This is a genomic window from Duganella sp. CF517 (assembly GCF_900110275.1).
GTDB lineage: Bacteria > Pseudomonadota > Gammaproteobacteria > Burkholderiales > Burkholderiaceae_D > Rugamonas.
Genome location: NZ_FODC01000004.1, coordinates 1 through 112965 on the forward strand (window position 1 = coordinate 1; position 112965 = coordinate 112965).

The window sequence follows — 112965 nt, forward strand, 5'->3', positions numbered from 1 at the left end:
CGATTGGCTGGCCCATCACTTGTTCGACACGCTCGATGAGATACAAGATTTTGCAACCCGATGGCTATGTACTTACAATCACGACCGGCCGAACATGGCACTTGGTGGCATCACCCCAAAACAGAAGCTTGCCTTGGCCGCTTAACCTCTACTTTTAGCGCGCTCTAAAAATGGGAGGATTACCCAGGAAGACGGGGCGGTTGGTAACGCTCGGTCCAAGGTCTTTGAACGAGAATACGCTTCGTGCAGTTGTCGGTAGTAAATACTGCCATGACCATTACGCGGAATACGATACTAAGCTTGAGAAAGAGGTCTTTAGCCCTGAAATTCTTGCGGAGATAATTCGTAACGAATGTGATGGGCTGGGCCGTGTGGACCTGTCGAAAATCCGGAGCCCCGGCTTCTATGTTGATGCTGGCAAGCTCCTGGTGCATTTTGGTAACGAGGTGTACCAATCTAATGGCGAACCAGTCGATACAACGCCTGGCGCTGCTATTTACGAATCTGGACCAGGTTTGGGATTTTCGTTCGATACTCCAGCTGCAACGCAGGAAGAAGTTCAGCGGCTGGAGGAAGTAATCAAGGGGTTCAACTTTCAGACAAGTTTCGGCAGTGTGGCAGTGCTGGGATGGTTTGCGACGGCGGTTTTCGGCGCCGTCGTCGACAATCGCCCAATCTTGGCTGTGACCGCCGAGAGTGGGTCTGGCAAAACGACACTGATTAATCTCTTGAATGGAATGCTTGGACCACAAGCATTTCTTCGTGACGGTATTCCCACGACAGCTCAGGTCATTCATGAGTTAGAGAACCGTTCTGCGGCTCTCTTGGTCGATGAGCTCGAAGCTCGTGATACCCCGAAGCAGTCTTTGAAAGAATTTCTTAAGCTATTGAGGACCTCGTTCACGAATTCCAAAGATGCCCGCTTTACGCGCGTCTGCGGAGGCCGAATGAGGTCGTTCAACGCACCGGCGGGAATTTTGGTCGCGGGAATTGCATTGCCGGTATTTGACGGCCCTGCCGAATCGCGCACCGTCAAAATTCAGATGCAGATGCCTTCAGAAGGCGGCCCACGTATGTCCAATCCGCTCCTCGCCTCGTCGAACAGCGACAAAATCATCGAGCTGGGCGCACGAATTCGCCGTTTGCTGATGGGCCGCTGGGATGTTCTTGCCTCCACTCAAAAGGTGGTGCGCGGGATGCTCGTCGGCCTAGGTCACGAAGCTCGTGCAGCGGATTTGTATAGTCCGCTGATTGCAGGATACGTCGCTTTAACTTCAGAAGAGCTGCCCAGCCAGGAATGGTTGACGGCGATTTTGGAGGAGTGTCAGTTGACGACGGTTGAGGTCAAGAATGTTCAACGTGATGGCGATGTTTGCCTTTCACTGCTGCTTAACCGACGTGTCGATTTTTACGAGGAGGTTGGTGGCAAGGCAGTGAAGTCGCAAAGGCGTATTCGCGATGTTATCGGCCGCATCATGTCGTCGGACTTGGATGACGAGATGCGTCGGGCTCTCATTCGGCAGCTCGAGAAATTCGGGCTGCGCCCAATGTGGGCAAAGACTACTAGCAAATGGAAGCTTGTTGTCGCGACTTCTGATACGAATCGAGGCATGGGTCTACTGATGCAGGGGACTTCATGGTCTTCAGGCGGTTTGAAAGATGTTCTCCTGCGTTTGCCTGGGGCCGTTGTGGGCCAGCAGCGTGTGGATGGAATGTCCCAAAAAGTGGTGGAGCTGTGCCTTAGGGAAGACCTCATTTCACCGGATTCTGACGGTGAGTATGAGCTGCCTGAAGCTGCATAGCGGAGGCTGTCGTAGGTTTGACGGCATCTTGAAGAGTTTGGGCACTAAAGGCACTGGGACTTCGGTCTTGGTGCCTTTTTTTTCATATTATTTACTCGGGCTTTAGCTCGGAGAATTGTCGCTTTCCTATCAGGTCTCGCCAATTTTCTGGCAACGTTTTTTCAGCATCAGGGCGCAATATTTTCCTGATTTGCGCTGCGAGCTCTGCGTCGTCGTCCGGTGCGGGAGGCTCTACTGCCGTTAAGTAGACGCTGCACATGTCGGGACTATCGAGCCCTGCGCAATAAGTTTCCGCAGGTGGGAACAGGGGGGCATTAGAGGTGCCATCGTAATAGGCGGAAAGTGCATCGCTGACTGAAAGCTCTACACCGTCGAGGCTCGCGTGAAGGCATTTACATTCCGCGCGGACTACGACTCGGACCGTATCGCAGCCTGCATTTTTTGCTCGGCGCAGCACTTCATAGTGATGGCGCAACTGTGAGCAAGTCTTCAAGACAGATGGATGAATGGCTCCAATTAAGCTATCGCGTGCTTGGGCTATTACGCAACGTTCAACAGGTTCGGCATTGGCTTCATGCTTGGTGCTGGCGTGCCAAAGTAATGTGGTCAGCCCGTCGGACAGTCCTGATGCCTCACCGACACAGGGGAATCGATTCAGCGCCGGAACTAAGACAGTTTTAAAATCCTCGAACGTCATGAAGTATGACGAGCTCATGAGATTACCAATTTTTCGACGCCTGTCATTTTCTAGCTGCCATGTGGTCTTCGTCATCGTCTCTATCTCATTCAATCGTACCTGGGTTACCCGGCGATGCGGTGAGCTAAAATGCGCCTTACGAATTCGCCGCCAGTTTGGTTGTTGGCAATCAGTGCCTTACGTCGGCTTTGACCTTGGCCTCATCCACGCCCGCATTGACCGACGACTCCATCACGGCCGCGTACGCATCCTGCACGTCCATGCCGGTAATGTCATAGCCGTATCCGCGCATGACGCCTTGCAGCGCGGTCATTCCAGCCGCCATGGCGAACTCTGGCCGCTTGACGGCAAAATCCCTCGCTGCGCGAATAAGCGTTTTGGGGTCTGCCGGACTGCGGTTCGCAAATTCGATTGCCAAGTCGAACAGGCCCGCGCCCTTGGCCGCCGCAAACCACTTTCCTTCTTGGCCTGGCTGACGCGCAACCAGGTCGCGCAAAATAGTCTCCTTGGGCTTGTCTGGGTATTTCTTGACGATGGCCTTGAATGTCGCCACATTAGTCGTCGCGTACGTAGCTTCAAGGGCGTAGCGCGCATATGCCTCGTCGGCGAATCCCGATGCCAAGAGAACGCCCTCGCAGAACTGCGCAATCGCCGCCAGGGGAGCGTTCAGCCCCTTGATTCTTCAGCGTACCGAATCGCTTCGGCGCGCTTACCTTGGGCCGCCAGGGCCTTCGCGCCCCACACCCTGTAATGCCAGGACTTGTGTCGATACTCCGACTTCGCTACCAATGAAATCAGCTCGTCGTAACGGCCAGCAGCATATAGCGCGCTAAGGCACGGAATCGTCCCTTTGGAATAGCCGTATTCGCCAGTGCGTGCGCAATGGTCCCACATTGTCGTCAACGTCGGCGACAGATAGTCAGCCCACTTTGCAGCAATCTCCGGTGTCGAACATAGCTCGCCCCAGAAGTCGCCGAGGTATTCCAGGTACGGCATATCGTCTTCCTGGAGTGCCTCAAACAGCCGGTCCAGCCACTTTTCACGAACGGGGCACGCCACGTCTGCCTTGTATATGATGGGCACGAGCGTTTCGATGGCGCGGTTGACGGCGCTGCCGATACCGCCGGAAGAACTGTCGACCTGCTCAATGGATGGCGCCAGCTTTTCCAGGAACAGCACGGCACCCTCGGCGGCCATTACGGGCTCTTTCTTTGCGACCGCCTTAATTTCAGCGAGGGCTTCTTTGATGCGGAGGATGGGCGTGTCCGATTTCCAGCCGAAAGCGTTGCGGCGGAAGCGAGGGGCGAATTGCCATTTGTAGGTGGTCATGGCCAGGATTTTAACCGACCGGGACGTCCCGACGATGTATATGCATGACCTTCCGATACCGGCTTCCGATGTAGTGCCACTGCGTGTAGTCAGGCGGATTGATACATTGGTTCCATCATGAACGGTTAAGGCTTCGATGAATCTCGGACGTTGAAGGTCACAACAGAAGCTAGCTGATTTCGAAACACCTTTCTTCTTTAATGGAAAGCAACTATCATCGGTTACTACTTTTTTAACTTACCTGTATGCTGGAGAACGTGTTGAGTGACCAAATTTCTTTTGTTGACCCTGGCTTTGCAGACAATCCCGAACCGCGTTGTCCGTGCGTGCTGCTACTTGATGTGTCCGGAAGTATGAGCGGTGCTGCAATTTCGGAATTGAACGCAGGACTTGCGACGTTCCGAGACGAGCTTGCGGCTGACTCGCTCGCGATGCAGCGAGTCGAGGTCGCTATTGTTACATTCGGTCCAACGCAAGTTGAACTGCCATTTACGTCGGCAGGGGCCTTTTACCCCCCTGCTCTGAATGCGCGCGGCGATACCCCCATGGGCTCTGCAATCATTCAGGCACTTGACTTGCTTCGCGACAGAAAAGCCGAATACCGCGCAAATGGAATCGCATTCTACCGACCCTGGGTTTTCTTAATTACTGATGGAGCACCCACCGATTCTTGGCAGACCGCCGCAGCGGCAGTTAAGGAAGGGGAGACATCTAAGTCGTTTGCGTTCTTCGCGATTGGAGTGAAAGGAGCGAACATGGAAATTTTGAGCCAGATTAGTGTGCGGTCTCCTTTGTCGCTACAGGAACTCAAATTCCGAGAATTGTTTAGCTGGCTGTCGAACTCACTTCGCTCGGTGTCACGCTCGACGCCAGGTACCGAAGTTCAGTTGACTGCTCCGACCGGATGGGCTTCAGTTTGAGCTGGTTTGCGGTTGGTGCATCAGTCGCCGGTACGTCGCACATATCTACTAATCGCGGATGCGAAGACAGCTGCTGGTTTCAAACTGACTCGCTTGCTGACGGCCCATTTTTAGCAATATTCGTCGCCGACGGGGCAGGGAGTGCCTCACACGGTGGAGTCGGCGCCGAGCTGGCAATGCAAGCGGCTGCCGAGGTATTGGCAGATAAAGTGGCGGCTGGAGAGTTCGGCATCACAGATGAGTTGGCTGTTGAATGTGTATTGGGTATTCGCATGCGCCTGGAAAGCTACGCGGCCCAGCATAGCCTGGTAATGCGAGACTTGGCCTGCACATTCTTGGGCATTGTCGCTCTTCCTCAAGCCTCGCTGGCAATGCAGATTGGAGATGGTGGGATAGTGTTGAATGCTGGCAGGGGATTGGAATTAGCCATAATACCGATGTCCGGTGAATACGCAAATATGACCAGTTTTGTAACTGATGAAAATGCCGTGGAAATATTACAGACGCGTGAGTATCTAGCTCAGCTTACTGAGGTTGCTGTATTCAGTGACGGATTGCAACGGATTGCGCTCCAGTTGCCTACAAACACGCCGCACCCCCCCTTCTTTAGCGCATTTTTCGACGGATTGCGCCGCGCCACGCCTAATGAAGAAGAAAGTTTTCATTTGGCCGTTACCAACTTTTTGAACAGTGAGCGCGTCAACGCTCGCACTGACGACGATAAAACTCTGGTCGTCGCAATTTTTAATGAGTGAAAGACGTGGTAAAACCTTTTCTTACGTCGCGTGGGGAGTCCGTAACCGTAAGTCGAGAACTTGGCCGTGGTGGCGAGGGTAGCGTATTTGAACTTGCGCCGGAGTCGGGCAAAGTCGCAAAAATTTACCACAAGGTCCCTGACAAGAAAAAGCAGGATAAGCTCCGCTACATGGCGGTGCATTCGTCAGAAAAGCTCCTCAAATATGTCGCGTGGCCGCAAGACACTCTTAGTGATTCCAAGACCGGTGCAGTGGTTGGATATCTCATGCCCAAGGTTGCGAACCGTTCTTCGATTCAGATGTTGTACAGCCCAGCTCACCGTAGGCAAAATCACCCTAATGCAGCGTGGGACTTCCTGCTATTCATTGCAAGGAATGTCGCCGCAGCGTTTGAAGTGCTTCATGCGGAAGGGCATATTCTTGGTGATGTAAACCAAGGTAACGTCATGGTTGGCAAGGATACTACGGTAGTGATTATCGACAGTGATTCTTTCCAAGTGGACGCTAACGGTATTATTCACTTTTGCGAGGTGGGCGTGTCTCATTTCACGCCTCCTGAGCTACAAGGTCTCTCATCGTTTGCAGGCTTTCGTCGAACTGTAAATCACGACAATTTTGGACTCGCCCTGCTAATTTTTCACACCTTATTCGGGGGGCGACATCCGTACGCAGGGGTACCGCAAAAAGACGGAGTCGGAGATTCCCTTGAAGGCGATATTAAAGAATTCCGCTATGCCTACGCAAGAGATGGGAAGTACAGAGGCATCGGCCCACCGCCACGGTCTATTCCGACGTCGATGTTGCCGTTTGAGGTGGAGCAGCTATTTCATCTAGCATTCACTGAGCAGGGTGCTCGTACTGCTCGCCCTACAGCAAGGCAGTGGGTTGTTGCGCTGGATGCTGTTCGCGGCGGATTGAAAAAGTGCATTAGTTCGGCGTTGCATGTATATCCGGGCCACCTTGCAGAGTGTACTTGGTGCTCGCTTGAGAAGATTGGTGTTTCCTATTTCACAGATACAGGTGTGGCCTATGTAAGGCCAGTCACGGGGTTCGACATGGGGAAGTTCTGGCCAATCTTAGAGTTGGTGCCCCTTCCATCCGCATTCGTATTCCCTTCCATTCCTGTTTTCGCCCTCATTGCGACGCCACTTTCAGCAGAGGCGATGGCGGAGAGTGGCCAGTTGTGGATTCGAATAATAGCTGTCCTGGGTGGCTTGTTAATGATTGCTCAGTCGATGAAGCTAGTTATTCCAGCCGTGATTGTCGCTGTCTTGGGTTGGCAGTTCGGCAGTCCAAAAGAAAACAAGGCTCGTGCGGACGAACATCGGAAGAGGAAGCAGTCAAGAGACTCTGCAAAAGCAAACTTCGACCGGCTCGTGCAGCAAATAACCTCGTCAGTCGGGCCACAAGGATTTCTCGCGAAGAAAGCCGAGCTGGCGGCCCTGCGTGATGAGTATAGAAAGATTCCAGAAATGGAGCAGCATGAAATTACTCACCTAAAAAATACTGCTCAAGAAAGGCAGAAGAAAAAGTTTCTCGAGAGGTGCTTCATTGATGTAGCTACTATTCCAAACGTGGGGCCTGGGCGGAAGGCCGCGTTGCGTTCTTTCGGCATCGAAACGGCAGCCGATGTATCGAAGCACGCCGTGATGCAGGTCAAGGGATTTGGTGAAAGAAATACGCGTGCGATGATGGACTGGAAAGCAAGTTGTGAGCGTAAGTTTGTTTATAACCCTAGCCTAGCATTCAAGCCAGCAGATACCAATGCAATTCGGAAAAAATTTGGTACTAGAGCTGCTCAGATTGAACGAGCTCTCGAAGCTGGCCTGGGTGAGTTGAAGTCGTTTGCTGCGGTATCGGAGAGCAGAAAAAAGGCTGCGCTGCCTACTTTAGAGGCAGCGGCGAAGCAACTTGCGCAAGCGGAAAAGGACTTGTCAGTTTTCTAGACAAAGCGTGCAAAGGCTAGCACGGCGCGTAAGGTGAGCGTTCATTGTCATCAAAATGGTTTTTATAATGACGCCCTATTTATTTTTTTTTGCAAAAACTTGTCATTGGTTGGATTTAAAATATTTAATATTGGAGTGAATGTGAGAATTTCTGAAATAAATTGGGGCGATGATAGCGCTGAGCGTGACCCTTATCTTCTTGACTACTTTATAGCATCTGACGCTTTTAGTAGGTTAAGTAATAAGTCTAAAAATATTGTAGTAGGAAGAAAAGGTGCAGGTAAGAGCGCTCTTAGAAAGAAATTAGAACAAACGTTTGAGATTCAAGATGAGACGTATGTGGTAAATCTTTCGCCAACATTTAATGCTATTAGGAATGTATTAAATGATGATGATATAACTAACGGTGGATTTGGGCAGGAAATTTTCTTTCAGCACACATGGCTGCGCCAAGTATTTTTGGATTGCCTATGTCAAGTGGGTAATAGTGCTAAGGGAAAATATGTAGAGGAAAACCTAGAGTTCGCCCGTAAAGTCGCACTGGAGATGAATCGTACCTCCAAAGATTTCGTGGAGAATATTTCTGATATTTTATCTAAGCTAAAGGTTAAAGCAGGGTCACTTGGTGATTTCGGAATTACGTTGGAAAGAGAGCTTCGCAACGTTGCGGAGGTCGATTCTCTGCAACATCATGTGAAGGCAATAGCAGACGGAGGAGCTAAGTTTGTGGTTTTGGTAGACGACTTAGATTTAGGATGGGATAACTCCACTGTTGCAAATAATTTGTTGTTAGGACTGTTAAGTGCGACAAATGCGCTTGCCGCGCTCTCAAAGAATATATATGTCTGCGTTTTTCTACGTGAGGACGTTTACTCTATTCTTATTACAAAGACGCAACATTCAGACAAGTATAGATATTGAGCCGTTACGATGGTCGCACGAAAATCTGTTGAGGATATTAAATAAAAGAATAAACTTCAATAGGTCGAATTTTCTTTTGAGCCATTTAACGTCACCTTTTGAAACGGTATTTCCTGTAACTGTGGGTACAAGTAATACGGATAACTGGATGATTGAACGGACGTTAGGGCGCCCACGTGAACTAATACAACTTGCTCGATACTACACTGAGTCGGTGGAGAATGGGGAGCCTAGCGCAGAGAAATTGAAGGATTCAGAGCAGGCCTACTCATCTTGGAAGCTTGATGATTTGTGCACCGAGTATTCAAATCAATATCCAGGGCTAATAACAATTTTTTCTTTTTGGAAGACAAAATTTTTCCGTCAAAAATATCATTTGAAGAAAAGTGAGATTGAAGAAATGCTTCTGAGACTTACTGCTGAGGTCGAACTCAATGCCGACTGGTTTAATAAAATTGTCGATGATATTGACCTAAACAAGTTTTTAAGAGTTTTATATGAAATAGGTTTTATCGGAGATTTCGTGCAGGGAGGCCAGGGGGGGAGCAAAACCTGTTATGCCTACTCTGACCGTCATGAACCATTATTCGAAGAGGTACAGATTCATCCCTGTTTCCGGAAAGCTGTACATACGGTAGAGCGAATTCGAACTGAGCGCGTGAGTGGGGCAACTCCACCTTAAGCGACTGAATCATTACTTTTATTTTTTGTAATATTTTTATATTGTGCTATCAATTCTATGATAAGCTTTCTTTAGCCAGAAGAAGCCGAGTTGGTTTGCAGAATTTTTAGCAGTAGAGTGATGTTGACTATTATGAAAATATTCCACGAGGACTATCTGCCATTAAGAAGTGGCGCTGCCAGTGCAGCATGCCAAGGGAGAGTTAGCTAGGAAGTTGTTCCTTAGATTCGAACTCGTTATCCTAGAGCTGTCACCATTGTTTGCATAATGTTAAAAAAGCTCTGGGCTTAATGTTACACGGTAACGTTACGTTGCTTGTCGCAAATTTCAGCGCTGAAAGTTGAACGGCCTTATGGGGCTGCTTGGGGGGGGGCGAGGGGGGCGGCAGAATAAACGGTCAGAAGCGCTCCTTTTTACGCTGTGGGAGAAGGAGATGATGCGCCGGAATACCTAATGGCAGAGTAGAATGATGCCCAGTAGAATTTATCTTTTTCGCATCATTCGAAAGCTGGTCAACAATGAATCATCAAGCCCTCTCGTCTTTCATTTGGTCGGTCGCCGACCTTCTGCGCGGCGACTACAAGCAATCCGACTATGGCAAGGTCATCTTGCCGTTCACCATATTACGTCGCCTCGACTGCGTGCTGGAAGCCACGAAACCGGCAGTACTAGCGGAGTTTGATGCCAAGACCAAGGCTGGGCTGAACCCAGAGCCGTTCTTGGTACGTAAGGCAGGCCAATCCTTCTACAATACATCATCGCTGGACCTGACAACGCTGCTGGGCGACCAGGACCACATCCGGCAGAACCTCTACGCCTACATACAGGCGTTCTCGCCAGCAGCGCGCGACATCTTCGAACGGTTCGACTTCTATACCCAAATAGAACGTCTCGGCAAAGCAGGCCTCCTGTACCTTGTTGTCGAGAAGTTCGCGAACATCGACCTGCATCCGAATGTCGTGGACAATGCCGACATGGGCTTGGTCTTCGAGGAGCTGATTCGCAAGTTCGCTGAAATCTCTAACGAGACCGCCGGTGAACACTTCACCCCGCGCGAAGTCATCCGGCTGATGGTGAACTTGCTGTTCATCGAGGACGATGATGTGCTCACGCCAGGTAATGCTGTTGTGCGCACTATCTATGACCCTACGGCCGGTACGGGGGGCATGCTGTCCGTCGCGGGTGAGTATCTATCTGAGCACAACCCTGACGCTCGCCTGACCATGTTTGGCCAGGAACTGAATGACGAGTCGTACGCTATCTGCAAAGCAGACATGCTCATCAAGGGCCAGGATGTCGGCAACATCGTAGTCGGCAATACTCTTTCAGAGGATGGCCACGGGGGCAAGAAATTCGACTACATGCTTTCCAATCCTCCGTTTGGCGTCGAGTGGAAGAAGGTCGAGAAGGAAGTGCGCAAGGAGGCTGCGGAGAAGGGCTTCGATGGACGCTTCGGACCAGGGCTGCCACGCGTGTCGGACGGCTCAATGCTGTTCCTGCTGCACCTCATTGCTAAGATGCGCCCGGCCGTCGATGGCGGTAGCCGCATCGGCATCGTGCTGAACGGCTCACCTCTTTTCACCGGTGGTGCAGGCTCTGGTGAGAGTGAAATTCGTCGCTACGTACTCGAGAACGACTTGGTCGAGGCCATCATTGGTCTGCCTACGGACATGTTCTACAACACCGGAATTTCGACTTATATCTGGATTCTGTCGAACAAGAAGCCTGACGACCGCAAAGGATGGGTGCAGCTCATTGACGCCAGCAGCTTCTGGCAGAAGATGCGCAAGAGCTTGGGCAGTAAGCGCAAGGAGATGTCCGATGACCATATTGCTGATATTACGCGACTGTTCGGCGACTTTAGCGAGGGCGACCTGGTCGCGGTGCTTGATGCCAAAGGCAATGAGGTTGAGCGAAAGGTATTGGCACCTGGTGATAAAGCGCCGGATGCGCCGGAAGGCGGAAAGGTCAAGGTCGCACCAATATCCCGCGTGTTTAAGAACCACGAATTTGGGTACACGACCATTACTGTTGAGCGTCCAATGTACGACGAGGCGGGCAAAGTTGTAGTAGGGCTGAAGGGCAAGCAGAAGGGCCTGCCGCAAGCTGACAGCTCATTGCGCGACACAGAAAACGTGTCGCTGGTCGATGAGGTTCAGGCGTATTTTGAGCGCGAGGTATTGCCGCATGCGCCCGATGCATGGATTGACCATGACAAGTCTAAGGTCGGCTATGAAATTCCGTTCAATCGGCACTTCTATGTGTTCGAGCCGCCGCGTGACCTGCATACCATCGACGAGGAACTCAAGGGCGTCACAGCCACAATCATGAAGATGCTCGAGGAGTTGGCGGAATGAGCTTAAGACGATACTTGCAATATAAAGATAGCGGTGTTCAATGGCTAGGGATGGTGCCTGACCATTGGGTAGTGAAGCCATTTAAGTGGGTAATTGAACGTAACGACGGAGGTGTTTGGGGCGATGAGCCAGATGGCATTTCCGACACTCTCGTCCTTCGTTCAACCGAGCAGACTGTTGCTGGGTGCTGGAAACTGGATGACCCAGCCTTGCGTAAATTAACTGAGTCCGAAAAGACATTTGCGCGATTGGAGGCAGGCGATTTGCTGGTGACAAAGTCAAGTGGCAGCTCGTTGCATATTGGTAAAACGACGCTTGTAACGGAGGATATCGCTAAGCTTGAATGTTGCTATTCTAATTTCATGCAGCGTATTAGATTGTCGGATACTTTTCTTCCAAAGCTCGCTTGGTTCGTCATGAATAATGATTTGGCTCGGCTCCAGTTTGACCTGCTATCTAATTCGACAACAGGATTGGCGAACTTAAATGGCACGATGATTGGCAAAATAATATTGCCGGTGGCGCCGCTGCTCGAGCAAGTGGAAATTCTTACTTTCCTCGACTACGAAACCGCCAAAATTGACGAACTGATTTCGGAGCAAAAAAAACTCATCACGCTGCTCGCCGAAAAACGCCAAGCTACCATCTCCCACGCAGTTACCAAGGGATTGAATCCAAATGCGTCGATGAAGGAATCTGGCGTGGAATGGTTGGGGGAGGTACCGGAGCATTGGACTGTTAAAAACCTACGCCACTTTGCAGCGGTACTCAGAGGAAAATTCACACATAGGCCACGAAATGACCCCGCGTTTTATGATGGTGATTACCCGTTCGTCCAGACTGGTGATATCACAGGAACTGACCGTTATATTTCGAGCTATAAGCAGACCTTAAATGAGAAAGGTGCGGCCGTTAGCAAGGAATTTCCGAAAGGTACATTAGTGATGGCTATTGCGGCAAATGTTGGAGATGTGGCTATCTTAGACTTTGCTGCATTTTTTCCAGATAGTGTAGTAGGTCTGGTTCCAAACCACGGAACAGACTTAACGTATTTCTATTATCTTTTGGGCGCAATGAGGAAACCAATGCATCAGATGGCTACCGTGAGCACCCAAATGAATCTGAACGTTGAACAGATTACTGCACTAATCGCTGGATGTCCACCTTTAGCGGAACAAGAGTCAATTGTTCAATTTTTAGATAGTGAAATATGTCGTCTTGATTTGTTGACTGTAGAAGCGACCCGGGGGATAGGTCTGTTAAAGGAACGTCGTAGCGCTCTTATCTCCGCAGCCGTCACCGGAAAAATCGATGTTCGTCGAGAAGTTCAACAAGAGCCAGTCACAATTCAGGACGCCTCCTAATGTCTAGCCTGCACAAGGAACTCCATTTCGAAGCCGCCATTTGTGAACATTTGCTGGCCAAAGGTTGGTTGTACGCGGAAGGCGATGCTGCAAATTATGATAAGCAGAACGCAATTTACATGCCAGACTTATCGGCATGGCTGGAGGTCACGCAGCCAGACAGCTTCCAACGGTTGAACAAAACCCACGGTGCCGCGACCGCCAAGAACCTGGCTGAGCGTGTTCGCAAGAATTTGAACGAACGTGGCACTCTCGATGTGCTGCGTCGTGGCGTCGAAATGCTGGGCTTAGCAAAGCCGCTGTCCTTTGTGCAGTTCAAACCAGCGCTTGCCATCAACCCGGTCATCCAGCAGCACTACGCCGCGAACAGGCTGCGCGTGGTCCGTCAGGTGCATCACTCGCTCAACAAGGGGCATGAGTCCATCGACCTGGTGCTCTTCGTGAACGGTATTGCGGTTGCAACATTGGAGCTGAAATCGGACTTCACGCAGAGCGTGGAGGATGCCGTTGACCAGTACCGCTATGACCGTGACCCTGCACCTAAAGGCGGAATGGTCGAGCCGCTGCTGTCGTTCCCTGGCGGAGCGCTGGTGCACTTCGCCGTTAGCCAGGCAGAGGTGCAGATGACGACTCGTCTCGCAGGCACGGCGACGCGGTTTCTCCCCTTCAATATGGGCAATTGTGGTGCTGCCGGTAATCCCCCCAATCCTGATGGCTATGCGACGTCCTACCTTTGGGAAAATGTCTTTTTTCGAGACAGCTGGCTGGAAATTCTTGGTCGTTACCTAATCGGAAAGCGCAACGACAAAAAGCAGATGACGAGCGTGATTTTCCCACGCTACCATCAGCTCGATGCAACGCGAAAATTGGTGGCTGATGTGCTGGCCAATGGTGCTGGCGAACGTTATCTGATTCAGCATTCTGCCGGGTCGGGAAAGACGAATTCCATTGCTTGGACAGCTCACTTCCTGGCGGATTTGCATGGTCCGGACAACAAGAAATTATTCGATAGCGTGCTGGTGGTTTCGGACCGCACTGTGCTTGACTCCCAACTACAAGAGGCCATCTTCGACTTCGAACGCACTACAGGCGTCGTCGAAAGTATCACCAACGAGAACGGCAGCAAGAGCGCTCAGTTGTCGCAGGCGCTGAAGAACGGCAAGAAGATTATCGTTTGTACCATTCAAACGTTTCCGTTCGCTTTGAAGGCTGTGCAGGAGCTCTCCAGCACAGAAGGCAAGACCTTTGCCGTCATCGCTGACGAGGCCCATAGTTCACAAACAGGCGAGGCAGCATCTAAGCTGAAGCAACTGCTGTCAGCCGAAGAGCTGGCTGAGTTGCAGGACGGCGGCGAAATCGGGACCGAGGACTTACTCGCTGCGCAGATGGCCGCGCGTACCGGCGCCGATGGACTTACCTATGTCGCTTTCACAGCCACGCCGAAATCGAAAACGATGGAACTTTTTGGTCGACCGGGTCCTGATGGATTGCCACAGCCGTTCCACGTCTACTCAATGCGCCAGGCTATCGAAGAGGGCTTCATTCTCGATGTCCTGAAAAACTACACGACCTACAAGCTTGCGTTCAAGCTCGCCAACGACGGCAAGGAATACGACGAAAAGGAAGTCGAGAAGAGCGAGGCAATGAAGGGCATTATGCAGTGGGTTCGGCTGCACCCGTACAACATCGCCCAGAAGGTCAAAGTCGTAGTCGAGCACTTCCGCGAAAACGTGCAGCCGCTTCTGCAAGGGCGAGCCAAGGCCATGATAGTGGTCAGCAGCCGAAAGGAAGCTGTACGCTGGCAGAAAGAGATTGCAGGATATATCCAAAAGCAGAACTATCCTCTGGGCGTTCTAGTGGCGTTTTCCGGCGAGGTTGATGACCCGGCCAGCTTCCCTGAACCGGTGAGTGAAGTCAGCAAGGACCTTAATCCTGGGTTGAAGGGCCGCGATATCCGCGAAGCGTTCAACGAGCAGAATTACCATTTGCTGTTGGTGGCCAACAAGTTCCAGACTGGATTTGACCAGCCACTGTTATGTGGCATGTATGTGGACAAGAAGCTGGGCGGTATCCAGGCAGTACAGACCCTTTCGCGATTGAATCGCGCTGCGCCTGGCAAGGACACTACATATATTCTTGACTTTGTAAACGAGGCGGCAGAAGTGCTAGCTGCGTTCAAGACCTACTATGAAACGGCCGAGCTTGAGGCAACGACTGACCCTCATATGGTGTACGACCTGCGTGCGAAGCTCGATAGCGCTGGTCACTATGACGATTTCGAAGTGGACCGAGTGGCCAAGGTCGCGACGGACCCGAAGGGTACGCAGAGCCAACTGCTCGCTGCGATTTCGCCGGTGGCTGACCGACTGCTGACGCGATTCAAGTCGGCGCAAGCGCAGAAGGTGGCGGCCGAAGCCCAAAACGACGAAAAGAATTCACAGGCGGGTAGGGACGCAATGGCAGCCCTATTGTTGTTCAAGAATGATATGGGTGCGTTCGTCCGCTTGTATTCGTTCTTGTCCCAGATTTTCGATTACGGTAACACTGACATCGAAAAGCGTTTCCTGTTCTACAAGCTGCTGTTGCCACTGCTGGCGTTTGGACGTGAGCGTGATACGGTCGATTTGTCCAATGTGACCTTGACACACCACACCCTGAAGAATATCGGCAAGCAGGCGCTTACTTTGGGCCAAGGTGAGAAACCCAAGCTGCCACCGATGGATGGTGCCGGTAGCGGCTCGGCCCAAGACAAGGAGAAGGGCTACCTTGACGAAATCATCGAAAAGGTGAACGGTCTATTTGAAGGCGAACTGTCCGACAACGACCAGCTCGTCTACGTGAATGGCGTGATTAAGGGGAAGTTGCTTGAGAACGAGACCTTGATTCAGCAGGCTGCCAATAACAGCAAGGAGCAGTTCGCCAACTCGCCAGACCTGTCGAATGCGCTCCTCAATGCCATCATGGATGCACTTGATGCCCATACCAGCATGAGTACGCAGGCCTTGGATTCGCAGCGAGTACGTGACGGCTTGAAGGAAACTTTACTCGGACCTGCTCAGCTGTATGAGGCGTTACGTGCGCGTTCTAATGTTGATGGCATTAGACCTTAATTCTCACTAGCGCATCCGATGGGAAAATATGATTTTGAAATACTGACATTATGTGCTCTCTGTGTGGTAGCTTGCAATACGAAGTGGTCTAAGTCTCGAAGCTCGCCTTGTTGGAATTGATGGAAGATTATTATGGATGAGAAAATTGTGTTGCCGCTAGGGCTAATAGCGCCGAGCGATTTTGTTGAAGTATATAAGTCGTCCGGTAGATATATATTTCAGATTTCCACCGATTACCTCAAAAGTATAGAGTACGATGTTTCTGAAGTATTAATAATACAAAGAGTTATATCGTTGGCACAGAAGAGCAACCAAATCGAGGTTTGGTGGCCACGCTCTATAGCGAATTTTGTATTTAACTCGCCTACTCTGTTTCCACTGCTCGCAGTTCTTCTATGTATTGATTCGGCGGTACATAAAATTGTGGGAGATAGCGGGGAAAAAATTGAAATTGATGTCGAGGAAAGTAGGCAGCGCATCTATAAATTTATTCCAAAAGCAGACTTATTCTCTGACGTGCAGATAATGTTGTGCGCTGATAGTAGAGGCCACGGACGTCCACACTCACTTTATAGCAAGTCAGGAAGTCCATCTATTGCGAAAGATAAATTTGAATCAATAGTGGACCGTTTAATGGCCAGTCTGTCCACCGGCATGCCATCCGCCAAACATGCTATAAAATTCAGTCAGGCAATGGGCACAATAGTGGCTGAGCTCTTTGAAAATACGGATTTGCACGGTCGGCTGGACCTAAATGGAATCCCTGTCAAAAAAAGTGGTTTGCGCGGACTTATATTTAAACGAATCGAAATAGAGAAAAATAGTCCAGTTTCTTCTGGTGAAAATTATGATGAAAATTCTCCAAAAGCATTCCGCAAGTTTACGAAGCAAAAGGTAGGTGCGCTGGAAATATCAATTTTTGACTCCGGCATTGGATTTTATCCATCCTTTACGAAAACATCTTTGCTAGAGACTACTAAGATTGAGGACGAATGGGAAGTCTTACATCGCTGTTTGAAGCGCCATTATGATGATGTTTCTGGAGTAAAGGCAGTTTCGCATCGGGGTATGGGACTTTATGAAGTGCTTCGCGCTCTTAAATTTGTGAATGGAATGATAGAAGTACGCTCTGGGCGTGTATTTGGATTTAGGACATTTCTACCAGGGCAAATGGAATTTCTTATCGAATCTTTTGAGTCTGAATTGAGACCGGGAATGCCAAAACCGTTGCTTCTTGATGGAAATAGAAGGGTTAGCAGGTCGCCGACACCCAACGAGTATTTAAGCGGCTCCTCCGTTCGCGTAGTAATTCCTATTTATTAATTATGCACGCACTTAACCTAAGCACAAGATTTAAAGATAAATCCTATCAAGGCGAAGCCGTACTGTTAGTGTATGACGAGCAGCATCTAAGCAGCAATATAATAAGCGAAGATGTCCGAGACCAATTTGAGTCGAGGCCAGCGACCGCTCGCGTGTATGTATTAGCACCATTCTTGCCTCAGTCAGAAATACGTGAGGCATTTTTAGAGGGAACTCTTTTTAATCGGGTTCAAAGCTATTTTCACGCCCTCGGTGGTCGAATTTACATTTGTGGTTTCGGCGTAGCGAACGGTAGAAGCACATGTGTAGGAATTCCTTTTACTGTGAATTCGGAAAATGAACCCGTTGAAGAGTCTCCTGTTGAAATTGACTCAGAGTTGATTCATGGCTGGCTTTTTGACCTCTTTGATAGATATTCCGGACGTGTTAGCGCACCGCCTGGAGTTCATTTTGGCAAATCCTCAGGTAAACACTCCGATAAATTTTTACGTGTAAGCAATATTACGTTGTCATCGAAGTCATGCGCCTTGATAGGATACTGTACGTTGGGAAGCATAATCTGCGCGCAACCGAAAAGGATATATGTCGACACAGCACCACTAATTTCTGTTGCCTTTGCGATGGAGAAAATTGCATTGGTAAACTCTTTATGGGAACTGCCAGTTCAGATTACTTCGTTTAGCTCCTACGGCGGACTTGCTAAACTTCCTGCTGCTTCCAATCGAGATGTGGTGCTCATCTCTGCTTCCACTTCAGGTGGATTGGTCAATAAAATTCTAGAAAAAGGATTTCAATCCGGGAATATTGCGACTTTATTCTTTCTGGCGTCATCTCATGATGCAGTCTGCGGAGAGGCTAACGTCTGTAATCTTACTTTTTACCCTGGTCGAAATTTCGGTTATCCGTACTTAGAAAACTATTCCGCTGAAGATTGTAAATTTTGCAAGGATAATATTTTTTTGGCCGAATTGGAAGGTGACCAATTTTTATTGGAAAAACGTGCTTTAAAAAAGTTAATGATAAAGAAGGTAACTCAAAAGCCTGAGGCGAGAGAAGCATTCGAGTTTTTTGCGCGACGTGGGTTCTTTGAAGTACAACTTTATGCAGATTCCCATAGGGGAAGTATTTTTTCAATAGATTCTGATTTGATTCTTTCCCATCAGGATGTTAGGTCACCGCTGCTTCGACTGATTAAGCGATTTACGCCATCCCCTTTGAATTATTTGATTGTGGATGGTATTTCCATTACGAATGTGAAAATTTTGTTGGCTGAATCTGGCTATTCTGGTGTCGACGATTTGAATATTGTCGCATCGACTGCACTCTCAACCTTACCTTCTGTTCCGGGCGGAAGTGCATTAGTTATTTTCGGAGTTCTAGACGATTTTTCTAGGGCGAGAGACATAAATGCTCAACTGAGAACTATTGTGTCAAAGGGCATTGTTGCCTATGTTTCCGCACTTACGATAGCGGATTCAGCAGAATATTTAGCAGATTTGAAAATGTTTTTGTGTTACGGAGAGCTTGGTAGGGATACGTTCACGTTTGCCAGTGCCCATCAGTTGATGCTTCCTCGAAGGGGAGGCGAAGTAACTTCATGGGAGCTTGAGCGAGATTTATTATTAAAGCTCAAGGCAGAGTTCCCGAGTATAGCGGAATTTTCTGCTCGATTAGATATTATTGAAAATAGCGGTACGCGTGGGAGTGATTTGTTTTGGAGTGCAAGTGGAGTTGAACTTTCAATAAAACCAGATTTTGCCTACCTCAACTCCAGTAAGAGTCCTGAACTAATATCGCAAGGTGATATTTTTGCGGTTATATCCAATCTGATTGCTACGTCACGGGTCAATGAACGGGGTTTGAACGCCCCAATTGTCGTTGGGAAAGAGCCGATAAAATGGACGCAATCAATTTATGGCCATACCGTACTTGACCCGCGAAATTTTGAAGACTATAACGATGACATTTTACGCGGTGCTTTTTTGCGCGGCGCATTGAGCAGTGAGTTAAACTATTGTCACGACGAGGAAGCTAGCTCAAAGATTTTCTTTGTTATTCAAGCTCAAATTTTGGGATGGGCGAAGGGACGTGGAGACAGCTTGCCTGAATTTTTGGTCGCTCTTAGTACCGGAAGATTAACCTTGTCACCGATATATATTTCCAAAATAAAATTAATTGTTCGTTCGGCAGCACTTCCTGATTATTTGGTTGTACTTGCTGCTAATATATAACGTTTGGACTTGGTGGTGCTCGCTGTTGCTTGAAGTATTATATGCATGCTGGTTAAATAATGACTGCTATCTTACAAAAGAATAGCTGTTCATATTTTCAACCAAATGCGTTATTGTGGAATCGAGGAGCGAAATGTTATTGGTTGGCGGTTATTATCGGAGATAGCATTGGACCGTCACTATAGGAGTACATGGCTTGGACATTTCAACGGATTTTGACGAACTCGATGCCCTCAAAGCAAAGCTCGATGCGTTGCCGCCGTTGCCAACTGCGGCACTGCGCAACCTGCATGATGAGTTGGTGCTGCGATGGACCTACAATTCCAACGCCATCGAGGGTAACACGCTGACGCTGATGGAGACCAAGGTCGTGCTTGAGGGCATTACAGTCGGTGGAAAGCTCCTGCGCGAGCACTTTGAGGCCATCAACCATCGCGATGCCATTTTGTACGTGGAGGATGTGGTCCGTAAGGCCGAGCCTCTGAGTGAGTGGCAGATACGTAATCTTCATCGCCTGGTGCTTAAGCAGATTGATGACGACAATGCCGGTGCCTACCGGAAGCTGAACGTAACCATTGCAGGTGCGCGCCATGTGCCGCCGGACATGCTGCTGGTGCCTGAGCAGATGGCGGCGCTGATGCATTGGTACGATACAGAGGGGGGTGTCCCTATGTCCTTCGTCAAGCATTTGTGAGCGGTGTGGGGCAATAGAGTGTCCCGTCTCGCATCATGGCGTACATGACGTCACAGCGGCGTCTGGCGAGAGCGATCAAGGCTTGGTTGTGGCGCTTGCCTTGGCTAATCTTTCGGGCATAGTAAGCCCGCGATATGGGGTCTCGTAGCGCTGCGAAGGCAGATAGGAACAACGCTCGCTTGAGCACTTTATTTCCTCGTCGCGATGGATGCTCACCGCGAATCGAGGAGCCAGAGCGGCGGGTAACGGGTGCCAGCCCAGCATAGGCCGCAAGGTGAGCAGCTGAGGCAAACGCTTTTGCAGCGACCTCTGTAAGGAGTCGGGCAGCGGTCCTGACGCCGACTCCAGGCATGCTGGTCAGGACTGAGCAAAGAGGGTGCGCTTGCACTAGTCGTTCAACCTCTTGGGCGACTTCGTCGCGCTGAACGCGTAATGCCGCGAGCTGGTGCGCTAGGCGCGGCAACACAATTGTGGCGGCATTCGTTCCTGGCACAACTACCGTTTGCTCAGAAACCGCCTGACAGATCTCATGGGCCAAGCCTTTCCCCATTCGCGGCGCGAGCTTGCTGAGCTTGTTCGCCAGACTCTTCTCGCTAGTGGCGGCCAGGCTGGCCGGCGAAGGGTGCCGTTGCAGCAGATCCAGCACAGCCGGGTGGTCAAGCCGTGGGCCAAGTACACGCTCAAGTGCTGGATGGATTTGTGTCAGTAGCCCACGTATTCGGTTGCTTGTCTGTGTAATTTGGTCGGCCAGATCATCGTCAAAGCCGCACAGCATAGTCAGTTCCGCAAGCTGTTCGTCGTCGAGACGAAGTGAGCGCAACGCATGCGGCATGGAGCGTGCCGCTTCGGCGATGATGGCGGCGTCCCGCGCATCGGTCTTGGCTTCGCCGGCGTGCAGATCGGCGATTCGACGCATGGCAAGGCCGGGGAGATAGGCCACCAGAATACCTTCGGCTCTGGCGACGGTCACTGGCAATGCTCCAATGGTTGTGGGCTGGTCAACGACCAGCAGTAGTTTGCCATGTTCCTTAAGACTGGAAAGCAGTGCTCTCAGCCTCGTTTCGTCATTCGGCAGGGCCTTATCGAACAAGCGTTTGCCAGCTCTGCTAAGTGCAACGGCATGGTGTTCTCCTTTGCCGACGTCAACGCCAACAAAGACATCTATAGCATCGTAATGTTCAATCGCGTCCATGCGACCTCCCGCTACAAGAGGTTCTAATGGCCAATGGCATACGGCAGCAGGTCTCGGCATCCACGTTACGGATGGCCTCAGCATGTTTCCCGGGCCAAGTCCCTATCAGCGATCACCAGCCACCCACCAAGTTCGGTGACAACACCCCCCGGATCATGGGCGACTGGGGGCAACAATCATGCCGAACTTGGCTGGCCAAAACCTTGAGGATCAAGGTCTGTATATAGTAACGGGGGGGCGTGCACCCGGTCGTTCGCGCGGCTAAGTTGCACGTCGACTTTGTGAAAATCCATCCATTCGTCGACGGCAATGGTCGCACAGCTCGGCTGCTGTTGAACCTGGAGTTGTTGAAGGCTGGTTTCCCGGCCATTGTGCTGCCGGTGACACGTCGCTTGGCTTATTACGAGGCGTTGGACACTGCGCACGTGGACGGCGATATGGGGCCGTTTATCGAGTTGGTGGGCGAGTGTGTGCGGGAGGGTTTTGCGCCGTATTGGCATATCCTGGGAATTGCCCCAGTGCTTGACTAGGCATGGGGAAGCGCACTGCCGAGGAGGGCGAGCATCATCTCACGGAAAAATGGCGAGCCCGAGGCCCGCCTGAAAAATCACTACTTGCCAGCGTCGCGTTGGACGTCGGACAGCAGATATGCCCGCATGCCCGCTTCAAAATAGTCCCAGCCCATCGCCATCACGCCGCCAATTGTGCAGAACACCGTTAAATTGCTGTCGCTCGCCTCAAACCTGGCGCCATTTCTCTGGAGCAGGGCCATAGCAGCGACTGCTTGCTCAGCCAGGCTGACAAATCCGATAGCTGGGGGCTCAGGCCCTTCGCTGAAGACCCTGATGCTCCCATCGTCGTGCACGACCACCAGCGGGCCGGTATCTGTGCCGACTGCCCTTGGGTTGACAGCCTTCAGAAACGTCCGCCGCAGTGCGTCGCCGGTCAGTGCCGAAATTCACCTTCATCCAAATTGGCCTCATCTCAAATCGCAGGACGTCCCTGCGATGAGTGTAGGTAACTAGGTATGACACGAGCATTCGGGTCTTCTTCTTAAGGATGTGGGATAAAGGGGCTGCGTGCATAGTTCGAATGAAAGCTGGAGATTCGAACTAGCAGGCTCGCAAGGGCGTAATCGAAGAGTGGAACGTGGCACTTGGTTCGACGATGTGGCAGTTCTAAAGCCCTGTTTATAACAACACGACGGTGCGTTTAGGTGTGCCATAAGGTGTGACAAAATGACTCGGCTGTGCTACTATAAGTCCTTGATAAATAAGGAAACAAGTGCTTGTGAGCGCGAATCTCACCGCTTCCGCCACCTTAAAAATAAGCCCTTGATTGCAAAGGGCTTTTTTTCTTTATAACGCTTCTACACCTAGCACGGTGTCGATGGATCGACACGAATTTGCAGCTGTCTTGCTTCGAACTGGAAGACGACCAAACGCTCGATCACAGACCGCTTGCCACCCACGTTAGACGGAATGCGAAGCTTGACGCCGCTTTGCGGGCCGCCTGTAACTTGGAGATGCCCGAGGCGATTTATTTTTGCACTTCCACCCAGATAGACGGGGAAAACTCCCGATCCTGATCCTCGTCCAACTCCTCCGCTCGCAGGCAATGCGGGCAGCTCCTCTTTTCGCGGTTGGCGTATACCCAGGGATGCCAACCGGCGAAGCACAGGAATTTGCGTAGGAGAAGCGGCGCGTCTGAGGCAGGAATGTTTAGCATGTTATTTTGAAAGGGACGCGTTCGTAAAACGCTTGCCTTCATTATATGGAAATTGATAGGAGGAAATCTATCAATTTCTAACGGCATGACGGGAAGCGCATCGCATTCGTTGCCAGCCGACTTGCGGGAGACTCGATTTGCTGTTTTTTTGTGCAGTTGTTTTGTCTGCCGCACACTAGCCGCCGGCCGCGTGTGAGAAGATAAGGGACGTAACCCTACTCATGTCGCGCAGGTTTGTCGGCGAGGGGTTGAAACCAGCTGTTTTAAATCGAGGTGATATGCGTCGATACTGTTTCGCGATGGCGCTCGGCGCTTTACTCAGTTGTGATGCGTCGGCCGATGCGCCGCGGCCCCTCCCAAAACAAAGGTGGTCTGTTCCGCTTCTGGCAGATTTTGTGCGACTGCCGATCTGGAAGCCCAGACTACTGACTTGCTGTAGCAGCAAATAAAATCGGCCTACCTGTGTTGCCGTTGACAGCAATCAAATAGGCGCTGCGATAGTTCTGGAAACCGCCGCTTTGTCCAAGGTCGCCAAACGGAAAACTGACGCATAGATAGCTCCCGTTTTTGTCGCCGACTTTCGCCCAATCTGCAGAGAATGGATTTAACTCTGTAGGGCGCACGTTAAAGCCGGGAAGCATACGGGCCCGCGCGATGGGGAGCAGGTAGTCACCGTAAATGATCGCGTTCTCTTCCCCACGCTCGGCATAGCCAATCTGCTTTCCATGAGAGATGACGTAGTAGGTTGCGTTGAAGCCGTCCTTATAGTCTTCTTCCGAGTAAATTTTGTCAGTCGCGATCGGCTGCAATTTCACGGAAGGTGACATCGCCTTGGCGGCGAGACAACTCAGGGTTATCATTTTGGAAGGCGTCTTGGCATGCAAATTGGCAGCAAGCAGGCCACTTAGAAGCAGCAAGCATAAGCGTTCCATTTGTACTCCCATCCTTTTGTTACCTTCAAGAATTCCGGATTCAATTTCCAGAAGATGGTGCCCCCATGCGCAGCCGTCGAATCGTATTGGTGATCGTACCGTCCGACTTCTTCGGTCATCTTCGAGATATTCCCAGTCTTGCGGTCTCCGGTCTTGGTGATCTTGTAAGCCTGCGTAATTTGTTTTGATGTCCGCGCCAAGTTGCGGAAACGGTCTTCTCAGGGATCAGACGATCCGCACAGCAGTTGAGCGCCGGTTGATCTCAGGCGCTTACGATTCTTCGTTGAATTTGAGCATGATGAAACGCCCGCTGCATGAATCGCGATCAAGAGGGTTCCTTCAAGCGCGATTCTTGCGGCGCCGTGCGATCGAGCCGGTCATGGCCAGCCCCGCCAGCATGAGGGCGTAGCTGGATGGTTCAGGGACGGCGGAGATGGTGACGGTAATGCTGTCCGGCGTGCCGCCGAACATCGTACTGATGTCCGGACCGGTGATATCGTTTGTGAAGTAGAAAGAGGCGCTTTTGTTGAACTCAGCGCCGCTGACGTCTTGCGAGAAGGCTTGAGACTGGTAAAAACTTCCCGTCGGAACAAACGCTGCGGAATAGCTGCTCGCATAAGTCTGTACTTGCAACACCTGGACACCCCCCGTCACGCCCAACATGGTGCTCGACACTTCAGCGCCATTGATGTTGCTCGAAAGTGCGCTGGAAATGAGCTGGCTCCCATTGACGGTCGCGTTGGCGCTGAAGGTCTTGGTGTGGCCGTTGACGGTGACCGTGACGGTGTATCCCGGACCGTTGCCGTACAGCTCAGTTGCGGAACCTGCGGTGTTGCTGAACTCCCACTGCGCCGGGTCGGTGCTGACGGTAATCGTTTCCGTGTACGCCAGGCCAGTCAAGTCCCGTCCTATCCAGGAACCCGTGTCAGGTATGTCGCCAAAAAGTTGCATATGGTCATATCCATAGTCGATATGGCCGGTCGTGGTGAGGGTCCAGGTTTGTGCTTGTGCCTGGCTGCAGAGGGCGCTCAGCGCCAGAAGCGCGCCGGCCGCGAATAATTTGATCGTCATGTTTGCTTTTCGTAGGAGGTTGAAGGGACCGCGAACCACCACGACATTGGTGGCCCGACGGTTGCACCACTAAGCTTAGCCCGCTTGCTGCGGTGGACCGAAGCGCCCCAGACGGCCAGGCCGGAGAGAGCATCGTAGCCGTCATGCCGCAACAGGCAGCTCGCGTCTATTCGAGCGCGGCATAATGGCTTTCGTTGATATTTATATCACAATGGTATCATCAAGGCATGCTGATGAAAATTTAAATTTTGATAATTTCACTGGGCTTAAAGTGATACCGGTGGGGCTCGCCGCATGGATGTACGCGCTGTTCCAGGACGTTTCCGACAGCGGTGGCGACGCCGAAAGCGTCTTCGAGCTGGACCACTTGATCGATGACATCATGCTGTACTGGTTGCCGAACAGGGCATGCAGTCGATGCAGCGGGGTGGGATGCCGAACGTGCCGATGCAAACGCCGGCCGGGATCAGCATGTTCCCGGGCGAGCAGTTGCGACTGTCGAGGCGCTGGGCCGAACGCCGCTTCGCCGACCTGGTCCATTTCAACGAACTGGCGCAGGGCGGACATTTCGCGGCGATGGAAAAGCCCGCGGAGTTGGTCGCCGATGCGCGCGCGACGTTCAGATCGCTCGCGCCGGCATAGGCCATTCACCCGATACCGCCTTGGCAACATTCTCCTTACACTGGTCTCACTAACCCAACAAACCCAAAGGAGAACGCCATGACCACCATCAAAACCTCGCTGCGCCTGCTCGCCATCGCCACCGCCTTCGCAACTATCACCCCGCAAGTTGGCGCGGCCACCACCGATGCCAACGCCAAACCTTCGGTCGTCATCGTGCACGGCGCCTTCGCCGACGGTTCCGACTGGGCCAAGGTGATCCCGCTGCTGCAGGCCAAAGGCATCAAAGTCACCGCCGTCCAGAATCCGCTGACCTCGCTGGCCGACGACGTCGCGGCGACGCGCCGCGCGATCGCCGCCCAGCCTGGCAAGGTGGTGCTGGTGGGCCATTCGTGGGGCGGCACGGTCATCACCGACGCCGGCCAGCACGACAAGGTGCGCAGCCTGGTGTACGTCGCCGCGTTCGCGCCGGACGCCGGCAAGTCGACCGCCGAAACCGGCGAAGGCTACCCTGCGGCCCCCGGCACCAAGCGCTTCGTGGCCGACGGCGAAGGCTTCCTGAGCCTGCCGGAAGCGGCGATGCGCGAAGACTTCGCCCAGGACGTGACGCCGGCCCAGGCCGCCATCATGACGGCGACGCAAGGCCCGATCCAAGCCAATGCCTTCGCCGACAAGGTGACCGCCGCCGCCTGGACCAGCAAACCGTCGTGGTTCATCGTCAGCGCGCGCGACCGCATGATCGATCCGGGCTTGCAGCACGCGATGGCCAAGAAGATCGGCGCCAAGACCACCGAACTGGCGGCCAGCCACGTGCCACAGCAGTCGCGTCCGGCCGAGGTGGCGAAGGTGATCCTCGACGCCGTCGCCGCAACGAAGTAAGCACACAGCCGGGGACTAGCGGGCGCAGCTGACATCCAGCGCGCCTTCCTCGGCCAGCCGGGACACCTGCTCGATCAGCGCGCGCATCTTCGGCTGGTTCTGGGTGCGCATAGGGAAGTAGAGGAACAAGCCGGACGTCTCGGGCACGCACTCCGTCAGCACCCGCAGCAGGCGTCCGCGCTTGACGTCTTCATCGATCTCAACGTCGGGCAGGTAGGCGATCCCCATGCCCTGGCGCGCCCACTCGGCCAGCATTTGCGTGTCGTTGGCGGTCAGGGCGGCGTCGGTGTCGAGCAGCAGTTCGCCGTCGTCGCCGCTCAAGCGCCACGGCGGCAGGCGGCTGGAGGTGGAGAAGCGATAGCGCAGCGTTTGATGGCCGAGCAGGTCCCTTGGCCGCTGCGGCAGGCCGGCTCGCTCGAAGTAGCCCGGCGCCGACACGAGCGACCACGATAGCGGCCGGCTCAACTTGATGGCCACCATGTCCTGCGCGATCGCCTGGCCCAGCCGGATGCCGGCGTCGTAGCCCGCCGTCACCAGGTCGACCAAGCCGTCGTCGAGCGACAGGTCGAACGTGATGTCGGGGTAGGCGGCGCGCATGCGCGGCACCAGGAAGCGGGCGACGAGAAACCCGAAGGCGCGCGGCGCGGTGACGCGCAGATGGCCGGACGGACGGCTCTGGAAGCGCGACAACTCGTCGAACGCTTCGTCGATCTGGCCGACCGCCGGCTTGAGGGCCGCCAGCAGACCGGCCCCGGCATCCGTCAGCGACACGCTGCGGGTGGTTCTGACGAACAGCGGCACGCCATGCTTTTTCTCGAGCGCGCGCACGCCTTTGCTGACCGCCGTGGGGGCGATGTTCAACCGCCTCGCCGCCTGCGTGAAGCTGCGGTCAGCCGCCACCGCCAGGAAAAGCCGGATCAAATCAAGCGAACTCATAGCAGCCTATTTTGAACCGTTGGTTCATAGATCATGTCCATTCTGGTCCTTTTTCTTCATGATGCCCGAATATACACTGGCTTCACATCTTGAGGAGAATGACATGAACAAACTACCGCAATCCATCATCGACTACGTCGAGGCCTCCAACGCGCAGGCGCCGCAGCGCGCCGCCGCGTGTTTCCACCAGGACGCCGTCGTCCATGACGAAGGCCGCACGCATCATGGGCGCGAGGAGATCACCGCCTGGATCGCCGAAACCGGCGAAAAGTACCGTGCGACGATGGAACCGATCGAACTGCAGGAAGCCGATGGCCGTCACATCCTGCGGGCTGGCGTTAGGGGCAATTTCCCGGGCAGCCCCGTGACGCTGAACTTCAATTTTGAACTGCGCTCCGGCAGCATCCAGTCGCTGGAGGTCAAGCCATGAGCGGCTATCTGTTCGACGGCAAGCATGCGCTCGTGACCGGCGGCACCAAGGGGATGGGCGAGGCCATCGTTCGCAAACTGGTGGAGCAGGGCGCGACAGTGATCGCCCCGGCGCGCCACTTGCCGGCGGAGCCGCTGGCCGGCGTCCGCTATCTCGAAGCGGACGTGTCCGGCGCCGCGGGGGCGGCTTATGTCGTCGACGCGGTCCAGCGCGAATTCGGCCACCTCGACTTCCTTGTCAACAATGTGGGCGGCTCGTCCGCGCCGAGCGGCGGCGCGCTGGCGCTGACCGACGACATGTGGGACGCGGCGCTCCAGGTCAACTTGATGGCGGCCGTACGGCTCGACCGCGGCTTCCTGCCGGCCATGCTTGAGCGTGGCGCGGGCGGCATCGTCCACATCACGTCGATCCAGCGGCGGCTGCCGCTGTACGAATCGACGGTGGCGTACGCGGCCGCCAAGGCCGCGCTGGCCAACTACAGCAAATCGCTGGCCAACGAATTCGGCCCGCGCGGGATTCGCGTCAACAGCGTCTCGCCCGGCTTCATCGAGACCACCGCCGCGCAGGCGTTGATCACCCGCATGGCGACCCACCGGCAAGGCGGCGAGGACGAGGCGCGCGAGGCGCTCATGGCGTCGCTGGGCGGCATCCCGATCGGCCGTCCCGGCAAGCCGAACGAAGTCGCGGAATTGGTGGCGTTCCTGCTGTCGCCGCTGGCGGCGTCGGTCCATGGCGCCGAGTTCGTCATCGATGGCGGCACCACGCCGACCGTTTAGGCGGCAAGATTCATCACGACGAACACGGCGGCGGATTGCCCTGGACAGCGTTTTCAACTAAAGTACGAAAATGCAACTAGAGCACACCGTCACCGTCGAGGAAGCCGTCCAACTGCTGGCCTTGGTCGGCGACTTGAGCATGGGCCAGCCCACCAATCAATCGATACGCTCGGCCCATCTGGCCGAGCGGCTGGCGCTGGCGGACGGCGCCGGGCCGCAGGCGTGCGGTCATGTGCGGCTGGTGACCTTGCTGCGCTGGTCGGGGTGCACGGCCAACGCCAGCGGCTTCTCGGCGCTGCTGGGCGACGATGTCGCCGGGCGCGACGCGATGCTGCTGGATACCCTCCCGCCCGACAACCGGATGACCTTCACCAGCGTGGAGCCGCTCGCTCGCATCCATTGCGAGGTGTCGGGCGCGATCGCACAGGTGATGGGCTTGCCGGAGGAAGTCGAGATCGGGCTGCGCCGCTTTTGGGAGCACTACGACGGCGGCGGCACGCCGGATCGGCTGTGTGCTCCGCAGATTCCACGGCTGGTGTACCACGCCAACCTGGCGGGGGACCTGGAGCTGCTGACGCGCGACCGTGGCCTGGACGAGGCGCTGCGGCTGATCGCCGCGCGCGCCGACAAAAAATATCCGGCGGACCTGGTGCGCCTGCTGGCGGCGCACGCCGAGGCCTGGCTCGCGGCGATCGAGGCGCCGGCCTGTCCGGTGCAGATTCCGGCCCTGGCCGTGCCGATTCCGCTGACGATCGTGGCCGACACGATCGAGCTGAAATTGCCATGGCTGATGGGCTATTCGCGCCGCCTCGCCGATCTTGCCGAACGCGCTGCGGCGCTGGCGGGCCTTGCTCCTGCCCAGCAGCGCTGTCTGGGACGCGCCGCGCTGATCCACGGCATCGGCCGCGCGGCGGTGCCGAACATCGTCTGGGAGCGTGACGGCAAGCTCGGCATGGCCGATTGGGAAAAGGTGCGGTTGGTGCCCTATTGGACGGCGCGCGCCGGCGTGCAGATCCCTTCGCTGCGGGCGGAGGCGGCGCTCGCGTCCCACGTCTACGAAAGGCTCGATGGCAGCGGCTACTACCGCGACCTCGATGGCGAGTCGCTCAACCTGCCGCAACGGATACTGGCGGCCGCCGCGTCGTATGCTGCGTTGTGCATGCCGCGTCCGTGGCGCGCCGCGTGCGCGCCGCAGGAGGCGGCACGCATCCTGGCGGCGGACGCGCTGGCCGGGCGATACGACATGCAGGCGGTGAATTTTGTGATCGCCGCCGCCGATGGCACTTGTGTCGAGCCAGGCGAACCGGCGGGCCAGCGCAAGAAGCTGTTATCGGAGCGGGAGATCGCGGTGCTATGCCGGCTCAGCCTGGGCGAGAGCAATAAGGAGGTCGCGCGCGAATTGCAGATCAGCCCCTCCACCGTGGGCACCCACGTCGAGAACATCTTCCGCAAACTCGAATGTTCAACCCGCACCGCCGCCACGCTGAAAGGGTTGACCCTCGGCCTGATCCACGCCGAGTGATCAACCGGACGGGCCGCTTATCTCGCCTCGGGCGGGATCGCTTTTATGTCGGCGGAGAAGGCGGCGTGCGCGGCCGCATCGACCGGCCTGTGCTTGATCTCGGTCCTGGCCGGATCATTGCCGAGATAATTGTCGTTCTTCCAGTTCTTCGACGGCCGCACCGGCCTTGGCGTGAAGCCGCCGCCGCAGTTGGGACAGACGTTCGACAGCACGCTCTCGACGCAGTCGGCGCAGAAGGTGCACTCGTAGCTGCAGATGCGCGCGTCCAGCGCCGCCGGCGGCAGGGATTTGTCGCAGTGTTCACAGGTCGGTCTGAGTTGGAGCATGGGGCTGTCCTTTGGTTGGCTGTGCTGCTTGCAAGTATAGCAACAACCGCGTTGCAGTCAAAGGATCGCCGGCCCGCGCGGTCAGGAGTCGCCCGATGGGCTTGTTCGGCTGTGCGCATAGCGCGGCAGATCGTCCGGCCAATGCAGCGCGTCGGCGACGAAGACATGGCTTTGCGGTAGCGCCTGTTCCGGCGCGTCCAGGCTGCCCGTGGTGACGTCGATCTCGCCGGGACTGTCATCGTCCGCGAACGTCAGCTGGGTGCCGCAACGCGGGCAAAAGGTGCGCGTGGCGTGCGACGACGAACGGAAGCTGGACGGCTCGCCGGCGGTGAAGTGGAAGTCGTCGGTCGCCACAGTGAACCACGCCACCGCCGGCGCGCCGGTGGTGCGGCGGCAGAGGGTGCAGTGGCACAGCGTTTGGTTGCGGATGCGCTCGGCGGCCTGGTAGCGGACGGCGCCGCAAAAACATTGTCCGGTCAGCATGGGAGCTCCTGATCGCCTGCAATGGGAGCTTTACGATACCCTAAATCCGCAAGGTGCCGCGACACCTTAGCGCGGTCATCGAGCGCTCCGCCTGCTTCGCTTCCATGCGGCAAGTACATGCCGAATCGCTTCGTGCTATGCTTTTCCTCACTTTCGTAAGGAGGACACCATGCCCGCTTCCCACGACACCTACACCCGTCAGCAGGGGTTGAAAAACACCTACGACGTCGAATACACGGCCCTGCGCTACAAGATTTCCCTAGACGGCAGAGTGCTGAAAGACATCCAACTCGATATCCACAACACGCCCGGGCTCGATCCGGACGCCGCATGGTCGCGTGCCGTGTCCGATATCGAATTCCTGCGCGGAATGCCCGAACACTAGCCGCCACAGCGGCGTCTACCGGATCACTGGCCGGCCACCATCGCGCCCGCCTGGGCGGCGAACCAAGGCTGCATGCGGCGGATCGCCTCGGCGATTTCCGGCGTCGACACCGCAAAGCTGAAGCGGATGAAGCGCTTGCCCTCGACCGGATCGAAATCGATGCCCGGCGCCGTCGCCACGCCTGTGTCGTTGAGCAGGCGGGTGCAGAAGTCCAGGCTGTCGTCGGTCAGGTGGGCGATGCTGGCGTAGATGTAGAAGGCGCCGTCCGGCGGGGCGATGGCGTTCAGGCCCAGTCCCGGCAGCGCGTCCAGCAGCAGGCGGCGGTTAGCCGTGTACACCGTCAGGTGGCCTTCGAGCTCGTCGAGCGCGTCGAAGGCGGCCAGCGCCGCGTGCTGGCTGAGCGACGGCGCCGTCAGGAACATGTTGCCGCAATAGGTCCAGGCGCGGTGGATGTGCTCGGACGGCACCAGCAGCCAGCCCAGGCGCCATCCGGCCATGCTGAAGTACTTGGAAAAGCTGCTGACCACCAGCGCGTCGGGCGCATAGGCGAGTATGGTCTGCGCCGGCTCGACGTAGCTCAGGCCGTGATAGATCTCGTCCGAGATGATGCGGATGCCGCGCGCGTGGCAGACCTTGGCGATCGCCGCCAGTTCGTCGGCGGCGATGATGGTGCCGGTCGGATTGGCCGGGCTGGCGATGATCACGCCGGCCGGCGCCGGTTCGATCGCTTCCAGCGCGGCGGCGGTGAGCTGGTAGCGCACCTCGGCGCCGCAGGCGATTTCGACCGGTTCCAGGTGCAGCGCCTTGAGCGTGTTGCGGTAGGCGACGTAGCCCGGGCGCGCCAGCACGATGCGGTCGCCCGGCGAGAACAGCGAGTTCAGCGCCAGCACCAGCGCCGGCGAGGCGCCGCACGTCATCAGGAAGCGGGCGGCGTCGACCTTGATGCCGTAGCGCTCGTCGTAGAAGCGCGCCAGGCGTTCCTTCAGCGGCGTGCTTTCCCAATAGCCCATGTTGTCGGCGTCGAGCATCTGATGGGCCTTGTCGATGGCCGCCATCGGCGCACCGGTCGACGGCTGGCCGAATTCCATGTGGATGATGGAGCGGCCCTGCGCCTTCAGGGCGTGGGCGAGGCGGCTGAGGCCGACGGCGTGGAACGGGTCGAGTTGCGCTTGCATGGAGCTCCGATGGTCGGGAAGGTCCGATAGTGTAAGGCAAAACCGAGCCCTCGGTGCCGCCGCGTTTAGTCGTTGATTTCCACCACGCGGCCATTGGACGCCTGCACCGGACGGGCGTTCATTTTGTAGACGTGGCCGAACTGGGCGATCTGCTGCGACGAGACCGGCACCGGCGTCTTCATCACGAACCACTTCACGCCTTCGCTGCACGGCGGCGTCGTCAGCGAGCCGCTGAACGTGTAGTGGGCATGGTTTTCCGGCAGCAAAGTGGCGATGTTGATGCTCACGCCGGGCACTTCGACTTCTTTCTCCTTCTGCAGCGGCAGGTTGTCGAAGATGGTCTTGATCATCGGGCGCTTGGCGCCCGGCTCCATCAGCACGCCGACCACGGCCAGTTCGCCCTCGGCGTTCTTGTGCACCAGGTGGGCGACCAGCGCGTAGCGCTTGCCGTCGATGCGTTCCTCGCTCGGCTTGTGGAAGTGGAACTGCAACAGCTCATAACGTTTGCCGTCGACCGTCAGGAAACTGCCGGGCGCGTAGTTGACCTGGATCGTATGGCCGTTGTCGATCACCTTGAGCGGGCTGGCCTGGTAGTCGAACTTGAGTTCGGACAGCGCGGCGTGCTTGGCGTCGGCCGTGTGGATGTCGATCGGCGACTGCACCTTGCCTTGCGAGCACGACGTGAATTTGCTGTCGATCTCGCTCCATTTGTTGGGGCCCGTTTGACCGCTGTACGACCAGTGCGGATGCGCCTGCGGTTCCGCGCAGTGGCCGGCGATCGATAGCAGGGCGAGAAGGCCACCGGCGGCGGCGGTGCGCAAGGTGGCGCGGGGTGCGTTGTTCATCAGGTCTCCAGCGGGTTGACAGGGTAGTGGGAAGGTAACAACTTAAATTTCCACGAGACATTTAACTTACATCTAGAAATATTTGTCGGGGTAGCCGCAACATTAGGAAACATGAGGATGTTGTTTTTGAGAACCCCCGACCGCAGTAACGACGCCTTGCACTTGCTATACTGTTACCTGTTGAACACGGATCATGGGAACAGCTTTGCGGGCGATGACGAGACGATGGAAGCGGTGGGGCTTGGGTGTGGCCGGCGCGGTCGGGGTGTATGCGTTGGCGGGCGGCTGGGCGTTGCCGTGGCTGATCAAGCGTCAGGTTCCGCAATTCGTCGAGACCGAACTGGAGCGCAAAGCCAGCATCGGCGACGTCAGTTTCAATCCATTCACCTTGCGGCTGGAGGCGAAGGACGTGCGCGTTACCGAGGCCGACGGCGCGCCGCTGTTCGGCGTCGGCGCGCTGGCGGTGGAGATGCAGTGGCGCTCGCTGGTGCGCCGCGCCTGGAGCCTGGCCGAGATCCGCGTCACCGCGCCGTCGGTGCGGCTGGCCATTTCTGCCGACGGCAAGTTCAACATCGCGCAGCTGATGGAGACCCTGGACAAGCGCAAGAGGGACGACAGCGACAGCGGCATGCCGCGCCTGATCATCGAGCATTTCGCGCTCGAGCAGGGCAGGGTGGAGATGCACGACCGCCATGCCGGTTATAACGATACCTTCGCGCCGATCGCCTTCGAGCTGAACCACCTGAGCACGCTGCCGGACGAGAACGGCAACTACACCTTGAGCGCCGATGCCGGCCTGGGAGGCAAGCTGCGCTGGAAAGGCGCCGCCGCGCTCAATCCGATCGGCGGCAGCGGCGTGCTGTCGCTGGAGAATGTCGCGTTGCCGGGCATGTCGACGTACCTGAAGTCGTTCATGCGGGTGGTCGTCAGCGATGGCCGCTTGTCGGCCAGGTTGCCCTATCGATTCGGCTACAAGGACGGAAAGCTGGACGCGAGTCTGGCCGGCGCCAGTCTGGCGTTGAACGATCTGGCGGTTCAACATGCCGGCGGGGCGGCGCCGTTCGTCAAGCTGAAGGCGCTGGATGTGGGCGGCGTCGGCGTCGATCTGGGCAAGCGCTCGGTCGAGGTCGGCGCGCTGGGTTTGAAGGGCGGCGCGCTGGCATTGCGGCGCGATGCGCAAGGACGGATCGACCTGGCGAATGTGATGGTGCCGCCGTCCGCTTCCGCTAGTGCGCCGGCGCCCGCGGCCAAGCCGGCGCCGAAGGAGGAGGGCGGCTGGAAGGTGCGCTTCAAGCAGATCGGGCTGGATGACATCGCCGTCAACGCGCTCGATGAAACCGCCAGTCCGGCGCTCAAGATCAGCACCGACAAACTGACGTTGAAGCTGCAATTGCGGCTGGAAACGGCTGCGAGCGGACTCAAGCTGAACATCGACGATGCCGCGTTTTCGATGGACAACCTGGCGCTGGTCGGCGGCGCGATGACGCCGTTGAAGCTTGGGCGACTGGGCTTCGACGATGGCGCGCTCGATCTGGCCGCGCGCCATGCCAGCCTGGGCCGTCTGTACGCGGAGGGCGGCTTGCTGGATCTGTCGCGCGACAGCGCCGGCCGGTTCCTGTTCCTGGACCGGCTGCCCGCGTCGGGGGCGGTTACGGCCGCGACGCCGGCCGCCGCGCCTGCGCCGGTCAAGTCAAGTGAGACCGCCTGGACCGCCGCCGTCAAAACCGTCGAGCTGAGCAAATTCGGCGCGCGCTACGACGACGCCAGCACCGGCATCAAGGCCACTCTGCAGGACTTCAACCTGACGCTGGCCGACGTCGGCAGCGACCTGAAAAAACCGCTGGCGTTTCAAGGTGGCGTCGGCCTGCGTGAAGGCGGCCAGCTAACCGCGAAGGGCAAGGTGGTGCCCGCCACCGGCGCCGTCGATACCGAATTGACGTTGAGCAAGCTTGCGCTGGCGCCGGTACAGCCGTTGCTGAGCAAGTATGTCAAGCTCAAGCTGGCCGATGGCAGCCTGTCCGGAGAGGGCCGCCTGCGCACCGGCGCCGGCGGCGGCAAGGCCAATCCGGCCGTGCGCTACGATGGCTCGTTCGAAGTCGCCCAGCTGGCGCTTGACGAAGAAGACAACGACCACTTCGCGCGCTGGAAGTCGGTGCGCGCCGACAAGCTGGCGCTGAGCGTGTCGCCGAACTTGCTGGATGTCGCCGAGCTGCGCGTGGTCGAACCGAACGCGATCCTGATCATCGAAGACGACCGCAGCCTGAATGCGCAGCGGCTGCTGGTGAAAAAGTCCGACCCCGCGCCGCCCGTCGCGGCCACCGCGTCGGCGGCGCCCGCCGCCAGCGAGGCGTTCCCGATGCGCATCCGGCGGATGCGCTTCCAGAACGCCAAGCTGGACTTCACCGACTTGAGTTTGCGTCCGCAGTTCGGCGCGAAGATTTATGAGCTCAGCGGCCTGGTCACGGGGCTGTCGTCGAAGGCGGACGCGCGCAGCCAGATCGAGCTCGACGGCCGCGTCGACGATTTCGGCCTGGCGCGCATACGTGGCCAGTTGAATCCGTTCGTCCCGGCGCACAACACCGATGTCAATGTCGTGTTCAAGAACGTCGACATGGTGTCGGCGTCGCCGTACTCGATGAAGTTCGCCGGTTACAAGATCGCGCAGGGAAAAATTTCGCTCGACCTGCAGTACAAGGTGCGCAACAGCCAGCTCGAAGGCAACAACCAGATCGTGCTCGACAACCTGACCCTGGGCGAGCGCATCGACAGTCCGGACGCGATCAAGCTGCCGCTCGAGCTGGCGCTGGCCATCCTCAAGGACAGCGACGGCCGCATCGACCTCGGCGTGCCTGTTTCCGGCAATATGAACGATCCACAATTCAGCTACGGCTCCGTGGTGTGGAAAGCCATCGGCAACATCCTGAGCAAGGTGGCGCTGTCGCCGTTCCGCGCGCTGGGCAATCTGTTCGGCGTCAGCGGCGACAAGCTGGACGCGGTCGAGTTCGATGCCGGCGGCGACACCGTGCTGCCGCCGGAGCGCGAGAAGCTGCGCCAGGTGGCGAAAATCCTGGCGGGCAAGCCGCAGTTGAAGCTGTCGGTGCCGGGCCAGTACAACGAGGCCGCCGATGGCGCCGCGCTGCGCACGCAGGCGGTGCGCCGGCTGGTGGTGACGCGGGCGGAAATCAAGCTGGCGCCCGACGAACAGCCGGGACCGCTCGATATCGGCCAGCGCAAGGTGCGCGGCGCCTTGCGCGACCTGTATGCCGAGCGCTTCGGCGCGGCCGAGCTGGACAAGCAGAAGAAGGCGGCCGAAGGCGCGGCCGGCGCCACGCCGGCGCTGGCGCGGGCCGACGACGAGGCCCGGTCCGCCGATCCGGTCGCGCAGAAGACGCTGCCGATGCTGCAGCGTTTGGGAAAACTGGTGCAGGGCGAACCGCAGGTGGCCGACGCCAGCGCCTTCTACGGCAAATTGCAGGAACGCCTGGAGCAAAGCCAGCCGTTGCCGGAGGGGGCCTTGCCCGCGCTCGGCGCCAAGCGCGCCGCCGCGATCGTGGCGGCGTTGAAAGAGGCGGGCGTCGACGTTGCCGCGATACACACCACGTCACCGGAGAAAGCCGACGCCGCCATCGGCAAGCCGGTCGCGCTCAAACTGGCACTGGCGGCGAAATAGATGGCCGCCGACAAATCCCACGTCGGCGGCGGCGGCGCGCTGCTGGCCGGATTCGCGCTGCTGTGCAGCCAGCTGTCGCTGAACGTCGGCGCGGCCGTCGCCAAGCATCTGTTTCCGCTGATTGGCGTCGAAGGCGTGACGGCCTACCGGGTCGGCTTCGCCGCGTTGCTGATGATGGCCGTGTTCCGCCCGTGGCGCACGCCGCTGACGTGGCCGCAAGCCTGCAACGTCGCCGTCTACGGCAGCGTGATCGGGTTGATGAACCTGATGATCTACCGCTCGTTCAATCTGATACCGCTGGGGATCGCGGTGGCGATCGAAGTGGCGGGGCCGCTGACGGTGGCGGTGCTGTCGTCGCGCCGGCCGCGCGACGCGGTGGCGATCGCGCTGGCGGTGGCCGGGCTGTATTTCCTGCTGCCGATCCACGGCCATGTCGATCAGCTCGATCCGGTCGGCGTCGCCTACGCGGCCGGGGCGGCGGTGTGCTGGGCCTTGTACATCGTCTTCGGCAAGCGGGTCTCGGTCATGCACGGCGGACAGTCGGTGGCGTGGGGCATGACGGCCGCGTCGCTGTTCATCGTGCCGGTGGGGGCGTGGTATTCGGGTGCCGTGTTGTTGACGCCATCGTATATGGCGATCGGGCTGGCGATCGCGGTGATGTCGAGCGCGTTGCCGTACACCCTGGAGATGCTTTCGATGCGCAACCTGTCGTCGCGCACGTTCAGCATGTTCAGCAGCGCCGCGCCGGCGCTCAGCGCGCTGGCCGGCATGCTGCTGCTGGGCGAGCATCTGACGCCGACGCAGTGGCTGGCGATCGCCGCCATCGTGCTGGCGTCGGCGTTGACGACGTTGAGATAGCTCAAATCGCACCACGCGGTGCCCAAAGTTGCGCCGGTGCCACCAGTCGTGCCAACGCCGAGCGTCATCCAGATGCCGCCTTGTCGCTGGTGTTGCTTTTCATGCTAGATCGTGGCAGCATGGTCGCTTGATCCAGGAGAAGCCATGCAAGTCGCCCGCGCACAACAACCGATCGCCGCCGCCGCCGTCACCTTGGTCATCTGGATCGGCTGCATCGCATCGTTCCTGCCGCCGCTCGTCAAGCACACGACGAACTCGGTCCCGCTGATGATCGTGGCCGGACTCGGTATCGCAGTCAGCGCCATCCTGCATCTGATCTTTGTCGGCGTGGCCGCCAAGCGGCTGGGCCGCTCGCCAACCTTGTGGGTGGTGGTCGCCCTGTGCGGCTTTCCGATCGCGTCGATCATCGGCCTGATCCTGTTCGAATGGTTCAGCGACGAGCAGAACCAGTCGCCGGCGTAAGGACTTGCCAACATCCGAATTGATGGGCTAGTATGGATCCCGATGCAACATTGCATCGACGTCGCTCGGACGGTTCCGGGCGCTTACGTGAGATATCCATGACCGACACCCAAACTCCGCGCAGATTTTCGCGCATCGATCGCCTGCCTCCCTACGTTTTCAATGTCACCGCCGAGCTCAAGCTGGCGGCGCGCCGTCGCGGCGAAGACATCATCGATATGTCGATGGGCAACCCGGACGGCGCCACGCCGTCGCACATCGTCGACAAGCTGGTCGACACCGTGCGCCGTCCCGACACGCACGGCTACTCCGCCTCCAAGGGCATCCCGCGGTTGCGGCGCGCGATCACCAAGTGGTACAAGACCCGCTACGAGGTCGATTTCGATCCGGATTCGGAAGCGATCGTCACGATCGGCTCCAAGGAGGGCCTGGCGCACCTGATGCTGGCCACGCTGGACGCCGGCGACACCGTGCTGGTGCCCAACCCGAGCTATCCGATCCACATCTGGGGCGCGGTCATCGCCGGCGCCAACATCCGTTCGGTGCGCATGACGCCGGGTGTCGACTTCTTCGACGAACTGGAACGCGCGGTGCGCGAAAGCTATCCGAAGCCGAAGATGATGATCCTCGGCTTCCCGTCGAACCCCACCGCGCAATGCGTGGAGCTGGAGTTCTTCGAACGGGTGGTGGCGCTGGCCAGGCAGCACGACATCCTGGTGGTGCACGACCTGGCCTATGCCGACATCACCTTCGACGGCTGGAAGGCGCCGTCGATCATGCAGGTGCCGGGCGCGCGCGATGTGGCGGTGGAATTCTTCACCATGTCCAAGAGCTACAACATGGCCGGTTGGCGCATCGGCTTCATGGTCGGTAACAAGGAACTGGTCGCGGCGCTGGCGCGCATCAAGAGCTACCATGACTATGGCAGCTTCACGCCGGTGCAGGTGGCCGCGATCGCCGCGCTGGAGGGCGACCAAAGCAGCGTCGGCGAGATCTGCGCGATGTATCAGAGCCGCCGCGACGTCCTGCACAAAGGCTTGTGCGAAGCGGGCTGGCCGGTCGAGAAGCCGAAGGCGTCGATGTACATCTGGGCGCGCATCCCGGAGCCGTACCGCCACCTCGGTTCGCTGGAGTTTTCCAAGCTGCTGCTGTCGGAGGCCAAGGTGTGCGTGTCGCCGGGCATCGGCTTTGGCGACTATGGCGACGAGTATGTTCGCTTCGCCTTGATCGAAAACGAGGCGCGCATACGCCAAGGGTTGCGTGGTATCAAAGCCATGTTGCGCAAAGTGATGGAATAAATCTGCGCGCTCTTTAAGCGGCATCAAACGCATGGTCCGATGCGGCAGCTAATGTAGCTCCTGAACCAACCCAGGAGCTCCATTATGCGTCCACTGCCCATCGGCGACAGCACGCGGCGCCTGATCGCCGCCGTCAAGAAACTCGAGAACACCCTGAACACCGTGGGCCTGCCGCGTTTCGTGGCGCGCCTGCCGGTGTGCTGGCTATGCTGGCACTACTGCCGCACGCTCGACCAGAAAATCGTGCGCATCCGCCGCATCGCCGGCAAGTTCGAGCAGTGGCTGCCGACGATACGCGATTTCGGCAAGGAAGGGCCGGCGCAGCTGGAACTGATCGACGTCGACCACAGCATGCGCGACGACATCGAGGTCACCAAGAAAACGATGTGGGAACTGCGCGGCTATTGCATCGACGTCGGCCGCATGTTCGAGCAGCTCGGCTACCAGTCGCTGCGACTGAAACGCCGCCAGGCGACCTTCCTGCAAGTGCTGGAGACGTCTTGCGTATCGGCCAGCACCATGCAGGAAGCGCTGGTGGCGCATGACAGCGCGGTCCTGGCCCTGCTGCGGGCCCAGCAAACGCACGAGCGCGAGCGCGCGGCGGCCGGGTCCACGTCCTAGGCTTTAAAACCCTTCCAGCACGATCTTGCCCTTGGCGCGGTTGCTCGCCAGCAGGACGTGCGCCCGCTTCAGGTTGGCGGCATTGATCTTGCCGAAACGTTCGCCCAAGGTCGTTTTGAGCACGCCGGTGTCGACCAGCATCGCCACATCGTTCAGCAGTTGATGCTGCTTCTGGATGTCGGCGGTGTTGAACATCGAGCGCGCGAACATGAATTCCCAGTGCAGCGAGGCGCTCTTGCGCTTGAGCAGGCGCACGTCGATCGCGGCCGGGTCGTCGATCACCGCGACCTTGCCCTGCGGCGCCAGCACTTCGGCGATCGCGGTCCAATGGTGGTCGGTGTGCGTCAGGCTGGCGACATAGGTCACCGGCGGCAGGCCGAGGCGGGCGATTTCCTCGTTCAGCGGCTTGCCGTGATCGATCACGTGGTGGGCGCCCAGCTCCTTCACCCACTCCGCCGTTTCCGGGCGCGACGCGGTGCCGATGACCGTCAGGCCGGTCAACTGGCGCGCCAGCTGCACCAGGATCGAACCGACGCCGCCGGCCGCGCCGATGACCAGCAGCGACTGTCCCTGCACGCCTTTGTCGCGGCTCACTTCCAGGCGGTCGAACAGCAGTTCCCACGCGGTGATCGCCGTCAGCGGCAGCGCGGCGGCGTGGGCGAAGTCCATATTCTTCGGCTTGTGGCCGACGATGCGCTCGTCCACCAGGTGCAGCTCGCTGTTGGTGCCCGGACGGGTCAGGTCGCCGGCGTACCAGACTTCGTCGCCCGGCTTGAACAAGCTAACGTCGGGACCGACCGCCTTGACCACGCCCGCCGCGTCCCAGCCGATGACCTTGTCTTCGCCTTCGGTCGGCGCCACGTTGGCGCGGATCTTGACGTCGACAGGATTGACGGAAATGGCTTTGACTTCGACCAGCAGATCGCGGCCCTGGGCTTGCGGGGCGGGCAGCTCGATGTCGATCAGCGAATCGGCGTGGTCGATGGGAAGGGCCTTGCGGTAGGCGACGGCTTTCATGAGTTCTCCTAAAAATGGAATGGAATGCGGATGGGAGTATCATCATTTATTTCGTGGCGCGGAAAAAGAGGCGCCTCAGCGAAACACTTTCAAAAAAACGAGGAAAATGCTGCGACTTGATGATTTGACCGTTTTCGTCCGCACCGCCGATCGCGGCAGCCTGTCGGCTGCGGCCAGGGACCTGGAGATTTCCCCGGCGCTGGCCAGCGCCGGCGTCAAGCGGCTGGAGCGGGAGCTGGGCTTGCGGTTGTTCGCCCGCACCACGCGCTCGCTGCGGCTGACGGAGGAGGGCGAACACTATCTGCGGCATGCGCGCGAAGCGCTGCGCCTGCTGAAGGATGGCCACGACGCGCTGATCCAGGGCCAGGAAAGCCTGGGCGGGACCCTGAAGATTTCGATGCCGTCGGATCTGGGGCGCAATATGCTGGTCGGCTGGCTGGACGAATTCCAGTCCCAGTATCCGAAGGTCAGCTTCCAGCTCAGCATCAGCGACCGCGTCTCGGACATGTACCGGCAGCCGGTCGACATCGCCATCCGTTACGGCAGACAGGACGATTCCAGCCTGATCGCGCTGCCGCTGGCGCCGGACAACCGCCGCGTGCTGGTTGCTTCGCCGGATTACATCAAGCAGCACGGCAGGCTGACCGAGCTAAAAGATTTGACGCGGCACAACTGCCTGCGCTTCATGCTGGAAGACGTGATCCATGACCGCTGGAGTTTTTATTCGGACGCGGCCGGCGAACCGGTGGCGATTCACGTCAACGGTAACCGCAGCGCCGACGACGCCGACGTGGTGCGGCGCTGGGCGGTGGCGGGATTGGGCGTAGCCTATAAATCGCGACTGGACTTGCGCGACGATATCCGCAGCGGGCGTCTGCACATCCTGATGCCGGACGTGCTGGGCGAGCCGACGCCGCTGAATATGCTGTGCATGCACCGCTCGCAGATCACGCCGACGGTGCTGCAATTGCGCGACTTTCTACGCGCGCAGTGCGAAAAAGCGTAGCACCGGCATAGTTGCGGCACCGGCTAAAGCTGTCTTCGCTTAAAAAGTCATTAAAGCAATAGCGTGCGCACTTGCAGTGATGGCAAAACCCCTTAACATAGCTTCATGACTATTGTTGCTTGCCGTTGAATTGCGCCTCGCCAGTTGGCTGGCCGCGTTCGACGGCGGGGTTACGGCAGGACGCATCGGTTTGATGACGGCTCGCCAGCTGCCAGATCCAGGTGAGGAGCGCGAGCGAGGTGGCGGCATCGGCCGGCCTGTCTTGCGACTGGATAGGGCAGCTGGCACCGGCAACCATTAGTGCGCCTTCGACAGGATCAACAGCCAGCGGCGGCACAGCAATACTTCCAGGTGACCGGCTTGCACGCCGGTATCGCATTCGATGACGGGGTTGACCGCGTAGTAGCGCTTGCGGAAATCACGGCAGACCAGCAATTCGCGTTTGCCCATGCGCACCAGGAAGGAAGTAGGCATATATTCCATGCCGAAGCGGGAGCTGAAGCTGTTATTAACTGTTGTCATGACATTTTCCTTTTGGGAGAAGCGTTTAACGAGGAGTTCAGAATAGCATAAGTACTGTATGAATACACAGGTACTGTGTAAATAAACAGTAAATTCGCTGTTTCGTAGTTTTTCCGCCAACTTCAACGGCCATCCATCCGGGAGCACCAAATTTTCAGCAAATCCATACGTTTCATCGAGGCAAGACTGTCGCCGGGCGGCGAATTCGGCCTGCACCTGACCCTCGGCGTGCTGATGATGGTGATCACGGTCGCCATCTTCGGCAACCTGGCGTCCGAGGTCATGGAACAAGACGACCTCACCGTGCTCGACCTGCATATCGCCAACTGGTTCAACGCCAACCATTTCGAGCCGATGACCAGCATCATGATGGCGATCACCACGCTCCACACGATGCCCGGCGTGATCGTGCTGGCGTCCGCCTTCGGCTTCTATTTATGGAAGCGCGGGCAGGTCTACTGGATCTGGGCGCTGCTGCTCGGCGTGCCCGTCGGCATGCTGCTCAACGTGCTGCTCAAATACATCTTCCAGCGCAGCCGCCCGGTGTTCGAAGAACCGCTGGTCACGTTGGCGACCTACAGCTTCCCCAGCGGCCACGCGTCGGCGGCGACCTTGTTCTACGGCCTGGTCGCGTGCTACGTGATGATTGCCTGCAAGGGCTGGAGTGTGCGTTTGGGCACAGCGGCGGCCTGTGCGATGATGATACTGTTGGTGGCCTTCAGTCGCGTCTACCTTGGCGCGCACTATTTGAGCGATGTCCTTGCCGGCATGGCGGGCAGCGCGGCGTGGCTGACGATTTGCATCACCGCCATTTCCACGCTGCGCCGCCGGCGCGAGGCGAAAAGCTTATCGAACGATTCCGGGGGAATGCTCTGAACAGTATTGTAGTCATCGTCAACGCCAGCGCCGGACAGGGCTACTGCGGCGGCTGGTCCGCCGCGCTGGCGGAAAAATTCCGCGCGCAAGGCGCCGAAGCGGATATCACCTTGGCCAAGAGCGGCGAGGAAATGATCGCCCGCGCCAAGCGCGCCGTGGCCGATGGCGCCCGGGTCGTGGTGGCCGGTGGCGGCGACGGCACCATCAACGCGGTCGCGTCGGCGCTGGTCGGCAGCCAGACCCGCCTGGGCGTGCTGCCGCTGGGCACCCTGAACCACTTCGCCAAGGATTTGAACATTCCGCTGGAGCTGGACGAGGCCGTCGCCAACGCGGTGCATGGCGCACCGGCGCAGGTTGACGTGGGCGAGGTCAACGGCCGCATCTTCCTCAACAACTCCAGCCTCGGCATCTATCCCGACATCGTGCGCGACCGTGAAAAGCAGCAGAAGCATCTGGGGCGCAGCAAGTGGCACGCGTTCGCGCGCGCCGTGTTCGTCGCGGCGCGGCGTTTCCCGTTCATGAGCGTGCGGCTCAAGATCAACGGCAGCGAGCATTTGCGCCGCACGCCGTTCGTCTTCATCGGCAACAACGAATACATGCAAGGCTTGACCATGGGCGAGCGCGAGCGGCTCGACAGCGGCATGATGTATCTGTACGTGGCGCAAAAGCCCACGCGGCTGGGCCTGCTCCGATACGCCATCCACGCGCTGTTCGGCCGGCTGTCGGAAGCCAAGGATTTCGACGTGCTCTCGTCCACCGACCTGGTGATCGAGACGCGCCACCGCGAGATACGCGTCGCCACGGACGGCGAAGTGACCGTGATGACGCCGCCATTATGCTATCGTTCCAGGGCCAAGGCACTGAACGTGATCGTCCCTGTCGTACCGGCCACGTAGGAGGGGAACATGCGAACCATCGTCCATTTATCGGACCTGCATTTCGGCAGGGTCGACCAAGCCTTGCTGGCGCCGCTGCAGCAACTGACCGCCCGGCTGGCGCCCGATGTGGTGGTCGTCTCCGGCGACCTGACGCAGCGCGCCAAGACCGAGGAATTCAAGGCCGCGCGCGCTTTCCTGGACACCTTGCCGGGGCCGCAGATCGTGGTGCCGGGCAATCACGACATCCCCTTGTACAACGTCGCCACCCGGTTCCTGACGCCGCTGCGCAAATATACGCGCTACGTCACCCTGGATCTGGCGCCTGAATATATCGACGATGAAATCGCCATCCTCGGCATCAACACCGCGCGCTCGTTGACGTTCAAGGACGGGCGCATCAACGACGAGCAGGTGGCGCAGATGCGCCAGCGCATGAGCGCGGTCAATCCGAATCTGACGCGCATCATCGTCACGCACCATCCGTTCGATTTGCCGGAGACGTTCGACAAGGACGACCTGGTCGACCGCGCGCCGATGGCGATGCGGGCGTTCTCCGAGTGCGGCGTGGATTTGCTGCTGGCCGGGCACTTGCACGCCAGCCACGCGGGCAACAGCGAGAAGCGCTACAAGCTCAGCGGCTACGCGGCGCTGGTGGTGCAGGCCGGCACGGCCACGTCCACGCGCGGGCGGGGCGAATCGAATTCGTTCAACGTGATCCGGGTCGACGCCGAGCGGATCGAGGTCGACCGGTATAGCTGGGTCGACGGCACCGGCAGCTTCGAGCGGGTGACGACCGAGTGCTTCCAGCGCATCGGCGAGGCGTGGCACATGGCCGCCAAGGCCTGACGCGTCGGGCTACCACGGAAACAGGCAGGGCGGATTAGCGGGCGAGCCCGCCAGACCGCCCTGCCTGTTTTCGAAACGGTTAGGCTACAGCCAGTAGTTCATGATGCGCGCGGCCCATTCCTTCATGCGGTCGCTGACAGGCCGGTTGCGCCAGTCCGCCAAGGTGATCTGTTTCGAATCCCGCATGTCTTCCTGGAACGCCTTCTCCATCTCGCTGCCGAACGCCGCGCCCAGCACCACCACGTTCAGTTCGCTGTTGTGCAGGAAGCTGCGGGTGTCGATGTTGGTCGAGCCCACCGTCGACCAGGTGCCGTCGATGACGGCGGTCTTGGCGTGCAACACGGCCAGCTTGAGGTGGTAGATCTTGATGCCGTTCGACAGCAGCTCGTCATACAGCGCGTGGCTGGCGTGGAACACCAGTCCGCTATCCGACACCCCCGGCAGCACGATCTTGACATCCACGCCGCGCTTGGCGGCGGCGATCAGCGCGTCGGTGGTCTGGCGGTCCGGCACGAAATAGGCCGACGTCAGGTGGATGCTTTTCTTCGCTTCCTGGATCGCCAGGCTGTAGGCCTTGAAGATTTCAAACTGTCCGCCCGGGTCGCTCGCCAGCACGCGCACCACCTTGTCGCCGGCGATCACCTGTTGCGGGAAATACTCGGCCTCCGGCAGATCGGTGCGGTCCTGCGTGGCCCATTGGCGCACGAACAGCCACTGGAACGCGTGCACCGCCGGCCCTTCGAGCTTGATGTGGGTGTCGCGCCAGCCGACGTCTTCCTTCTGTTTGGTTTGCTTGCCGCTGGAGCGGAACAGCGAGCCCTTGGAGTAGTCGGCGCTGATGTTGATGCCGCCGGTGAAGGCGGTCTTGCCGTCGACGATCAACACCTTGCGGTGGTCGCGGTTGTTCACTTTCCAGTCGTCGCCCTTGACCTTGGCCGGATTGATCGGGTTGTACTCGAGCAGGTTGACGCCGGCCTTGCGCATGCGGTCGAAGAACTCGGCCGGCACGCCGATGGTGCCGACGCTGTCGTACAGGATGTTGACGACCACGCCCGCCTGCCGCTTGGCGATCAGTGCGTCGGCGAACTGTATGCCGAGTTCATCCTGGTCGAAGATGTAGGTTTCCAGGTTGATGTTGTTGCGCGCGCCGTTGATGGCCTTGAGCATTTCGCTCATCGTTTGCGGTCCGTCGAACAACAAGGTTACCTTGTTGCCGTCGATCAGGGGCACGCCGGTGGCCGCTTCCTCCAGCACCGCCTGCTGCTTCAGGTCGAGCGAGCCCTTGGGCCAGCGCTTGGCCAGCAGCGCCTTGGTGCGCGCCGCGCCGAGGTCGCCGTTCTTGCCCTTGACGGTGGGCGTGGCGGCGGCCGCCGGTTCGAGCTTGTCGCCCATGGCGGCCACATCGGGCAGCGAGGCGCATGCGCCCAGCAAGCCCCAGCACATGAGGAACATGGGAAGCCAGATACGCATGCTTGAGGATTTCATCGGGTTGCCTTTTGGGGTGATTTTGATTCATCGGACAGCGCCAGCGGCGCCGCCTCTTCTGCGGAAGAGCCGAAAAAGAACGAGATCGGCCCCTGTATAAACCTGCGGCCCAGCACCTTCATCAACTGCCAGCCGTGCTTGAAACGTACCTGGCGCGAGCGCAGCGCCACCCACAACGCCAGGCCGAAGCTGACCAGCAAATTGACCGTGCCGATCAGCACGAAACCGGCGACCGACGTCGCCACCAGCTGCCAGCTGACGTTGTAGTCGAGGCCGACCATGGCGGTGGCGAAGTTCGCCGACGAGAACGTCACGTGGCGGATGTCGAGCGGCATGCCGAGCAGGAAGCCCAGCAGCGGCATCACGCCCAGCAGGATGCCGAAGAAGAAATTTCCCATCAGGCCGCCGAGGTTGTTTTCCATGTAGACGCCGAAGCGGTCCAGCCGTTCCCGGCCCAGCAGCCAGCGCAGGCCGCGCAGTTGCGCGATGCGTTGCGCCCAGCGCGTGTACAGCGCCTTGTTGTCGTAGTAGCCCGAGATCAGGCCGGCCACGAACAGGCAGACGCCGGCGATGGCCGCGTACACCAGCGCCGGGCCGCCGAACGGATCGATGTCGGCCAGCAGGTGCATGGCCTTGCCCGGCGTGACCAGATGGTGGCCGGTCAGGTAGGGCCAGGCCATGGCGATCAGCCATGCGGTGGGGATCGCCGTGGCCAGGTTGCCCAGCACCGCCATGTTCTGCGTGCGGATCACCTTGTTGCACAGCTCGGCCATGCTTTCGATGTCGATGTTGCGGCCGTCCCGGCTGTGCAGGCCGGCGGCGATGCGCGAGGCCGTCATCGCCGGCTGCTTGGTGGCGACCGTGAAATGCAGCACGTGGATGAACATGAAGCCGAGCGAGTAGTTCATGCTGAACAAGAAGGTCTCGACCAGCGGCGCGGCGCGCAGGTAGGACATCAAGATCTTGAACAGCGCCATGAAGCCGATGATGACGCCGGCGCCGGCCGACGACAGGAACATGCCGCCGAGCTCCTTGCGGTGGTCCGCAACGTAGTGTTCGCCGGTATGGCTGGCGTTCTCGGTGACGTTGCGCGCCAGCAGGTCGATATTGTCGCGCAGCAGATCGCTGACGGCGTACTTGTTGCTGTGCGCGTCGACCAGTTCCAGCGCCAGGCCGACGGCGGCCGCGCGGCGCGGGCTCGGCGGACCCTGCTGGCCGACCGCTTGCGGATGCTGCGCCTGCAGCTCGGCCGGCGCGATCAGCAGCGCGGCCGGCGCGACGGTCTCGGCCTTCAGTTCGCCGCTGACGTCCACCAGGAACAGCAGCTTGCGCAGCCGGGCGATGCTTTGCGTGAGCGCCACCAGCAGGTAGGTCAGCGCGATGCTGGTGCCCTGGTGTAGCGCCTTCTTGCGGATCTTGCCGACCACCACGTCGCACTGGTCCAGCATCACCAGCAGGTGGCGGGCGTCCTCGACCTCGACGTCCTCGCCGGCCAGGTTGCGCTGGTAATTGTCCAGATAGGCGTTGACCTCGAAATTCTGGCCCATGAAAGGCGATTCGTAGGTCTCCATCTCGGTGTGGAAATTGGTCAGCTTCGGTTCCAGGCCGATCGCGCAGATACGGTAGGACAGCGTCCGTATCGCTTCGAGCAGGCCCGGCAGCATGAGGTTGGGGGTGCAGCGGGTGGTGGCGTCGTCGCGGCTGGCTTCGCGGCGATCGGGTGGATTGCAGATCACATCGACCAGCGCCAGCCAGTCGGCGGCGGGCACGGCGCTGATCCACAGGCGGTCGGTGCGCTTGTAGATCACCTGGTCGAGCGCTTCGCTCAGGTAATCGTTGCCGAGCGCCGGCGGCAGGATGCGGAAGGCGATGCGGCGTTTGAGTTCGGTGAAAAAGCCGTCGTTCGACAGCACGCCGATTTCGGTGTACAGGCTGGAGTGGCGACGGCTGGACAGCAGACTGCAGGCATAGCCGCGCAACGCGAGCGCGTGCGCGGGACTGCCCTTCAATAATTGGGCAAGGGTGCGCACGTTGGCGGTGGCGCGCACGCCATCGTTGGGGCGCTGGGGACGCAGTGTATCGAACAGTTCGACCATGAGGCCGATGTCCGTGCTTTCCGCGTCTATACGTTGTAATATTTCGAGCATGCACAGGGCGGAATTACCGCAGTTTTGACTAAAAAACGCAGTATATCCAGTCAGCATGCTCCGGTATGTACGCTGTCGTACATATTTCTATCTGTCAGGAAATTCCCCTGCTCAGCATAACAAGATTCTTTTTGCCGCCTCGCGCAATTCCGCGCGGAAATCCGGATGGGCGATGCCGATCAGCGCCTCGGCCCGCTGGCGCGCCGATTTGCCCCGCAACTGCGCCACGCCGTATTCGGTGACGACGTAGTTGACGTCGTTCTTGCCGGTGGTGACATGGGTGCCCGGCGTCAGCGTGGGCACGATGCGCGAGATCGCCCCCTCCTTGGCCGTCGATGGCAGCACGATGAAGGCCTTGCCGCCGTTCGAGCGGTTGGCGGCGCGCACGAAATCGACCTGGCCGCCGGTGCCGGAGTAGGGCAGGTGGGCCAGGCTTTCAGATCCGCACTGCCCCAGCAGGTCGACCTGCAGGCTGGCGTTGATGGCGACCAGCTTGTCGTTCTGGCCGGCCAGGTAGGGATCGTTGGTGAAGCTGACCGGATGCATCTCCAGCATCGGGTTTTGGTGCATGAAGTCGTACAGCTTGCGCGAGCCCAGCGCGAAGGTGGCCACCATCTTGCCCGGCATGAAGGTCTTGCGGCTGTTGTTGACCGCGCCGGATTCGACCAGCTTGAGGATGCCGTCGCCGATCATCTCGGTGTGCACGCCGAGGTCGCGCTTGGAGGTCAGCTGCTGCACCACCGCGTCGGGGATGCCGCCGTAGCCGATCTGCAAGGTCGAGCCGTCCTCGATCATGGCCGCCACTTGCCTGCCGATGGCCTCCTGCACCGCGCCGATGGCCGGCAGGCCGACCTCGATCACCGGCTCGTCGCTTTCGACGATGGCCGTGACCTGCGACAGGTGGACGATGCAATCGCCGTGGGCGACCGGCACGTTCGGATTGACCTCCAGCACCACCACGCGCGCCTTGCGGATCGCCGCCATCGTGTAGTCGGCCGCCAGGCTAAGCGCGAAATTGCCGTGCTCGTCCATCGGCGAGGCCATCGAGAACACCACGTCGGCGGGGATCAGGTCGCGCAGGATCAGTCCGGGCAGTTCGGAAAAGTAGGCGGGAATGAAATCGGCCCAGCCGGCTTGTCCCGCCGAGCGCGAGGCGCCGCCGAAGAACAGGGCGACGTGGCGCACATGGTTGACGGTGTCGCAGTCGAAATACGCGTATTTGCGCATGGCAAGGATCTGCGCCACCCGGACGTCCTGGTAGCTGGTGCGCCTGGCCGACAGCGCGTGCAGCAGCGATGGCGGCTCGCCGGCGCCGGTCGGCACGATGATGGTGTCGCCGTTCCTCAACAATTCCACAGCCTGATCCGGAGAGCAACGTTTGCTGGCGTATTCAACATGCATGGCGTTTTGCCTTTCACATAATGAAATCCAACTATAAACCAAGTGGCGAAGAATTTGACGTAAACGTGTTAAGCCGCACAGAGCGGTGGCGAAGGGCGAACTATTATGAACCTAACAATTCACTAAAGTTCCTTGCCCATCATGAAACCGAACCTTCTCGTTACCGCGCTGTCCCTGATCGCGCCACTGGCCGCAGGAGCGCAAGAGTCGTCCTCCGCCGAGGTCTACGGGTTGCTGGACGCGGGTGTCGTCGTGGAACAGGGCTGCAAGACCGACTGCGCCCGGACCAGGGTCGACAGCGGCATCGCCTCCGGCTCGCACATCGGCGTGCGTGGCCGCGAGCAACTCGGCGGCGGCACGTCGGCCGTGTACACACTCGAAGCGGGCGTGCTGAACGACACCGGCGCGTCCGAGCAGAGCGGCAAGCTGTTCAACCGCCAGGCGTACGTCGGCATCGACGGGCCGATGGGGCTGGTGACCATGGGCCGCCAATACAACCTGGTCTACGAGACCCTGACCGACGTGGCCGATCCTTTCCATGGCGGCATGGCGGGCGCCGCGTCGAACCTGGTCGGCTACACCACCAAGCGCTATGACAATGCCGTCAAGTACAAGACCAAACGCGCCCGCAGCGGCCTGATCGGCGCGGTCCAGTACAGCTTTGGCGAGTCGCCGTTCAACAGCAAGGTCAACCGCGCATACGGCGGCAGCCTGGGTTACGACAAGGGACCGATCAAGATCGGCATCACGCACCAGCGCAAGGACAACCTGCTCGACGCCACCGGCACCACGCCGGCGGTGGACCAGTCGGCGCGCAACACCTTGGTGGCGGCCAACGTCGACTTCGGCAGATTCATCGGCTACGCCGCGTACGGCCAGAGCCGTGGAGAGGGCAGCTCGCACTGGGACATGTCCAATCCGTATGGCGCGGTGGCGCAGACCTTGCCGACCGATAAGAGCCGCGACGCGCTGTTCGGCGTTGCCGTGCCGATGGGCGCGACCACGCTGCTGGCCTCCTTCATCCGCAAGGACGACCGCACCATGCTCGACCGCGACGCCGACCAGATCGCCATCGGCGCCAGCTACGCGCTGTCCAGGCGCACCGACTTCTACGCCTCGCTGGCGAAGATCAAGAACCGCAACGGCGGCGCCTACACCGTCGGCAACGCCACCAGCCAGGGGCGCGGCGACAAGGCCCTGAACGTCGGCATGCGCCATGCGTTCTGAGCGGCACGTTCCGTACTGCATTTAAGGTTGCCCGCACAAACGTGATAAATTGCTTGTTTCTCTGATTTCGGAACAAGCATGCATCTGACATACTTCAACGGCGAATGGGCCGAGGGCAATACTCCACTGTTTGGCGCGATGGACCACAGCGTATGGCTGGGTTCGTCCGTGTTCGATGGCGCGCGCGCCATCCGCGGCCATCTGCCGGACCTGCGCCTGCACTTGCAGCGCGTCATCGTCTCGGCCGAGCGGGTCGGGCTGGCATGTCCGTTGGGCGTCGATGAAATGGAAGCGCTGGTGCGCGAAGGCGTGGCGAAGTTTCCGGCCGACGCCGAGCTTTACGTCCGTCCGCTGGTGTTCGGCACCGATGGTTTCCTGGTGCCCGTGCCCGAGAAGAGCGCTTTCGCGCTGACGCTGTTCGACGCGCCGATGCCCGCATTCACCGGTTTTTCCGCCTGCCTGTCGGCGCAGCTGCGTCCGGACGCGCTGATGGCGCCCACCGACGCCAAGGCCTCCTCGCTGTACGTCAATACCGCCAAGGCCATCCGCGAAGCGCAAAAGCGTGGCTTCGACAACGCGGTCGTCTGCGACAGCACCGGCAAGGTGGCCGAGTTCGCGTCGGCCAACCTGTTCTTCGTCACGGCGGACGCCAAGGTGGTGACACCTGCCGCCAACGGCACCTTCCTGTCGGGCATCACCCGCGCCCGCGTGATCGCGCTGCTGGCTGAGGAGGGCATCATGGTCGAGCAACGCGCGGTGGCGCCGGAGGAGTTGGAGAGCGCCGTTGAAATCTTCAACACCGGCAACTACGGCAAGGTCATGCCGTGCATCCGCTACGAAACGCGCGATCTGGCGGTCGGCCCGATCGCCACGCTGGCGCGCGAGCGCTACATGGCGTTCTCGGAAAGCCAGTAAAAACCGCGTCCGGTCAGCCCTTCGGCTTGGCCGGGCAACTGGCGCTCAGCCAGCGTCCGGCGGAATTGACCTTGACCTTTTGCGGCGCGCCGGTCGCCTCGGTGTTGACATCCATAATCATCGTGTAGTGGCTGTCGTCGCTGAAGCGGACCTGGCCCTGGCCGCTGGAGTTTGGATTGGTGCAGCTGAACGACACGTCCAGCCCGCCCGCCACCGGCGCCGTCTTCGACGTGCAATTGCCCTTTTGGTTCAACGGCAGCTCCTTCTTGGCGGCCATCTCCGGCGTCACGCACGCGGTCACCGTCATGCTGCCGTCGCCGCCCACCTTGGGCACCGACACGCCGTTCTGCGCCAGCATCGCCTCCATCTGCGCGCGCTGCGCCGGCGGCTTGTTGGCCAGCTGCTGCATCGCCATCTGGATGGCGGCGTCGGTTTGTATGTCGCCGGTCTTGACCGTGTTATTCAGTTCCCACAAGCCGGGCTTGATGGTCTGCGCCTGCGCCGTGGCCATGGACAACAGGGCCAGCGCGATCAAAAAACGTTTCATAGTCACTCCATGGAAAAGCCAGCGCACAGCATAAACGAAAACACGGCGCGAAAAAACGGCGCACCACCGCGAGGGTGGGGCGCCGCTTTGATCAGTTCGCGGTGTAGCGGGGTGCTAGACGCCGCGACCACTAATCAGGCGCAGCAGTACCATGATGATCGCAACGACCAGCAGTACGTGGATGAAGCCGCCAATGGTGTACGAAGTGACCAGGCCCAGCAGCCACAGGATAAGCAGAACTACAGCGATGGTATAGAGCATGATTCTCTCCTCAAGTTGTTATTGCGACGTCCACGGTGGGCATCGAAGGCGATGTCGAACTGTTGTTCGTATCTTGGAATCTATTATCTTTAAAACCAGCTTAAGCTTCTGTACGGTGCCGTACGTAAGACTGATTTCGGCTGAATAATTTCACTAGCGGTATCAATTGGCCGAGCGCAGCTGGCCGTTCACCACGCGCACGGCGTCGCCCGAGCCCCATGCCGGCTGCGCCGACTGGTTGAAGGTCCGGGTGGTGCCGTTGTCCATGCGGACCACGACGCGCCACGTGCGCGTGGTCTTCATATGGGTTTCGACCTGGTTGCCGGCCACCGCGCCGCCGACGGCGCCCGCCACCGTCGCCAGTTGACGGCCATGGCCGCCGCCGACCTGGTTGCCCAGCAGGCCGCCAAGGATGGCGCCGCCGGCCGCGCCGACACCGCTGCCTTGCGGGCGGTGTTCGATCGCACGTACCGACTCGACCACGCCGCAGCTTTTACACACCGCCGCCTGCTTGGCTTCCGGTTCCGGCGCGCGGTCCTGGTTGCGGCCGGTAGCGTTGTTGTCGGCGTTGCGGTCGGCATTGCCGTTGGCGGCGAGGCTGTTGGCGACGTTGTTGGCGCCATTGTTTGCGCCGTTGTTTGCGCCGTTGTTTGTGTTGTTATAGGCCGGGACCGGCTGCTGATCCGCCGGCGGCACCGACGACAGTTGACCGGGCAGCGGCGCCGCGCCGGGCAGGCTGCCATTGGCGTTGGAGGTCGGCAGCCAGCCCATGATGGCGGCGGTGCCGACGCCGCAGAACAGCACCACCGCGACGGCGGCAATGATCATCAGCGGGTGCAAAGCGGGTTTGGTCGGGGTGGTTGGGGTAGTCATGAGGGCGTCCTTTTTTCGTGTTTGTGCGCGTGTTCGCAAGCGGTTATCGTACGCGCGGAATTTTCCTATAGGACATGTTTAGCTTCCGTGCGTCACCGTACATACAGGGTAAATGATTACCCTTACGCTCAATTCATGCATACCCATCTCTCACACCTATCCGAAGAAGACAGGAGCCAGCCACGACCGGCGGTCAACCGCTTACTGTCGAGCTTGCCAGAGGAAGAACAAGGCCAGCTCGCCAGGCTCAGCGAACCCGTCAGAGTCGAAGTCGGCGACGTGTTGTACGAACCCGGCCAGAGCATCCGTTATATCTATTTTCCCATCGACAGTCTGATCTCGCTGCTGGCGGTGGCCGAAGGCCGCATGACGCTGGAAGTGGGCGCCGTCGGCCGCGAAGGCATGATCGGCGCCTCGGTGGTGCTCGGTCACGAAATGGCGCAGGTGCGCGCGGTGGTGCAGCGCGCCGGCCGCGCCACCCGCATCGACGCCACCGAGTTCGCCGCCGAGTTCACGCGCATGGAGGCGTTGCAGCGCCTGCTCTACCGCTATACCGATACCCTGCTGGCGCAGGCGATCCAGATCGCCGTGTGCAGCCGCTTCCATGTGCTGGAGGCGCGCCTGGCGCGCTCGCTGCTGATCACCCGCGACCGCTTGCAATCGGAAAAATTCCATCTCACGCACGAGTTCCTTGCGCATGCGCTGGGCGTGCGCCGCGTCGGCGTGACCAAGGCCGCCAGCGCGCTGCAAAACCAGAAACTGATTTCCTACAGCCGGGGCAACATCGAGATCCTCGATTCGGCCGGACTGGAAGCGGTCTCCTGCCGCTGCTACGAGCTGGTCAAGGACAACGGCGCCATCGGCATGGGCAACGTGTTTTTGTAGAAACCCGCGTTGGCGTTGCGCTAAGCGCACAATCAATCATCCGCTTGATTTTATAGGTATATGTATCTATTTGACAATGTTTTCTGAGCGCATTTACGGCTAGCATCGACTGGCTGTACCCGTTCTTTTGAAAACACTGCGAGGAGATGCATGAACAACTATAACTATTTGGGCGCGATCCTGGTCGTCGGCGCCGGCCTTGCCGGTTGCGGCGGCGGTTCCGCCGACCCGGCGTACGCCAGCACCGGCTCCATCAGCACCGCCGCTGAGGTCAGCGTCAACGCTGCCGCCGCGGATCCGCTACTGAACCAGACCGGCAACCCGGCGTACAAGGAAATCGAACGCTATAAAAGCTGGCTCAGCACTAACAGCGACGCCGCCGCCGCGCTGGCCGCCGACAAAACCAAGGCCACCAACATCGTCTCGTGGCAAATGCCGCACGGCGGCTTCTACAAGCTGCCGGCCTGGTACGGCGCCCCGTGGAACGGCACGGCCAGCCGTTCCGAATGGTTCGGCGCCAATGGCGTCGAGCTCGGCACCATCGACAACGACGGCACGGTCACGGAAATCATGTTCCTGGGCGACGTGTACGCGCGCAGCGGCACCGTCGCCTATCGCGACAGCGCGCGCAGGGCGATGGACTTCATTTTGAACATGCAGTATCCGTCCGGCGGTCTGCCGCAAGTGTATCCGGCGCGCACCGGCACCTCGTATTCAAACCACGTCACCTTCAACGACAACGCGATGGTGCGCGCGCTGGTGTTGCTGGACCACGCGGTGAAACAGAAAGCCCCGTTCACCGGCGACTTCTTCACCCCGGCGCAGCGTGCCCGGATGACGAACGCGCTCAATCTGGCGGTGGGTTACATCCTCAACGCGCAGATCGTGCAGAACGGCGTCAAGACGGTTTGGTGCGCGCAGCACGATCCCGTCAATTTCGCGCCGCGTGGCGCGCGTTCGTACGAGTTGCCGTCGAAGAGCGGCAAGGAATCCGCGCAGATCGTGGCCTTCCTGATGACGCGCCCGCAGTCGGCGGCCGTCGCGGCGTCGGCCAGGGCGGCCATCGCCTGGTACAACAGCAGCCAGGTCAAGCTGGTGAACACGGCGTACGAGAAGACCAATTCCAAAGCGACCAACACCTCGCCGTTCATCGCCAAGGCGGGGTCGACCACGTGGTACCGCTTTTACGACCTGAACGCCGATACCGGCTTCTTCAGTGGCCGCCTGCCGACCGATAACCCTCCCGGCACAGGCAAGCAGTACGACATCATGAATGTCGAGGCCGAGCGCCGTTATGGTTACGAGTGGGGCGGCAGCTACGGCACCAGCCTGTTCGCTTACACCAGCACCGTCGGATATTAATCCGGCAGCCAATGCAAAACCGCCCCGTTCAAGCCGGGGCTTGAACGGGGCGGTTGGCATGTAAAACGTTGTTTGATTAACGCGGTGGCTTGTTGACCTGGTTGCCGATCACGCCGCCGACAGCGGCGCCGCCGACCGTGCCGACCGCGCTACCGCCGGTCAGCACCGAGCCGGCCACCGCGCCGACGCCGGCGCCCACGGCCGTGCTTTTATCTTGCGAAGACATGCCGGCGCAAGCGCTCAGGCCCAGGGTGGCGGCCAGAATGGCCGCGGTCGATGCGATACGTTTGATGTTCATAATCTTCTCCTTACGCTGTTAAGGCGCGGCGTCTGGCCCGCTCCAATGACTACAGAGTACGTCTCCGCTTGCCACATTTCCGTACGACAGCGCACATTGAAACACCTTGTTACCCTTTAGGTTGCGGCTTGATATTCTGCGCGTTCTTGCCCGGCTTTTGCCGCAAGGTCTGGCCGGGCGGCGGCGCCACCGGCTTGCCGCCGCCCTGGGCCAGCAGGGTCTCGCAGCCGGTCGTTTCGCCCGGTCCGGCGTTGACCAGCGGCAGGATCGCCGCGATCGGCGCCACCACCGCCAGCGCCAGCGCGCCGCCGGCGCGCATCGCCAGCACGCCCTTGTCGATGCTGACGTCCGGGTCCTTGAAGGTGCCGCGCACATAAATCGGCGCCCGCAGCGAGATCACGCGCACGCCCTTGGCGTCCGGCCGCAGGGTCAGGTCCAGCTTTTCGTTCTCGAGGTTGACGGTGCCGGCCACGTCGATCTTGGCGTCGGAGGTGTCCACCACGAACAGGCGCGAGCGCATCAAGCCATTGGTGACGCTGAAGTCGGTCACCATGCAGTTCAGCTTGACCTGCTTGTCGCCGATCAGCTTGGTCAGCACGACGTTGCCCAGATTCAGTCCCATCTCTTCCAGCAGCAGCTTGCTGACGCTGCCCTCGTTGATCACGCCTTTGAGCTCGCCGTTCGACGAGCCCAGCAAACCGGCCACCGAGTTGCCCGTGGCCGATAGCGACATGTCCGCGTTGACCTGGCCGACGGTGGCCTGCATGCCGTCGATGGTGGGGAACAATTGCTTGAGCTGCAGCTTGCGCGCGTTCGCCTTGAGCTCGGCGCGGATGGCGTGCGGATTGATCTTGCCGCTGCCGTCGAGCATGATGTTGGACGTGAAGCGGCCGCCGGCGATGTCGAAGTTCATCGGCGTCAGCGACAGCACGCCGTCCTTCATGTGGATCAAGGTGTCGAGGTTGTGGATCGGCAGGCCGCCGTCGCGCGTGATGCGCTGGGCCTTGAAGCTGACGTCGGCGTCGAGCGCGGTCCAGCGTTCGGTCTTGAACGTTTCGACCGGCAGCACGCGGTTGCCCGGCTGGACGGCGTCGACGCCGCGCGCCTGTTTGCTGGCGTTGGAGTCGGCGCCGACCAGCGGCCCGAGGTCGGAGAACTGCAGCAGCTTCGATTCGACGGCGCCCGTCAGCACCGGACGCGGCTGGCCGGAGCGGTAGTCGAGCTTGCCATGGATGTCGCTGCTGCCGACGCGTCCGGTGAACTTGTCGTAGATCCAGTGGCTGGCGTTGGCGCCGATGCTGCCGGTCAGATGTCCCTCGGTGGCGAAGGCGGGCGTCTCCGGCAGCAGCACGCCGGTGATGCCGTACAGGCGCGCCATGCTGGGGCCGGAAATCTTCAGGCGCATGTCGAGCGCGGTCAGCGCGGTCGGCTTGGTCAGGGTGCCCTCGACGGCGATGCGGGTGCCGCCCACGTCCAGGCTGGCGGCGAGCGGGAAGGGCACGGTCTGCTGCCGCAACGACAGCACCGCGCCGGACTTGCCGCTGCCGGTGATGGCTTGGTTGTTCCACTTGCCGCTCAGCTTCCACGACACGCCGTAGGTGCGGTCGGCGTTGATGGTGTCGACGGCGGCGGTGGCGTCCACATGGGTCACGGCGTCGATGTAATGCACCGCGCCCTTGGCGAAGACCACGCGCTGCAGGTCGAGTTGCCACGGCGACGGCTTGTCGGCCTGCTTGAAGGTCCAGTTGTTCTTGCCTTCGGCATCGCGCTGCAGCAGCACGCTGGGATTGTCGAAGCGCAGCACCGGGATCGCGATCCTGTGTCGCAGCAGCGGCAGCAGTTCGACGCCGAAGGCGAACTGGCCGACGCTGGCCATTTCCGCCGGCGCCCGCATGCCGGCCGGATTGCCGACGTGGACGTCCTTTGCCACCAGGTGCGGCAGCGGCAGGTAGTCGCGCCAGGTGCGGTCCGCGCCCGACAGGCCCTGCTGTTGCCACGTCAGCGACAGGTCGCCGCGGATCTCGAACGGACGGTCGATCGCTTCGCTGATCTTGTCGTTGAGCCAGGGCCGCGCCTTGTTCCAGTCGTAGGCCGCCAGCACGACGGCGGCGACGACCGGCACGGCCACCACGATGCCGGCGACGGCGAGGGCGATGCGGGTGCGGCTGGGAAGGCGGCGGGTGTTGGCGGTGGGGTTGCGGTTCGGGTCCTGCGGGGTCATCGGCTGGCCTTTCTTATTGGTAACGGCATTTTACACACCTGCGCGGCGCGGGCGGGCCCGGTTGTGCGCTGGCGCACCCTGTGCGGCGGCAACGGCGGGTCCCCGTGTTCAATGTGCGGCAGCGTACTGAAGCACCGCAGGCAACAGACTATAACGTTACCTGTCCACACAAACTTTCAAGGAGAACAATAATGACGACGACCTTACACCAAAGACTGACACTGATTTGCGGCACTGCGGTGCTGCTGGGCCTGACCGCTTGCGCTAGCAACAAAACCCCGGCCACCGCCGACGTCGCCGTCTCGCGCGCCGCCGTGGCCAACGCCACGTCCGCCGGCGCGGCCGAGCTGGCCCCGGCCGAAATGCAATCGGCCCGCGAAAAGATGGCGCGCGCCAACCAGGCGCTGGCCAACAAGGATTACAAGACCGCCCAGGATCTGGCGGCGCAGGCCCAGGCCGACGCCCAGCTGGCGCAGAGCAAGGCTAATTCGACCAAGGCCACCGCCGCCGCCGACGAGCTGCAACAGAGCATCCGCGTGCTGCGCGAAGAGTTGAACCGCAATAGCACCACCACCCAATAATAGAGACGAAGGAATCATCATGAAACAACTGAACCTGAAAAAATTGAGCGTCATGCCTACCGTGCTGGCGGTGTCGATCATGCTGGCCGCGTGCAGCTCCGCGCCGACCACCACCAGCCTGCTGGACCAGACCCGTGGCGACTTCTCGGCCGCGCAAAGCAACCCATCGGTCGCCGCCAACGCGCCGGTCGAATTCAAGGCCGCCGCCGAAGCGCTGGACCGCGCCAACGCCGCCGCCGACAAGAAGGAAAGCGTGGACGCGATCGACAAGCTGGCGTATCTGGCCAAGCAAAAGATCGCCGTCGCCCAGGAAGTGGCGAAGAGCAAGCAAGCTGAATCGGACGTAGCCAATGCCGGCCGCCAGCGCGACGAGATCCGCCTGCAGCAGCGCACCCAGGAAGCCGACAAGGCCAAGATGAGCGCCGAGCAAGCCAAGGCCGACGCCGACGCGGCCCGCCGCCAGGCCGAGGCGGCCACCGCCAGCGCCCGCGAAGAGCAATCGAAGAGCGCCGCGCTGCAACAGCAGCTGGCCGACCTGCAAGCCAAGCAAACCGACCGCGGCCTGGTGATCACGCTGAACGACGTGCTGTTCAACACCGACAAGGCCGAGCTCAGCGCCGAAGGCATGCGCACCGCGCAAAAGATGGCCGACGTGCTGTTGCAGGAACCACAGAGCGCCGTTTTGATCGAAGGGTTTACCGACTCCACCGGTACGTCGGCGCACAACCTGCAGCTGTCGCAGCGCCGCGCCGAATCGGTGCGTAACGCGCTGATCGGCCTGGGCGTGAAAGCCGACAAGGTTTCCACCCGTGGCTATGGCGAAGCGTTCCCGGTCGCCAGCAACACCGACGCCGGCAGCCGCCAGCTGAACCGCCGCGTTGAAATCGTGCTGTCGCAAAACGGCGCGCCGATCGCTAACCGCCGCTAATGGCGGCAGCGGGGCCCCGGCCGCCGCCGGACATTTCCGGCGCGGCCCCTGAAGGGCTCCGTTGGCAAGACTTTCTGTACTTTTTTTAAGGAAAATATCATGGCTGAATCAAACCCCACCCAACCGGCAGGCATCGATAAAGAAGCCATCCGCGCCGCCGCCCGCAATCTGGAGGACGGTCCGGTCACCGCCGGCTACAAGGGTGACCGCACCGCCGTCATCAAGATGCTCAACGAGGCGCTGGCTACCGAACTGGTCTGCGTGCTGCGCTACAAGCGTCACTACTACACGGTCAGCGGTTTGCAGAACGGTCCGATCAAGGCCGAGTTCCTCGAGCACGCCCAGCAAGAGCAGGAGCATGCCGACGCCTTGGCCGAACGCATCGTTCAACTGAACGGCCAACCTGATTTCAATCCGGCAACGTTGCTCGATCGCAGCCATGCCGAGTATGATGCTTCGGAGGACGTCCAGGCGATGATCCGCTCGAATCTGATCGCCGAGCGCGTGGCGATCGAATCGTACCGCCAGATGATCGAACAGATCGGCGATACCGATCCGACGACGCGTCATCTTTTGATCGGCATCATGGCCGTGGAAGAAGAACACGCCGATGATATGCGCGATTTGCTTGAATAACGACTAACATTTCGATTTTGCTGTAAAGTTTTCACACCTCACAACCATAATAGGAGCTCCATCATGCTGGAACAAAATATCTCTACCGTGAATAACGACGTGAAAACTCTGGTCAAAGATGCGCAAGCATTGTTTACCGCCGCCACCGCCCTGACCGGTGAGAAGGCTGAAGAACTGCGCGGCCGTGGCATGCGCGCGCTGGACACCGCCCTGGCAAAGGCCCACGACGCGCAAATCAGCGCCCTGGCCGCCAGCAAGGAAGCCGCCAAGCAGGCCGACGTTTACGTCAAAGAAAACCCATGGCGTTCGATCGCCGGCGCGGCAGCCGTGGGCCTGCTGATCGGTGTCATCATCGGCCGCAAGTAATCCATGGCGCAAGCTGATGAGTTGACTCGTCCGCCAGGCCTGATCGCGTCGCTGGGCAATATCGCCCGCAACAGCATCGGCCTGCTGCTGACGCGGCTGGAACTGGCCGCGCTGGAATTGTCTCAGGTGCGCAATCACTTGATGCATCTGGTGCTGGCTTTCGCGCTGGCGGTGGTGGCAGGGTGCTTCGCGCTCGCCTATGCCACCGTCACGATTGCTTATCTGGCGTGGGACGCGCTGGGCTGGACGATCCTGCCCATTATGACCGGCGTCTTCCTGCTGCTGGCTATCGGGCTGATGGTGTACGCGCGCGGTTTGATCCGCGGCGGCAAGCTGGGCATGCCCGCCACCATGGCGGAACTGAAATCCGACCGCGACATGCTGTTGTAACAGGAGCGCATATGACGAAAGACGCGGAAAGCACGGCGTTCGCCGCTGACAAACAGCGGCTGATCCGTGAAGGCGAGTTGTATCGCATCAAGGTTGTGCACTCGAAGGCGCTGGTCGCCAACGCGATGCATCCCGATGCGCTGTTTCATGGCGCGGTGGACCACGCCGTCGGACTGGCGCAAGCCCGTCTGGGCGGCCTGCTGCAGCCGGGCGGCATGAGCGGCTTTAACTACAAGGCGCTGATGCCGTACGCGCTGACGGTGGGGTCCTTCATCGCCCGCAAGAAGCTGATCAAACCGGCGCTGGGCGTGGCTGCGGTGCTGGGGCTGGGCGCCGCCTGGCTGATGCGCCGCAAGCGCGTCACGGGCTAGTGTCTTGAATTCGTCGTCCAACAAACTGAACCCCGCGGGCATGCGCATCGTGCTGGTGCTGCAAGGGGGCGGGGCGTTGGGCGCGTATCAGGCCGGCGTGTTCCAGGCCCTGCACGAGCATGGCCTGGCGCCCGACTGGATCGTGGGCACGTCGATCGGCGCCATCAACGCCGCCATTTTGGCCGGCAATCCCCACGCAACCCGGCTGGCGCGCCTGCGCCAGTTCTGGGAAGGCATTTCCCACCGCGACCCCTACGACATGCGCCGCGTGCCCGATGCGCAGCGCCGCTCGAATATCTTCGCGCAGACCTGGGATACCTTGCTGCGCGGGGTGCCGGGCTTTTTCAAGCCGCGCCTGTTCAGCCCTTTCGCCGCCGGCATGGCGGTCGATCCCGAGCAGGCCAGCTTCTACGATACCGCCGAACTGGGCGAGACGCTCAATTCCCTGATCGATTTCGATTACCTCAATGGTCCCGAAGGCATGCGCCTGACCGTCAACGCGCTCAAGGTGACGTGCGGCACGCTGCGCAGCTTCGATAACCGTGACCTCGACATCAACGTCGACCATATCCGCGCCAGCGGTGCCTTGCCGCCCGGTTTTCCGGCGGTGCGCATCGATGGCGAGCTGTACTGGGATGGCGGCCTGTATTCCAACACGCCGCTCGAGACCGTGCTGGACGACGCCAAACCGGTCGATACGCTGTGCTTCATGGTCGATTTGTGGAGCGCCGACGGCGAGGAACCCACGACGCTGGACCAGGTGCAGACGCGGCAGAAGGATGTCACCTTCGCCTCGCGCTCCAAGCGCCACCTGGACGATTACGTGGCCCGCCACAAGCTGCAGCAAAAGCTGCGCGGCCTGTACGCCGCGTTGCCGGAGCATGCGCAGACGGAGCAGGGCGAGCAGGATCTGGCCGAGCTCGGTTGCGGCACGACGCTGCACGTGGTGCGCCTGGAATACGCGGGACGCGACTGGAACATGGCGGCCAAGGACATCAATTTTTCCAAGGGCTCGACCGAGTGGCGCTGGGACCAGGGCTACCAGGATGGGCTGCGCGCCGTCGAGGCCGCAGGCTGGCTGGCCTTTGTGTCGGAAGATACGCCGCTGGTGGTGCACGAGTTGCCGCCGCTGCCCGCCGCCCAACCGGCGCGCGCCCGTGAAAAAGCCGCCTGATCTCTCGGGCGGCTTTCCGTATCCACTACATGCAGATCAGGGCCGTTTATTCTCGGCCAAAACTTGCGGCACCTTCTCCATGTCACGCTTGTAGGTCGCGCGCGCTTCGCGCAGGCAGGCATCGCGTTCGCCGGCCGGGCCCTTCTTGCAGGCGTTGGTCGATTCGGCCAGCGCCGCGCCGATTTCCTTGCGCAAGGTGCGCGACTGCTCGGCGCTGGTGGCATCTTCCTTATACCATCGCGCCGGATCGCCCTTGGCGATCTCCTGCTGTTGCAGCTGGATGTTCTGCGGCGGCGTGTTGTCCTGCGCCTGCGCCGACAGCGCCGCGCAGGCCATCGCCAGGCCGCAGGCAATGTGATGGAAACGCGTCATGATGGCCCCCTGCGTTTACAGCCGGCCCGTCAGCAGCATGACCAGCAGGATCAGCACGATCAGGCCGGTGATACCGCTCGGCGCGTAGCCCCAGTTGCGGCTGTGCGGCCAGGTCGGCAGCGCGCCGATCAGTGCCAGTACCAGAATAATCAGAATGATGGTGCCCATGGTGTTCCCCTTAATTTAGTCGTTGTTTTTGATGGTGTGTTAACTGCGTTTGCTGCGTTTGCTGCGTTTTGGTGTAACTGGATTAGTAGCGGTACAGGCGGCCGTCGACCAGGCGCACGCGGTTGCCGACGCGCAGGTCATATACGCTGTCCTGGTTGACCAGGCGGTAGTCGCCGTTGTCCATGCGCACGCTGATCTGGTATTCCTCTTTGGCTTCGTTGCGGTTGCCTTCGACGGTGTTGCCGACGACCGCGCCGCCGACGGCGCCGGCCACGGTGGCTGCCGCGCGGCCGCTGCCGGAACCGACCTGGTTACCCAGCAGGGCGCCCACCAGACCGCCGGCGACCGCGCCGGCGCCGCTGGTGCCGGCCTTGGCTTGCTTGATCTGGATCGATTCGATCGTGCCGTAGCTGGCCGATTCGTTCTGATTTTGGTACGAAACTTGTTGCGGCGCGTTGTTGGTGCTGGCGCAGCCGCTTAACACGGCGGTGCCGGCGATCATCAGTGCAGCCAGGGTTTTTGTGAGGTTCATGTTGTTCTCCTGAAAATGTGATTCCAGAATAGTCACACGGCAAAAGTGGGTCTGTGCGGTTTCGCACGAAGTTTGCCAAGTGGAGGGGAGGGTGCAAACGCCTGTCCCGGGTCAAAATTTTATCTGTGTACGGTACCGTACAGATGTCCATTTGGAAACCACGTAAAACGTCTACATCGGTAGCAGAGATGTCCAAAACGTCCCGCTCGCTGACAAACTTATTAGTTAATAACTCCAAGGAGAACCGCCATGAAAATCGCACATAAAATCGCCACCGCCCTGTTCACCGTCTCGCTGCTGGCCACCGCTGGTTGCGCTTCGACGTCCACCAAAGAAGGCACCGGCGAGTTTGTTGACGATTCGGTCATCACCACCAAAGTGAAAGCCAGCATCTTTAACGAGCCGACCCTGAAGTCGACCGAAATCAATGTTGAAACCTTCAAAGGCACCGTGCAGCTGAGCGGCTTCGTTGCCCAGCCGGCTGACATCGCCAAAGCAGGCGAAGTCGCCCGCGGCGTCAAAGGCGTGACCTCGGTCAAGAACGACATCCGCGTCAAGTAAGCTTCATCTGCCGGCGCGCCGTGCTCCCCCGGAGCATGCCGCGCCGGGATTTTTTTGTGAGTCATCATGAGCCAGCCGCCTGTAGAGATTTCGATTCCTCCTATTCCGGCCAGCGTTGTGGCCACGGCTCCCACGGCCGATCCCGATACAAGTCATCTCCCCCGCATTCCCCTACACGTCAACGCCCGCGGCCTCGCGCTCGGCGTCATCGCCACGGTCGCCTTTGTCTACGCGTTGCAATGGTCGCGCGGCTTCCTGGTTCCGCTCCTGCTCGGCATTCTGATCAGTTACACGCTCAGCCCATTGATGGGCTGGCTTGAGCGCCGCCACATCCCGCGCATCGTCGGCGCCACGTTGATCACCATCGCCATGGTCGGCGGCTCGGCGCTGGTGGTCGACAAGCTGCACGGGCAGTTCGAATCGATCGTCGAAGAGCTGCCCAGCGCCGGCCACAAATTGTCGCGCCTGGTCTCCGAGCGCCTGCATGGCGGCTCCAGCACCTTGCAGCGCATCCAGGCGGTCGCCACCGAGTTACAGCAGGCCACCGCGGGCGCCCAGGAACGGCGCGCCTCGCGCCGGGCCGCGCCGGCGCCAACCACCTCCGACTTCCCGCTGATGGACTGGGTGTGGGCCGGATCGATGGGGCTGATGGGTTTCCTGAGCCAGGCCACGATGGTGATCTTCCTGGTGTTCTTCCTGCTGCTGTCCGGCGATACGTTCAAGCGCAAGCTGGTCAAGCTGACCGGGCCGTCGCTGTCGAAGAAAAAGATCACCGTGCATATTCTCGAGGACATCAACACCTCGATTCAAAAGTACATGCTGATGCTACTGGTAACCAACGGCATGCTGGCGCTGCTGATGTGGGTGGCGTTGCGCTGGATCGGCCTGGAGAACGCCGGCGCCTGGGCCATCGTCGCCGGCTTGCTGCACCTGATGCCGTATTTCGGTCCGCTGCTGATCATGCTCGCCACCGGCATCGTCGCCTTCCTGCAATTCGAGTCGCTGCAGATGAGTTTATTGGTGATGGGCAGTTCGCTGGCCATCGCCACCTTGGTCGGAACGGTGATCACCACCTGGATGACCGGCCGTTTCGCGCGCATGAACGCGGCGGCGGTGTTCGTCAGCCTGTTGTTCTGGGGCTGGTTGTGGGGCGTCTGGGGTTTGCTGCTGGGCGTGCCCGTGATCGTGATCGTCAAGGTGGTCGCCGAGCGGGTCGAGGGCATGGAAGTGGTGGCGGAGTTGCTGGGCGAGTAGCCGGGCGATCCGGCATGGCAAAAGGCCGGCGATGCGCCGGCCTTTTTTTTTTCGTCACGGGAACCACGACCCGTGGCGCGGTTTACATCGGCTGATTGCTTGGCGTGCTTTCGCTGCCAGGCTTGGTGACCGTGGTGGTTTGCGGCGGCGGCCGGTGCCGCAAGCTGCCCAGCTGCAGCGCGTACTGCCGCGCGAACTCGGCGCCGACGAAGAAGATCTGCGCCGAGTAATACACCCACAGCAGCAGCGCGATCACCGAGCCGGCGGCGCCATAGCTGCTGGCCACGCCGCTGTTGCCGATGTAGGCGCCGATCGCATACTTACCCAGCGAGAACAGCGCCGCCGTGCCCAGCGCGCCGATGGTGACGTCGTGCCACGACAGCTTGACCCGCGGCAGCATCTTGAAGATCACGCCGAACAGCGCGGCGATCACGACGAAGCTGATCGCGTAGTTGAGGCCCGTCAGCAGATCGCCGGCGTTGACCCAGACGCTGTGCACGTATTTCTCCAGCACCGTCAACACCGCGCTGACCACCAGCGACACCATCAACAGGAACGCCAGCACCAGCACCATGCCGAACGACAGCAGCCGGGTGCGGATGACGTCCCACACGGTGCCGGTCTTGAGCGGCGGCACCTGCCAGATCGCGTCCAGGCTCGCCTTGAGCTCGGCGAACACGGTGGTGGCGCCGAACAGCAGCAGGGCGCCGGCGATCAAGGTGGCCAGCCGGCCTTCCTCCTTGCTGCGGGCGCCGGCCAGCACCAGCTGGATCGCTTCGGCGCCCTGGTTGCCGACCAGGCCGCGCAGCTGCGCGAACAGCTCGCCCTGGGCCGCCTGCGGCCCGTAGAACCAGCCGGCGATGGCCAGCACCAGCACCAGGATCGGCGCCAGCGAAAACAGTGTGTAAAAAGCCAACGCCGCGCCCATGCTGCCGCCGCGGTGGTCGAGCCATTCGTAGACGGTGCATTTCAGCACCGAGACTATATTTTTGTTCATATAAAAAAAAAGCCCCGCAACTTTCGTCGCGGGGCTCCTCAATTAATTAATTAATTGACGCGGCGTTCGATCGTGATCTGTTCGACCTCGACGCGACGGTTCGGTTCCAGGCACTTGATCAGGTCGGCGCGTTTCTTGTTGTCGCAGGTGACAACAGGATTGGCTTCGCCCTTGCCTTCGGCGACCAGGCGGTTGGCGGCGACGCCCTTACCGACCAGGTAGTCCTTGACCGAGTTGGCACGCTTCTCGGACAGCTTCTGGTTGTACTTGTCGCTGCCCAGACGGTCGGCGTAGCCGGTGATGACGACGTTGTCGACGGTCGGGTTGGCGTTCAGCACGGTGGCGATCTCGTCCAGCTTAGGCTGGTTCGAGTTCAGCTTGGCGCTGTCGAAGGTGAACAGCTCGGTCGACGACATCGTCACTTTTTCGAAGCGCGCCGGCGCTGGTGGCGGCGGAGCGACCGGTGCCGGTGGTGGCGGCGGCTGCACGGCTTCCGGCGCAGGCGGCGGTGCCGGTGGGGCAGGGCGCGGTGGCGCGGCGAACGCGAAGTTCAGGCCGACGGTCACGTAGACGTTGTCCGCTTTGCTAGGCGGGAAGGCATCGCCGCGCAGGAAGCCGTGCTGGTTGCGGATGTCCGCCTGGAAGCTGGTGCGCTCGTTCAGGTCGGCCTGGAAACCCAGACCGGCGCTGACGTACGGCGAGTTCTTGGCGATTTCGCCGAAGGTGTTCAGGTTCGCCTTGTCGCGTTCGACGCCGGCGCCGACCAGGATGAATGGACGGAACGATTTACGGGAGAACATGTACAGCGCGTCGGCGCCCAGGCTCTGCTGCTGATAGCGCTCGCCGTTTTCCTTCGAGCGGGCGTAGGTGCCGCCCAGCTGCACGTCCCAGTTCTGGTTCAGTGCTTTACCGAACTTCAGGCCGCCGCCGTAGCCTTTTTTGTCCACGCCGAATGCGTCGTTGTCAGGCTTCATGCCGTTGACGCTAGGCTGGACGTACCACGATGGATTGATGACCGCGTCTTGAGCGACAGCGGAGAACGACGCGCAGAGTGCTGCGACGGCGAGGACGATTTTCTTAGTTTTATTCAAAGTATGCTCCCGATTGATAAATATGGCGATTTGTTGCTTCTTCAGCAGCAGTGCAGTGCTTACCGCTGTTGGACCGAAGATTAGGTAACTTTCATGATGTGGTCGGTTCGCTACCGCACAAAAGCTTGTGCTGTATCAAATCGTACACAAAAGTTGAAACTTTTGCTTGCATTGGCCGGTCCGAAGACTATATGGCCGGAATCGAGGGCGGGGGCCGGAAATTAAGGGCGACAGCTCGCCGTTCGGCCTGCGCGATGGGTTTCGGATCAATAAGTCCGCGGTTCGGTCACTAATGTTCGTTGCCGCACAGACTGGTGCGCCACGACAAGGCATTCTTGAGTCAGATGCAGAGACTGTGGCGTTTCAAACCGTAGGCCACCCCTCTCGCTGCCACTAATCTCGGCAAATTGTTATAAGGAGTGTTCAAATGCATGCAGTTAGACAACCTCAACATCTGGTTCAGAATGAGATGAAAGCCTCGCCGGAAATGCAGGCTACCACCAAGCTGATGCTGGTGGAACGTCCGGCCCCGGCCCCTCTGGACCGCAAACCGGCGCTGTCGATGGCGTCGATCGAGCGTGTGCGTTCGACCTCTGCGACCCTGCGTCGCATAGAAAATATGCAAAAACTGATCGGCGAATTGTCGATGCACGAGATGCTGGCCGACGAAATCGCCTGGTTCCTCAAGTTCTCGCCGTCCGGCGCCCGCAAATACATCCGCGACCTGCGCGAAGCCGGCGTGATCGAACTGGCCCGCTATGTCGAAGGTACCGCCACCTATCTGGGCAAGGCCGTGTACCAGCTGACCCCCGACCCGGAACGCGTCGCCGCCTTCCTGGCCGCGATCGTGCAGCCGAAGCGCGAAGGCGCGCCTCCGCGCAAGGAACGTCCAGGCATCCGCGAGCAGGCCATGGCCGGCAGCGGCCGCCACTTCCACATCCTGGCCGACGACACCCACTACGCGATCCGCGTCAACCGTGGTCCGGTGATGCGCGATCCACTGGTCGCCGCGCTGTTCGGCTCGGCTCCTTCGGAGCAGAAAGCGGCCGAATAAGCCGCCTGAAGCGCCGAATCAGCGCGCACAAGCCGCCGGCCGCCGAGGCCGGCGAACAGGTGTAAGATCGACAGCCGGGCATGCCCGGCTGTTTGCATATTGAAAAGCAGACAAGCCGCCCCACTTAGCCAGCAATGGATATCACACGGACGCGCGGCACATGGAAGCTTTGATCTGGATCGGCCTGACGGCGCTGGCGATAGCGCTGCCTTTTTATGTGCCCCGCTGGCGCCTGCAACGGGTGCTGGCCAAGCCGTTGCCGGCCGAGGCGCAAGCCGTTTTACAGCGCAACATCCCCGTCTACCGCCGCATGACACCCGAGTTGCAGCAGCAACTGCAGCGGCTGGTCGTGCAATTTCTACATCAAAAGAAATTCGTCGGCTGCGAAGGCGTCGAGTTGACCGACGAGATGGCCGTCATCATCGCCGGCCAGGCCTGCCTGTTGCTGCTCAACCGCCCCACCAAAGTCTATCCGGCGCTGCACACCATCCTGGTCTATCCGAGTGAATTCGTGGCGCGCCGCGCAGAGGTCGGCCCGGGCGGCGTCGTCACGCCGGGACACCAGAGCATGCTGGGCGAATCGTGGGACGACGGCCGCGTCGTGCTGTCGTGGGACGACGTGCGGCGCGGCGCCGACGACTGGACCGACGGCCACAACATCGTGCTGCACGAATTCGCGCACCAGCTCGACAGCGAGTCGGGCCGCGCCAACGGCGCCCCGTATCTGGGCAGCCCGGACAGCTACAGCGAGTGGGCCGAGGTGTTGTCGCGCAATTTCCAGCACCTGCGCCACAGCGCGATGTACCGCCAGCAGAGCGTGATGGACCATTACGGCGCCACCAATCCGGCCGAGTTCTTCGCCGTCGCCACCGAAACCTTTTTTGAAAAGCCGTACCAGATGGCCGAGCACCACGGCGAGCTGTTCGCCGAGTTCCTGAAGTATTACCGGGTCGATCCGCGCGAATGGCTGCCGCCGCCGCCGCCGCCGGAAGCGCCGGCCGATGCGCCGTACGCGTGGAACCCGACCTGGTCGCACTGAATAGCCGGACCCGGGATTCCGCCCCGGGCTGTCACGGATGAGGCATAATTGTCCATGCGCGACGCCAACGAGGCTATCACCATGCAATTTGACGAGTTCGAATTATTCACCTCCGACGCCAGCGCCCCGCGCGCCGCGCCGGCCGCCGCCGAGGCGACGTCGCCCATCGTCCGGCTGCAGTATCTGGTCGACAACACCCCCGCCATCATCTATTGCACCGTGCCCAGCGGTGACTTCAAGATGACCTTCGTCAGTAACAACGCCTTCAACGTGCTCGGCTACCGTCCCGAGCAGATGGTGGCCGATCCCAATTTCTGGTTCGACCACATCCACCCGGACGACGCGCCGAGCATCTTCTCCAGCCTGGCGCTGGTGTTCACCGAAGGCCAGCGCGCCTACGAGTACCGCTTCCGCATCCACGACGGCAGCTATCTGTGGATGCACGATTCGCTGCGCCTGATCCGCGACGACAAGGGCGCCCCGCTCGAAGTGATCGGCTCGCTGACCGACATCACCGAGCGCAAGCTGATGGAGGAGGCGCTGCAGGCGCGCGGCGTCGAGCAGCAACAGCTGATCGGCGAGCTGCGCAGCGCCCACGAGCAGCTGCTGCAATCGGAGAAGATGGCCTCGATCGGCCAGCTCGCCGCCGGCATCGCCCACGAGATCAACAACCCGGTCGGCTTCGTCAATTCCAATATGAGCTCGCTGAAGAACTACGTCGGCACCTTGCTCGGCGTGATCGACCAGTACGAGCAGGCGGCCGCGCCCCATCCGAACCTGGCGGTGCAGCTGGCCGCGCTGCGCAACCAGGCCGACCTGGAGTTCCTCAAGGAGGACGTGACCGACCTGGTGCGCGAGTCGATGGACGGCCTCAAGCGCGTGAAGGACATCGTCCAGGCGCTCAAGGATTTTTCGCACGTCGGCGAGACCGAGTGGCAGGTGGCCGACCTACATCACGGCTTGGATAGCACGCTGACCATCGTCAGCAACGAGATCAAGTACAAGGCGCGGGTCGACAAGGCGTACGGCGTGCTGCCGCCGGTCACCTGCCTGGCCTCGCAGCTGAACCAGGTGTTCATGAATTTGCTGGTCAACGCCGCCCACGCGCTGCGCGAGCAGGGCGGCGTGATCACGATCCGCACCGGCGGCGCCGACGGCTGGGTTTGGATCGAGGTCGGCGACAACGGCGTCGGCATCGAGCAGGCCAACCTCAAGCGGATCTTCGAACCGTTCTTCACCACCAAGCCGGTCGGCAGCGGCACGGGCCTGGGCTTGTCGCTGTCCTACGGCATCGTCAACCGCCATGGCGGGCGCATCGACGTCGCCTCGGTGCTCGGCCAGGGCACGCGCTTCACGGTGCACCTGCCGGTGCGCCCGCCGCAGTCGCTGGAGACGCCGGCCAGGGTCTGAAGGCCGGCCCCGCGCTCACTCCGCCTTGGGGTTGCGCACCCAGATCGACAGCCGGCCGCCGGCCTTGGATTCGAAATCCTGCACCTGCTGGATCATGCGGGCGTCGAGCGTGTGGTCGACCGTCAGCAGCATCAGGCCGTCGCGGCTGACCAGGTCGCGCGCCAGCACCATGCCGGGCAACAGCTCGCCCGACAACACCTCGACCCCGACCACCGCCGCGCTGACGCCGCCGTCCATGATCTGGCGGAACGCCGACACCACGTTCGGGTCGTAGCGCTTGCCGCTGGCGTCGAGGATCAGCGACTTGGCCTCGTCGGCGCGCAGGTGGCGCTGCACCATGCCGCCCTGTTGCAGGTTGTAATAGTCGACCGCCAGCGACAGGATGCGCGCGCCCAGCGGAATGGCCAGCCCGGCCAGGCCGTCGGGGAAGCCGTTGCCGTCGAAGCGTTCGAGCTGGGCGCGCAGGATGGCGGCGCTGCCGCGCAACTCCTCGAGCGGCATCAACAGCTCGGCGGCGCGGATCGGATGCTTGCGGAACAGGCCCAGCGCGTCGCCGGCCAGCATCGTCAGCGGCGTCGACAGCATGTCGTCGCTGAAGCCGATCTTGCCGATGTCGTGCAGCAGCGCGGCGATGAACACGTCCTGGCTTTCCTTGGCGTCGAGCTCGAGCCGCACGCACAGCTGGCGCGCCAGGTCGGCCACCTGGCGCGCGTGGCCCGGCTGGTTGTGCGCGCGCAGCTCGATCATCGTCGAGAAGATCTTGATGGTGGTGACGAAATTGGTCTTGAGCTTGTTGTTGGCCGCCACCGTCGCCTCGTGCTCGACCTTGAGCAGCCGGGTGCGCGCCTCGACCTTGGCCTCGAGGCTCTGGTTGAGCAGCTTGAGCTCCTCGTTCTGGCGCAGCGCCAGCGCCTCCAGCCGCTGCTTGTCGAGTTCGAGCTGGCGCCGTTCCAGCGCGTGGCGCACCAGCAACAGCATGTCGCTGTCTTCCCACGGCTTGGTGATGTAGCGGTAGATCTCGCCGCAATTGATGGCGTCCTGGATCGACTGGATGTCGGAGTAGCCCGTCAGCAGGATGCGCAAGGTGTCGGGCCAGCGTTCGCGCACCTTGGCCAGGAAGCGGGCGCCGTCCATCTCCGGCATGCGCATGTCGGAGATGACCAGGTCGACCGCCTCCTTCTCCAGCACCGCCAGCCCCGGCGCGCCGCCCTCGGCGGTGAGCACGCGGTAGCCGTTGGCGCGGAACAGGCGCCGCAGCGACGACAGGATGTTCGGTTCGTCGTCGACGCACAGCACGGTGGGCGGCGCGGCCGCGGCGTGCGCGGCGAGCGATGGAGTCGGCGGAAGGGGCGGTTGGTTCATGCTGTGGGGTCCTCGGTGGCGGCGCCATGGCGGATCGGCAGCCGCACGCGGAAGCGGGTACCCTGGCCGAGCGCGGTATCGACGTCGATACGGCCGCTGTGTTTTTGTACGATGCCGTAGGCCAGCGACAGGCCGAGGCCGGTGCCCTTGCCGATGGCCTTGGTCGTGAAGAACGGGTCGAAGATGCGCGACACGGTTTCCGGCGCGATGCCGCTGCCGTTGTCGCCGATCTCCAGCCAGACGTGGTCGTCGCCGTCGCGGCCGGTGCGCACGGTGATGCGCCCGCGCTCGTCGCCGATGGCGTGGGCGGCGTTGACGATCAGGTTCATCACCACCTGGTTGATTTGCAGCGGCAGGCACTGGATGTCGGGGATGGCGCCGTACTCCTTGACGACGTCGGCCTTGTATTTGACTTCGTTGCTGACGATGTTCAAGGTCGAGTCGATGCCGCGGTGCAGATCGGCCCAGACCCATTCCTGGTTGGCGTCCACGCGCGAGAAATCCTTCAAGTCTTGCACGATGTGGCGCACCCGCACGATGCCTTCGCCGGACTCGGCCATCAGGGTCGGGATGTCCTGGCGCAGGAAGTCGAGGTCGATGCGCTCGCGCAGCGCGCGCAAGGTGGCGGCGTCGGGCGCCGCCAGCGACGGCTCGGCCCTCTGGTAGGCGTCGAGCATGCCGAACAGCTGGTCCAGGTAGTTTTGCAGCGTGCGGAAATTGGAGAAGATGTAGCCGATCGGATTGTTGATCTCGTGGGCCACGCCGGCGGCCAGCTGGCCGATCGAGGCCAGCTTGTCGGCTTGCAGCAGCTGCTGCTGGGCGCGCGACAATTGCTGGTTCAGTTCCGTCAACTCCAGGTTGCTGCGGCGCAGCTCGGCCTCGGCCAGCAGGCGCTGGGCGATGTCCTCCTGCAGCTTGGCGTTGATGTCGGCCAATTGGCCGGTGCGCTTGTCGACCACGTGCTCGAGGTTGTCGTGGGCGCGGCGCAGCGCGTTTTCCGCCACCCGCCGCTCGGTGACGTCGCGCAAGGTTTCAATGGCGCCGACCACGCGGCCGTTGCCGTCGCGCAGCGGGGCGGCGGTGAAATGCAGCCAGTGGCCGCTGGCGCCGATGTTGGGGAAGAACTCTTCGACCTCGTAGGCGTCCGGGATCAGCGCCGAGCGCCGGTGCTTGCCGGGATACAGCCGCTCCAGCTCGCTTTCCAGCCCGGCGGCGCCGGCGATGATGACGTCCGCCAGCAGGGGGCGCGGCCTGGGGTAGAACGCCTGCCAGTGGTTGGCGGTGCCGACCATGTCGGCCTTGGTCCAGCCCAGCAGCTGCTCGCAGGCGCGGTTCCAGTGGGTGACCACGTGCGCGGTGTCGATGGCGAAGGTGGCCACCGGGTGGCCGTCGAAAAACTCCGACAGCGCGATGTCCGCCGGGCCGTCCTGTTCGGCTGCGATGGAGGTGGTCGCGTGGCTCATGGCGTCAGGGTCTGGCACATGTCGTGGAACAGTTGCTCGGCCTCGGCGAAGGTGCTGTCCCAGGCGCCGTCGTCCAGCGCCAGCGCTTGCCATACCTCGAGCGGCAGCGGCGGCACCTGGTCGTCCTCCTGGCCCGACATGTCGAGCGCGTGGGCCAGGATGTTGGCCATGTAGACCACCATGGTCAGCGTGGGGGCGGCGCGCGCGCCGCCGGTGGCTTGCGCGACGGCCTGGTCGGCCAGGTGGTGGCCGGCCACGGCCGCCTGTATCTGTTGCGGAAACTTCCAGTGGGACGTCAGCGCGGCGCCGACGGCGGCGTGGTCGATGCCGAACACGGCCAGCTGGGCGGCCGAGGTGACGCAATCGTGTTCGCGCCGGTAGGCCGCCACGCGCCGGTAGTCGGCCGGAAAGCGGGTGCACAGCACCAGCGTGCCGAGGTCGTGCAGCAGGCCGGCGGTGAAGGCGGTGTCCGGATTGACGCCCAGGCGCGGCGCCAGCGCGCGCGCGCACACGGCGCTGCCGATGGCGTGGCGCCAGAACGCCTGGAAGTCGAACTCGATGTCCTTGTCGGGCGTGAAGCTGGCCGTCACCGAACAGGCCGTCACGAGGGTGCGGATGCTGTGGAACCCCAGCACCGAAATCGCCTGCTGGATGGTGGTGACTTTCGATTGCAGGCCGTAGAACGACGAGTTGGCCAGGCGCAGCGTCTTGGCCGTCAACGCCTGGTCGAGCGCGATCTTGGCCGCCAGCACGTGGGTGTCGATGTCCTCCCGCTCCATCGTCGCCAGCAGTTCGGCCACCACCGCCGGCAGCGACGGCAGGTCGCGCACGCACTTGATGATGTCGTCGGCCGCGATCACGCGGGGTCCCGCTCGCGGTAGGCGCGCAGCACGCGCAGCAACAGCCCGCCGCCCGTTTCCGCGCCGGTGTCGTCGCCGCTGTGGCGGAACAGCCGCTGCAGCCGTTGCATGCGCAGTTCGCGCTCGCGCGCCAGTTGCGCCGGATCGACCGCGGCCGCTTCCTCCGGCGCCCACACCACGCAGCGCTCGACGCCGCGCCGGCGCAGCGACGCCAGCATGCTGTCGGTCAGCGCGGCGTCGCGCGGCAGCAGCACGCCGCCGTGGGCGTCGAGCAGGGCGCTGGCCAGGGTCATGCCGGCGGCGGCCTGGTCGAGGTCGATCTCGGTCGGTTTGGCCGCGGCGTTCATGGCGCTGCTCCGGTCAGGCTCAGCGTGATCAGGCTGCCGCGCGAGGCCGAGCTCTCGCCCATCGGATACACCACCACCGCGTAGCGGCGGCCGTCGATGTCGACCAGGTGGCAGGTCGGGCCGCTGTCGCGCGGCGCTTGCGCGCGCGCGGGGCCGGCGGCGCCGGCCGGTGGAAACAGTTGCGGCAGCACGCTGCCGGCCTCGTTGCCCAGCAGCGTGCCGCTGTGGTGGAACAGGCCCTCGGCGGCGCCGTTGATGAAGGCGATCATGCCGCCGTCGTCCATGCCGATCACCGGCAGCGGCAGATGCTGCAGCACTTCGCGCGCCACGCTCAGGCTGACCTCGTCGCGCTTGATCTGCCCTTGCTTTTCCAGCAGCAGCTGTTCCAGCTGGCGGTTGGCGGCGGCCAGTTCCAGGTTGGCGCTGCGCACCTCCAGGTGCAGGCGCTGGTTGTCGTCGGCGATCTCCTTGAGGCGGAACGCCTCGGCCACATGGCCGCGCAGCAAGTCGTCGTCCCACGGCTTGGTCAGGAATTTATAGATCGCGCCCTCGTTGACGGCGTCGGTGACCGACTGCAGTTCCGTGTAGCCGGACAGCATGATGCGGATGGTGTCCGGATACTGCTGCCTGGCCTTGCGCAGGAAATCGGCGCCCAGCATGCCCGGCATGCGCTGGTCGGAGATGATGACGTCGACCGGCTGCCGGGCCAGCAGCTCGAGGCCCTGCTGGCCGTCGTTGGCGCTGTGGATCTCGTACTGGTCGGCGCGCAGCAGGCGCTTGAGCGCGGAGACGATGTTCGGTTCGTCGTCGACCAGCAGCAGGCGGCGCGGCGGCTTGTGCATGTGCCGCAGGTGCGGCGCCAGCGCGCGGCCGCTGGTGAGCAGGTGGCCGACCTCGTCGGCCGCGAGCGGCGGGGCGAAGAAATATCCCTGGATCAGGTCGCACAGATTGCGCCGCAGGAAGTCGCACTGGGCTTCGGTTTCGACGCCCTCGGCCACCACCTTCATCCCCAGGTGGTGCGCCATGGCGATCAAGGTCTTGCACATGGCCGCGTCGTGGCCGCTGGTGACGACGTCGCGGATGAAGTGGGCGTCGATCTTGAGCGCGTCGAACGGAAAGCGCTTGAGGTTGCTCAGCGAGGCGTGGCCGGTGCCGAAGTCGTCCAGGGTCAGGCGCAGCCCCGCAGCCTTGAAGCCGGCCAGCAGCGCGTCGCAGTCGGCGCCGGCCTGCGTCAGCGCGCTCTCGGTCACTTCCAGGGTCAGCATATCGGGCGCGATCCCGCACTCCTTCAGCATGGCGGCCACGGCCGCGCCCAGGGCCGGATCGCGGAACCGGCTGGGGGCGACGTTGATCGCCACCTTCAAGCTGCTCAGGCCGGCCGCGCGCCACGCGTGCAGGTCGCGGCAGGCCTGGCCCAGCACCCAGTCGTCGATCGCGCCGGCCAAGCCGGCGGCGTCGGCCAGCGCCAGGAATTCGCGCGCGGCCAGCATACCGTGGACCGGGTGGCGCCAGCGCACCAGCGCCTCCAGGCTGGCGACGGCGCCGGTCCGCAGGTCGACCAGCGGCTGGTACAGCAGCACCAGTTGCTCCGACGCCAGCGCCTGCCGCAGACCGGCGCCCGGGTCCCCCTCGTCGGCCGACGGCGGTGACGCCAGCATCGGCGCGCGCAGGGCGCCGGCGCTATCGTCGCCGACGGAGGCCGGGGCGAGCAGTGACCGCGGGAGTGGAGCGGTGGTCATCGGCGTTCCTATTCAAATGCAAGCTGTGGGCTGCAAAATATCTGCCGTCATGCGATCGATTATACGGCCAAGCCACCCATAGTTGTCATCCGGTATCAACTCGTTGCACACATCGGACACTGGCCGCTCCGGCCCGGCCGCGCCGAACCGGCGCCCTCAGTGCGTAAGCGCACGGAAACGGCGGCCGCGCCGGTGCATATTGCGCTGATCGGGCTTCGGCCGAAACCAGGGAGAACAGCATGAGCAATATTATTGCGGGGCATTTCCAGCTACAGGATGAAATCGCGGACGCGCGCATCGCCTTGCTGCGCGCCGGCTTCGCCGCCGACCGCATCAGCGCCTTCTACGTCAATCCGCAGGGGCAGCACGACATGTATGAACTCGGCGGCGACCACGACAAGTCGCCGGGCGCCAAGGAGACCGACGACGGCGTGGTGCAGGGCGGCGCCACGGGCGCCGTGGCCGGCGCGGTGGCCGGGACCGCCGCGATTCCGGTGGCCGGCCCGCTGGGTCCGGTGGTCGGCGCGCTGGTCGGCGCCCACGTCGGTTCGCTGTTCAGTTTTTCGAAGATGAAGGACGCCGGCGAGTCGGAGGAGGGCAGCGCGGAGAACATGCGCGCGCCGCGCAAGTCGGGCATGATGATCGCCGTCGAGGTGGTCGACAGCGGCCAGGAGCAACAGGCGCTTGACGTGCTGCGCGGCCTGGGCGCCAAGGATGTCGAGCGCGCCGAGGGCAACATCAGCGCCGGCGATTGGCGCGACTTCGACCCCACCTCGCGGCCCGTGCCTGCCTAAGCAGTCGTTGCCGCGGTTGTTGCTTATGCGAGACGGTGGCAGCGCGGGCGCGATTTTCCCGGGGATCGTTGCTACAATCGACCGCTTGCATGGGGGATGCGGCTATGACACACGCGTGGCTGGTGTTGACGCTGGCGGACGGGCGGGATGTGAGCGCGCCGTCCGAGGCGCAGATGGCGGCCGCGCTGGCCGAACTCTACAGCGGCGGCGACGCCGGTCCCGACGGCGCCGCCGGCAGCGTTGTGCTGCGCTTCGGCTATGACGACGGCCTCATGTACGAAATGGAGGTCGCCAGCGGCGGCGCCGTGCGCTTCGCCGAATGGTCCGACCGCGACTGCGAGATCGCCCTGGCCGATCCGCGCACGATGACGGCGCCGGCGCCGGCGGACGCGCTGCGGCTGTGGCGAATGATGGCGCAGCGCCAGGTGGCGAAAATCCGCAGCCAGCCCTGGCGCGACGGCGGCTGACCGGTCCACGCGCCAACCGCTCGACGGCTTCACTTTTCAACGGACGTACTTTTCAACCCGGTTGCGGCCTCAACGGCGCCGCTGTTCCATGCGCGTCTGGCACCCGATGCACAGGCGCGCTTCCGGCCGCGCGTCGAGCCGCGAGAAGCCGATTTCCTCTCCGCAGTTTTCACACAGTCCATAGCTGTCGTCGTCAAACTTGGCCAGTGCCTGCCTGACGGTCGACAATTGTTTGGTGGTGTGGGCCGCCGTCTCGTGGACGAGGGCGTTGAGCGTGCGCTGGCTGGCGTTGTCGGCCGGCGAGGCTTCGGCCTCGTGCGGCAACGGCAGGCGCACGTCGGTGCTGCGGTCCAGATCGTCCGCGAGTTGGCTGAGCAGCGCCTTGCGGGCGCGCTCCAGCCGCGCCTGCAAGGTCCGCCATTGATGTTCGTCCAGTCCGTTCATGCCGCGCGCTCCTTACGTCGTTTGACCGGAGGTGGCGCGGTTTGTTCGGCCCAGCGGCGGGCCGGCGTGGATCCGCGGCGTGGCCGTGCGCCGGTGCGGACCTCAGGCCGGCGGCGCGTCCATCGCCTGCAGATGGTGCTTGATGGTCTCGAACGGCTTGGCCAGCTTGTCGGGTTTGCCGGTGGCGATGGCCGCCGCCAGCGACAGCAGCTCGCCGGTCAGCTGGATCAAATCCTTGGTGTGCTGGATCTTGCGGATTTTTTCCTGCGCGCGGGCGGTCACGTCCAGCAACTGCTGCTGCGTGCCGCCCAGTCCGCTCGCGGCCAGCACCGCCGCCTCCAGGTACAGGCTGTTGGCGCGCTGGCGCAGCGCCACTTCGTTTTCAAACAGCGCCTGCGCGACCGTCTGCGCGATCGCCGGCGGTTTCTGGCGGATATCGCGCATCAGGCGCGTATGCAGGGCGTCGGCGCTGGCGGACAGGCTGTCGGCCAGCGCTTCGATGTCCAGCTGAAGGGGATTGGTAGTCATCGCTGCTCCTGTATGGGCTTAGTTGGACGGGATCTGGTCGAGCAGCGCGCGGTGGCTCTGCTCGATCGCCGCCAGGTTTTTGCGCGCCAGGGTCTGGCGCTGGCCGATCAGGCGGTACTCGGCTTGTTTGTTCTGCTGCGCGCTTTTGGCCAGCGCCGTCAGCAAGCGGTCGCGGGCCGGGTCGAGGAAGGGAATCTCCGACTCCAGCATGCCGATGACGATGCGCTCCTCGTTCTCGCTGGACTTGTCGTACAGCCGCAGCAGCGTGCCCATGGCCTCGAGCAGGTCGCGCACCGGTTGCTCGGCGTCGCGCATGACCTGGTTGACGGCGCGTTCCTGGGCCGGCGCCGTGATGGCGCGCGCGATCAAGGTCGTCAGCCGGGCGAAGGCGTTGACGTGTTTCTCCTCGATGCCGGAGTCGGGCCAGGCATTGATGCCGCCGCCGATGGTCTTGATCTGGTCGCGCAATTCGTACTGCTCGTCGCCGGCCAGCACGCCCAGCGTTTGCATGTACGCTTGCACGCCGTATTGCAGCTTGACGAAATCGTCGCACGCCTGGCGCCGCTTGGCGTCGAGCTCGGCCTCGCGGGCGTCGGCGGCGGCCGTCAGGAAGGGCTGTACGCGCTGGTAGGTCGTTCGGTAGCGTTCGGTCAGTTCGTGATACGCGTTCAGCTTGGGCGCCTGGGCGGCGAAGGCGCGTACCTCGGCCATGCGCGGCGTGCTGCTGGCGCAACCGCCGAGCAGGGCCAGCAATCCGAGTAACAGGAAAAGACGCGGCAGTTTCATGGGTGCTCCTTTGGGGTTGGGACTATTGTTGCGCTGGGTGTTTACGACTGCTTTGCGAATGCACAGGTTACGGCGCCAGTGCGCGCCGCCAATCGAGGCCGGCGACGGTGTCGCCGGCGGGAACGTATTCGCAGCCCAGCCAGCCCGTGTAGCCGAGTTCGTCGATCAGCCTGAACAGGTGGCGGTAGTTGATCTCGCCGCTGCCCGGCTCGTGGCGGCCCGGGGTGTCGGCGATCTGCATGTGTTTGATCATCGGCAGGTTGGCGCGGATGGTGTTGCTCAACTCGCCCTCCATGCGTTGCATGTGATAGATGTCGTACTGCAGGAACAGGTTGGGGCGGTCCGCCTCGGCGAGGATGTCGAGCGCCTGCGCGCTGCGGGTGAGGAAATAGCCGGGCATGTCGAAATGGTTGATCGGCTCGATCAGCAGGTCGATGCCGTGCGGCAGGGCCAGATCGGCGGCATGGCGCAGGTTGTCGACAAAGGCGGCGCGCGCCGCCGCCGGCGCCAGGCCGGGCGGCGGCTTGCCGGCCATGCAATGCAAGCGGGTCGCGCCCAGCGCCAGCGCGTAGTCCAGCGCCGGCCGCACGCCGGCGCGGAACTCGTCCACGCGCAGCGGATCGCAGGCCATGCCGCGCTCGCCGGCATCCCAATCGCCGCAAGGCAGGTTGAACAGCACCAGTCGCAGGCCGTTGCGATCGAGCCGTTCGGCGATCTGCGCGGCGTCATAGGCGTACGGAAAAAGGAACTCGACGGCATCGAAGCCGGCCTCCCGCGCCAGCGCGAAGCGGTCGAGGAAGGGGGCGTCGGTGAACAGCATCGACAGGTTGGCGGCGAAGCGTGGCATGACGTTCCGATAATCGTTAGCAATCCGATATCGTAAACGAAATTTGCCCGCCCCCCCAAAAAAGCTTCACCCCCGGGGTCAGTGCCGACATTCGGACAAACCAGAGCAGATGGGGAACCTTTTAGCGCGCCAGAAGTTCCGCGATGTCCGAATGTCGGCACTGACCCCGGGGTGGGGGCGAAAAAAATGCCGCTCAATTCGCATTGAGCGGCATTGCATGGGCGCGGGGCTGCTTAGCGGCCGCGTCCGCCCGAGCGGTGCGGGGCCGCCGGGCGCGGGGCGCTGGTGCCCGTGCGCGCACCGCCGCCGTTGCCGCCGGCCGAGGCGCCAGGCGCGCGTGGCTTGCTGCCGCCACCGCCACCGCCGCCGGTCTTGGCGCCGCCGCCGCCACCACCGCCCGGCTTGCCACGGCCTTGGCCGCCGCCGCCGCCGCTACGGCCGCCGCCCGGACGATGTCCGGCGCTGCGCAGCTGCACGGGCTGCGCGCGCGCGTTCAGGTCGGGCTCGAAGCCCGGGATCACTTCGCGCGGCAGGGTCTGCTTGATGAGCTTTTCGATGTCCTTCAACATGTCGTGCTCGTCCACGCAGACCAGCGACACCGCTTCGCCGGTGGCGCCGGCGCGGCCGGTACGGCCGATGCGGTGCACATAGTCTTCCGGGATGTTCGGCAGGTCGTAGTTGACCACGTGCGGCAACTGGTCGATGTCGATGCCGCGCGCGGCGATGTCGGTGGCCACCAGCACTTGCAGCTTGTTGTCCTTGAACTCGGACAGCGCCTTGGTGCGCGCCGACTGGCTCTTGTTGCCGTGGATCGCCATCGCGCCGATGCCGTCCGCGCCCAGCTGTTCGACCAGCTTGTTGGCGCCGTGCTTGGTGCGCGTGAACACCAGCACCTGCGACCAGTCGTTCGACTTGATCAGGTGCGCCAGCATCGGGTGCTTCTTGTCGCGGTCGACCGGGTGGATCTTTTGCGCGATCACTTCCACCGTCGAGTTGCGGCGCGCCACTTCGATCGTCGCCGGCTTGTTCAGCAGGCCGTCGGCCAGCGCCTTGATCTCGTCCGAGAAGGTGGCCGAGAACAGCAGGTTCTGGCGCTTGGCCGGCAACGCCGCCAGCACTTTCTTGATGTCGCGGATGAAGCCCATGTCGAGCATGCGGTCGGCTTCGTCCAGGATCAGGATCTCGACCTTCGACAGGTTGACGGTGCGCTGTTCCATGTGGTCGAGCAGGCGGCCCGGCGTGGCGACCAGGACGTCGACGCCATGCTTGAGCTGCTTGATCTGCGGGTTGATGCCGACGCCGCCGAAGATCACGGTCGAGTTCAGCTTGGTGTACTTGCCGTAGATGCGCACGCTTTCCTCGACCTGCGCCGCCAGTTCGCGGGTCGGGGTCAGGATCAGCGCGCGGATCGGACGCGTGGTGGTGTTGCTCGTCAGCGCCGCGCCGGCGGCGTCGGTCGACAGGCGTTGCAGCAGCGGCAAGGTGAAACCGGCGGTCTTGCCGGTGCCGGTTTGCGCGCCAGCGAGCAAATCGCCGCCGTTCAGGACCGCGGGAATGGCCTGCAGTTGGATCGGGGTCGGCGTGGTGTAACCGGCTTCGGTGACAGCACGGACAATAGCGTCGGACAAACCGAGGGAAGAGAATGACATGGTAACTTTATATGAGGATCGGCCTGTCGCCTCGGAGGGCGCCAGTCGCAGGCAATCGGATTTTTGGATTGCGGCGCAAAGGACTGGTCAGATGCCGCAGCTATCAGTATAGCAGCTAAGTCCGCTTGATGTTTCAAATAGGAAATGAAAAAGGGAGCGGATGCTCCCTTTTTTTGTAACAGATTGTCTATTCACGCCCCATTACGGGGCGCAGCGCCGCCGATTACGCGAACGGCGTCAGCAGGCCGACCATCTGGCCGAAGATTTTCGGGCTGGCGGCGATGATGTCGCCCTTGTACAGATAATCGGACTCGCCGTTGAATTCGCCGACGATGCCGCCCGACTCGGTCACCATCAGCGAACCGGCGGCGATGTCCCAAGGCTTCAAGCCTTTCTCGTAGAAGCCGTCGAGGCGGCCGGCGGCCACGTAGGCCAGGTCCAGCGCGGCGCTGCCCGGACGGCGCACGCCGTGCGAGCGTTCGGCCATGATGCCGTACATTTTCAGGTATTCGTCCAGCGCCTTGGCGTTGCCGGCCTGGTAGCCGGTCGACAGCAGCGCGTTGGCGATGCGGTCGAGCTTGGTCACGCGGATGCGCTTGTCGTTGAGGTAGGCGCCGGCGCCCTTGGTGGCGGTGAACAGGTCGTTGCGCACCGGATCGTAGATCACGCCCTGGGTGATCACGCCGCGCTGCGACAGCGCGATCGAGATGCAGTACTGCGGGAAGCCGTGCATGAAGTTGGTGGTACCGTCGAGCGGGTCGATGATCCACGTGTATTCGGTCTCGTCGTTGGCGTTCTTGGACGGACCCGATTCCTCGGCCAGGAAGGCGTGGTCCGGATAGGCTTTGGACAGCACCTCGATGATCGCCTGTTCGGCGGCCTGGTCGACGTCGGTGACGAAATCCTTGTGGTTTTTCTCGGTCACGATGACGCGGTCGAGGTCGAACGAGGCGCGGTTGATGACGGCGGCGGCGCGGCGGGCGGCTTTGATCGCCGTGTTGAGCATTGGGTGCATGTTAAGCTTTTCCGTTAAAAGAACGCTAACGCCCACCGGCGGACAGGGGCCGCGGCGGCGCGCTAGGGAACAAGAGTGAATTAAAGAGCGGAGCGGCGCCGACAGGGTAAAATCCGGATTTGCGGGCTGGCTGTTGGCCGGGCCGCAAGGTTGAAGTTATTGTATCGATACCGCGCAATAGCGCTATTTTAAATGAACCTGCCCGAAATCAACACCAATCTTTTCACCCGACTGCGATTTATCCTGGTCGAAACGAGCCGGGCCGGCAATATCGGGGCCGTCGCGCGGGCCATGAAAACCATGGGGTACAGCGATCTGGTGCTGGTCACGCCGCGCTTCGAGAACGCGGTGCAGGACCCGGAAGCGGTCGCCTTCGCCAGCGGCGCGCAGGACATCCTGGCCAACGCGCGGGTGGTCGGCAGCATCGCCGAGGCGCTCGACGGCATCAACTTCGCCGCCGCCGTCTCGGCGCGGCTGCGCGAATTCTCGCCGCCGGTGCTGACGCCGCGCCAGTTGTCGACGCAGCTGGTGGCGCAGCCCGCGCTGCGCGCGGCGCTGATCTTCGGCAACGAGCGCTTCGGCCTGCCGAACGAGCTGGTGGAAAAATGCAATGTGCTGATCAACATCCCGGCCAATCCGGAATATTCGTCGCTGAACCTGTCGCAGGCGGCGCAGGTGCTGGCCTACGAATGCCGGATGGCGGTGCTCGACGGCGCCGGCGTGACCCACACGCCGCGCCAGCCGGCCGGCGACGCCAGCGACATCGGCTTCCACGGCGAGGCCGCCAGCCTGGCGCAGATCGAGGGCATGTACCAGCATCTGGAGCGGGCGCTGGTGGAGATCGGGTTTCTCGACGCCGGCAACCCGCGCAAGCTGATGCCCAGGCTCAAGCGCTTGTTCTCGCGCGCGCAGCTGGAAAAGGAAGAAGTGAATATCCTGCGCGGCATCGCCCGGCACATGACCGGCAAGCACAAGGCGGGCAAGGGCGGTTAAACGAAAATAACATGGGTGGGTGGCGACGATGGCTTCAAACCGCAGGGCTTTTTTCAAGGTCGGCCTGGCCGGGGCGGCCGCACTGGCCGCCGGCGGCGCCGTCTACCGTCTGGCCCGCGCGCCCACGCCGGGCCACCGCTTCGCGCTGGACGGAGCGGCGGCTACACTGCTGACGGCGCTGATCCCGTCCATGCTCGGCCCGGTGCTGCCGAGCGCGCCCGGCGCCCGCGCGGCCGCGATCGCCCACACCGTCGACCACGTCGGCGCGGCCATCGCCGGCCTGGCGCCGGCCGCGCAAACACAACTGCACGACCTGTTCGGCATGCTGTCGCTGGCGCCGGTGCGGCGCCTGCTGGCCGGCGTCGCCGGCGGCTGGCCGCAGGCCTCGCCGGACGCGGTCGACGCCTTCCTGCACAGCTGGCGCCACCACCGCCTGCGGACGCTGCAAACCGCCTACCTCGCGCTGCACGACCTGATCACCGGCGCCTGGTACGCGCAGCCGGCCAACTGGGCCGCGATCGGCTATCCCGGCCCGATCAAAGCGCTGGCGTGAACCGGATGGGCAACACCAACATTCCCATCGCCGCGCAACGTGGCCCGATCCCCGATCCGATCCACGCCGGCCTGGCCGCCGGCTGGCGCGTGACCGACTGCGCGCGGCTGGACGACGACTTGGTCCTGGAGGCCGATGTGGTGATCGTCGGCAGCGGCGCCGGCGGCGGCGTCACGGCCGAGATCCTGGCGAACGCCGGCCTGCGCGTGCTGATCGTCGAGGAGGGCGCGCTGAAGTCGTCGAGCGACTTCAAGATGCGCGAGGCCGACGCCTATCCGGCGCTGTACCAGGAGTCGGCGGCGCGCAAGACGCGCGACAAGGGCATCAACATCCTGCAGGGCCGCACCGTCGGCGGCGGCACCACGGTCAACTGGACCAGCAGCTTCCGCACGCCGCCCGGCACGCTGGCGTACTGGAACCGCCACTACGGCCTGGCCGACTACACGCCCGACGCGATGGCGCCGTGGTTCGCCATGATGGAGCGCCGCCTCGACATCGCCGAATGGGCGCCGGCGCCGAACGAGAACAACGACGTGCTGCGGCGCGGCGCGGCCAGGCTGGGCATCGCGACCGGCATCATCCACCGCAACGTCAGCGGCTGCTGGAACCTCGGCTATTGCGGCATGGGCTGCCCGACCAACGCCAAGCAGTCGATGCTGGTGACGACGATTCCGGCGGCGCTGGAACTGGGCGCGACCTTGCTCACGCGCGCGCGCGCCGAGCGGCTGGCGATCAACGGCGACCAGGTGGCGCGGCTCGATTGCGTGGCGCTCGATGCGGCCGGCTTGGCGCCGACGGGGCGCCGCATCACCTTGCGCGCCCGGCACTTCGTGCTCGCCGGCGGCGCCATCAACACGCCGGCGCTGCTGCTGCGCTCGGTCGCGCCCGATCCGCACGGCCTGCTGGGCAAGCGCACCTTCCTGCATCCGACGCTGGTCTCGGCCGCCGTCTTCGCGCAGCGCGTGGAGGCGTACGCGGGGGCGCCGCAATCGGTGTATTCCGACCACTTCCTGCACACCGGCGCCATCGACGGCCCGGTCGGCTACAAGCTCGAGGCGCCGCCGCTGCATCCGGTGCTGATGGCGACCACGATGGCCGGCTTCGGCGCGCAGCACGCGCGCCTGATGGCGCGCTTCCCGCATGCGCAGGCACTGCTGGCGCTGCTGCGCGACGGCTTCCACCCGGACGCGCCGGGCGGCAGCGTGGCGCTGTCCGGCGATGGCGCGGCGGTGCTCGATTATCCGATCGGCGACTACCTGTGGGACGGTGCGCGGCGCGCCTTGCTGAGCATGGCAGAGATCCAGTTCGCCGCCGGCGCCGGCACGGTGATGCCGGTGCACGAGGCGGCCGGCGAATACACCAGCTGGCGCCAGGCCAGGGCGGCGATCGCGGCACTGCCTTTCAAGCTGCTGGCCACGCGCGTGGTGTCGGCCCATGTGATGGGCGGCTGCGCGATGGCGGCCGACGAGCGGCGCGGCGTGACCGCCGCCGACGGCAGCTATCGCGGCCTGCGCAATGTGTCGGTGCACGACGGCTCGCTGTTCCCGACGTCGATCGGCGCCAATCCGCAGTTGTCGGTGTACGGCGTGTGCGCCAGGCTGGCCAGCGGCCTGGCGCTGCGGCTAGCAAAGGCTTAGCCGGGATTGTCCCGCAAATGACAAGGGCGGCCCTTGTCAGCTCGCATGATTGCGACACTTCGGTTCGCATGACGGGAGTATGATGGGACCATGATTAAACGTTTCCTTATCGTTTTATTGACGGTCCAGATCGGCGCGATGCTGGCGCTGTCGTTGTCGCTGTACCGCTGGTGGCATCCGGCGTGGCGCGACGCGGTTGGCGCGCCGGTCGCCGCGCTCGCGTGCCTGGCGGTCGCGGCGGCCTGCGTGCTGCTGGTGCGCCTGCTCATCAACGTCAACAACTTCCGCCTGAGCCGGCGCGCGCGCGGCGCCGCGCCGGCCGGCCACGCGCTCAATCCCGTCACTGCGGTCAAGCTGGTCGCGCACGAATTCCTGTCGTCGATGCTGGCGTCGTCGTACTACATGTTGCGCCCGCTGGGGCTGCGCCTGCAACCGCAGGCGCGCGGCCTGCCGGTGCTGCTGATCCACGGTTACGCCTGCAACAGCGGCTACTGGCTTCCGATGAGCAAGCTGCTGACGCGGGCGCGCATCAGCCATTACGGCATCGACCTGGAGCCGCCCGGCGCGGCGATCGACGACTTCGTGCCGCAGGTGCGCGCGGCCGTCGAGCGCCTGTGCGCCGAGACCGGCAGCGGGCAAGTCGTCGTGCTCGCGCACAGCATGGGCGGCCTGGTGGCGCGCGCCTATCTGCGCCGCCATGGCCATGCCCGGATCGCCCGCGTCATCACGCTGGGCACGCCGCACCACGGCACTACGCTGGCCGGCTTCGGTCCTGGAAGTAACGCGGTGCAGATGCGGCGCGACAGCGCATGGCTGGCTTCGCTTGCGGCCACTGAGGCGGATTTGCAACGCAAATTATTTTCATCCATTTATTCGGTCCACGACAATATCGTCGCGCCCCAGGATTCGAGCGATTTGCCCGGGGCGCGCAACCTGGTGTTTGGTGCAATCGGCCATGTTGCACTGGGCCGCCACCCCGAAATCATGCATTGCGCGCTGGCGGAAATCAAAACCGCAACACCTGTGTGATTTTGTGTGATTTTTCACGGGATTTGTTGCTGTATGGTTACTCGTATGAAGTACAGTAAACAGGTGGAACGATGGCGATGGACTTCGGCACCCTTATCCTCGACGAGACGCCCGACGCGGTGATCATCACGCGGCTCGACGGCGAAGTGATGTATTGGAACAACGGCGCGCGGATGGTGTTCGGATATGGCGGGGACGAGGCGCTGGGCCGCAAGCTGGCCGATCTGATCGAGGTGCCGGGGGCGGACGATGGCGGCGCGGTGGTGCGGCAGACGCTCGGCGCCGGCGCGGCCAGTTACGAGTCGGTGCGCCGCGCCAGGGACGGCGCGCTGGTGTACATCGACAGCACCAGCAAGCTGCTGCGCGACGGCGCCGGCGCGCCGGAATATATTTTGTGGAGCAAGAAGGACGTCACCCCGCTCAAGGTGCTGCGCGACGCCAAGCTGGTCGAGGCGCGCTTCCACGGCATCCTGGAATCGATGCCGGACGCGATCATCGTGGCCAACGCCAGCGGCCGCATCGTGCTGGCGACGCGCCAGGCCGAGACGCTGTTCGGCTACGAGCCCGGCGCGCTGCGCGGCATGGAGCTCGAGCGGCTGATGCCGGCGCGTTTGCGCCCCGGCCACCGGGCCCACCGCAACGATTACGGCGCGCGGCCGGCGCTGCGGCCGATGGGCAGCGGCCGCGACTTGTACGGCTTGCGCAGCGACGGCGTCGAGTTCCCCGTCGAGATCAGCCTGAGCCCGATCGAGACGGAGGAGGGCACCCTGACCATGAGCGCGATCCGCGACGTCGGCGAGCGCAAGCGGATCGAGCTGGCGCTGCATGAAAAGAATGTCGAGTTGGCAAAGGCGGTGGCGGCCAAGGACCGCTTCCTCGGCGGCATGTCGCACGAGCTGCGGACGCCGTTGAACGCGATCATCGGTTTTACAGGTACTATGTTGATGAAGTTGCCTGGGCCCATTAATTCCGAGCAGACCAAGCAATTGCGGATGGTGCAAAGCAGCGCGCGCCACCTGCTGTCGTTGATCAACGACCTGCTCGATTTGACCCGGATCGAGTCCGGCAAGGTGACGCTGGAGCTGGTGCCGCTGGCGTGCCGGCCGCTGGTCGACGAGGTGCTGGCGCTGCTGCAGCCGCAGGCGCGCAACAAGGGCCTGGCGCTGGCGCTGGTCGGTTCCGAACGGGAAGTGACGGTCATGGCCGACCGCCGCGCGCTGCAGCAGATTTTGATGAACCTGGTCGACAACGCGATCAAGTTCACCGACAGCGGCACCGTGCAAGTGCGGCTGGCGACAACGCAGGTGGACGGGCGCGGCTGCGCCGCCATCAGTATCGGCGATAACGACAGCGGTGCCGACGCCGGTCAGGGCGGGCGGCACCAGGCGCTGTCGCAGTTGCAAGCCAGTTCGATGCGCCAGTTCGAGGGCACGGGCCTGGGCCTGCATCTGAGCCAGAAGTTGGCCGCCCTGCTGCATGGGGAAATTTTGTTTGACAGCGAGTATGGCGTCGGCAGTATTTTTACACTGACGCTGCCGCTGGAGTCATCACAGGGGGAGTGACAAGGTGTCGGCACGTATACTGATTATTGAAGACAATGCCACCAACATGGAGTTGATGGTCTACCTGCTGCGCGCGTTCGGCTACACGCCGCTGTCGGCGGTCGATGGCGAGGCGGGCGTGGCGGCCGCGCTGCGCGAGCTGCCCGACCTGATCATCTGCGACGTCCATCTGCCCAAGCTCGACGGCTACGGCGTGGTCGCCGCCTTGAAGGGCGACGCGACGGTGCGCCACATCCCGACCCTGGCGGTGACGGCGCTGGCGATGGTCGGCGACCGCGAACGCCTGCTCGCGGCCGGCTTCGACGGCTATATCGGCAAGCCGATCGAACCGGACACGTTCGTGGCGCAAATCGAGTCTTTTTTGGACGGGGAGATGTCGACCCCGCCTAAAAACGACATCGCCACGATCCTGATCGTGGACGACCACGTGCTCAACCGCGAGTTCCTGATGACCCTGCTCGGCTACGGCGGCCACCGCCTGCTGGAGGCGTCCAACGGCGCCGAGGGCCTCAAAATGGTGCTCGCCGAGCGGCCCGACCTGGTCATCTCCGACATCCTGATGCCGAATATGGACGGCTACGAGTTCGTCACGCGCATGCACGGCAATCCGGAGACGGCCAACGTGCCGGTGATCTTTTACACCGCCACCTACCGCGAGCGCGAGGCGATGGCCGTGGCGCAATCGTGCGGCGTGCGCTGGGTGCTGCCCAAGCCGTCCGATCCGGACGTGATCCTGCGCACCGTGCACGAGGCGCTGGGACTGGCCATGGTCGGCGACGGCGACGCCGATGGCGGGCGCGACCTGCCGGCCTTCGCGCCCGAGCCGCCGCAGGAGGGGCGTTTCCTCAACATCGACGACAAGGTGGCCGAGTACCTGGGCGAGCTCGAATCGAGCAGCCAGCTGATCACGCAGTTCGCCAACGAATCGACCGAGGCGGCCGACGGCGCCCCCGAGCACCTGTCGCTGATGACGCAGCGGCTGTCGAGTTCCCTGTCCAGCCTGCAGGCGGTGAGCCTGCGGCTGACCGCGCTCATCGAGCTGGGCATCGAGCTGGGCACCGAGCGCGACCCGCGCGCGCTGGTCGAAATCGGCTGCCGCGTGGCGCAGAACATCTGCGTGTCCAAGTACGCCTGCATCGGCGTGCTGGAGGCCGACGCCACCGAACTCACGTACTACGCCAGCTGCGGCGCCGGCGTGCCGATCCGCCAGATCGCGCAGTCGCCGCGCGCCGGCGTGCTGCGCGGCCTGCTCGAGCAGCGCATGCCGTGCCGCATCAACGATCTCGACGGCAATCCGGCCAACATCGGCCTGCCGGCCGGCCATCCGCCGGTGCACTCGTTCCTGGGCGTGCCGATCGCCTCGCGCGAGCGCACCCACGGCTGGCTCTATCTGGTCGACAAGCTCGGCGCCGACGGCTTCTCCGAGGTCGACGAGCGCGTCGCCGCCACGGTGGCCGCGCAAATCTCGGTGGCCTACGAAAACCTGCTGCTGTACGACGAGATCAAGCGCCACCACGCGCAGCTGACCTTGGACATGAACGCCCGCATCCGCCTCGACGAGGACCTGCGGCGCTTCCGGCTGGCGATGGACGCCACCGCCGACGCCATCTTCCTGGTCGACCGCGCCGGCATGTGCTTCGTCGACGTCAACGCCACCGCCTGCCGCATGCTCGGCTACGAGCGCGAGGACTTCCTCAAGATCGGCCCCGGCGTGGCGGCCGAGGGCGATCTGCGCAAGCTCGAGGAACTGTACGAGAAACTGCTGTCGGGCGACCAGAGCGGCGCCATGACGGAACTGCTGCTGCAATGCCGCGACGGCAAGCCGCTGGCGGTCGAGGTGCAGCGGCGCACGTTGCGCTCGGGTCCGAGCTGGATCCTGGTGGCGGTGGCGCGCGACATCACCGAGCGCAAGGAGGCCGAGCAGCGCCTGCTCAAGCTGGCGCACTTCGACACGCTGACCGGCCTGCCCAACCGCAGCCAGTTCTACGATTCGCTGACGCACTCGCTGCGCCAGGCGGCCGAGCACCAATGGTCGCTGGCGGTGCTGTTCCTCGACGTCGACCGCTTCAAGAACGTCAACGACACGCTGGGCCACACCATCGGCGACGAACTGCTGCGCCAGTTCTCCAGCCGCCTGGTCGACTGCCTGCGCGTGCGCGACACCATCGGCCGCTTCGGCGGCGACGAGTTCGCCGCGATCCTGATGCTGCCCGAAGGCGCGCAAAACGCCATCGCCGTGGTCGACAAGATCCGCGACTCGATGCGCCGTCCGTTCGACCTCAAGGGGCACGAAGTCACCGTCACGGCCAGCATCGGCATCGCCGTGTTCCCCGACGACGGCACCGATCCGGACGTGCTGATCCAGTACGCCGACACCGCCATGTACCGCGCCAAGGAAGCCGGGCGCGACGCCTTCCGCTTCTTCACGGCCGAGATGAACGCGCAATCGCTGGCGCGCCTGGACCTGGAGAACGCGCTGCGGCGCGCCATCGACAACCAGGAGTTCGTGCTGCACTTCCAGCCCAAGGTCCACATCGGCAACGGCCGCATCAGCGGCGCCGAGGTGCTGATCCGCTGGAAGCGGCCCGGCCACGGCATGGTGTCGCCGGCGCTGTTCATTCCGATCCTCGAGGAGACCGGCCTGATCGTGCGGGTCGGCTCGTGGGTGATCCACGAGGCCTGCCGCAAGATCGCCGAATGGCGCCGCACCCACGGCTGGGCGGTGCACCTGTCGGTCAACGTCTCCGGCATCCAGTTCTTCGTCGGCGGGCTGGAGGAGGAGGTGCTCAAGGCCATCAAGGAGCACGACATCGCGCCCGAACTGCTGGAGCTGGAGCTGACCGAAAGCTCGCTGATGTCGAACGCCGAAGAGACCATCACCGTGCTGCAGAACCTGAAGGCGCTCGGCATCCAGATCTCGATCGACGACTTCGGCACCGGCTACTCGTCGCTGGCGTACCTGAAGCGCTTCCCGATCGACAAACTGAAGATCGACATCGCCTTCGTGCGCGAAGTCACCAGCAACCCGGACGACGCCGCCATCGTGCTGGCCATCATCAACATGGCGCACAGCCTCAAGCTCGAGGTCATCGCCGAGGGCGTCGAGAAGGACGCCCAGCTGTCCTACCTGCGCCGGCACGGCTGCGACGAAATGCAGGGCTACTTCTTCAGCCGTCCGTTGCCGCAGGAGGAGTTCGAGGCGATGATGCGCGAAGGGCGCCAGCTGCAGGCGCCGGTCGACGAGACGGTGCTCGACCAGCAAACCCTGCTCATCGTCGACGACGACGCCTTCATGCTCGACGTGCTGACCGACTTCCTGTCGCAGGACGGCTACCGCATCCTGACGGCGCAGACGGCCGCCGAGGGCTTCGACATCCTGGCCAAGCACCGGGTGCAGGTGATCCTGTGCGACCAGTGCATGCCGTTGATGAGCGGCACCGAGTTCATGGAGCGGGTCAAGAACCTGTGCCCGGACACCTTCCGCATCATGCTGTCGGCCTACGCCGACCTGACGCCGATCATGGCCGCCATCAACCACGGCGCCATCGACCGCTTCTACACCAAGCCGTGGAAGGGCGCGGTGCTGCGCGAGAACATCCGCGAAGGCTTCCGCCTGCACGCGCGCGCGCACGGCCCGCTGCGCATCGCCGAGGCGGTCCAGGCGCCGGCTTGACGCCGTGCGCCGCCGGCCCTGACAAAATGGCGGCCGGCCAGCCGGCCGCCAGCGGACGTGGCGCCGTTGCCGCCGTCAGTTGCCGGATCCGGGCGGCCGGGCCAGCGCGTCGCTGATGGCCGCGTGCAGGATGTCGAGGTCGATCGGCTTGGTCAGGTAGCGGAAGAAGCCCGCCTCGATGCCGCTGCGGATCTCGCTGCGCATGGCGTTGGCCGTCAGCGCGATCACCGGAATGTGGGCGGTGCGGCGGTCGGCCGCCAGCGCCTTTTTGGCCTCGTGCCCCGACATGCCGGGCAGATTGATGTCCATCAGGATCAGGCTGGGCTGTTGACTGATGGCCAGCGCGATGCCCTGCGGCGCGTCGACCGCCGTGATCAGCCGCAGGTCGGCGCGGAAGCCGATCGCATCCTCGATCAGCTTCAGGCTGGCCGGATTGTCCTCGATGTACAGGATGGTGGGCGTGGCGCCGCCGGACTGGGCGGCGGACGGCACCTGCAAGGCGACCGATGGCGCCGGCGCGGCCGCCTCCGGCGGCAGCGCCGGCAGCTCGATCCAGAACACGCTGCCGACACCGACGCTGCTGCTCACGCCCAAGGTGCCGCCCATCAGCTCGACGAGGCGCTTGGTGACGACCAGGCCGATGCCGGTGCCTTCCTCCGCGCCGGCCTCCTGGCCGAGGCGGTTGAACGGTTCGAACAGCGCCGCGAGCTGGCGCGGAGCGAGTCCGGCGCCGGTGTCCTGCACCGAGACGCGCACCGTCTGCGCCGCCGCCGTGACGTTGAGCACCACCGCGCCGTCCTTGCGGTTGTACTTGATCGCGTTCGACAGCAGGTTCAGCACGATTTGCTTGAGGCGCGTATGGTCGGCGTGCACGACGACCGGCGCCGCCTGCGGCCGCAGGATGCGGATGCCGCGCCGCGCCGCCTGGTCTTCGACCATGGTCACGACGCCGGTCAGCAGCGGGCCCAGCTCGACCGGCTCGAGCGACAAGCTCATGTTGCCCGATTCGATCTTGGCCAGGTCGAGGATCTCGTCGATCAGCGCCAGCAGGTGTTTGCCGGCAGCGACGATGTTGTGGACGAAGGCGCGCTTCTGCTCGGCCGTCGACGGCAGCGCCTCGTTGGCCAGCAGCTGCGAGAAGCCGAGGATGGCGTTGAGCGGCGTGCGCAGCTCGTGCGACATGCTGGTCAGGAAGCGGTCCTTGGCCAGGTTGGCGCGTTCGAGTTCGAATTTTTGCTCGTTGAGCGCCTGCTCGATGCGCTTGCGGTCGGTGATGTCGCGGATCGCCGAGGACACCAGCATGCCGTCCTCGGTCTCCAGCGGCGACAGGCTGATCTCGACCGGGAATTCGGTGCCGTCGCGGCGCAGGCCGTGCAGTTCCAGTCCCGCGCCCATCGAGCGCGGCCGCGGCTGGCCGACGAAGCCGCGCCGCAGCGCCGGATGCTGGGCGCCGTAGCGGGCCGGGATCAGCACTTCGATTTTTTTGCCCAGCAACTCGGCGCGCGGATAGCCGAAGATCTGTTCGGTCTGCGAGTTGACCAGCACGATTTCGCCGCCCTGGTTGACGATGACGATGGCGTCCGGCGCCGATTCGAGCAGGCCGCGGAATTTCTGTTCCGCCTTCTTGCGCTCGCTGACGTCGCGGATCGCGCTGATGACGAAGGTGCCGGCCTCGGTCTGGATCGGCGACAGGCTGATCTCGACGGGGAATTCGGTGCGGTCCTGGCGCACCCCATGCAAATCGAGGCCGGCGCCCATCGTGCGCGGGCGCGGCTGTTCGAAGTAGCGCGTGCGGTGGCCGACGTGGGCGTCGCGGAAGCGGTGCGGCAACAGCACTTCGATGCGCTGGCCGACCAGTTCGTTGGGGTTGTAGCCGAACAGCCGTTCGGCCTGGGTGTTGGCCAGCACGATGGTGCCGGTGAGGTTGGTGACGATGATGCTGTCCGGCGTCGATTCGAACACGTTGCGGAACTTGACCTCCATCAACTGGGCGTCGCGCATCGCTTTGAGCTGGGTGCGGTCGCGGGCGCTGAAGACGACGTGCCGCACCTGCCCCTGGGCGTCCGCGATGGCGACGCTGGAGGCGTCGATGTAGATCAGGCTGCCGTCTTTTTTCCTGCGCAGCGATTCGTAGTCGCAGCTGCCGCTCTCGGCCAGCTTGCGGCCGATGTCGCGGTCGGCGTCGCCCTGGTCGGGGAGGGAGATCAGCGACCACAGGTTGCTGCCGATGGCTTCCTCGGAGCTGTAGCCGAAGATGCGTTCGGCGCCCTTGGTCCAACGCACGATGGTGCGGTCGGGCGTGGTAACGACGACCCCGCCGGGCGCTTCCGTCAAGATCAGTTGGTCCAGATCATCTTGCATTTGCATGGCGCGACCTAGTTATTAATTTAGTAAATTTATACGGAGTCCGGACGACGCTGTCAATGGACTTCTTTCGCTATTGTTGCGTGCGGGACGCTTGCGAAGGCCGCTGGCCGGGCCGCTTGCCTGGCCGCTTGCCTGGCCGGTCGGCGTCGGGCGCCGGCGGCGCGCGCGCCGGCCTGCGCCGGTGCCGAAGAATGGCCTATCTCGCGTTAATTCGCTGTCATCGACGTGGAAGTCATCCCGGTGTTCTCACTTGGCCCGCAGAGGTGTTATGCTTGCACGAGAATAAACAGAGATCCTCGCTATGCAACAAAAAGCACCCCGCCGCACCCGTGAACGCATACTGGAATTGTCCTTGCGCTTGTTTAACGAGTTCGGCGAACCCAACATCACCACCACGGTGATCGCCGAGGAGATGAATATCTCCCCCGGGAACCTGTATTACCATTTCCGCAATAAGGACGACATCGTCAATTCGATCTTCGTCCAGTTCGAGGCCGAGATCGAGCGCATCCTCACCGTGCCCAATGGCCGGCGCTCGAACATCGACGACGTCTGGATGTACCTGCACCTGATGTTCGAGCTGATCTGGCGCTACCGCTTCTTCTACCGCGACCTCAACGATTTGTTGTCGCGCAACCGCAAGCTCGAGCTGCATTTCAAGCAGATCCTGGCGCACAAGATCAAGGTCGCCAAGCAGCTGTGCGAGGACTTGCGCAGCGAAAAATCGCTGGAGGCGTCCGACGCCGCCATCGACGCCATGGCCACCAACATGGTGGTGGTGGCGACGTACTGGTTGTCGTACGAGTACGTGCGCAACCCGCGCAAGTACAGCGAGCAGCAATCGATGGCCGACGCGCTGGCGCGCGGCTGTTATCAGGTGCTGTCGCAGATCGGGCCGTATCTGCGCAATGAGACCAGTTTGCTGTTCCAGAAACTGTCCGAAGAATACCTGAAGAAGCTCAAGTGAGCCGACGGAGACACCATGGCCTGGACCCCTTTCCCCTATCCCGATCCCGCCTACCGCTACACGCCGGAGGGCCTGCAGGCCGCCTGGCCGGCGCTGCACAGCGGCGACCTGGAGCCGTTCCCGGCCAACCCGGCGCTGCTGCAGGCGTGGATCGCCTTCCATGCCGGCGAGTTCGAGCGCGCCGCGCGCCTCGGCCTGGACGTCGGCGTGAACGGCTACTCGGTCGCGCACAAGGCGATCTGCATCTACGCCCAGTACCTGGAAACGAGCGTTAAGAAGCGCATCGCCACCTTCGAATGCGTGGCCGAGCGCTGCGAGCGCCAGCAGCGCGAGCAGCCCGCCAATCCGGCCGGTTACTATTGGCACGCCTACGCGCTGGGCTATTACGCCGAGGGCATCTCGGTGGTCAAGGCGCTGGCGCAGGGGCTCGGCCCGCGCGTGCGCGCCAGCCTGGAAAAAACCGTGCAACTGGCGCCGGCGCGCGCCGACGCCCACGTCGGCCTGGGCGTCTACCACACCGAGATCGTCGACAAGGTCGGCGCCATGATCGGCGGCCTGACCTACGGCGTCAAGAAGGAGGAGGGCTACCGCCACTTCCAGACCGCGCTGCGGCTCGATCCGGAGTCGGCGATCGCGCGCATCCAGTACGGCCATGCGCTGGCCATGCTCGACGGTAAAAAGAAAATGGCCGACGCGACGGCGTTGCTGGAACAGGCCGCGCGGCTGCCCCCGCGCGACGCCATGGAGCGGCTCGATGTCGAGGCCGCGCGACAGGAACTGATGGAGGAAAAGCAGCAGTGACGAAGACGATTTGTGTGTATTGCGGCGCCAACCCCGGCGTCAGCCCGGTCTACGCCGAGGCGGCGCGCGCGCTGGGCCGGGCGCTGGTCGATCAAAACCTGGCGCTGGTGTACGGCGGCGGCAATGTCGGTTTGATGGGCATCATCGCCGACGAGGTGCTGCGGGTCGGCGGCGAGGCCACCGGCGTGATCCCGACCGCGCTGGTCGAGCGCGAGGTGGGCCACACCGGGCTGACGCGCCAGTTCATCGTCAAGGACATGCACGAGCGCAAGGCCATGATGGCCAGCCTGTCGGACGGCTTCATCGCCATGCCGGGTGGCATGGGCACTCTGGAGGAATTGTTCGAGATGCTGACCTGGTCGCAGCTGGGCATCCACGCCAAGCCGATCGGCCTGCTCAATGTCGACGGCTTCTATGACGGCTTGATCCAGTTCATCGCCCACGCCAGCGGGCAGGGCTTCATCCGTCCGCAGCACGCGGCGCTGATGATGTCCGACAGCGATCCGCAGGCGCTGCTGAAACTGCTGAAAGCATAGCCTTCACCGTATGGCCGGCGCCCGCCACATCCTGATCCTGGCCGCCGGCAGCGCCGGCGACGTCTATCCCTTCATCGTCGTCGGCCAGGCCCTGCTGCGGCGCGGTTACGACGTCACGCTGGTCGCCTCCGATAATTTCAGGGAGCGGGTCGAGCGCGCCGGCATGGCGTTCGCCTCCGGCCTCGGTCAGGCCGAGCTCGACGAGTTGGTGCACGACCCCGACCTGTGGCATCCGCAGAAGGGGTTCTTCACGATCTGGAAGAAAATGGCCAGGCATTTCGCGCCGTCGTATGCGCGGCAGCTGGCGCTGGTCGACCAGCGGCCGACGGTGGTCGTGGCCAGCACCCTGGCGCTGACCGGCCGGATTCTGCAGGAGACGCGCGGCGTGCCGCTGGCCACGGTGCACCTGGCGCCGTCGTGCTTCTTTTCGGCCTGCGACCCCGCCGCGCGGGCTGGGCTGGAGTGGCTGGCGAGGATGCCGCCGTGGGGGGTGCGCGCCGTGCTGGGCCTGATCGAGCGCCTGGTTCTCGATCCCGCGGTGCGACCCGAAATCAACCGCTTGCGCGCCACGCTCGGATTGGCGCCGGTGCGGCGCGTGATGAGCCATTGGCTGCATTCGCCGCGGCGCGTCATCTGCGCCTTCCCCGACTGGTTCGCCGCGCCGCAGCCCGACTGGCCGCCCAACACCGTGTGCACCGGTTTTCCGCGCATGCCGGCCGCGCCGGACGACGCCCCGGGCGACGCCTTGCGGCGCTTCCTCGACGCCGGTCCCGCGCCGATCGCGGTCACGCCGGGTTCGGCGATGGCGCACGGCCGCGCATTCATCGACCGCGCGATCGCGGCGGCCGGCGCCTTGCAACAACGGGTGGTGGTGATCACGCCGTTCCGCGACCAGCTGCCGGCGGTGTTGCCGGCGTTCGTGCACCACGTGCCGTACGCGCCGTTCGACGCGCTGGCGCCGCGCGTGGCGGTGTTCGTCCACCACGGCGGCATCGGCACCAGCGCCGCGGTGATGGCGGCCGGCAGGCCGCAGCTGGTGGTGCCGTTCTCGTACGACCAGCCCGACAACGGCATGCGCCTGGCGCGCCTCGGCGTCGGCGCCATGGTCAAGCCGGACGCGCCGCTCGACGCCTGGACCGCCGCGCTGTCGGGTTTGCTGAACCGGCCGCAGGTGGCCGCCGCCTGCGCGGCGCTGGCCGCCAGGCTGGCGGCCGAACGCGCGCCGGCCGAGCAGATCGCCGATTTGGTCGAGGAGTTGGCGGTCACGGCTTTACGTGGGGCGGACTAGGCGGAACGCCGTAATCGGCGATGGATGCGCCGCCGGTTGCCCATACATGGCCGAGTGGTCTAAAGCAAACCGCTGAAAAATAAGGAGACGGAGTGACTAAACGCCTGAGCAAGATACTGATCGCCATCATCCTCGCGGGCTGTGCCTGCGTGGCGGCAACCGCCGTAACCGCCGCCGGGGCGGCACCGCCGCCCGCCGCGCGCGCCGCCGACGTCCGCGAGCGCATCAACATCGACAAGGACTGGCGCTTCGCTCACGGCCACCCCTACGATGCGCAAAAGGACTTCAAGCACGGACTGCGTCCGTTTTTCTTCGCCAAGGCGGGCTATGGCGACGGTCCGGCCGCCGTCGACTTCAGCGACGCCGCCTGGCGCAAGCTGGACCTGCCGCACGACTGGGCGGTCGAGCTGCCCTTCGATGCGCGCGGCAACACCAACCACGGCTCGCTGGCGATCGGCCGCAACTTCCCGGAAAACAGCGTCGGCTGGTACCGCAAGGTGGTCCATATCCCCGCCAGCGACCAGGGCCGCCGCATCGCGCTCGAGTTCGACGGCGTCTACCGCAACAGCGTGGTCTGGGTCAACGGCCACTACATCGGCACCGAACCGAGCGGCTACTCGGGCTTCCGCTACGACATCACCGATTACTTGAACGTCGGCGGCGACAACGTCATCGCCGTGCGCGCCGACGCCACCGTCGAGGAGGGCTGGTTTTACGAGGGCGCCGGCATCTACCGCCATGTATGGCTGACCAAGACCGCGCCGCTGCACGTGGCGCAGTGGGGCACCTTCGTCAAAACGACAGTGGCAGGCGGCAAGGCGCGCATCGACGTCGACGTCACCGTGGCCAACGACGGCAAGAGCGCGCAATCGTTCACGTTGCGCCAGCAGGTATACGCGCCGGACGGCAAGCTGGTGGCGCAGGCCGAGCAGGCCGGCCGCAGCGTGCGCGCCGCGCGCGACGGCGAGTTCAGCGCCGCGCTGACGGTGCCGGATCCGCGCCTGTGGTCGATCGAGGAGCCGAACCTGTACACCATGAAAACCACGCTGCTGCAAAACGGTCGCGTGGTCGACAGCTACGACACGCGCTTCGGCATCCGCACCGTGGTGTTCGATCCGGACACGGGCTTTTCGCTGAACGGCAAGCCGCTCAAGCTGCAGGGCACCAACAACCACCAGGACCACGCCGGCGTCGGCGTGGCGCTGCCGGACGGCCTGCAGACCTGGCGCCTGAAGCAGCTCAAGTCGTTCGGCGTGAACGCCTACCGCGCCTCGCACCATCCGCCGACGCCGGAATTACTGGACGAGGCCGATCGGCTCGGCATGCTCGTCATCGACGAGCACCGCATGATGGGCACCACGCCCGAGGTGCGCGGCCAGCTCGAGCGCATGATACGGCGCGACCGCAACCATCCTAGCGTCATCATCTGGTCGGTGGGCAACGAGGAGTGGGCGCTGGAGTGGAAGGCTCCGGGCCCCCACCTGGCGCGCGAGATGGACGGACATGTCAAGCGCATGGACCCGACCCGGCGCACCATGGTCGCCACCAGCGGATCGGGCAAGGGCGTGTCGCTGGAGGCGGACGTGATCGGCTTTAACTACGGCGCCCAGCATGACGTCGACCGCTTCCACCGCGACCATCCGGCCAAGCCGGCGATGATGTCGGAGGAGGGCTCGACCTTCACCACGCGCGGCGTCTACTTCGACGATCCGGCGCGTTCGCATCTGAACGCCTACGACCGCCAGGCCCGGCCGGGCAGCAGCCTCAGCATCGGAGAGGGCTGGCGCCGCGTCCGGGAGCGCGACTGGATGAGCGGCATGTTCGTCTGGACCGGCTTCGACTACCGGGGCGAGACCACCCCGTTCGGCTGGCCGGCGGTCGGTTCGCAGTTCGGCATGCTCGACACCACCGGCGTGTTGAAGGACACTGCCTATTACCTGAAGTCGGTGTGGACGCGCGAACCGATGGTGCATATCCTGCCGCACTGGAACTGGGCGGGCAGGGAGGGGCAGCCGATCAAGGTGCATGTGTACAGCAACGGCGACGCGGTCGAGCTGTTCCAGGACGGCCGCCCGCTGGGCCGCAAGACGCTGGTCAAGGACGGCCAGCTGGAGTGGATGGTGCCTTACCAAGCCGGAAAATTGACGGCGACCGCGTACCGCGAAGGCCGGCCGGTGGCCACGGCCGAGGTGGCCACCACCGGCGCCGCCGCGCGCGTCGCGCTCAGCGCCGACAAGACCGACCTCAAGCCCGACGGCACCGATGTCGCCGTGGTATGGGTCAACGTCGCCGACGCCGCCGGCAAGATCGTGCCGACCGCCGGCGACCTGGTCGGCTTCGAGGCATCCGGCCCGATCCGCATCATTGGCGTCGGCAATGGCGATCCGGGTTCGCACGAGGCCGACCGTCCGGCCGACCGCCACACTTTCGTGCCGCTTTCCGGCTGGCGCACGCTTGCCGTCGACGGCGCCGAGCATCCGGCGGCGCGCAGCGCGGCGGTCGATACGTCGTCGTGGCGCGATCCGGCCGCGTGGCTGCCGCCCACGGCGCAGCCGCCGCTGACGCCGTATCTTGTGTTGCGTGGCGAGTTCCCCCGGCCCGTTCTGGCGGCGGACGGTCGCGCCGCCTTGTTCATCGACCGGCTCGACGCCGGTCAGGCGGTGTATGTGAATGGCCGCGCGGTCGAGCCGGCGCCGGTCGACGGCGGCCTGATGATCGCGCTGGACGGCGCGCAGCTAAAGGACGTCAACAGCCTGGCCTACGTCGTGCCGACGCCCAAGGATGGCGTGCAGGGCGTGTTCGAGCGTTCCGTGGGCACCAGCAAATGGGGCGTGCTGCGCGTGACCGCCCCGGCGGCGCCGTGGCAGCGGCGCGTGTTCAACGGCTGGGCACAGGTGATCGTGCAATCGACCGCGCAGGCCGGCGAGGCGAGCTTGACGGCCAAGTCGCCCGGCCTGGCGCCGGCGATGATCCGGTTCCAAAGCGGGCCGGCCGCCCGCTAGCGCGCCGCCCGCCGCCGGGGCTTTTCGAGGCCCGCGACCAGCATGTCGAACAGCGTGCGCGATGCCGGCGGCATCGCGTGTTGATGCCTGCTGATCAAGCCCAACGTTCGGTTCACGGTGGGATTGACCAGAGGAACGCCGACCACCGCGCCGTGCGCCTCCCGGGGGATCGACAGCCCGGGCACCGCCGCCACCCCCAGCCCCGCTTCCACCAGCGCCAGTACGCCTGACACGTGGTTGATCTCGCAGGAGATCCACGGGTGTTTTTCCACGCCGGACAGCGCGGCGTCCAGCACGCTGCGGTTGCCGCTCGACTTGGCCACCGAGATATAGCGTTCGCCGACGGTGTCCTTCCAGTTGAGTTTCTTGCGCTTGGCCAGCGGATGGTCATCGCGCATCGCCAGCACATAGCTTTCGACATGGATGGGCTGGAAATGGATTTCCGGATTCTCCGCGCCGGTAAAACTGATGCCGAAGTCCGCCTCGCCCGTCAGCACGAGGTTGAGCACGTCCTGCGCGCTTTCATCGTGCACACGCACGCGAATTTTCGGAAACTGCGCGCTGAAACGCTTGAGCACGTCCGGCAGGAAATGCAGCACGGCCGAGGGCACGCAGGCGATGGTCACCGTCCCGGTGCGATGCGCGGCGAGGTCGGCGACGCCCAGCACGGCATCCTCGAGGCCGTTGAGCGCGTCGCGCACGTTCACCAGGAAGGCCTGGCCGACATTGGTCAACTGCACGCGCCGCGTGGTGCGTTCGAACAGCTTGACCCCCAGCGCTTCCTCCAGTTTTTCGATCCGGCGGCTGAGCGCGGGCTGCGACAGGAACAGATCCGTCGCGGCCTGGCGAAAGCTGTTGCGCTCGGCCACTGCCACGAAGGCCTGCAAATCATGAAGTTCGTAATTGATGCGTTGCATGCATTAATCCTCGGAAAAATTGCAATTATCAAATTATGCCATTTCAACGATGATTCGGTACTCATCAGCAGCCTCGTCAAGAAGGCGTCAATCAGAAGGCATCATTCGAAAATGGAGACACGATGCGACATCGGTGCACGTTCGCGTTTCTGGCGGTGGCAAGCGGTAGCTGCCCGGGCCAAAGCAGCGCGATGATCTATGGCATAGGGGATGTCGGCGTCCGTGTTGGAAAAAGCCTGAACGCCGCCAACGCGCCGCTGGCCGGCGGCACGCTGTCCTCCGTCAGCAGCGGCGTAAACAACACCAGCCGCTGGGGCCTGCGCGGCCAGGAAGACCTCGGCGGCGGCTGGCTGGCCGTCTACCGCCTCGAGGGCGGGCTCAATCTGGACACGGGCAGCTCGGCCAAATCGGACAAGCTCTTCGACCGGCAGGCATGGGTGGGCCTCAAATCGCCGCTGGGATCGGTGTACCTGGGGCGCCAGGCGACGCTGCTGGCCGACGCGATCGCACCGGTCGATCCGCTGGGCATCCGCTACGCCAGCTTCAACCCGAACGTCAACATCACAGGGTTGAGCAACACCGCGTTCGGCGGCCACGCTTTCGGCCAGCAATATGGCGCCAGCGGCTATGCCGACAACTTCTACCGGCTCGACAACATGGTCAAGTACACCGCCAACGTCGGACCGGTGGTGGCGCGCGCGGCGTATTCGTTCGGCGAGGTGGCGGGCGCGACGTCGCCATTGTCGACCTTGGGCGGCGCCCTGGCGTACCAGCAGGCGGGGCTGGCCGTTTCCGGCGCCGCGATGCGCTTTCGCAATCGCGACAACCTCGTCCTCGACGCCGGCGTGCTGGGCGCCGCCTACCAGGTGGAAAAATGGCAGTTCAAGGCCAATGTCGGCTTGAACCGCGCCGACACCGGCGTCGACCGGTCGGTGCGGCAGGGCGTGATGTCCGCCGGCTTGAGCCGGCAATTCGCGCCCGATCTTCTGCTGACGACCGCTTACTACAAGGTGCGGCGCTCGGCCACCGGCTTTGTCGACGACGGCTTCGACCGCGCCTTCGCCTATCTGGAAAAAAACCTGTCGCCGCGCGCCACCCTGTACCTCGAATCGGACTACACGCGCTGGCGCGGCGACGCCGCCGGCGTCACCGGCACCCGTGCCGACGACCGCCATGGCGCGGCCCTGACGCTCGGCTTCATGCAGAAATTTTAACGATCGGAGAACGACCATGCCTCAACATCATTCGATACGGAAATCCCGCCCATTGCTGGTCGCGCTCGCTTTGCTGGCCGCCGGCCCGGCGCATGCCGCCGACATCCGCGTGGTCAGCTCGGGCGGCTTCGCCCAAGCCTACAAAAACCTGGCAGCCGAATACGAGCGCACCAGTGGCGACCATTTGCTGTCCGAATGGGGACCGTCGATGGGAACGACCGCCAAGGCGATCCCGGCGCGCCTGGCGCGCGGCGAGCGGATCGACGTCGTCATCATGGTCGGCGACGCGCTCGACAAGCTGATGGACGCGGGGCGCCTGGTTCCCGGCACCAAGGTGGTGCTGGCCAATTCCCCGATCGCCTGCGCGGTGCGTCACGGCGTGGCCAAGCCCGACATCAGCACCACCGACGGCTTGCGCAAGGCTTTCCTGGAGGCGCGCAAGGTGGCCTACTCGGACAGCGCCAGCGGCGAATACATCGAGGGAAAACTGATGATGAAACTGGACATCGCCGAGCAGATGCAGGGCAAGGCCGCGAAAATCCCGGCCACCCCGGTGGGCGAAATCATCGCCCACGGCGAGGCCGATTTCGGCTGCCAGCAGCGTAGCGAGCTGATGCCGGTCAAGGGCATCGACATCGTCGGCCTGCTGCCGCCGGAAGTGCAGTTGATGACGGAGTTTTCGGCCGCGCTGGTGCGCGACGCCCGCCAGCCCGAGGCCGGACGCGCCTTGCTGCGCTTCCTCGCTTCGCCCGCCAACGCCGCCGCGATCGAGGCCACCGGCCTGCAACCGGCGGCGGCGCCCGCCGCGCACTGAACGACCTCTTTTCATCTTTCATCGATAGGTAACACATGGCTATTCAATCCAGCGCCCAGCGCCTAGCGCAGGCCGCGCGGCCGCCCGAACCGGCGCGCGCCCCGTCCCGCATCGCCACCGTCATCCGGGTGACGAGCGGGAATTTCATCGAGATGTACGATTTTTTCCTGTTCGGCTTCTACGCCACGTATATCTCCAAGGCGTTCTTCCCCGCCACCAGCGAATACGCGGCCTTGATGATGACGTTCGCCACCTTCGGTGCCGGGTTCTTCATGCGGCCGCTCGGCGCGATCATCCTCGGCAGCTATATCGACCGCATCGGCCGCCGCAAGGGCCTGGTGCTCACGCTGGCCATCATGGCCTCCGGCACGGCGTTGATCGCCTTCGTGCCCGGCTACGAGACCATCGGATTGCTGGCGCCGCTATTGGTGCTGATCGGCCGCTTGCTGCAAGGCTTTTCGGCCGGCGTGGAGCTGGGCGGGGTGTCGGTCTACCTGTCCGAGATGGCGACGCCCGGCAACAAGGGCTATTACGTCAGCTGGCAATCGGCCAGCCAGCAGGTCGCCATCATCTTCTCCGCCGCGCTCGGCTACGCGCTCAACGAGACGCTCAGTAAAGATTTCATCGCCGACTGGGGCTGGCGCATCCCGTTCTTTATCGGTTGCTCGATCATCCCGGTGGTGTTCTATATCCGGCGCTCGCTGCAGGAAACCGAGGCCTATCTGGCGCGCAAGTCCCATCCGACGTTCCGGCAAATGCTCAAGACCATCAGCCTGAACTGGCCGCTGGTGGTCGCCGGCACCATGCTGATTGTGCTGACGACGGTCGCGTTCTATCTGATCACCGTCTACACGCCGACCTTCGGCAAGAGCGTGCTCAAGTTGAGCACCGAGGAAAGCCTGCTGGTTACCCTGTGCGTCGGCCTGTCGAACTTCATCTGGCTGCCGGTCATGGGGGCGCTGTCGGACCGGATCGGGCGCTGGCCCATCATGGCGGTGTGCTCGGCGCTGACGGTGCTCACCGCGTATCCGGCCTTGTCCTGGCTGGTCGGCCATCCCAGTTTCGAGCATATGGTCATGGTCGAGCTGTGGTTGTCCTTCCTGTACGGCAGTTACAACGGCGCCACCATCGTCGCGCTGACCGAAATTATCCCGGCCAGCGTGCGGACCACCGGCTTTTCGCTGGCATACAGCCTGGCCACCGCGCTGTTCGGCGGCATGACGCCGCTGGTGTCGACCTTGCTCATCGAGAGCACCGGGGACAAGGCGGCGCCGGGGTACTGGATGGCGGGCGCCGGCGCCATCAGCCTGATGGCGACGTGGCTGGTCTATCGCGGCATCGTCAGGGAGCGCCATCCGGTCGCGGCCGTATAGACGGTGCCGACGCCGCGCGGGGCTGGGCGCGCGCCGCGGCGATTCGGCGCGGGCGGGCGCCGGACGCGACCTACTTGGTACCGGGAACTTAATCATTGATCCATAGTTGTATTTTCGATAAAATCGCCGGCTCGACTTTTGACGGATAACATCGATGCGCGTGGGATTTTTTTTGATGGCACTCGCTTGCGGCGCAAGCCAGGCGGCCGAGCCGGCATGGCAACCCTTCCATTGGGCCATCGGCAGTCTCAACGGTGGTCCGTCGGAGCGCCTGGCGCTGCTGTTACCGGTGACCGTCGACGGCGTAGCCTGCATCGTGCAGCTCGATACGGGTGCCAACGGCGACTGGAACTGGAAAAAGCGCGACGGCGCGCTTGCGGGCGACGAACGGGCGGCGGTCGAACTGGCCGGGTTGCAACGCTGGATTCCCGCCACTGCCGCCAACCTGGCGCAACTCAAGGAACCCGATTGCGGCGGCAGCCCCATCGCCATCGTCGGCAACGCGATGTTTGAAAACGGCACGCTGACCTTGGACCTCGGCCGGTCGCGCTACGCCTATGCGCCCCAGGCGTTGCTGGCAGGCGTGCGGGATGCGCAACCGCTGCTGTACCTGAGCTGGGCCCAGGGCGGCGGCCATGTCGTGGTGGAAGTGCGGCGTCCCGGCGCGCGCGTCGGCTATGCCATGCTCGACACGGGCGCCTCGCGCTTTGGATTGGTGGCGACGAACGCGGAGGAGTGGCGCGCGCTGGCGGCCGGCGCCGCGCGGCCGACGTCGGCCGACCCGGGCACGGTCAGTTTCACCGGACCCAAAGGGGAAGCGGTCACCTGCGGCGACGTGCCGCTCCAGGACGGGCTGGAAGTGGCTGGCAAGACGCTGCGAAGCGTGCGCGCGTCCTATTGTGAAGGGCACAGCTTCCAGGGGCCGCTACGCCTGATGGGCACGCTGGGCATGGCGCCGCTGGGCGACCGCACCATTACGCTGGACTACCTGTCGCGGCGCTGGACCCTCAGCGACTAGCCGCCGCAGCGGCCTGTCGAACACAGGACTAAGTCCACAGCCGGCCGGCGCCGGTATCGAGATGGGTGAGGTACAGGCGCAGATCGAACTCGTATTGATGGTAGTTCGGCTCCATGTACGTGCACAGCTTGTAGAACGCCTTGTCGTGCTGCTTTTCCTTGACGTGCGCCAGCTCGTGCACGGCGATCATGCGCAGGAATTCCAGCGGCACCTCCTTGAACATGGTGGCGACGCGGATCTCGTGCTTGGCCTTGAGCTTGCCGCCCTGGACGCGCGAGATCGACGTGTGCAAGCCCAGCGCGTGGTTGATCACATGGATCTTGCTGTCGTACTCGACCTTGTTGATCGGCTCGGCGTTGCGCAGATGCTCATCTTTCAATTCCTGCACGTAGTTGTACAGCGCCTTGTCGGTGCGCAGCTCGTGCGGTTTCTTGTAGCGCTTGAGCAGCACCTCGCCCAGCTGGTTCTTGGCCAGCAATTGGGTCACTTGCTGCTGCGTTTGTTCGGAATAGGCGCTGAGGTACTTCAGGGAGGACATGGCGTGGCGGCTGAAAAGATTCGAGGCGTGAATGTACCACAACCATGACAAAGGGCTTCGCGTCGAGTACGATGGCGCAAACTTCCCAGCGCTCATCCATGCTCGATATCCTCGCCATCACCAGTCCGATTTACATCATCGTCCTCGCGGGCTACCTCGCCACCCGCTTCGGCGTGTTCGAGCGGGCCGACATGCGGGTGTTCGGCAAGTTCGTGCTCAACTTCGCGCTGCCGGCGCTGATCTTCAACGCGCTGGCGACGCGCCATATCCGCGAGGTGCTGCACCCGGCCTACCTGCTGGCCTACCTGGGCGGCTCCCTGATGATCATGATGATCGCGTATGTGGGCGGCCGGTCGGCCGGCTTGAACAACATGCGCAGCACTTTCCTGGCGATGGGCGTGTCGTGCTCCAACAGCAGCTTCATGGGCTTTCCGATCCTGTTGCTGATGGTGGCGCCGGTGGCCGGCGTGGCGCTGGCGCTGAACGTGATGGTGGAGAATCTGGTGATGCTGCCGCTGTTGCTGGCGATGGCGGAAAGCGCCCGCGGCGCCGGCGGGTCGTGGCAGCAGGTGGTCGGGCAGTCGCTGACGCGCCTGGCGCGCAATCCGCTGGTGCTGGCCGTCACGGCCGGCCTGGTCGTCAGCCTGGCCGAAGTGTCGCTGCCGCAGCCGGTGCTGCGCAGTGTGACCTTGTTCTCGCAGGCCAGCGGCGGCGTGTCGCTGTTCGCCATCGGCGGCACGCTGGTGGGCTTGCCGTTGACGACCGGCTGGCAGCGCGTGCTGCCCATTGTCGTGGGCAAGCTGGTGGGGCATCCGTTGGCGGTGCTGGTGATTATTTCGCTGTTGCCGCTGGTCGGCATCGCGCCGATGGAGCCGCAGCTGCGCGCGGCGGCGCTGCTGATGGCGGCGATGCCGATGCTGAGCATCTATCCGATCCTGGCGCAGGCGTACGGCGAGGCCGACCGCAGCGCGACGACCTTGTTGATTTGCATGGTGGCGTCGTTCTTCACGCTGAGCGCGTGGATGTGGTTGGTGCGGTAGACAGCACCAACCACGGCGCGCCGGCGTTACTTCGCCTCTAACTTGGCGCGCACTTTCGCGACATCCTTTTCCGACACCGCGCCCGCCGTGTTGCCCCAACCCTGGCGCACGAAGGTCGCCAGCGCGGCCGCCTCGCTGTCGCTGAGCCGCTTGCCGAAGCCCGGCATCACCAGCACCGACGGCGCCTTGTCCGTCGACGGCGTACGGGCGCCCGCCAGCATCACATGCAGCAGCGCGGTCGGATTCTCGGCGTTGACCACGGTGGCGCCGTCCAGCTCGGGGAACACCCGGCTCGCCCCCTTGCCGGTGACGAAGTGGCAGGCCGAGCAATTATCCAGATACAGCCGCTCGCCCAGCGTCAGGTTGACGGCCGCCGACAATTTCTTGACGGTGGCGTCGCGCCCCTGCGGCTTGACGGCGGCGCCGGACGCCGGTGCCGGCGGCAGCGCCTTCAGATACGCGGCGATGTCGTTGAGGTCGGCGACGGTCATCTGCGAGGTGCTGTGCTGGACCACGGCCGTCATCTCGCCGGCCACCGCCGAATTCTTGTTGCGTCCGGTTTGCAGGTAGTCGACGATGGCGGCCTGGTCCCAGCGCGGCAGCGCGCGCAGCGACGGCACCGGCCAGCCATTGAGCTCGCCGCCGGCGAGGAATTTGGCCTCGCCGCTGTTGCTGGCCTTTTCGTTGAGCGCGAAGCCGCGCGGCGTGTGGCACGTGCTGCAGTGGGCCAGACCTTCGACCAGATAGGCGCCGTTGCGCACCTGCGGGCTCCAGCCCGGCTGCGGTTTGAACGGTTTGCCGTCGGCGAAGAAGAAATTCCAGAACGCCATGCCCCAGCGCTGGTTGAACGGGAAGCCCATCTTCGATTCCGGCGGCGCGTAGGGCGACGCTTTGACGCCGCTTTGGAAATAGGCGTACAGCGCCGCGATGTCCTGGTCGCTGACCTTGGCGTAACTGGTGTACGGCATGGCCGGATACAGATGGGTGCCGTCGGCGCGCACGCCCTTGCGCACGGCGTCGGCGAACTGCTGCTCCGTGTAGCTGCCGATGCCATGTACCTTGTCGGGCGTGATGTTGGTCGAGTAGATGATGCCGTGGCCGCTGTCGATGGGCAGGCCGCCGGCGAAGGCGGGCTTGCCCGGCGCGCTGTGGCAGGCGATGCAGTCGCCGACCTTGGCCAGGTAGGCGCCGCGTTGCGCCAGCGTCTGGCCTGGCGCGGCTGCGGCCGTGGCCGCGGTCGTAGCGGCGGTCGCGGCCGAGGCCACGCCGGCGGCGCCGATGGCGGCCGCTGTCAGGAAATGGGTGAGTGTTTTCATCGTGCGCTTGCTCATGCCTGCACCAGCGGGCCAGGGTTTTTCAGGTACTGTTGTGTGATCGCCTCGGCGGCGAACAAGGTGATGGCGCCGATCAATGCGGTCGGATTGGCCTGGAAGTTCTGCGGGAACGCGTTGCCGCCCGGGACGAAGACGTTGTGCACGTCCCACGATTGCGTGTAGCGGTTGAGCGCCGAATCGCGCGGCGAGGTGCCCATGATGGCGCCGCCGACGTTGTGGGTCGAGACGTACTTGGTGATGTCCCAGTGCGAATCGAGGCCGAGGAAATTTTCCGACATGGCGTCCGGCTTCAGTTCCTTGGCGATGTCGAGCACGATGCCGCGCAGGTGGCGTTGCAGCTTGAGCTCGTTCTGGCGCCAGTCGAATGTCATGCGCAGCAGCGGCTGGCCCCACGGGTCCTTGTAGTTCGGGTCCAGGTCCAGATAGTGGCCGCGATAGGACATGCAGCTGGTCGAGATGCTGACCTTCATCGAGCGCCCGTACCAGTCGACCATGCCGTCCTTCCAGCCCTTGCCCCAGGCCGGCGTGCCCGGCGGCAGCGCGGTGCCGATCGGCGCGCCGGTCGCCTGCGAGCTGTGGATCTTGGCGCCGCCGATGAAGCCCAGGCCCGGCCCGTCGAAGTTGCCCGGCGAGATATCGTTGAACATTTCACCGGTGGCGCCGGCGGTGGCGAACGGGTTGAAGTGCTTGTCCTTGAAGAACAGGGTGGCGTCGCCGTTGCTGAGGAAAGCGTAGTTGCGGCCGATCACGCCCTGTTCGGTGACCGGGTTGTACGGCTCGCCGATGCCGGACAACAGCATCAGGCGCACGTTGGCGAACTGGAAGCTGCTGAGGATGACGATCTTGGCCGGCTGGAACACCTCGCGCTGCTGCTCGTCGATGTAGGTGACGCCCTTGGCGGTCTTCTTGTCGGCGTGCAGGTCGACGCGGATGACGTTGGCGCCGGTCTTGTAGTCGAAGTTGGGCATGCGCTTGACCACGTCGAGGATGGTGGTCTGCGGCGTCGCCTTCGAATAGTTCAGGCACGGATACTTGCTGCAAAAACCGCAGTAGTTGCATGGCGCCAGCTGGGCGCCGTACGGATTGGTCCACGCCTGCGTGACGTTGGCCGACGGATTCGGAAACGGATGGTAGCCCATCTTTTTGACGGTGGCCGCGAACAGCGAGCTGTTGAGCGTGTCGTGCAGCGCCGGCAGCGGGTAGGGGTTCGAGCGCTTGCCTTCGAACGGATCGCCGCCGGGCTGGATCTGCCCGTTCAGGTTGCCGGTGGTGCCGGACAGGCCGCAAATCTTGTCGAACTTGTCCATGTGCGGCTCGATCTCTTCCCACGTAAACGGGAAATCCTTGATGCGCATGTCCGGATCGAGAACGCCGCGCTTGTAGGCCTGGTCGGCGTAGGTCTTGAGCTTGATGTCGGTTTCGGTCGGGCGGATCAGCACCCCGGTCCAGTGCAGGCCGGAGCCGCCGACGCCGTTGCCGGGCACGAACGCGCCCCACTTGCGCGTCGGCAGCGCCGTCTCGCCGGTGTTGTAGCGCACGGTCAGGGCCGCTTCGCGCGGCGTGACGAAGACCTTGTTGCGGATCGCGTAGGCGTACTGGTCGGCCGGTTTCGGGTAGGCGAAGTCTTCCGGCGGGCGGTCGGGGCCGCGCTCGAGCGCGCGCACCTTCAAGCCGGCGTTGGCCAGTTCGATGGACATGATGGAGCCGGCCCAGCCGAGGCCGACGATGACGACGTCGACTTCGTCGTTGGTAATGTTAGGCATAAGTTATTTGCAGAAGAGATAGGAGGGGATGCTTACGCGCGCTTGCCGCTCAGGCTCACCGGCCCGAGCGGATATTTGACGTCGTGCACATCGACCCATTCGGTGTAGGCGGCACGCGCGCCGGGGAAGCTGATGGCGACCCAGGCCTTCATGTCCTTGTTGCCGCCGTACATGGGATCGGCCAGGTAGCCGTTCTTGGTGTCGTCGAGCATC

108 protein-coding genes (1 of these 108 only partly in view) are annotated in these 112965 nt (G+C 62.4%); 63 read left to right on the forward strand and 45 right to left on the reverse strand.

Going from position 1 to position 112965, the window contains the following annotated elements:
- Together BMX85_RS16105 and BMX85_RS30120 are read left to right on the forward strand one after the other, a co-directional pair.
- On the forward strand, nt 1–145 hold a 145-nt coding region (locus BMX85_RS16105; protein ID WP_143068000.1), incomplete at its 5' end, for an integrase core domain-containing protein.
- Between the two features lie 79 nt (nt 146–224).
- Complete coding sequence (locus tag BMX85_RS30120; protein WP_143068001.1) at nt 225–1802, forward strand: P-loop NTPase family protein; 1578 nt, start codon at nt 225–227, stop codon at nt 1800–1802.
- A gap of 91 nt (nt 1803–1893) precedes the next feature.
- Here BMX85_RS30120 and BMX85_RS30125 read toward each other — a convergent pair whose 3' ends face one another.
- From BMX85_RS30125 to BMX85_RS31060, 3 genes are all read right to left on the reverse strand, one after another.
- Nucleotides 1894–2574: a hypothetical protein gene (locus BMX85_RS30125; RefSeq protein ID WP_143068002.1), complete on the reverse strand. Its 681-nt coding sequence runs from the start codon at nt 2572–2574 to the stop codon at nt 1894–1896.
- Between the two features lie 94 nt (nt 2575–2668).
- Nucleotides 2669–3121: a hypothetical protein gene (locus tag BMX85_RS31055; RefSeq protein WP_229210510.1), complete on the reverse strand. Its 453-nt coding sequence runs from the start codon at nt 3119–3121 to the stop codon at nt 2669–2671.
- A gap of 44 nt (nt 3122–3165) precedes the next feature.
- The gene (locus tag BMX85_RS31060; RefSeq protein ID WP_229210511.1) at nt 3166–3828 is read right to left on the reverse strand and encodes a hypothetical protein; all 663 of its coding nucleotides are present in this window, start codon (nt 3826–3828) and stop codon (nt 3166–3168) included.
- A 257-nt stretch (nt 3829–4085) separates the two neighbouring features.
- Here BMX85_RS31060 and BMX85_RS16125 point away from each other — a divergent pair, with 257 nt between their 5' ends.
- From BMX85_RS16125 to BMX85_RS16155, 11 genes are all read left to right on the forward strand, one after another.
- Nucleotides 4086–4748, forward strand: coding sequence for a vWA domain-containing protein (locus BMX85_RS16125; protein WP_307173834.1), 663 nt, complete (start codon nt 4086–4088; stop codon nt 4746–4748).
- A complete protein-coding gene (locus tag BMX85_RS16130; RefSeq protein WP_229210512.1) occupies nt 4733–5503 on the forward strand; it encodes a PP2C family serine/threonine-protein phosphatase in 771 nt (256 codons plus the stop codon). Before BMX85_RS16125 ends, BMX85_RS16130 begins: the two co-directional genes overlap by 16 nt.
- A gap of 5 nt (nt 5504–5508) precedes the next feature.
- Nucleotides 5509–7449 carry a helix-hairpin-helix domain-containing protein gene (locus BMX85_RS16135; protein ID WP_229210513.1) on the forward strand — a complete coding sequence of 647 codons (1941 nt, stop codon included), beginning with the start codon at nt 5509–5511 and terminating at the stop codon, nt 7447–7449.
- Between the two features lie 33 nt (nt 7450–7482).
- The gene (locus tag BMX85_RS30130; protein ID WP_143068003.1) at nt 7483–8370 is read left to right on the forward strand and encodes a P-loop ATPase, Sll1717 family; all 888 of its coding nucleotides are present in this window, start codon (nt 7483–7485) and stop codon (nt 8368–8370) included.
- A complete protein-coding gene (locus tag BMX85_RS30135) occupies nt 8291–9052 on the forward strand; it encodes a P-loop ATPase, Sll1717 family (RefSeq protein ID WP_373923739.1) in 762 nt (253 codons plus the stop codon). The genes BMX85_RS30130 and BMX85_RS30135 overlap by 80 nt, the downstream gene beginning before the upstream one ends.
- A 518-nt stretch (nt 9053–9570) precedes the next feature.
- A complete protein-coding gene (locus tag BMX85_RS16140; RefSeq protein WP_090320213.1) occupies nt 9571–11409 on the forward strand; it encodes a type I restriction-modification system subunit M in 1839 nt (612 codons plus the stop codon).
- Nucleotides 11406–12773 (forward strand): restriction endonuclease subunit S, encoded by a 1368-nt coding sequence (locus BMX85_RS16145; RefSeq protein WP_143068005.1) that lies wholly within the window; start codon nt 11406–11408, stop codon nt 12771–12773. Before BMX85_RS16140 ends, BMX85_RS16145 begins: the two co-directional genes overlap by 4 nt.
- Nucleotides 12773–15883: a type I restriction endonuclease subunit R gene (locus BMX85_RS16150; protein WP_090320216.1), complete on the forward strand. Its 3111-nt coding sequence runs from the start codon at nt 12773–12775 to the stop codon at nt 15881–15883. Before BMX85_RS16145 ends, BMX85_RS16150 begins: the two co-directional genes overlap by 1 nt.
- Before the next feature lie 132 nt (nt 15884–16015).
- Nucleotides 16016–17206, forward strand: a complete 1191-nt coding sequence (locus BMX85_RS30140; RefSeq protein ID WP_143068006.1) for a hypothetical protein — start codon at nt 16016–16018, stop codon at nt 17204–17206.
- Between the two features lie 2 nt (nt 17207–17208).
- Nucleotides 17209–19437: a hypothetical protein gene (locus tag BMX85_RS30145; RefSeq protein WP_143068007.1), complete on the forward strand. Its 2229-nt coding sequence runs from the start codon at nt 17209–17211 to the stop codon at nt 19435–19437.
- A 196-nt stretch (nt 19438–19633) separates the two neighbouring features.
- Complete coding sequence (locus BMX85_RS16155; protein WP_218147361.1) at nt 19634–20131, forward strand: Fic family protein; 498 nt, start codon at nt 19634–19636, stop codon at nt 20129–20131.
- Here BMX85_RS16155 and BMX85_RS16160 read toward each other — a convergent pair.
- Nucleotides 20118–21323 (reverse strand): IS110 family RNA-guided transposase, encoded by a 1206-nt coding sequence (locus tag BMX85_RS16160; protein ID WP_143068008.1) that lies wholly within the window; start codon nt 21321–21323, stop codon nt 20118–20120. The two genes, BMX85_RS16155 and BMX85_RS16160, sit on opposite strands and share 14 nt — an antisense overlap.
- A gap of 239 nt (nt 21324–21562) precedes the next feature.
- Between BMX85_RS16160 and BMX85_RS16165 the strand changes: the two genes are divergently transcribed.
- Entirely contained in the window at nt 21563–21853 is a 291-nt protein-coding gene (locus BMX85_RS16165) for a Fic family protein (protein WP_090320219.1), read from the forward strand.
- An 80-nt stretch (nt 21854–21933) separates the two neighbouring features.
- On the opposite strand, the gene BMX85_RS30515 is transcribed toward BMX85_RS16165, so the two are convergent.
- From BMX85_RS30515 to BMX85_RS16180, 3 genes are all read right to left on the reverse strand, one after another.
- The gene (locus BMX85_RS30515; RefSeq protein ID WP_177196786.1) at nt 21934–22095 is read right to left on the reverse strand and encodes a hypothetical protein; all 162 of its coding nucleotides are present in this window, start codon (nt 22093–22095) and stop codon (nt 21934–21936) included.
- A gap of 1378 nt (nt 22096–23473) precedes the next feature.
- Entirely contained in the window at nt 23474–23983 is a 510-nt protein-coding gene (locus BMX85_RS16175; RefSeq protein ID WP_143068009.1) for a hypothetical protein, read from the reverse strand.
- 339 nt (nt 23984–24322) lie between these two features.
- Complete coding sequence (locus BMX85_RS16180; protein WP_090320228.1) at nt 24323–25054, reverse strand: PEP-CTERM sorting domain-containing protein; 732 nt, start codon at nt 25052–25054, stop codon at nt 24323–24325.
- A gap of 408 nt (nt 25055–25462) precedes the next feature.
- Here BMX85_RS16180 and BMX85_RS30800 point away from each other — a divergent pair, with 408 nt between their 5' ends.
- Together BMX85_RS30800 and BMX85_RS16190 are read left to right on the forward strand one after the other, a co-directional pair.
- Entirely contained in the window at nt 25463–25696 is a 234-nt protein-coding gene (locus BMX85_RS30800; protein WP_218147362.1) for a hypothetical protein, read from the forward strand.
- 78 nt (nt 25697–25774) lie between these two features.
- Entirely contained in the window at nt 25775–26554 is a 780-nt protein-coding gene (locus BMX85_RS16190) for an alpha/beta fold hydrolase (protein WP_090320230.1), read from the forward strand.
- 15 nt (nt 26555–26569) lie between these two features.
- Here BMX85_RS16190 and BMX85_RS16195 read toward each other — a convergent pair whose 3' ends face one another.
- On the reverse strand, nt 26570–27490 hold the full coding sequence (locus BMX85_RS16195) for a LysR family transcriptional regulator (RefSeq protein ID WP_090320233.1): 921 nt from the start codon (nt 27488–27490) through the stop codon (nt 26570–26572).
- Nucleotides 27491–27593: 103 nt separating this feature from the next.
- Here BMX85_RS16195 and BMX85_RS30520 point away from each other — a divergent pair, with 103 nt between their 5' ends.
- From BMX85_RS30520 to BMX85_RS16210, 3 genes are all read left to right on the forward strand, one after another.
- Entirely contained in the window at nt 27594–27920 is a 327-nt protein-coding gene (locus BMX85_RS30520; protein WP_177196787.1) for a nuclear transport factor 2 family protein, read from the forward strand.
- A complete protein-coding gene (locus BMX85_RS16205; RefSeq protein ID WP_090320238.1) occupies nt 27917–28696 on the forward strand; it encodes an SDR family oxidoreductase in 780 nt (259 codons plus the stop codon). Before BMX85_RS30520 ends, BMX85_RS16205 begins: the two co-directional genes overlap by 4 nt.
- A gap of 70 nt (nt 28697–28766) precedes the next feature.
- Nucleotides 28767–30218, forward strand: a complete 1452-nt coding sequence (locus BMX85_RS16210; RefSeq protein WP_090320241.1) for an HD domain-containing phosphohydrolase — start codon at nt 28767–28769, stop codon at nt 30216–30218.
- A 17-nt stretch (nt 30219–30235) separates the two neighbouring features.
- Here the strand turns inward: BMX85_RS16210 and BMX85_RS16215 are convergent, their stop codons facing one another.
- Together BMX85_RS16215 and BMX85_RS16220 are read right to left on the reverse strand one after the other, a co-directional pair.
- A complete protein-coding gene (locus BMX85_RS16215; RefSeq protein ID WP_090320244.1) occupies nt 30236–30544 on the reverse strand; it encodes a DUF1272 domain-containing protein in 309 nt (102 codons plus the stop codon).
- A gap of 81 nt (nt 30545–30625) precedes the next feature.
- Nucleotides 30626–31027, reverse strand: a complete 402-nt coding sequence (locus BMX85_RS16220) for a GFA family protein (protein WP_090320247.1) — start codon at nt 31025–31027, stop codon at nt 30626–30628.
- A 169-nt stretch (nt 31028–31196) separates the two neighbouring features.
- Between BMX85_RS16220 and BMX85_RS16225 the strand changes: the two genes are divergently transcribed.
- Nucleotides 31197–31412, forward strand: coding sequence for a hypothetical protein (locus tag BMX85_RS16225; RefSeq protein ID WP_090320250.1), 216 nt, complete (start codon nt 31197–31199; stop codon nt 31410–31412).
- Nucleotides 31413–31435: 23 nt separating this feature from the next.
- On the opposite strand, the gene BMX85_RS16230 is transcribed toward BMX85_RS16225, so the two are convergent.
- Nucleotides 31436–32587, reverse strand: coding sequence for a pyridoxal phosphate-dependent aminotransferase (locus BMX85_RS16230; protein ID WP_090320254.1), 1152 nt, complete (start codon nt 32585–32587; stop codon nt 31436–31438).
- A 65-nt stretch (nt 32588–32652) separates the two neighbouring features.
- Complete coding sequence (locus BMX85_RS16235; protein ID WP_090320257.1) at nt 32653–33432, reverse strand: carbonic anhydrase; 780 nt, start codon at nt 33430–33432, stop codon at nt 32653–32655.
- 214 nt (nt 33433–33646) lie between these two features.
- On the opposite strand from BMX85_RS16235, the gene BMX85_RS16240 reads away from it, so the two are divergent.
- From BMX85_RS16240 to BMX85_RS16260, 5 genes are all read left to right on the forward strand, one after another.
- A complete protein-coding gene (locus BMX85_RS16240) occupies nt 33647–37102 on the forward strand; it encodes a DUF748 domain-containing protein (protein WP_229210514.1) in 3456 nt (1151 codons plus the stop codon).
- Entirely contained in the window at nt 37103–37960 is an 858-nt protein-coding gene (locus BMX85_RS16245) for an EamA family transporter (RefSeq protein ID WP_090320263.1), read from the forward strand. It abuts the gene before it with no gap.
- A 144-nt stretch (nt 37961–38104) separates the two neighbouring features.
- The gene (locus tag BMX85_RS16250) at nt 38105–38422 is read left to right on the forward strand and encodes a hypothetical protein (RefSeq protein WP_090320267.1); all 318 of its coding nucleotides are present in this window, start codon (nt 38105–38107) and stop codon (nt 38420–38422) included.
- A gap of 98 nt (nt 38423–38520) precedes the next feature.
- Entirely contained in the window at nt 38521–39720 is a 1200-nt protein-coding gene (alaC, locus tag BMX85_RS16255) for an alanine transaminase (protein WP_090320269.1), read from the forward strand.
- Between the two features lie 84 nt (nt 39721–39804).
- The gene (locus BMX85_RS16260) at nt 39805–40341 is read left to right on the forward strand and encodes a hypothetical protein (RefSeq protein WP_090320272.1); all 537 of its coding nucleotides are present in this window, start codon (nt 39805–39807) and stop codon (nt 40339–40341) included.
- 3 nt (nt 40342–40344) lie between these two features.
- Here the strand turns inward: BMX85_RS16260 and BMX85_RS16265 are convergent, their stop codons facing one another.
- Nucleotides 40345–41358: a zinc-binding alcohol dehydrogenase family protein gene (locus BMX85_RS16265; RefSeq protein WP_090320276.1), complete on the reverse strand. Its 1014-nt coding sequence runs from the start codon at nt 41356–41358 to the stop codon at nt 40345–40347.
- A gap of 106 nt (nt 41359–41464) precedes the next feature.
- On the opposite strand from BMX85_RS16265, the gene BMX85_RS16270 reads away from it, so the two are divergent.
- Nucleotides 41465–42364, forward strand: a complete 900-nt coding sequence (locus BMX85_RS16270; protein ID WP_090320280.1) for a LysR family transcriptional regulator — start codon at nt 41465–41467, stop codon at nt 42362–42364.
- Nucleotides 42365–42473: 109 nt separating this feature from the next.
- Here the strand turns inward: BMX85_RS16270 and BMX85_RS30150 are convergent, their stop codons facing one another.
- Together BMX85_RS30150 and BMX85_RS16275 are read right to left on the reverse strand one after the other, a co-directional pair.
- Nucleotides 42474–42662, reverse strand: coding sequence for a hypothetical protein (locus tag BMX85_RS30150; protein ID WP_143068011.1), 189 nt, complete (start codon nt 42660–42662; stop codon nt 42474–42476).
- Nucleotides 42662–42886: a hypothetical protein gene (locus BMX85_RS16275; RefSeq protein WP_090320283.1), complete on the reverse strand. Its 225-nt coding sequence runs from the start codon at nt 42884–42886 to the stop codon at nt 42662–42664. Before BMX85_RS16275 ends, BMX85_RS30150 begins: the two co-directional genes overlap by 1 nt.
- Nucleotides 42887–43120: 234 nt before the next feature.
- On the opposite strand from BMX85_RS16275, the gene BMX85_RS31065 reads away from it, so the two are divergent.
- The 3 genes from BMX85_RS31065 to BMX85_RS16290 are packed head-to-tail and all read left to right on the forward strand — an operon-like array spanning nt 43121 to nt 45486.
- Nucleotides 43121–43762, forward strand: coding sequence for a phosphatase PAP2 family protein (locus BMX85_RS31065; protein WP_229210515.1), 642 nt, complete (start codon nt 43121–43123; stop codon nt 43760–43762).
- Nucleotides 43672–44658 carry a diacylglycerol/lipid kinase family protein gene (locus BMX85_RS16285; protein WP_373923749.1) on the forward strand — a complete coding sequence of 329 codons (987 nt, stop codon included), beginning with the start codon at nt 43672–43674 and terminating at the stop codon, nt 44656–44658. The genes BMX85_RS31065 and BMX85_RS16285 overlap by 91 nt, the downstream gene beginning before the upstream one ends.
- A 9-nt stretch (nt 44659–44667) precedes the next feature.
- On the forward strand, nt 44668–45486 hold the full coding sequence (locus tag BMX85_RS16290) for a metallophosphoesterase family protein (RefSeq protein WP_090320289.1): 819 nt from the start codon (nt 44668–44670) through the stop codon (nt 45484–45486).
- Nucleotides 45487–45570: 84 nt separating this feature from the next.
- Here the strand turns inward: BMX85_RS16290 and cls are convergent, their stop codons facing one another.
- From cls to BMX85_RS16305, 3 genes are all read right to left on the reverse strand, one after another.
- Nucleotides 45571–46971: a cardiolipin synthase gene (gene cls, locus BMX85_RS16295; RefSeq protein WP_229210516.1), complete on the reverse strand. Its 1401-nt coding sequence runs from the start codon at nt 46969–46971 to the stop codon at nt 45571–45573.
- On the reverse strand, nt 46968–49118 hold the full coding sequence (locus BMX85_RS16300; protein WP_090320293.1) for a site-specific recombinase: 2151 nt from the start codon (nt 49116–49118) through the stop codon (nt 46968–46970). Before BMX85_RS16300 ends, cls begins: the two co-directional genes overlap by 4 nt.
- A gap of 111 nt (nt 49119–49229) precedes the next feature.
- Nucleotides 49230–50519 (reverse strand): acetyl-CoA hydrolase/transferase family protein, encoded by a 1290-nt coding sequence (locus BMX85_RS16305; RefSeq protein WP_090320296.1) that lies wholly within the window; start codon nt 50517–50519, stop codon nt 49230–49232.
- Nucleotides 50520–50660: 141 nt separating this feature from the next.
- Between BMX85_RS16305 and BMX85_RS16310 the strand changes: the two genes are divergently transcribed.
- The gene (locus tag BMX85_RS16310; protein ID WP_090320299.1) at nt 50661–51746 is read left to right on the forward strand and encodes a porin; all 1086 of its coding nucleotides are present in this window, start codon (nt 50661–50663) and stop codon (nt 51744–51746) included.
- 78 nt (nt 51747–51824) lie between these two features.
- A complete protein-coding gene (locus BMX85_RS16315) occupies nt 51825–52661 on the forward strand; it encodes a branched-chain amino acid aminotransferase (RefSeq protein WP_090320302.1) in 837 nt (278 codons plus the stop codon).
- 13 nt (nt 52662–52674) lie between these two features.
- Here the strand turns inward: BMX85_RS16315 and BMX85_RS16320 are convergent, their stop codons facing one another.
- The 3 genes from BMX85_RS16320 to BMX85_RS16325 all read right to left on the reverse strand — a co-directional run bounded on the left by BMX85_RS16320 (nt 52675) and on the right by BMX85_RS16325 (nt 54342).
- Nucleotides 52675–53208, reverse strand: coding sequence for a DUF3617 domain-containing protein (locus tag BMX85_RS16320; protein ID WP_090320306.1), 534 nt, complete (start codon nt 53206–53208; stop codon nt 52675–52677).
- A gap of 114 nt (nt 53209–53322) precedes the next feature.
- Entirely contained in the window at nt 53323–53469 is a 147-nt protein-coding gene (locus tag BMX85_RS30155) for a lmo0937 family membrane protein (RefSeq protein ID WP_019921959.1), read from the reverse strand.
- A gap of 162 nt (nt 53470–53631) precedes the next feature.
- On the reverse strand, nt 53632–54342 hold the full coding sequence (locus BMX85_RS16325; RefSeq protein WP_143068012.1) for a glycine zipper 2TM domain-containing protein: 711 nt from the start codon (nt 54340–54342) through the stop codon (nt 53632–53634).
- A 135-nt stretch (nt 54343–54477) separates the two neighbouring features.
- On the opposite strand from BMX85_RS16325, the gene BMX85_RS16330 reads away from it, so the two are divergent.
- Both BMX85_RS16330 and pelA read left to right on the forward strand, forming a co-directional pair.
- Nucleotides 54478–55227 carry a Crp/Fnr family transcriptional regulator gene (locus BMX85_RS16330; protein ID WP_090320309.1) on the forward strand — a complete coding sequence of 250 codons (750 nt, stop codon included), beginning with the start codon at nt 54478–54480 and terminating at the stop codon, nt 55225–55227.
- 150 nt (nt 55228–55377) lie between these two features.
- Complete coding sequence (pelA, locus tag BMX85_RS16335; protein ID WP_090320312.1) at nt 55378–56589, forward strand: pectate lyase; 1212 nt, start codon at nt 55378–55380, stop codon at nt 56587–56589.
- A gap of 76 nt (nt 56590–56665) precedes the next feature.
- Here the strand turns inward: pelA and BMX85_RS16340 are convergent, their stop codons facing one another.
- Both BMX85_RS16340 and BMX85_RS16345 read right to left on the reverse strand, forming a co-directional pair.
- A complete protein-coding gene (locus tag BMX85_RS16340) occupies nt 56666–56887 on the reverse strand; it encodes a glycine zipper 2TM domain-containing protein (protein WP_090320315.1) in 222 nt (73 codons plus the stop codon).
- 109 nt (nt 56888–56996) lie between these two features.
- On the reverse strand, nt 56997–59108 hold the full coding sequence (locus BMX85_RS16345; RefSeq protein WP_090320318.1) for an AsmA family protein: 2112 nt from the start codon (nt 59106–59108) through the stop codon (nt 56997–56999).
- Between the two features lie 191 nt (nt 59109–59299).
- Between BMX85_RS16345 and BMX85_RS16350 the strand changes: the two genes are divergently transcribed.
- The 7 genes from BMX85_RS16350 to BMX85_RS16380 all read left to right on the forward strand — a co-directional run bounded on the left by BMX85_RS16350 (nt 59300) and on the right by BMX85_RS16380 (nt 63554).
- Nucleotides 59300–59689 carry a DUF4398 domain-containing protein gene (locus BMX85_RS16350; RefSeq protein ID WP_090320321.1) on the forward strand — a complete coding sequence of 130 codons (390 nt, stop codon included), beginning with the start codon at nt 59300–59302 and terminating at the stop codon, nt 59687–59689.
- Nucleotides 59690–59708: 19 nt separating this feature from the next.
- Entirely contained in the window at nt 59709–60617 is a 909-nt protein-coding gene (locus tag BMX85_RS16355) for an OmpA family protein (RefSeq protein WP_090320324.1), read from the forward strand.
- A 99-nt stretch (nt 60618–60716) separates the two neighbouring features.
- A complete protein-coding gene (locus BMX85_RS16360; RefSeq protein ID WP_090320327.1) occupies nt 60717–61253 on the forward strand; it encodes a ferritin-like domain-containing protein in 537 nt (178 codons plus the stop codon).
- A 63-nt stretch (nt 61254–61316) separates the two neighbouring features.
- On the forward strand, nt 61317–61619 hold the full coding sequence (locus BMX85_RS16365) for an ElaB/YgaM/YqjD family protein (protein ID WP_090320330.1): 303 nt from the start codon (nt 61317–61319) through the stop codon (nt 61617–61619).
- Nucleotides 61620–61622: 3 nt separating this feature from the next.
- Entirely contained in the window at nt 61623–62009 is a 387-nt protein-coding gene (locus tag BMX85_RS16370) for a phage holin family protein (protein ID WP_229210517.1), read from the forward strand.
- Nucleotides 62010–62020: 11 nt separating this feature from the next.
- Complete coding sequence (locus BMX85_RS16375) at nt 62021–62380, forward strand: hypothetical protein (protein WP_090320337.1); 360 nt, start codon at nt 62021–62023, stop codon at nt 62378–62380.
- A gap of 40 nt (nt 62381–62420) precedes the next feature.
- Complete coding sequence (locus BMX85_RS16380) at nt 62421–63554, forward strand: patatin-like phospholipase family protein (protein WP_090322041.1); 1134 nt, start codon at nt 62421–62423, stop codon at nt 63552–63554.
- 36 nt (nt 63555–63590) lie between these two features.
- Here the strand turns inward: BMX85_RS16380 and BMX85_RS16385 are convergent, their stop codons facing one another.
- The 3 genes from BMX85_RS16385 to BMX85_RS16395 form a co-directional block, all read right to left on the reverse strand.
- A complete protein-coding gene (locus BMX85_RS16385; RefSeq protein WP_090320340.1) occupies nt 63591–63926 on the reverse strand; it encodes a hypothetical protein in 336 nt (111 codons plus the stop codon).
- A gap of 15 nt (nt 63927–63941) precedes the next feature.
- Complete coding sequence (locus tag BMX85_RS16390; protein WP_090320343.1) at nt 63942–64094, reverse strand: DUF3309 family protein; 153 nt, start codon at nt 64092–64094, stop codon at nt 63942–63944.
- 82 nt (nt 64095–64176) lie between these two features.
- The gene (locus tag BMX85_RS16395) at nt 64177–64626 is read right to left on the reverse strand and encodes an outer membrane lipoprotein (RefSeq protein WP_090320346.1); all 450 of its coding nucleotides are present in this window, start codon (nt 64624–64626) and stop codon (nt 64177–64179) included.
- Between the two features lie 249 nt (nt 64627–64875).
- Here BMX85_RS16395 and BMX85_RS16400 point away from each other — a divergent pair, with 249 nt between their 5' ends.
- On the forward strand, nt 64876–65187 hold the full coding sequence (locus BMX85_RS16400; protein ID WP_090320349.1) for a BON domain-containing protein: 312 nt from the start codon (nt 64876–64878) through the stop codon (nt 65185–65187).
- Nucleotides 65188–65304: 117 nt separating this feature from the next.
- Nucleotides 65305–66441, forward strand: a complete 1137-nt coding sequence (locus BMX85_RS16405) for an AI-2E family transporter (protein ID WP_229210518.1) — start codon at nt 65305–65307, stop codon at nt 66439–66441.
- Between the two features lie 82 nt (nt 66442–66523).
- Here the strand turns inward: BMX85_RS16405 and BMX85_RS16410 are convergent, their stop codons facing one another.
- Entirely contained in the window at nt 66524–67438 is a 915-nt protein-coding gene (locus tag BMX85_RS16410; protein WP_090320354.1) for a YihY/virulence factor BrkB family protein, read from the reverse strand.
- A gap of 50 nt (nt 67439–67488) precedes the next feature.
- Nucleotides 67489–68529, reverse strand: a complete 1041-nt coding sequence (locus BMX85_RS16415; RefSeq protein WP_090320357.1) for an OmpA family protein — start codon at nt 68527–68529, stop codon at nt 67489–67491.
- A 469-nt stretch (nt 68530–68998) separates the two neighbouring features.
- Between BMX85_RS16415 and BMX85_RS16420 the strand changes: the two genes are divergently transcribed.
- The 3 genes from BMX85_RS16420 (at nt 68999) to BMX85_RS16430 (ending at nt 72032) form a co-directional block, all read left to right on the forward strand.
- Nucleotides 68999–69583 (forward strand): winged helix-turn-helix domain-containing protein, encoded by a 585-nt coding sequence (locus BMX85_RS16420; protein ID WP_090320361.1) that lies wholly within the window; start codon nt 68999–69001, stop codon nt 69581–69583.
- Nucleotides 69584–69743: 160 nt separating this feature from the next.
- Entirely contained in the window at nt 69744–70622 is an 879-nt protein-coding gene (locus tag BMX85_RS16425) for a M90 family metallopeptidase (protein ID WP_090320364.1), read from the forward strand.
- An 81-nt stretch (nt 70623–70703) separates the two neighbouring features.
- On the forward strand, nt 70704–72032 hold the full coding sequence (locus BMX85_RS16430; protein ID WP_090322044.1) for an ATP-binding protein: 1329 nt from the start codon (nt 70704–70706) through the stop codon (nt 72030–72032).
- A 15-nt stretch (nt 72033–72047) separates the two neighbouring features.
- Here BMX85_RS16430 and BMX85_RS16435 read toward each other — a convergent pair whose 3' ends face one another.
- The 5 genes from BMX85_RS16435 to BMX85_RS16455 are packed head-to-tail and all read right to left on the reverse strand — an operon-like array spanning nt 72048 to nt 77803.
- Nucleotides 72048–73394, reverse strand: coding sequence for a response regulator c-di-GMP phosphodiesterase, NosR family (locus tag BMX85_RS16435; RefSeq protein WP_090320366.1), 1347 nt, complete (start codon nt 73392–73394; stop codon nt 72048–72050).
- Entirely contained in the window at nt 73391–74857 is a 1467-nt protein-coding gene (locus BMX85_RS16440) for an ATP-binding protein (protein WP_090320369.1), read from the reverse strand. Before BMX85_RS16440 ends, BMX85_RS16435 begins: the two co-directional genes overlap by 4 nt.
- Entirely contained in the window at nt 74854–75717 is an 864-nt protein-coding gene (locus tag BMX85_RS16445; RefSeq protein ID WP_229210519.1) for an HDOD domain-containing protein, read from the reverse strand. The genes BMX85_RS16440 and BMX85_RS16445 overlap by 4 nt, the downstream gene beginning before the upstream one ends.
- Complete coding sequence (locus tag BMX85_RS16450) at nt 75714–76064, reverse strand: hypothetical protein (RefSeq protein ID WP_090320372.1); 351 nt, start codon at nt 76062–76064, stop codon at nt 75714–75716. Before BMX85_RS16450 ends, BMX85_RS16445 begins: the two co-directional genes overlap by 4 nt.
- Nucleotides 76061–77803, reverse strand: coding sequence for an EAL domain-containing protein (locus tag BMX85_RS16455; RefSeq protein WP_229210520.1), 1743 nt, complete (start codon nt 77801–77803; stop codon nt 76061–76063). Before BMX85_RS16455 ends, BMX85_RS16450 begins: the two co-directional genes overlap by 4 nt.
- 239 nt (nt 77804–78042) lie before the next feature.
- Between BMX85_RS16455 and BMX85_RS16460 the strand changes: the two genes are divergently transcribed.
- Both BMX85_RS16460 and BMX85_RS16465 read left to right on the forward strand, forming a co-directional pair.
- A complete protein-coding gene (locus BMX85_RS16460; RefSeq protein ID WP_090320375.1) occupies nt 78043–78597 on the forward strand; it encodes a hypothetical protein in 555 nt (184 codons plus the stop codon).
- 104 nt (nt 78598–78701) lie between these two features.
- A complete protein-coding gene (locus BMX85_RS16465; RefSeq protein ID WP_090320378.1) occupies nt 78702–79064 on the forward strand; it encodes a hypothetical protein in 363 nt (120 codons plus the stop codon).
- 69 nt (nt 79065–79133) lie between these two features.
- On the opposite strand, the gene BMX85_RS16470 is transcribed toward BMX85_RS16465, so the two are convergent.
- The 6 genes from BMX85_RS16470 to BMX85_RS16495 all read right to left on the reverse strand — a co-directional run bounded on the left by BMX85_RS16470 (nt 79134) and on the right by BMX85_RS16495 (nt 84324).
- On the reverse strand, nt 79134–79508 hold the full coding sequence (locus BMX85_RS16470) for a TraR/DksA family transcriptional regulator (protein WP_090320382.1): 375 nt from the start codon (nt 79506–79508) through the stop codon (nt 79134–79136).
- Between the two features lie 102 nt (nt 79509–79610).
- Nucleotides 79611–80036 carry a hypothetical protein gene (locus BMX85_RS16475; protein ID WP_090320385.1) on the reverse strand — a complete coding sequence of 142 codons (426 nt, stop codon included), beginning with the start codon at nt 80034–80036 and terminating at the stop codon, nt 79611–79613.
- A gap of 18 nt (nt 80037–80054) precedes the next feature.
- Entirely contained in the window at nt 80055–80822 is a 768-nt protein-coding gene (locus BMX85_RS16480; RefSeq protein ID WP_090320388.1) for a hypothetical protein, read from the reverse strand.
- A gap of 67 nt (nt 80823–80889) precedes the next feature.
- Nucleotides 80890–81669, reverse strand: coding sequence for a 2-oxo-tetronate isomerase (otnI, locus tag BMX85_RS16485; protein WP_090320391.1), 780 nt, complete (start codon nt 81667–81669; stop codon nt 80890–80892).
- A gap of 233 nt (nt 81670–81902) precedes the next feature.
- Nucleotides 81903–83318 (reverse strand): DEAD/DEAH box helicase, encoded by a 1416-nt coding sequence (locus BMX85_RS16490; RefSeq protein WP_090320394.1) that lies wholly within the window; start codon nt 83316–83318, stop codon nt 81903–81905.
- 223 nt (nt 83319–83541) lie between these two features.
- On the reverse strand, nt 83542–84324 hold the full coding sequence (locus tag BMX85_RS16495) for an inositol monophosphatase family protein (RefSeq protein ID WP_090320397.1): 783 nt from the start codon (nt 84322–84324) through the stop codon (nt 83542–83544).
- A 201-nt stretch (nt 84325–84525) separates the two neighbouring features.
- Between BMX85_RS16495 and BMX85_RS16500 the strand changes: the two genes are divergently transcribed.
- From BMX85_RS16500 to BMX85_RS16525, 6 genes are all read left to right on the forward strand, one after another.
- The gene (locus tag BMX85_RS16500; protein WP_090320400.1) at nt 84526–85326 is read left to right on the forward strand and encodes an RNA methyltransferase; all 801 of its coding nucleotides are present in this window, start codon (nt 84526–84528) and stop codon (nt 85324–85326) included.
- A gap of 28 nt (nt 85327–85354) precedes the next feature.
- Nucleotides 85355–85879, forward strand: coding sequence for a hypothetical protein (locus BMX85_RS16505; protein ID WP_090320403.1), 525 nt, complete (start codon nt 85355–85357; stop codon nt 85877–85879).
- A gap of 5 nt (nt 85880–85884) precedes the next feature.
- On the forward strand, nt 85885–87516 hold the full coding sequence (locus BMX85_RS16510) for a GMC family oxidoreductase (RefSeq protein ID WP_090320406.1): 1632 nt from the start codon (nt 85885–85887) through the stop codon (nt 87514–87516).
- A gap of 90 nt (nt 87517–87606) precedes the next feature.
- Nucleotides 87607–88545, forward strand: coding sequence for an esterase/lipase family protein (locus tag BMX85_RS16515; RefSeq protein ID WP_090320409.1), 939 nt, complete (start codon nt 87607–87609; stop codon nt 88543–88545).
- 71 nt (nt 88546–88616) lie between these two features.
- A complete protein-coding gene (locus tag BMX85_RS16520) occupies nt 88617–90107 on the forward strand; it encodes a PAS domain-containing sensor histidine kinase (RefSeq protein ID WP_090320412.1) in 1491 nt (496 codons plus the stop codon).
- Nucleotides 90108–90111: 4 nt separating this feature from the next.
- Nucleotides 90112–93780: an EAL domain-containing protein gene (locus BMX85_RS16525; RefSeq protein ID WP_090320417.1), complete on the forward strand. Its 3669-nt coding sequence runs from the start codon at nt 90112–90114 to the stop codon at nt 93778–93780.
- A gap of 75 nt (nt 93781–93855) precedes the next feature.
- Here the strand turns inward: BMX85_RS16525 and BMX85_RS16530 are convergent, their stop codons facing one another.
- Nucleotides 93856–96147 carry a PAS domain S-box protein gene (locus BMX85_RS16530; RefSeq protein ID WP_229210521.1) on the reverse strand — a complete coding sequence of 764 codons (2292 nt, stop codon included), beginning with the start codon at nt 96145–96147 and terminating at the stop codon, nt 93856–93858.
- Nucleotides 96148–96448: 301 nt separating this feature from the next.
- Here BMX85_RS16530 and BMX85_RS16535 point away from each other — a divergent pair, with 301 nt between their 5' ends.
- The 5 genes from BMX85_RS16535 (at nt 96449) to galA (ending at nt 102741) form a co-directional block, all read left to right on the forward strand.
- The gene (locus BMX85_RS16535) at nt 96449–97114 is read left to right on the forward strand and encodes a TetR/AcrR family transcriptional regulator (RefSeq protein ID WP_090320420.1); all 666 of its coding nucleotides are present in this window, start codon (nt 96449–96451) and stop codon (nt 97112–97114) included.
- Nucleotides 97115–97129: 15 nt separating this feature from the next.
- Entirely contained in the window at nt 97130–97915 is a 786-nt protein-coding gene (locus tag BMX85_RS16540) for a tetratricopeptide repeat protein (protein WP_090320423.1), read from the forward strand.
- Nucleotides 97912–98451 carry an LOG family protein gene (locus BMX85_RS16545; RefSeq protein ID WP_090320426.1) on the forward strand — a complete coding sequence of 180 codons (540 nt, stop codon included), beginning with the start codon at nt 97912–97914 and terminating at the stop codon, nt 98449–98451. Before BMX85_RS16540 ends, BMX85_RS16545 begins: the two co-directional genes overlap by 4 nt.
- 10 nt (nt 98452–98461) lie before the next feature.
- Nucleotides 98462–99739, forward strand: a complete 1278-nt coding sequence (locus tag BMX85_RS16550) for a glycosyltransferase (protein WP_090320429.1) — start codon at nt 98462–98464, stop codon at nt 99737–99739.
- A gap of 92 nt (nt 99740–99831) precedes the next feature.
- Nucleotides 99832–102741 (forward strand): beta-galactosidase GalA, encoded by a 2910-nt coding sequence (gene galA / locus BMX85_RS16555; RefSeq protein WP_218147364.1) that lies wholly within the window; start codon nt 99832–99834, stop codon nt 102739–102741.
- Here the strand turns inward: galA and BMX85_RS16560 are convergent.
- Complete coding sequence (locus BMX85_RS16560) at nt 102738–103658, reverse strand: LysR family transcriptional regulator (RefSeq protein ID WP_090320432.1); 921 nt, start codon at nt 103656–103658, stop codon at nt 102738–102740. The genes galA and BMX85_RS16560 overlap by 4 nt on opposite strands.
- Nucleotides 103659–103780: 122 nt before the next feature.
- On the opposite strand from BMX85_RS16560, the gene BMX85_RS16565 reads away from it, so the two are divergent.
- The 4 genes from BMX85_RS16565 to BMX85_RS16580 all read left to right on the forward strand — a co-directional run bounded on the left by BMX85_RS16565 (nt 103781) and on the right by BMX85_RS16580 (nt 108077).
- Nucleotides 103781–104872: a porin gene (locus BMX85_RS16565; RefSeq protein ID WP_090320435.1), complete on the forward strand. Its 1092-nt coding sequence runs from the start codon at nt 103781–103783 to the stop codon at nt 104870–104872.
- Nucleotides 104873–104888: 16 nt separating this feature from the next.
- Entirely contained in the window at nt 104889–105686 is a 798-nt protein-coding gene (locus tag BMX85_RS16570) for a substrate-binding domain-containing protein (RefSeq protein ID WP_090320438.1), read from the forward strand.
- Between the two features lie 35 nt (nt 105687–105721).
- Entirely contained in the window at nt 105722–107059 is a 1338-nt protein-coding gene (locus BMX85_RS16575; protein ID WP_090320441.1) for an MFS transporter, read from the forward strand.
- A gap of 175 nt (nt 107060–107234) precedes the next feature.
- On the forward strand, nt 107235–108077 hold the full coding sequence (locus BMX85_RS16580; RefSeq protein ID WP_143068013.1) for a hypothetical protein: 843 nt from the start codon (nt 107235–107237) through the stop codon (nt 108075–108077).
- A 28-nt stretch (nt 108078–108105) separates the two neighbouring features.
- Here the strand turns inward: BMX85_RS16580 and BMX85_RS16585 are convergent, their stop codons facing one another.
- Nucleotides 108106–108615, reverse strand: a complete 510-nt coding sequence (locus BMX85_RS16585) for a YgjP-like metallopeptidase domain-containing protein (RefSeq protein WP_090320447.1) — start codon at nt 108613–108615, stop codon at nt 108106–108108.
- Nucleotides 108616–108686: 71 nt separating this feature from the next.
- Between BMX85_RS16585 and BMX85_RS16590 the strand changes: the two genes are divergently transcribed.
- The gene (locus tag BMX85_RS16590; protein WP_229210523.1) at nt 108687–109655 is read left to right on the forward strand and encodes an AEC family transporter; all 969 of its coding nucleotides are present in this window, start codon (nt 108687–108689) and stop codon (nt 109653–109655) included.
- Nucleotides 109656–109681: 26 nt separating this feature from the next.
- On the opposite strand, the gene BMX85_RS16595 is transcribed toward BMX85_RS16590, so the two are convergent.
- The 3 genes in view from BMX85_RS16595 to BMX85_RS16605 are tightly spaced (at most 32 nt apart) and all read right to left on the reverse strand, a layout consistent with a single transcriptional unit that may run on beyond the window.
- On the reverse strand, nt 109682–110971 hold the full coding sequence (locus tag BMX85_RS16595) for a c-type cytochrome (protein WP_090322059.1): 1290 nt from the start codon (nt 110969–110971) through the stop codon (nt 109682–109684).
- A gap of 11 nt (nt 110972–110982) precedes the next feature.
- Nucleotides 110983–112752, reverse strand: a complete 1770-nt coding sequence (locus BMX85_RS16600; RefSeq protein WP_090320453.1) for a GMC family oxidoreductase — start codon at nt 112750–112752, stop codon at nt 110983–110985.
- Between the two features lie 32 nt (nt 112753–112784).
- Nucleotides 112785–112965, reverse strand: the final stretch of a protein-coding gene (locus BMX85_RS16605) for a gluconate 2-dehydrogenase subunit 3 family protein (RefSeq protein WP_090320456.1). The gene runs 533 nt beyond the window's last position; 181 of the gene's 714 nt are visible here — the last part of the coding sequence; the start codon falls outside the window, past its right edge — the gene reads right to left on this strand; its stop codon occupies nt 112785–112787.

Excerpts from the sequence above, each read along its gene's own strand:
- BMX85_RS30125 (WP_143068002.1), bottom strand. The coding sequence starts at position 2,574 with ATGACGAAGACCACATGGCAGCTAGAAAATGACAGGCGTCGAAAAATT.
- BMX85_RS31060 (WP_229210511.1), bottom strand. The coding sequence starts at position 3,828 with ATGACCACCTACAAATGGCAATTCGCCCCTCGCTTCCGCCGCAACGCT.
- BMX85_RS16130 (WP_229210512.1), top strand. The coding sequence starts at position 4,733 with ATGGGCTTCAGTTTGAGCTGGTTTGCGGTTGGTGCATCAGTCGCCGGT.
- BMX85_RS30135 (WP_373923739.1), top strand. The coding sequence starts at position 8,291 with ATGTCTGCGTTTTTCTACGTGAGGACGTTTACTCTATTCTTATTACAA.
- BMX85_RS16140 (WP_090320213.1), top strand. The coding sequence starts at position 9,571 with ATGAATCATCAAGCCCTCTCGTCTTTCATTTGGTCGGTCGCCGACCTT.
- BMX85_RS16145 (WP_143068005.1), top strand. The coding sequence starts at position 11,406 with ATGAGCTTAAGACGATACTTGCAATATAAAGATAGCGGTGTTCAATGG.
- BMX85_RS16150 (WP_090320216.1), top strand. The coding sequence starts at position 12,773 with ATGTCTAGCCTGCACAAGGAACTCCATTTCGAAGCCGCCATTTGTGAA.
- BMX85_RS30140 (WP_143068006.1), top strand. The coding sequence starts at position 16,016 with ATGGATGAGAAAATTGTGTTGCCGCTAGGGCTAATAGCGCCGAGCGAT.
- BMX85_RS30145 (WP_143068007.1), top strand. The coding sequence starts at position 17,209 with ATGCACGCACTTAACCTAAGCACAAGATTTAAAGATAAATCCTATCAA.
- BMX85_RS16160 (WP_143068008.1), bottom strand. The coding sequence starts at position 21,323 with ATGGACGCGATTGAACATTACGATGCTATAGATGTCTTTGTTGGCGTT.
- BMX85_RS30515 (WP_177196786.1), bottom strand. The coding sequence starts at position 22,095 with ATGGCCCTGCTCCAGAGAAATGGCGCCAGGTTTGAGGCGAGCGACAGC.
- BMX85_RS16175 (WP_143068009.1), bottom strand. The coding sequence starts at position 23,983 with ATGGAACGCTTATGCTTGCTGCTTCTAAGTGGCCTGCTTGCTGCCAAT.
- BMX85_RS16180 (WP_090320228.1), bottom strand. The coding sequence starts at position 25,054 with ATGACGATCAAATTATTCGCGGCCGGCGCGCTTCTGGCGCTGAGCGCC.
- BMX85_RS30800 (WP_218147362.1), top strand. The coding sequence starts at position 25,463 with ATGCAGTCGATGCAGCGGGGTGGGATGCCGAACGTGCCGATGCAAACG.
- BMX85_RS16190 (WP_090320230.1), top strand. The coding sequence starts at position 25,775 with ATGACCACCATCAAAACCTCGCTGCGCCTGCTCGCCATCGCCACCGCC.
- BMX85_RS16195 (WP_090320233.1), bottom strand. The coding sequence starts at position 27,490 with ATGAGTTCGCTTGATTTGATCCGGCTTTTCCTGGCGGTGGCGGCTGAC.
- BMX85_RS30520 (WP_177196787.1), top strand. The coding sequence starts at position 27,594 with ATGAACAAACTACCGCAATCCATCATCGACTACGTCGAGGCCTCCAAC.
- BMX85_RS16205 (WP_090320238.1), top strand. The coding sequence starts at position 27,917 with ATGAGCGGCTATCTGTTCGACGGCAAGCATGCGCTCGTGACCGGCGGC.
- BMX85_RS16210 (WP_090320241.1), top strand. The coding sequence starts at position 28,767 with ATGCAACTAGAGCACACCGTCACCGTCGAGGAAGCCGTCCAACTGCTG.
- BMX85_RS16215 (WP_090320244.1), bottom strand. The coding sequence starts at position 30,544 with ATGCTCCAACTCAGACCGACCTGTGAACACTGCGACAAATCCCTGCCG.
- BMX85_RS16220 (WP_090320247.1), bottom strand. The coding sequence starts at position 31,027 with ATGCTGACCGGACAATGTTTTTGCGGCGCCGTCCGCTACCAGGCCGCC.
- BMX85_RS16225 (WP_090320250.1), top strand. The coding sequence starts at position 31,197 with ATGCCCGCTTCCCACGACACCTACACCCGTCAGCAGGGGTTGAAAAAC.
- BMX85_RS16230 (WP_090320254.1), bottom strand. The coding sequence starts at position 32,587 with ATGCAAGCGCAACTCGACCCGTTCCACGCCGTCGGCCTCAGCCGCCTC.
- BMX85_RS16235 (WP_090320257.1), bottom strand. The coding sequence starts at position 33,432 with ATGAACAACGCACCCCGCGCCACCTTGCGCACCGCCGCCGCCGGTGGC.
- BMX85_RS16240 (WP_229210514.1), top strand. The coding sequence starts at position 33,647 with ATGACGAGACGATGGAAGCGGTGGGGCTTGGGTGTGGCCGGCGCGGTC.
- BMX85_RS16245 (WP_090320263.1), top strand. The coding sequence starts at position 37,103 with ATGGCCGCCGACAAATCCCACGTCGGCGGCGGCGGCGCGCTGCTGGCC.
- BMX85_RS16250 (WP_090320267.1), top strand. The coding sequence starts at position 38,105 with ATGCAAGTCGCCCGCGCACAACAACCGATCGCCGCCGCCGCCGTCACC.
- alaC (WP_090320269.1), top strand. The coding sequence starts at position 38,521 with ATGACCGACACCCAAACTCCGCGCAGATTTTCGCGCATCGATCGCCTG.
- BMX85_RS16260 (WP_090320272.1), top strand. The coding sequence starts at position 39,805 with ATGCGTCCACTGCCCATCGGCGACAGCACGCGGCGCCTGATCGCCGCC.
- BMX85_RS16265 (WP_090320276.1), bottom strand. The coding sequence starts at position 41,358 with ATGAAAGCCGTCGCCTACCGCAAGGCCCTTCCCATCGACCACGCCGAT.
- BMX85_RS16270 (WP_090320280.1), top strand. The coding sequence starts at position 41,465 with ATGCTGCGACTTGATGATTTGACCGTTTTCGTCCGCACCGCCGATCGC.
- BMX85_RS30150 (WP_143068011.1), bottom strand. The coding sequence starts at position 42,662 with ATGGTTGCCGGTGCCAGCTGCCCTATCCAGTCGCAAGACAGGCCGGCC.
- BMX85_RS16275 (WP_090320283.1), bottom strand. The coding sequence starts at position 42,886 with ATGACAACAGTTAATAACAGCTTCAGCTCCCGCTTCGGCATGGAATAT.
- BMX85_RS31065 (WP_229210515.1), top strand. The coding sequence starts at position 43,121 with ATGATGGTGATCACGGTCGCCATCTTCGGCAACCTGGCGTCCGAGGTC.
- BMX85_RS16290 (WP_090320289.1), top strand. The coding sequence starts at position 44,668 with ATGCGAACCATCGTCCATTTATCGGACCTGCATTTCGGCAGGGTCGAC.
- cls (WP_229210516.1), bottom strand. The coding sequence starts at position 46,971 with ATGAAATCCTCAAGCATGCGTATCTGGCTTCCCATGTTCCTCATGTGC.
- BMX85_RS16300 (WP_090320293.1), bottom strand. The coding sequence starts at position 49,118 with ATGCTCGAAATATTACAACGTATAGACGCGGAAAGCACGGACATCGGC.
- BMX85_RS16305 (WP_090320296.1), bottom strand. The coding sequence starts at position 50,519 with ATGCATGTTGAATACGCCAGCAAACGTTGCTCTCCGGATCAGGCTGTG.
- BMX85_RS16310 (WP_090320299.1), top strand. The coding sequence starts at position 50,661 with ATGAAACCGAACCTTCTCGTTACCGCGCTGTCCCTGATCGCGCCACTG.
- BMX85_RS16315 (WP_090320302.1), top strand. The coding sequence starts at position 51,825 with ATGCATCTGACATACTTCAACGGCGAATGGGCCGAGGGCAATACTCCA.
- BMX85_RS16320 (WP_090320306.1), bottom strand. The coding sequence starts at position 53,208 with ATGAAACGTTTTTTGATCGCGCTGGCCCTGTTGTCCATGGCCACGGCG.
- BMX85_RS30155 (WP_019921959.1), bottom strand. The coding sequence starts at position 53,469 with ATGCTCTATACCATCGCTGTAGTTCTGCTTATCCTGTGGCTGCTGGGC.
- BMX85_RS16325 (WP_143068012.1), bottom strand. The coding sequence starts at position 54,342 with ATGACTACCCCAACCACCCCGACCAAACCCGCTTTGCACCCGCTGATG.
- BMX85_RS16330 (WP_090320309.1), top strand. The coding sequence starts at position 54,478 with ATGCATACCCATCTCTCACACCTATCCGAAGAAGACAGGAGCCAGCCA.
- pelA (WP_090320312.1), top strand. The coding sequence starts at position 55,378 with ATGAACAACTATAACTATTTGGGCGCGATCCTGGTCGTCGGCGCCGGC.
- BMX85_RS16340 (WP_090320315.1), bottom strand. The coding sequence starts at position 56,887 with ATGAACATCAAACGTATCGCATCGACCGCGGCCATTCTGGCCGCCACC.
- BMX85_RS16345 (WP_090320318.1), bottom strand. The coding sequence starts at position 59,108 with ATGACCCCGCAGGACCCGAACCGCAACCCCACCGCCAACACCCGCCGC.
- BMX85_RS16350 (WP_090320321.1), top strand. The coding sequence starts at position 59,300 with ATGACGACGACCTTACACCAAAGACTGACACTGATTTGCGGCACTGCG.
- BMX85_RS16355 (WP_090320324.1), top strand. The coding sequence starts at position 59,709 with ATGAAACAACTGAACCTGAAAAAATTGAGCGTCATGCCTACCGTGCTG.
- BMX85_RS16360 (WP_090320327.1), top strand. The coding sequence starts at position 60,717 with ATGGCTGAATCAAACCCCACCCAACCGGCAGGCATCGATAAAGAAGCC.
- BMX85_RS16365 (WP_090320330.1), top strand. The coding sequence starts at position 61,317 with ATGCTGGAACAAAATATCTCTACCGTGAATAACGACGTGAAAACTCTG.
- BMX85_RS16370 (WP_229210517.1), top strand. The coding sequence starts at position 61,623 with ATGGCGCAAGCTGATGAGTTGACTCGTCCGCCAGGCCTGATCGCGTCG.
- BMX85_RS16375 (WP_090320337.1), top strand. The coding sequence starts at position 62,021 with ATGACGAAAGACGCGGAAAGCACGGCGTTCGCCGCTGACAAACAGCGG.
- BMX85_RS16380 (WP_090322041.1), top strand. The coding sequence starts at position 62,421 with ATGCGCATCGTGCTGGTGCTGCAAGGGGGCGGGGCGTTGGGCGCGTAT.
- BMX85_RS16385 (WP_090320340.1), bottom strand. The coding sequence starts at position 63,926 with ATGACGCGTTTCCATCACATTGCCTGCGGCCTGGCGATGGCCTGCGCG.
- BMX85_RS16390 (WP_090320343.1), bottom strand. The coding sequence starts at position 64,094 with ATGGGCACCATCATTCTGATTATTCTGGTACTGGCACTGATCGGCGCG.
- BMX85_RS16395 (WP_090320346.1), bottom strand. The coding sequence starts at position 64,626 with ATGAACCTCACAAAAACCCTGGCTGCACTGATGATCGCCGGCACCGCC.
- BMX85_RS16400 (WP_090320349.1), top strand. The coding sequence starts at position 64,876 with ATGAAAATCGCACATAAAATCGCCACCGCCCTGTTCACCGTCTCGCTG.
- BMX85_RS16410 (WP_090320354.1), bottom strand. The coding sequence starts at position 67,438 with ATGAACAAAAATATAGTCTCGGTGCTGAAATGCACCGTCTACGAATGG.
- BMX85_RS16420 (WP_090320361.1), top strand. The coding sequence starts at position 68,999 with ATGAAAGCCTCGCCGGAAATGCAGGCTACCACCAAGCTGATGCTGGTG.
- BMX85_RS16425 (WP_090320364.1), top strand. The coding sequence starts at position 69,744 with ATGGAAGCTTTGATCTGGATCGGCCTGACGGCGCTGGCGATAGCGCTG.
- BMX85_RS16430 (WP_090322044.1), top strand. The coding sequence starts at position 70,704 with ATGCAATTTGACGAGTTCGAATTATTCACCTCCGACGCCAGCGCCCCG.
- BMX85_RS16435 (WP_090320366.1), bottom strand. The coding sequence starts at position 73,394 with ATGAACCAACCGCCCCTTCCGCCGACTCCATCGCTCGCCGCGCACGCC.
- BMX85_RS16440 (WP_090320369.1), bottom strand. The coding sequence starts at position 74,857 with ATGAGCCACGCGACCACCTCCATCGCAGCCGAACAGGACGGCCCGGCG.
- BMX85_RS16450 (WP_090320372.1), bottom strand. The coding sequence starts at position 76,064 with ATGAACGCCGCGGCCAAACCGACCGAGATCGACCTCGACCAGGCCGCC.
- BMX85_RS16455 (WP_229210520.1), bottom strand. The coding sequence starts at position 77,803 with ATGACCACCGCTCCACTCCCGCGGTCACTGCTCGCCCCGGCCTCCGTC.
- BMX85_RS16460 (WP_090320375.1), top strand. The coding sequence starts at position 78,043 with ATGAGCAATATTATTGCGGGGCATTTCCAGCTACAGGATGAAATCGCG.
- BMX85_RS16465 (WP_090320378.1), top strand. The coding sequence starts at position 78,702 with ATGACACACGCGTGGCTGGTGTTGACGCTGGCGGACGGGCGGGATGTG.
- BMX85_RS16470 (WP_090320382.1), bottom strand. The coding sequence starts at position 79,508 with ATGAACGGACTGGACGAACATCAATGGCGGACCTTGCAGGCGCGGCTG.
- BMX85_RS16475 (WP_090320385.1), bottom strand. The coding sequence starts at position 80,036 with ATGACTACCAATCCCCTTCAGCTGGACATCGAAGCGCTGGCCGACAGC.
- BMX85_RS16480 (WP_090320388.1), bottom strand. The coding sequence starts at position 80,822 with ATGAAACTGCCGCGTCTTTTCCTGTTACTCGGATTGCTGGCCCTGCTC.
- otnI (WP_090320391.1), bottom strand. The coding sequence starts at position 81,669 with ATGCCACGCTTCGCCGCCAACCTGTCGATGCTGTTCACCGACGCCCCC.
- BMX85_RS16490 (WP_090320394.1), bottom strand. The coding sequence starts at position 83,318 with ATGTCATTCTCTTCCCTCGGTTTGTCCGACGCTATTGTCCGTGCTGTC.
- BMX85_RS16495 (WP_090320397.1), bottom strand. The coding sequence starts at position 84,324 with ATGCTCAACACGGCGATCAAAGCCGCCCGCCGCGCCGCCGCCGTCATC.
- BMX85_RS16500 (WP_090320400.1), top strand. The coding sequence starts at position 84,526 with ATGAACCTGCCCGAAATCAACACCAATCTTTTCACCCGACTGCGATTT.
- BMX85_RS16505 (WP_090320403.1), top strand. The coding sequence starts at position 85,355 with ATGGCTTCAAACCGCAGGGCTTTTTTCAAGGTCGGCCTGGCCGGGGCG.
- BMX85_RS16510 (WP_090320406.1), top strand. The coding sequence starts at position 85,885 with ATGGGCAACACCAACATTCCCATCGCCGCGCAACGTGGCCCGATCCCC.
- BMX85_RS16515 (WP_090320409.1), top strand. The coding sequence starts at position 87,607 with ATGATTAAACGTTTCCTTATCGTTTTATTGACGGTCCAGATCGGCGCG.
- BMX85_RS16520 (WP_090320412.1), top strand. The coding sequence starts at position 88,617 with ATGGCGATGGACTTCGGCACCCTTATCCTCGACGAGACGCCCGACGCG.
- BMX85_RS16530 (WP_229210521.1), bottom strand. The coding sequence starts at position 96,147 with ATGCAAATGCAAGATGATCTGGACCAACTGATCTTGACGGAAGCGCCC.
- BMX85_RS16535 (WP_090320420.1), top strand. The coding sequence starts at position 96,449 with ATGCAACAAAAAGCACCCCGCCGCACCCGTGAACGCATACTGGAATTG.
- BMX85_RS16540 (WP_090320423.1), top strand. The coding sequence starts at position 97,130 with ATGGCCTGGACCCCTTTCCCCTATCCCGATCCCGCCTACCGCTACACG.
- BMX85_RS16550 (WP_090320429.1), top strand. The coding sequence starts at position 98,462 with ATGGCCGGCGCCCGCCACATCCTGATCCTGGCCGCCGGCAGCGCCGGC.
- BMX85_RS16560 (WP_090320432.1), bottom strand. The coding sequence starts at position 103,658 with ATGCAACGCATCAATTACGAACTTCATGATTTGCAGGCCTTCGTGGCA.
- BMX85_RS16565 (WP_090320435.1), top strand. The coding sequence starts at position 103,781 with ATGCGACATCGGTGCACGTTCGCGTTTCTGGCGGTGGCAAGCGGTAGC.
- BMX85_RS16570 (WP_090320438.1), top strand. The coding sequence starts at position 104,889 with ATGCCTCAACATCATTCGATACGGAAATCCCGCCCATTGCTGGTCGCG.
- BMX85_RS16575 (WP_090320441.1), top strand. The coding sequence starts at position 105,722 with ATGGCTATTCAATCCAGCGCCCAGCGCCTAGCGCAGGCCGCGCGGCCG.
- BMX85_RS16580 (WP_143068013.1), top strand. The coding sequence starts at position 107,235 with ATGGCACTCGCTTGCGGCGCAAGCCAGGCGGCCGAGCCGGCATGGCAA.
- BMX85_RS16585 (WP_090320447.1), bottom strand. The coding sequence starts at position 108,615 with ATGTCCTCCCTGAAGTACCTCAGCGCCTATTCCGAACAAACGCAGCAG.
- BMX85_RS16590 (WP_229210523.1), top strand. The coding sequence starts at position 108,687 with ATGGCGCAAACTTCCCAGCGCTCATCCATGCTCGATATCCTCGCCATC.
- BMX85_RS16595 (WP_090322059.1), bottom strand. The coding sequence starts at position 110,971 with ATGAAAACACTCACCCATTTCCTGACAGCGGCCGCCATCGGCGCCGCC.
- BMX85_RS16600 (WP_090320453.1), bottom strand. The coding sequence starts at position 112,752 with ATGCCTAACATTACCAACGACGAAGTCGACGTCGTCATCGTCGGCCTC.